The sequence below is a fragment of the Bradyrhizobium guangdongense genome (assembly GCF_004114975.1).
In the GTDB taxonomy this organism is placed as follows: Bacteria; Pseudomonadota; Alphaproteobacteria; order Rhizobiales; family Xanthobacteraceae; genus Bradyrhizobium; species Bradyrhizobium guangdongense.
The window spans coordinates 747,077-862,419 of sequence record NZ_CP030052.1; the positions used below are offsets into that span (position 1 = coordinate 747,077).

At 58.0% G+C, this 115,343-nt stretch carries 104 protein-coding genes and 12 pseudogenes (2 of these 116 running past the window's edge); 26 read left to right on the top strand and 90 right to left on the bottom strand.

What is annotated here, in order from left to right; genetic code table 11:
* Positions 1 to 331 (bottom strand): annotated as a pseudogene (locus tag X265_RS39160) (CBASS oligonucleotide cyclase) (it extends 609 nt beyond the left edge of the window).
* A 212-nt stretch (positions 332 to 543) separates the two neighbouring features.
* Between X265_RS39160 and X265_RS39165 the strand changes: the two are divergent.
* Positions 544 to 1,608 carry an XRE family transcriptional regulator gene (locus tag X265_RS39165; RefSeq protein ID WP_128929591.1) on the top strand — a complete coding sequence of 355 codons (1,065 nt, stop codon included), beginning with the start codon at positions 544 to 546 and terminating at the stop codon, positions 1,606 to 1,608.
* Positions 1,609 to 1,870: 262 nt separating this feature from the next.
* Positions 1,871 to 2,104 (top strand): hypothetical protein, encoded by a 234-nt coding sequence (locus X265_RS42545; protein ID WP_476727269.1) that lies wholly within the window; start codon positions 1,871 to 1,873, stop codon positions 2,102 to 2,104.
* Between the two features lie 1,300 nt (positions 2,105 to 3,404).
* Here X265_RS42545 and X265_RS39180 read toward each other — a convergent pair.
* Positions 3,405 to 4,325, bottom strand: coding sequence for a nucleotidyl transferase AbiEii/AbiGii toxin family protein (locus tag X265_RS39180; RefSeq protein ID WP_128929592.1), 921 nt, complete (start codon positions 4,323 to 4,325; stop codon positions 3,405 to 3,407).
* Positions 4,312 to 5,109 (bottom strand): type IV toxin-antitoxin system AbiEi family antitoxin, encoded by a 798-nt coding sequence (locus tag X265_RS39185; protein ID WP_128929593.1) that lies wholly within the window; start codon positions 5,107 to 5,109, stop codon positions 4,312 to 4,314. The genes X265_RS39180 and X265_RS39185 overlap by 14 nt, the downstream gene beginning before the upstream one ends.
* A gap of 315 nt (positions 5,110 to 5,424) precedes the next feature.
* Between X265_RS39185 and X265_RS39190 the strand changes: the two are divergent.
* Positions 5,425 to 6,700: pseudogene (locus X265_RS39190) on the top strand (DUF2130 domain-containing protein).
* Between the two features lie 416 nt (positions 6,701 to 7,116).
* Here X265_RS39190 and X265_RS41840 read toward each other — a convergent pair.
* Positions 7,117 to 8,442, bottom strand: a pseudogene (locus X265_RS41840) (AAA family ATPase).
* Between the two features lie 11 nt (positions 8,443 to 8,453).
* Here X265_RS41840 and X265_RS39205 point away from each other — a divergent pair.
* A pseudogene (locus X265_RS39205) lies at positions 8,454 to 8,796 on the top strand (transposase); the annotation flags it as partial.
* On the opposite strand, the gene X265_RS39210 reads toward X265_RS39205, so the two are convergent.
* The 7 genes and pseudogenes from X265_RS39210 to X265_RS39240 form a co-directional block, all read right to left on the bottom strand.
* Positions 8,706 to 9,101, bottom strand: coding sequence for an AAA family ATPase (locus X265_RS39210; protein WP_164935606.1), 396 nt, complete (start codon positions 9,099 to 9,101; stop codon positions 8,706 to 8,708). The pseudogene X265_RS39205 and the gene X265_RS39210 overlap by 91 nt on opposite strands.
* Before the next feature lie 129 nt (positions 9,102 to 9,230).
* A complete protein-coding gene (locus X265_RS39215; RefSeq protein ID WP_128929596.1) occupies positions 9,231 to 9,977 on the bottom strand; it encodes a restriction endonuclease in 747 nt (248 codons plus the stop codon).
* Between the two features lie 51 nt (positions 9,978 to 10,028).
* Positions 10,029 to 11,035: pseudogene (locus X265_RS39220) on the bottom strand (nucleotidyl transferase AbiEii/AbiGii toxin family protein).
* The gene (locus X265_RS39225; RefSeq protein ID WP_128955174.1) at positions 11,028 to 11,627 is read right to left on the bottom strand and encodes a DUF6088 family protein; all 600 of its coding nucleotides are present in this window, start codon (positions 11,625 to 11,627) and stop codon (positions 11,028 to 11,030) included. Before X265_RS39225 ends, X265_RS39220 begins: the two are co-directional and overlap by 8 nt.
* Before the next feature lie 179 nt (positions 11,628 to 11,806).
* Entirely contained in the window at positions 11,807 to 12,223 is a 417-nt protein-coding gene (locus X265_RS39230) for a hypothetical protein (protein ID WP_128929598.1), read from the bottom strand.
* Between the two features lie 58 nt (positions 12,224 to 12,281).
* The gene (locus X265_RS39235) at positions 12,282 to 13,475 is read right to left on the bottom strand and encodes a Fic family protein (RefSeq protein ID WP_128929599.1); all 1,194 of its coding nucleotides are present in this window, start codon (positions 13,473 to 13,475) and stop codon (positions 12,282 to 12,284) included.
* A 405-nt stretch (positions 13,476 to 13,880) separates the two neighbouring features.
* On the bottom strand, positions 13,881 to 14,705 hold the full coding sequence (locus X265_RS39240; protein WP_128929600.1) for a hypothetical protein: 825 nt from the start codon (positions 14,703 to 14,705) through the stop codon (positions 13,881 to 13,883).
* Positions 14,706 to 14,761: 56 nt separating this feature from the next.
* On the opposite strand from X265_RS39240, the gene X265_RS39245 reads away from it, so the two are divergent.
* On the top strand, positions 14,762 to 15,181 hold the full coding sequence (locus X265_RS39245; protein ID WP_128929601.1) for a GFA family protein: 420 nt from the start codon (positions 14,762 to 14,764) through the stop codon (positions 15,179 to 15,181).
* A 52-nt stretch (positions 15,182 to 15,233) separates the two neighbouring features.
* Here the strand turns inward: X265_RS39245 and X265_RS42030 are convergent.
* A pseudogene (locus X265_RS42030) lies at positions 15,234 to 15,956 on the bottom strand (CBASS cGAMP synthase); the annotation flags it as partial.
* Positions 15,957 to 16,269: 313 nt separating this feature from the next.
* On the opposite strand from X265_RS42030, the gene X265_RS39255 reads away from it, so the two are divergent.
* The 5 genes from X265_RS39255 to X265_RS39275 all read left to right on the top strand — a co-directional run bounded on the left by X265_RS39255 (position 16,270) and on the right by X265_RS39275 (position 19,766).
* On the top strand, positions 16,270 to 16,461 hold the full coding sequence (locus X265_RS39255) for a hypothetical protein (protein ID WP_128929603.1): 192 nt from the start codon (positions 16,270 to 16,272) through the stop codon (positions 16,459 to 16,461).
* 240 nt (positions 16,462 to 16,701) lie between these two features.
* The gene (locus tag X265_RS39260; RefSeq protein WP_128929604.1) at positions 16,702 to 16,959 is read left to right on the top strand and encodes a hypothetical protein; all 258 of its coding nucleotides are present in this window, start codon (positions 16,702 to 16,704) and stop codon (positions 16,957 to 16,959) included.
* 111 nt (positions 16,960 to 17,070) lie between these two features.
* Positions 17,071 to 17,871 (top strand): SAM-dependent methyltransferase, encoded by an 801-nt coding sequence (locus X265_RS39265; protein WP_194408521.1) that lies wholly within the window; start codon positions 17,071 to 17,073, stop codon positions 17,869 to 17,871.
* 15 nt (positions 17,872 to 17,886) lie between these two features.
* Positions 17,887 to 18,108, top strand: coding sequence for a hypothetical protein (locus X265_RS39270; RefSeq protein ID WP_128929606.1), 222 nt, complete (start codon positions 17,887 to 17,889; stop codon positions 18,106 to 18,108).
* The gene (locus X265_RS39275) at positions 18,105 to 19,766 is read left to right on the top strand and encodes a hypothetical protein (RefSeq protein WP_128929607.1); all 1,662 of its coding nucleotides are present in this window, start codon (positions 18,105 to 18,107) and stop codon (positions 19,764 to 19,766) included. Before X265_RS39270 ends, X265_RS39275 begins: the two co-directional genes overlap by 4 nt.
* 280 nt (positions 19,767 to 20,046) lie before the next feature.
* Here the strand turns inward: X265_RS39275 and X265_RS41845 are convergent.
* The 3 pseudogenes from X265_RS41845 to istA all read right to left on the bottom strand — a co-directional run.
* A pseudogene (locus X265_RS41845) lies at positions 20,047 to 20,446 on the bottom strand (3'-5' exonuclease); the annotation flags it as partial.
* A gap of 211 nt (positions 20,447 to 20,657) precedes the next feature.
* Positions 20,658 to 21,380: pseudogene (gene istB / locus X265_RS39285) on the bottom strand (IS21-like element helper ATPase IstB); the annotation flags it as partial.
* Positions 21,381 to 21,388: 8 nt separating this feature from the next.
* Positions 21,389 to 22,879: pseudogene (gene istA / locus X265_RS39290) on the bottom strand (IS21 family transposase); the annotation flags it as partial.
* Between the two features lie 115 nt (positions 22,880 to 22,994).
* Between istA and X265_RS39295 the strand changes: the two are divergent.
* From X265_RS39295 to X265_RS39305, 3 genes and pseudogenes are all read left to right on the top strand, one after another.
* Positions 22,995 to 23,381, top strand: a pseudogene (locus tag X265_RS39295) (IS66 family transposase); the annotation flags it as partial.
* Entirely contained in the window at positions 23,378 to 23,980 is a 603-nt protein-coding gene (locus tag X265_RS39300; RefSeq protein ID WP_128929609.1) for a plasmid pRiA4b ORF-3 family protein, read from the top strand. The pseudogene X265_RS39295 and the gene X265_RS39300, both read left to right, overlap by 4 nt.
* Positions 23,944 to 24,291 carry an ATP-binding cassette domain-containing protein gene (locus X265_RS39305; protein ID WP_371746379.1) on the top strand — a complete coding sequence of 116 codons (348 nt, stop codon included), beginning with the start codon at positions 23,944 to 23,946 and terminating at the stop codon, positions 24,289 to 24,291. The genes X265_RS39300 and X265_RS39305 overlap by 37 nt, the downstream gene beginning before the upstream one ends.
* An 81-nt stretch (positions 24,292 to 24,372) precedes the next feature.
* Here the strand turns inward: X265_RS39305 and X265_RS39310 are convergent, their stop codons facing one another.
* From X265_RS39310 to X265_RS39440, 27 genes and pseudogenes are all read right to left on the bottom strand, one after another.
* Positions 24,373 to 25,029, bottom strand: a complete 657-nt coding sequence (locus X265_RS39310) for a GntR family transcriptional regulator (protein ID WP_128929610.1) — start codon at positions 25,027 to 25,029, stop codon at positions 24,373 to 24,375.
* Between the two features lie 162 nt (positions 25,030 to 25,191).
* Positions 25,192 to 26,598, bottom strand: a complete 1,407-nt coding sequence (locus X265_RS39315; RefSeq protein WP_128929611.1) for an MmgE/PrpD family protein — start codon at positions 26,596 to 26,598, stop codon at positions 25,192 to 25,194.
* Between the two features lie 204 nt (positions 26,599 to 26,802).
* The gene (locus X265_RS39320; protein WP_164933845.1) at positions 26,803 to 27,624 is read right to left on the bottom strand and encodes a pyrroline-5-carboxylate reductase family protein; all 822 of its coding nucleotides are present in this window, start codon (positions 27,622 to 27,624) and stop codon (positions 26,803 to 26,805) included.
* Between the two features lie 29 nt (positions 27,625 to 27,653).
* Positions 27,654 to 28,970, bottom strand: coding sequence for an NAD(P)/FAD-dependent oxidoreductase (locus X265_RS39325; RefSeq protein ID WP_128929613.1), 1,317 nt, complete (start codon positions 28,968 to 28,970; stop codon positions 27,654 to 27,656).
* Positions 28,971 to 28,977: 7 nt separating this feature from the next.
* Complete coding sequence (locus X265_RS39330; protein WP_128929614.1) at positions 28,978 to 30,273, bottom strand: NAD(P)/FAD-dependent oxidoreductase; 1,296 nt, start codon at positions 30,271 to 30,273, stop codon at positions 28,978 to 28,980.
* A gap of 116 nt (positions 30,274 to 30,389) precedes the next feature.
* Positions 30,390 to 32,136, bottom strand: a pseudogene (locus X265_RS39335) (MFS transporter).
* A complete protein-coding gene (locus X265_RS39340) occupies positions 32,069 to 33,094 on the bottom strand; it encodes an Ldh family oxidoreductase (protein ID WP_164933844.1) in 1,026 nt (341 codons plus the stop codon). Before X265_RS39340 ends, X265_RS39335 begins: the two are co-directional and overlap by 68 nt.
* Positions 33,095 to 33,119: 25 nt before the next feature.
* Positions 33,120 to 33,887, bottom strand: coding sequence for a LamB/YcsF family protein (locus tag X265_RS39345; RefSeq protein ID WP_128929616.1), 768 nt, complete (start codon positions 33,885 to 33,887; stop codon positions 33,120 to 33,122).
* Positions 33,865 to 34,911: a 5-oxoprolinase subunit C family protein gene (locus X265_RS39350; RefSeq protein ID WP_128929617.1), complete on the bottom strand. Its 1,047-nt coding sequence runs from the start codon at positions 34,909 to 34,911 to the stop codon at positions 33,865 to 33,867. Before X265_RS39350 ends, X265_RS39345 begins: the two co-directional genes overlap by 23 nt.
* On the bottom strand, positions 34,908 to 35,612 hold the full coding sequence (locus X265_RS42500) for a carboxyltransferase domain-containing protein (protein ID WP_128929618.1): 705 nt from the start codon (positions 35,610 to 35,612) through the stop codon (positions 34,908 to 34,910). Before X265_RS42500 ends, X265_RS39350 begins: the two co-directional genes overlap by 4 nt.
* Before the next feature lie 16 nt (positions 35,613 to 35,628).
* The gene (locus X265_RS39360) at positions 35,629 to 37,053 is read right to left on the bottom strand and encodes an MmgE/PrpD family protein (protein ID WP_128929619.1); all 1,425 of its coding nucleotides are present in this window, start codon (positions 37,051 to 37,053) and stop codon (positions 35,629 to 35,631) included.
* Between the two features lie 22 nt (positions 37,054 to 37,075).
* Positions 37,076 to 38,293: a pyridoxal phosphate-dependent aminotransferase gene (locus X265_RS39365; protein ID WP_128929620.1), complete on the bottom strand. Its 1,218-nt coding sequence runs from the start codon at positions 38,291 to 38,293 to the stop codon at positions 37,076 to 37,078.
* Positions 38,294 to 38,364: 71 nt separating this feature from the next.
* Positions 38,365 to 39,432 carry an extracellular solute-binding protein gene (locus tag X265_RS39370; RefSeq protein WP_128929621.1) on the bottom strand — a complete coding sequence of 356 codons (1,068 nt, stop codon included), beginning with the start codon at positions 39,430 to 39,432 and terminating at the stop codon, positions 38,365 to 38,367.
* Between the two features lie 117 nt (positions 39,433 to 39,549).
* Positions 39,550 to 40,617 (bottom strand): extracellular solute-binding protein, encoded by a 1,068-nt coding sequence (locus tag X265_RS39375; protein WP_128929622.1) that lies wholly within the window; start codon positions 40,615 to 40,617, stop codon positions 39,550 to 39,552.
* A 71-nt stretch (positions 40,618 to 40,688) separates the two neighbouring features.
* Entirely contained in the window at positions 40,689 to 42,503 is a 1,815-nt protein-coding gene (locus tag X265_RS39380; protein ID WP_164933842.1) for an ABC transporter permease subunit, read from the bottom strand.
* On the bottom strand, positions 42,500 to 43,528 hold the full coding sequence (locus X265_RS39385; protein WP_128955179.1) for an ABC transporter ATP-binding protein: 1,029 nt from the start codon (positions 43,526 to 43,528) through the stop codon (positions 42,500 to 42,502). Before X265_RS39385 ends, X265_RS39380 begins: the two co-directional genes overlap by 4 nt.
* Before the next feature lie 13 nt (positions 43,529 to 43,541).
* On the bottom strand, positions 43,542 to 44,999 hold the full coding sequence (locus tag X265_RS39390; RefSeq protein ID WP_128955180.1) for an NAD-dependent succinate-semialdehyde dehydrogenase: 1,458 nt from the start codon (positions 44,997 to 44,999) through the stop codon (positions 43,542 to 43,544).
* The gene (locus X265_RS39395; RefSeq protein ID WP_128929626.1) at positions 44,996 to 45,580 is read right to left on the bottom strand and encodes a thiamine pyrophosphate-dependent enzyme; all 585 of its coding nucleotides are present in this window, start codon (positions 45,578 to 45,580) and stop codon (positions 44,996 to 44,998) included. Before X265_RS39395 ends, X265_RS39390 begins: the two co-directional genes overlap by 4 nt.
* Positions 45,581 to 45,591: 11 nt before the next feature.
* Positions 45,592 to 46,134, bottom strand: coding sequence for a thiamine pyrophosphate-binding protein (locus tag X265_RS39400; RefSeq protein WP_128929627.1), 543 nt, complete (start codon positions 46,132 to 46,134; stop codon positions 45,592 to 45,594).
* Between the two features lie 216 nt (positions 46,135 to 46,350).
* Complete coding sequence (locus tag X265_RS39405; protein ID WP_128929628.1) at positions 46,351 to 47,769, bottom strand: amidase; 1,419 nt, start codon at positions 47,767 to 47,769, stop codon at positions 46,351 to 46,353.
* 71 nt (positions 47,770 to 47,840) lie between these two features.
* Positions 47,841 to 49,217 (bottom strand): NAD(P)/FAD-dependent oxidoreductase, encoded by a 1,377-nt coding sequence (locus tag X265_RS39410; RefSeq protein WP_128955181.1) that lies wholly within the window; start codon positions 49,215 to 49,217, stop codon positions 47,841 to 47,843.
* Positions 49,218 to 49,437: 220 nt separating this feature from the next.
* Positions 49,438 to 50,601, bottom strand: a complete 1,164-nt coding sequence (locus X265_RS39415) for an NAD(P)/FAD-dependent oxidoreductase (RefSeq protein WP_128955182.1) — start codon at positions 50,599 to 50,601, stop codon at positions 49,438 to 49,440.
* 77 nt (positions 50,602 to 50,678) lie between these two features.
* On the bottom strand, positions 50,679 to 51,083 hold the full coding sequence (locus tag X265_RS39420) for an acetyl-CoA carboxylase biotin carboxyl carrier protein (protein WP_128929630.1): 405 nt from the start codon (positions 51,081 to 51,083) through the stop codon (positions 50,679 to 50,681).
* Positions 51,080 to 51,250 carry a biotin carboxylase N-terminal domain-containing protein gene (locus tag X265_RS39425; RefSeq protein WP_164933826.1) on the bottom strand — a complete coding sequence of 57 codons (171 nt, stop codon included), beginning with the start codon at positions 51,248 to 51,250 and terminating at the stop codon, positions 51,080 to 51,082. The genes X265_RS39420 and X265_RS39425 overlap by 4 nt, the downstream gene beginning before the upstream one ends.
* 4 nt (positions 51,251 to 51,254) lie before the next feature.
* Positions 51,255 to 51,668, bottom strand: coding sequence for an acetyl-CoA carboxylase biotin carboxyl carrier protein (locus X265_RS39430; protein ID WP_128929632.1), 414 nt, complete (start codon positions 51,666 to 51,668; stop codon positions 51,255 to 51,257).
* A 205-nt stretch (positions 51,669 to 51,873) separates the two neighbouring features.
* Positions 51,874 to 53,379 carry an argininosuccinate lyase gene (locus X265_RS39435; RefSeq protein ID WP_128929633.1) on the bottom strand — a complete coding sequence of 502 codons (1,506 nt, stop codon included), beginning with the start codon at positions 53,377 to 53,379 and terminating at the stop codon, positions 51,874 to 51,876.
* A gap of 242 nt (positions 53,380 to 53,621) precedes the next feature.
* On the bottom strand, positions 53,622 to 54,914 hold the full coding sequence (locus X265_RS39440; RefSeq protein ID WP_128969539.1) for an aspartate aminotransferase type Ic: 1,293 nt from the start codon (positions 54,912 to 54,914) through the stop codon (positions 53,622 to 53,624).
* An 848-nt stretch (positions 54,915 to 55,762) separates the two neighbouring features.
* Between X265_RS39440 and X265_RS39445 the strand changes: the two genes are divergently transcribed.
* The 4 genes from X265_RS39445 to X265_RS42505 all read left to right on the top strand — a co-directional run bounded on the left by X265_RS39445 (position 55,763) and on the right by X265_RS42505 (position 57,863).
* Positions 55,763 to 56,089, top strand: a complete 327-nt coding sequence (locus X265_RS39445) for a type 2 periplasmic-binding domain-containing protein (protein WP_128929635.1) — start codon at positions 55,763 to 55,765, stop codon at positions 56,087 to 56,089.
* Between the two features lie 184 nt (positions 56,090 to 56,273).
* A complete protein-coding gene (locus X265_RS39450) occupies positions 56,274 to 56,591 on the top strand; it encodes an extracellular solute-binding protein (RefSeq protein WP_488230406.1) in 318 nt (105 codons plus the stop codon).
* Between the two features lie 272 nt (positions 56,592 to 56,863).
* Positions 56,864 to 57,727 carry an asparaginase gene (locus X265_RS39455; protein WP_128929637.1) on the top strand — a complete coding sequence of 288 codons (864 nt, stop codon included), beginning with the start codon at positions 56,864 to 56,866 and terminating at the stop codon, positions 57,725 to 57,727.
* Positions 57,639 to 57,863, top strand: a complete 225-nt coding sequence (locus X265_RS42505; RefSeq protein WP_371746378.1) for a hypothetical protein — start codon at positions 57,639 to 57,641, stop codon at positions 57,861 to 57,863. Before X265_RS39455 ends, X265_RS42505 begins: the two co-directional genes overlap by 89 nt.
* Before the next feature lie 521 nt (positions 57,864 to 58,384).
* Here the strand turns inward: X265_RS42505 and X265_RS39460 are convergent.
* From X265_RS39460 to X265_RS39480, 5 genes are all read right to left on the bottom strand, one after another.
* Positions 58,385 to 59,113: a class I SAM-dependent methyltransferase gene (locus tag X265_RS39460; RefSeq protein ID WP_128929638.1), complete on the bottom strand. Its 729-nt coding sequence runs from the start codon at positions 59,111 to 59,113 to the stop codon at positions 58,385 to 58,387.
* A 797-nt stretch (positions 59,114 to 59,910) separates the two neighbouring features.
* Positions 59,911 to 60,840 carry an alpha/beta hydrolase gene (locus X265_RS39465; RefSeq protein ID WP_206733167.1) on the bottom strand — a complete coding sequence of 310 codons (930 nt, stop codon included), beginning with the start codon at positions 60,838 to 60,840 and terminating at the stop codon, positions 59,911 to 59,913.
* Positions 60,837 to 62,177, bottom strand: coding sequence for an MFS transporter (locus X265_RS39470; RefSeq protein ID WP_164933839.1), 1,341 nt, complete (start codon positions 62,175 to 62,177; stop codon positions 60,837 to 60,839). The genes X265_RS39465 and X265_RS39470 overlap by 4 nt, the downstream gene beginning before the upstream one ends.
* A gap of 114 nt (positions 62,178 to 62,291) precedes the next feature.
* Positions 62,292 to 63,914, bottom strand: coding sequence for an FAD-dependent monooxygenase (locus tag X265_RS39475; protein WP_128929640.1), 1,623 nt, complete (start codon positions 63,912 to 63,914; stop codon positions 62,292 to 62,294).
* 42 nt (positions 63,915 to 63,956) lie between these two features.
* Positions 63,957 to 64,649: a GntR family transcriptional regulator gene (locus X265_RS39480; RefSeq protein WP_128929641.1), complete on the bottom strand. Its 693-nt coding sequence runs from the start codon at positions 64,647 to 64,649 to the stop codon at positions 63,957 to 63,959.
* 93 nt (positions 64,650 to 64,742) lie between these two features.
* Between X265_RS39480 and X265_RS39485 the strand changes: the two genes are divergently transcribed.
* From X265_RS39485 to X265_RS39500, 4 genes and pseudogenes are all read left to right on the top strand, one after another.
* A complete protein-coding gene (locus X265_RS39485) occupies positions 64,743 to 65,522 on the top strand; it encodes an SDR family oxidoreductase (protein ID WP_128929642.1) in 780 nt (259 codons plus the stop codon).
* A gap of 27 nt (positions 65,523 to 65,549) precedes the next feature.
* Entirely contained in the window at positions 65,550 to 66,494 is a 945-nt protein-coding gene (locus X265_RS39490) for a VOC family protein (RefSeq protein ID WP_128955087.1), read from the top strand.
* Positions 66,495 to 66,723: 229 nt separating this feature from the next.
* Entirely contained in the window at positions 66,724 to 66,969 is a 246-nt protein-coding gene (locus tag X265_RS39495; RefSeq protein WP_128929644.1) for a type II toxin-antitoxin system VapB family antitoxin, read from the top strand.
* Positions 66,969 to 67,363: pseudogene (locus tag X265_RS39500) on the top strand (type II toxin-antitoxin system VapC family toxin). Before X265_RS39495 ends, X265_RS39500 begins: the two are co-directional and overlap by 1 nt.
* A gap of 423 nt (positions 67,364 to 67,786) precedes the next feature.
* On the opposite strand, the gene X265_RS40935 reads toward X265_RS39500, so the two are convergent.
* The 7 genes from X265_RS40935 to X265_RS39535 all read right to left on the bottom strand — a co-directional run bounded on the left by X265_RS40935 (position 67,787) and on the right by X265_RS39535 (position 75,005).
* Positions 67,787 to 68,092 (bottom strand): hypothetical protein, encoded by a 306-nt coding sequence (locus X265_RS40935; protein ID WP_164933838.1) that lies wholly within the window; start codon positions 68,090 to 68,092, stop codon positions 67,787 to 67,789.
* A gap of 818 nt (positions 68,093 to 68,910) precedes the next feature.
* Positions 68,911 to 69,849, bottom strand: coding sequence for an ABC transporter substrate-binding protein (locus X265_RS39510; RefSeq protein ID WP_128929645.1), 939 nt, complete (start codon positions 69,847 to 69,849; stop codon positions 68,911 to 68,913).
* The gene (locus tag X265_RS39515) at positions 69,846 to 70,940 is read right to left on the bottom strand and encodes an LLM class flavin-dependent oxidoreductase (protein ID WP_128929646.1); all 1,095 of its coding nucleotides are present in this window, start codon (positions 70,938 to 70,940) and stop codon (positions 69,846 to 69,848) included. Before X265_RS39515 ends, X265_RS39510 begins: the two co-directional genes overlap by 4 nt.
* A 28-nt stretch (positions 70,941 to 70,968) precedes the next feature.
* Complete coding sequence (locus X265_RS39520) at positions 70,969 to 72,141, bottom strand: acyl-CoA dehydrogenase family protein (protein WP_128929647.1); 1,173 nt, start codon at positions 72,139 to 72,141, stop codon at positions 70,969 to 70,971.
* A complete protein-coding gene (locus tag X265_RS39525; RefSeq protein WP_128929648.1) occupies positions 72,135 to 72,917 on the bottom strand; it encodes an ABC transporter ATP-binding protein in 783 nt (260 codons plus the stop codon). Before X265_RS39525 ends, X265_RS39520 begins: the two co-directional genes overlap by 7 nt.
* Positions 72,911 to 73,927: an ABC transporter permease gene (locus X265_RS39530; RefSeq protein WP_128929649.1), complete on the bottom strand. Its 1,017-nt coding sequence runs from the start codon at positions 73,925 to 73,927 to the stop codon at positions 72,911 to 72,913. The genes X265_RS39525 and X265_RS39530 overlap by 7 nt, the downstream gene beginning before the upstream one ends.
* On the bottom strand, positions 73,905 to 75,005 hold the full coding sequence (locus tag X265_RS39535; RefSeq protein WP_128929650.1) for an ABC transporter substrate-binding protein: 1,101 nt from the start codon (positions 75,003 to 75,005) through the stop codon (positions 73,905 to 73,907). The genes X265_RS39530 and X265_RS39535 overlap by 23 nt, the downstream gene beginning before the upstream one ends.
* Before the next feature lie 477 nt (positions 75,006 to 75,482).
* On the opposite strand from X265_RS39535, the gene X265_RS39540 reads away from it, so the two are divergent.
* Positions 75,483 to 76,463 (top strand): ABC transporter substrate-binding protein, encoded by a 981-nt coding sequence (locus X265_RS39540; protein WP_128929651.1) that lies wholly within the window; start codon positions 75,483 to 75,485, stop codon positions 76,461 to 76,463.
* A 213-nt stretch (positions 76,464 to 76,676) separates the two neighbouring features.
* On the opposite strand, the gene X265_RS42510 is transcribed toward X265_RS39540, so the two are convergent.
* From X265_RS42510 to X265_RS39610, 14 genes are all read right to left on the bottom strand, one after another.
* On the bottom strand, positions 76,677 to 76,967 hold the full coding sequence (locus tag X265_RS42510; protein WP_232995584.1) for a WGR domain-containing protein: 291 nt from the start codon (positions 76,965 to 76,967) through the stop codon (positions 76,677 to 76,679).
* 332 nt (positions 76,968 to 77,299) lie between these two features.
* Positions 77,300 to 77,617 carry a hypothetical protein gene (locus tag X265_RS39550; RefSeq protein ID WP_128929652.1) on the bottom strand — a complete coding sequence of 106 codons (318 nt, stop codon included), beginning with the start codon at positions 77,615 to 77,617 and terminating at the stop codon, positions 77,300 to 77,302.
* Between the two features lie 1,306 nt (positions 77,618 to 78,923).
* Positions 78,924 to 80,156 carry a type II toxin-antitoxin system HipA family toxin gene (locus tag X265_RS39555; RefSeq protein WP_128929653.1) on the bottom strand — a complete coding sequence of 411 codons (1,233 nt, stop codon included), beginning with the start codon at positions 80,154 to 80,156 and terminating at the stop codon, positions 78,924 to 78,926.
* The gene (locus tag X265_RS39560) at positions 80,156 to 80,536 is read right to left on the bottom strand and encodes a helix-turn-helix domain-containing protein (RefSeq protein ID WP_128929654.1); all 381 of its coding nucleotides are present in this window, start codon (positions 80,534 to 80,536) and stop codon (positions 80,156 to 80,158) included. Before X265_RS39560 ends, X265_RS39555 begins: the two co-directional genes overlap by 1 nt.
* 202 nt (positions 80,537 to 80,738) lie before the next feature.
* Positions 80,739 to 80,915, bottom strand: a complete 177-nt coding sequence (locus X265_RS41850) for a hypothetical protein (RefSeq protein WP_232995585.1) — start codon at positions 80,913 to 80,915, stop codon at positions 80,739 to 80,741.
* Positions 80,916 to 81,225: 310 nt separating this feature from the next.
* Positions 81,226 to 82,002, bottom strand: a complete 777-nt coding sequence (locus tag X265_RS39570) for an enoyl-CoA hydratase/isomerase family protein (protein WP_128929655.1) — start codon at positions 82,000 to 82,002, stop codon at positions 81,226 to 81,228.
* Positions 81,999 to 82,574 carry a cysteine dioxygenase family protein gene (locus X265_RS39575; RefSeq protein ID WP_164933837.1) on the bottom strand — a complete coding sequence of 192 codons (576 nt, stop codon included), beginning with the start codon at positions 82,572 to 82,574 and terminating at the stop codon, positions 81,999 to 82,001. The genes X265_RS39570 and X265_RS39575 overlap by 4 nt, the downstream gene beginning before the upstream one ends.
* A 1-nt stretch (position 82,575) precedes the next feature.
* Entirely contained in the window at positions 82,576 to 83,766 is a 1,191-nt protein-coding gene (locus X265_RS39580) for a CaiB/BaiF CoA transferase family protein (RefSeq protein ID WP_128929657.1), read from the bottom strand.
* A 73-nt stretch (positions 83,767 to 83,839) separates the two neighbouring features.
* Positions 83,840 to 85,246, bottom strand: a complete 1,407-nt coding sequence (locus X265_RS39585; RefSeq protein WP_128929658.1) for an MmgE/PrpD family protein — start codon at positions 85,244 to 85,246, stop codon at positions 83,840 to 83,842.
* Between the two features lie 40 nt (positions 85,247 to 85,286).
* Positions 85,287 to 86,393: an ABC transporter substrate-binding protein gene (locus X265_RS39590; RefSeq protein WP_128929659.1), complete on the bottom strand. Its 1,107-nt coding sequence runs from the start codon at positions 86,391 to 86,393 to the stop codon at positions 85,287 to 85,289.
* Positions 86,394 to 86,412: 19 nt separating this feature from the next.
* A complete protein-coding gene (locus tag X265_RS39595; protein ID WP_164933836.1) occupies positions 86,413 to 87,231 on the bottom strand; it encodes an ABC transporter permease in 819 nt (272 codons plus the stop codon).
* A gap of 40 nt (positions 87,232 to 87,271) precedes the next feature.
* Positions 87,272 to 88,078, bottom strand: a complete 807-nt coding sequence (locus tag X265_RS39600; RefSeq protein WP_164933835.1) for an ABC transporter ATP-binding protein — start codon at positions 88,076 to 88,078, stop codon at positions 87,272 to 87,274.
* A gap of 16 nt (positions 88,079 to 88,094) precedes the next feature.
* The gene (locus tag X265_RS39605; RefSeq protein WP_206733166.1) at positions 88,095 to 88,727 is read right to left on the bottom strand and encodes a thiamine pyrophosphate-dependent enzyme; all 633 of its coding nucleotides are present in this window, start codon (positions 88,725 to 88,727) and stop codon (positions 88,095 to 88,097) included.
* Between the two features lie 5 nt (positions 88,728 to 88,732).
* Positions 88,733 to 89,290 (bottom strand): phosphonopyruvate decarboxylase, encoded by a 558-nt coding sequence (locus X265_RS39610; protein WP_232995587.1) that lies wholly within the window; start codon positions 89,288 to 89,290, stop codon positions 88,733 to 88,735.
* Between the two features lie 292 nt (positions 89,291 to 89,582).
* Here X265_RS39610 and X265_RS39615 point away from each other — a divergent pair, with 292 nt between their 5' ends.
* Positions 89,583 to 91,031 carry an aldehyde dehydrogenase gene (locus X265_RS39615; RefSeq protein WP_128929662.1) on the top strand — a complete coding sequence of 483 codons (1,449 nt, stop codon included), beginning with the start codon at positions 89,583 to 89,585 and terminating at the stop codon, positions 91,029 to 91,031.
* A gap of 153 nt (positions 91,032 to 91,184) precedes the next feature.
* On the top strand, positions 91,185 to 92,444 hold the full coding sequence (locus X265_RS39620; protein ID WP_128929663.1) for a Glu/Leu/Phe/Val family dehydrogenase: 1,260 nt from the start codon (positions 91,185 to 91,187) through the stop codon (positions 92,442 to 92,444).
* Positions 92,445 to 92,642: 198 nt separating this feature from the next.
* Here X265_RS39620 and X265_RS39625 read toward each other — a convergent pair whose 3' ends face one another.
* The gene (locus tag X265_RS39625; protein WP_128929664.1) at positions 92,643 to 93,578 is read right to left on the bottom strand and encodes a LysR substrate-binding domain-containing protein; all 936 of its coding nucleotides are present in this window, start codon (positions 93,576 to 93,578) and stop codon (positions 92,643 to 92,645) included.
* 92 nt (positions 93,579 to 93,670) lie between these two features.
* Here X265_RS39625 and X265_RS39630 point away from each other — a divergent pair, with 92 nt between their 5' ends.
* Together X265_RS39630 and X265_RS39635 are read left to right on the top strand one after the other, a co-directional pair.
* The gene (locus X265_RS39630; RefSeq protein ID WP_128929665.1) at positions 93,671 to 94,519 is read left to right on the top strand and encodes an HTD2 family dehydratase; all 849 of its coding nucleotides are present in this window, start codon (positions 93,671 to 93,673) and stop codon (positions 94,517 to 94,519) included.
* A gap of 13 nt (positions 94,520 to 94,532) precedes the next feature.
* Complete coding sequence (locus tag X265_RS39635; RefSeq protein ID WP_128929666.1) at positions 94,533 to 95,684, top strand: CaiB/BaiF CoA transferase family protein; 1,152 nt, start codon at positions 94,533 to 94,535, stop codon at positions 95,682 to 95,684.
* A 137-nt stretch (positions 95,685 to 95,821) separates the two neighbouring features.
* Here the strand turns inward: X265_RS39635 and X265_RS39640 are convergent, their stop codons facing one another.
* The 21 genes from X265_RS39640 to X265_RS39740 all read right to left on the bottom strand — a co-directional run.
* A complete protein-coding gene (locus tag X265_RS39640; RefSeq protein WP_128929667.1) occupies positions 95,822 to 97,186 on the bottom strand; it encodes an acetyl-CoA carboxylase biotin carboxylase subunit in 1,365 nt (454 codons plus the stop codon).
* Positions 97,186 to 97,953, bottom strand: coding sequence for a LamB/YcsF family protein (locus X265_RS39645; protein ID WP_128929668.1), 768 nt, complete (start codon positions 97,951 to 97,953; stop codon positions 97,186 to 97,188). The genes X265_RS39640 and X265_RS39645 overlap by 1 nt, the downstream gene beginning before the upstream one ends.
* Positions 97,954 to 97,981: 28 nt before the next feature.
* On the bottom strand, positions 97,982 to 98,395 hold the full coding sequence (locus tag X265_RS39650) for an acetyl-CoA carboxylase biotin carboxyl carrier protein (RefSeq protein ID WP_128929669.1): 414 nt from the start codon (positions 98,393 to 98,395) through the stop codon (positions 97,982 to 97,984).
* The gene (locus tag X265_RS39655; protein WP_128929670.1) at positions 98,392 to 99,396 is read right to left on the bottom strand and encodes a 5-oxoprolinase subunit C family protein; all 1,005 of its coding nucleotides are present in this window, start codon (positions 99,394 to 99,396) and stop codon (positions 98,392 to 98,394) included. The genes X265_RS39650 and X265_RS39655 overlap by 4 nt, the downstream gene beginning before the upstream one ends.
* Positions 99,393 to 100,097, bottom strand: coding sequence for a 5-oxoprolinase subunit B family protein (locus X265_RS39660; RefSeq protein WP_128929671.1), 705 nt, complete (start codon positions 100,095 to 100,097; stop codon positions 99,393 to 99,395). Before X265_RS39660 ends, X265_RS39655 begins: the two co-directional genes overlap by 4 nt.
* Positions 100,094 to 100,570 (bottom strand): acetyl-CoA carboxylase biotin carboxyl carrier protein, encoded by a 477-nt coding sequence (locus X265_RS39665; protein ID WP_164933834.1) that lies wholly within the window; start codon positions 100,568 to 100,570, stop codon positions 100,094 to 100,096. The genes X265_RS39660 and X265_RS39665 overlap by 4 nt, the downstream gene beginning before the upstream one ends.
* Before the next feature lie 257 nt (positions 100,571 to 100,827).
* Positions 100,828 to 101,628, bottom strand: coding sequence for an ABC transporter permease (locus X265_RS39670; protein ID WP_128929673.1), 801 nt, complete (start codon positions 101,626 to 101,628; stop codon positions 100,828 to 100,830).
* A 9-nt stretch (positions 101,629 to 101,637) separates the two neighbouring features.
* The gene (locus tag X265_RS39675) at positions 101,638 to 102,534 is read right to left on the bottom strand and encodes an ABC transporter permease (RefSeq protein WP_206733165.1); all 897 of its coding nucleotides are present in this window, start codon (positions 102,532 to 102,534) and stop codon (positions 101,638 to 101,640) included.
* A 26-nt stretch (positions 102,535 to 102,560) separates the two neighbouring features.
* Positions 102,561 to 103,607, bottom strand: a complete 1,047-nt coding sequence (locus X265_RS39680) for an extracellular solute-binding protein (RefSeq protein ID WP_164933833.1) — start codon at positions 103,605 to 103,607, stop codon at positions 102,561 to 102,563.
* Complete coding sequence (locus X265_RS39685) at positions 103,604 to 104,761, bottom strand: ABC transporter ATP-binding protein (protein ID WP_128929675.1); 1,158 nt, start codon at positions 104,759 to 104,761, stop codon at positions 103,604 to 103,606. Before X265_RS39685 ends, X265_RS39680 begins: the two co-directional genes overlap by 4 nt.
* Entirely contained in the window at positions 104,754 to 105,515 is a 762-nt protein-coding gene (locus X265_RS39690; protein WP_128929676.1) for a maleate cis-trans isomerase family protein, read from the bottom strand. The genes X265_RS39685 and X265_RS39690 overlap by 8 nt, the downstream gene beginning before the upstream one ends.
* Before the next feature lie 317 nt (positions 105,516 to 105,832).
* Positions 105,833 to 107,068, bottom strand: a complete 1,236-nt coding sequence (locus X265_RS39695; protein ID WP_128929677.1) for a pyridoxal phosphate-dependent aminotransferase — start codon at positions 107,066 to 107,068, stop codon at positions 105,833 to 105,835.
* A gap of 245 nt (positions 107,069 to 107,313) precedes the next feature.
* Positions 107,314 to 107,817, bottom strand: a complete 504-nt coding sequence (locus X265_RS39700; protein WP_283814997.1) for a hypothetical protein — start codon at positions 107,815 to 107,817, stop codon at positions 107,314 to 107,316.
* Positions 107,818 to 108,109: 292 nt separating this feature from the next.
* Complete coding sequence (locus X265_RS39705) at positions 108,110 to 108,976, bottom strand: urea carboxylase-associated family protein (RefSeq protein WP_128929678.1); 867 nt, start codon at positions 108,974 to 108,976, stop codon at positions 108,110 to 108,112.
* Positions 108,977 to 109,020: 44 nt separating this feature from the next.
* The gene (ehuA, locus tag X265_RS39710; RefSeq protein WP_128929679.1) at positions 109,021 to 109,809 is read right to left on the bottom strand and encodes an ectoine/hydroxyectoine ABC transporter ATP-binding protein EhuA; all 789 of its coding nucleotides are present in this window, start codon (positions 109,807 to 109,809) and stop codon (positions 109,021 to 109,023) included.
* Entirely contained in the window at positions 109,800 to 110,459 is a 660-nt protein-coding gene (gene ehuD / locus X265_RS39715) for an ectoine/hydroxyectoine ABC transporter permease subunit EhuD (RefSeq protein WP_128955088.1), read from the bottom strand. Before ehuD ends, ehuA begins: the two co-directional genes overlap by 10 nt.
* Positions 110,456 to 111,139, bottom strand: a complete 684-nt coding sequence (locus X265_RS39720; RefSeq protein WP_128929681.1) for an amino acid ABC transporter permease — start codon at positions 111,137 to 111,139, stop codon at positions 110,456 to 110,458. The genes ehuD and X265_RS39720 overlap by 4 nt, the downstream gene beginning before the upstream one ends.
* Positions 111,140 to 111,167: 28 nt before the next feature.
* Positions 111,168 to 112,013 (bottom strand): ectoine/hydroxyectoine ABC transporter substrate-binding protein EhuB, encoded by an 846-nt coding sequence (ehuB, locus tag X265_RS39725; RefSeq protein WP_164933832.1) that lies wholly within the window; start codon positions 112,011 to 112,013, stop codon positions 111,168 to 111,170.
* A 277-nt stretch (positions 112,014 to 112,290) separates the two neighbouring features.
* Positions 112,291 to 113,214 (bottom strand): LysR family transcriptional regulator, encoded by a 924-nt coding sequence (locus X265_RS39730; RefSeq protein WP_128929683.1) that lies wholly within the window; start codon positions 113,212 to 113,214, stop codon positions 112,291 to 112,293.
* A gap of 83 nt (positions 113,215 to 113,297) precedes the next feature.
* A complete protein-coding gene (locus tag X265_RS39735; RefSeq protein WP_206733164.1) occupies positions 113,298 to 114,203 on the bottom strand; it encodes a TrmB family transcriptional regulator in 906 nt (301 codons plus the stop codon).
* A 782-nt stretch (positions 114,204 to 114,985) separates the two neighbouring features.
* Positions 114,986 to 115,343: the 3' portion of a LysR family transcriptional regulator gene (locus tag X265_RS39740; protein ID WP_232995588.1), read on the bottom strand. Its footprint extends 527 nt past the window's final position; the window shows 358 of its 885 coding nt (coding positions 528-885); the start codon falls outside the window, past its right edge; its stop codon occupies positions 114,986 to 114,988.

Sequence of the window (115,343 nt, forward strand, 5' to 3'; positions counted from 1 at the left end):
ATCCTCGACCGACTTGTTCGGATACTGCTTGATCAGCAGCGCGTAGATCGTGTCGTTCAGGCTATCCAGCGTCTCCTTGCTGACGTCTCGGCCAGAAATGTAAAAAACGACATCGACATCGACCGGATCGACAGCGGTCTTCCGCAGAATCGTGTATTTGGCGAAGGCCGGCCTTCACGACCTTAGTGATCTTGATCTCGGTCTTGTCGCGAACGGTCTTGCGGAGTTCATCGATCAAGCGATCGACCTGCTCGTGGTATTCCTTGCGCTTGTCGGCAGGCAGGCGCAGCACGTTGCTGTCGTAGTACCGCAGTTGAGTATTGTTCAACATCGCTGCTCGATTCCTGCTGGTCGGTTTCGCCGGCGGCTGGCGCAAAAGTACGCCACAGTGGAACTTGTCCGACCCAGACCGGTTTACAAATCCGGGACAATGGAGCGGTATGCGGGCCATATAGGCTCAATTTTCCGCGCATCAAGGGTTTTTGGTTTACAAATTTGTGCCCATATCGTACTTCTGTAAACTGAGACGCAAAGGAGGCCCAGATGATCGGACACAAGCTTAAGGTCGCACGGTCGGCCTCGGGCCTGTCGTTGCGTGGCCTCGCTGACGCCATGGATGGCATCGTATCGGCCCAAGCCATTGGCAAATATGAGAGAAACGAGGATATGCCGAGCTCGCGGGTGCTGATCGCCTTGGCGGCGACGCTCCACGTGACGGAGGATTACCTGCTCAGCGAGGACGAACTTGCCCTTGAGGGCGTCGAGTTCCGCAAGAAGGCGGGCACGTCGTTCCGGGAAGAAGCCGCCCTCGAAGCCCGCGCGATTCACATGCTGGAGCGCTATCTCGCGATCGAGGACCTGCTCCAGATGCGCAGCATCGATTGGGAGCAGCCACGCAGCGCACCACATCCGGTGGCCGATGTCCGGGACGCCGAAGATGCGGCTCGCTCTGTCCGCGAAGACTGGGGTTTGGGAAACGATCCCATCCCGCAGCTCGCCGAGCTTCTGGAGGAGCGCGGGATCAAGATCCTGTCGCTCGATCTCGACGATATCGACGGGCTTGCCGCCAAGGTGCGACGCAAGGACCGCAACGCTGCGCGAGTAATCGTCATCAAGCAAAGCACGTGGTCGGAGCGGAAGCGCTTCAATCTCGCCCATGAGCTCGGTCATATGGTGCTGGCCCCATCCCCCGGCGTCGATGAGGAAAAGGCGGCGCATCGGTTTGCCGGCGCCTTCCTGATGCCGGCCGACGTCCTTCGGGCCGAAGTTGGGGTCAGCCGATCGTCGATCAGTCTTGGCGAGCTGGTCGCGCTCAAGAAGCGTTTTGGCGTCAGCATCCAGGCCATCGCCTATCGCTGCAAGGATCTCGGCATCATCAGCCAGTCCGCTTTTGGCCGGCTGTTCAAGATCTTCGCGGAACGGGGATGGCGGACGGCGCCCTATGAAGAGCCAGGCCGGATGAAGCCTGAACTCGAGGAGCCGAAGCGCTTCGAGAGGCTTTGCTATCGTGCGCTGGCCGAACGAGTCATCGGCGAAGCCCGGGCCGCTGAACTGCTGGGAATAACGGTTCGCGAACTGGACGCTCGTCTGGATCAAGTTGCGGCGTAAGCACCTTGGCGGTCCTCGTTTCCGATACCTCGGTTTTGATCGATCTGGAGCGAGGCGCCTTGCTCGAGGACCTGTTTCGTCTCCCTTTTGAGTTTGCGGTCCCCGACCTGCTCTTTGTTCGAGAGCTGGCCGGGGACCTGGGCGATCGCCTTACTGCGCTCGGCCTACGGGTCGAAGAGCTGTCCCCGGCAGAATTGACCCGCGCGACGACAGTCCGCGGCAACGCGCTCATCTCTCCACGCCGGACACGTTCGCGTTTGCCATCGCGGAGGCCCGCCAATGGACGCTTCTGACCGGCGACGGAGGGCTGCGCGAGTTGGCGACCTCGGTCGGGCTGCAAATGCACGGCGTGCTATGGATTTTCGACCAGCTCGCCGACGGCAACCACTGCGAACTGAGCCGACTGCACGCGGGTTTAACTGCCATTTCCAGGCATCCTCGCTGCCGGCTTCCAACGACGGAAGTTCGGCGACGACTGACCCGGTTCGGCGCGTGAACGATCCACCACGCCCCCCCCCCGAAGACGACCGCGAAAGCGCCGAGCTCACGCCAGAGGTCGTATCCATACCCCCTGCCCGCCGGGACGGTCTCTGGACCATCGAAACCGGCGGCGCAAAGTCAATAGGCGCAAAATCCCTCGACGCTCGGCCTAGGTCCCGAGGAGGTTGGACCATTCTCCTTCATCAAGAGGAAGAAGTTTCATTTTGCCATCAAGCCCGACATGCAACTCAGACCAAGGGCTGCTGTCGCCCTGGCGCGCCAGCTGTCGACGAGGGAGTTTTAGGTCGATGGCGCGATAGACTCTCGCACTTCAATGCTAACGAAGGGCAACATCGTTCCTGGCGAACGCGAACCTCATAGGCGGCTCGCCGCTTTCTATCGGTCGTAGTGTTTGCCGCCGGTGCTGATTTGATAAAGGGTCGCCGAATAAGGAAGACGCAGGAGAATGGGACCTTCCTTCGTGACCTTGCCGAGGACGGCAGCCTGGCACAGGAGGCTGACACCACCCATTGTTCGGTCGCAAAAGGCGTCCGCGCTGTCGATAAAGTTCAGCTTTGTAAGGCGAGCTATGACGACGGTCCGCCCCTCGGGTAACGCGCCAATAGGCTGGACAACAAAGATGGTGATGAACTGCGCGCCAATGATGAGCGCTAGAAGGAGCGCACCAATACCGAGTCAGGCTTTCACCCTCCCCTCCGTCTACCTTGAATAATCTATTTCGGCATACTCGGCGCCGACCCGGGTCGCCATGATCAGGCTTCTCACCCGAGGTGGCGAATCCGGCTTGCAACATCGACGCGCGTTCAGCGGATAGGCGCATCGCGCGCCTTTTCTCGAGCAAGCTACGATCGGCAAAGACGATGTGGGCAAATCTCGCCAAGCCTGCCTCGCGCATCTTCTTGCCGCCAGAGGCGGTGATAAAGACGAGAACGATATTGCGGTTCATGCCCTCAATGCGCAAATCCGACAAACACAACAGCGAGCATTTCTGAGCGTCTGCTGTTGGAATAGGTGGTAGCCATTTTGGCGGCCGCGTGTCGTATGGTGGAGACCATCATACCTCTAGCCACGGCGGGACTTACATCGGCGGCTCGGGCTCTTCTCATAAAGGCGGCTCCTACCGAAATCCAAGCACCGGAAACGTGTACGGCACGCATAGGTAGGCGCGTCCACTGTTCGATAGGCGGCTGAGCTGAAGCCCGCAAGCTCTGGGCTCGCTGGGTGGCGGGCGTACCCCAAAAATTCTCTCAACAAGTTGCTACGAGCGTGCTCGACTGAGATCCCCTCCTCCGACCTCAGGCATTGCGCAAGACCTTCTCGAGCTGCGCGACGAGCGTCGCCCTGTGCTCGGCAGGAAGCTTGTCCAGATTGATCTGCTTCCAGCGCACCGCCGGCAGGTCCGCTGCGTCAGGGACGCCTAGCAGGTTCCAATCCGGCTCGCCGCGCTTGAATCCCATGAGGAAGTCCTTGCGAGCTTGCCGCATTTTTCCCGCGATTTCGGCGATCAGCGTTTCCCGGGTTTTGAGCAACTCGTCCAGGGTCACTTCATCGGCGGTCATGCCCTCAAAGCCGTGCGTGAATTCGTGCTGGATGTCCTTGCGACGAGGAACCACGACCTCGGAGATCGGCCGGTCATGGCTGATGAGGTAGACAATGAACGCTTTGCGGAGATCGTCCGTGATGCCTTCGTTGGCGAGCAGATCGCGGACATCGAAGAGGTCGCGCGGATGCTGCCGGTCGAGCGCCGCGACAAGCTTGCCGGCGTATAGATCGGCGAACGAAACGACTTTCATCTGCGCGAAGCCGAACGTCTCTTCGACGCTCGGCGACACGTCGCGCAGCTCCGGCTCGAAGACGCAGCCCCTGATCACCGGCGTGATCTCGATCTTGATCTGCGCGTCGCCTTTCTGGACGGTCAGCTTGGTGACGATCTTTTCACGGGGATTGACGACTTCCGTCAGCCGCGCGCCCGGCAATCCTTTCCTTATGGCCTCTGTCATGCGCTTCATCGCCGCATCTATCGCCGCAAGAGATTCGGGACGCGGAGCCACCGGCAGATATGTCAGGTCGATATCGACCGATAGGCGCGGCATATCTCGGTGGAAGAGATTGATGGCGGTGCCACCCTTGAGCGCAAAATCGGGCTCCGCCGCGACGAACGGGATCGTCTCGATCAACAAGGCCACTTGATGCCGATATTTTTCAGACAGGGGCATTGAGGTCGTCTGGGATGGTTATGAGGTATTTGGTGTCGAGTTTGCCGCCCTTGACGAGCATGCGCTTTCCCGTGCCGAGATTGACTTTCGACTTGTCGATCTGTTTGAGCCAAGCGTGCTGATGTCGCTCCGCGAACCAGAAAAACAATCGTTTGACCTTGACGCTTTTGCAGTCGTTCAGAAGCATTTGCAGCCGCCGGGGGCTCAGGCTCCTCAAGCCTTCCGCCAGTGCATCGACGTGATGGAAGCTTTCGTGGCGGGGCAATTCGTCGAGCAGTTCGAGAAACGCGCGTTCGGGCGTCGATACCGTGAGAGGCCAGTCGAATGGTCCCGGTATTTCCCGCGTTGTCCCCGACTCTGATGTGGGCAGGCTCCCGTGCGTTTTGAACAGGCTTTGCGTGCGGTGAACGCGGAATTTCTGTTTGAGCGGAAGTTTGCCGAGCCAGCCGGGAGCAGACCGCGTTCCGTATAGATGTATGGTCGAAGGACCCGTCTGGCTCAGGTAGTGGCCGAAGCCTTGCACTTCGATGGCGGTGCGTCCGCCAACGACGAAGTCGGAGCCGAGCAATCGCTGGAGTGACACGACGGCGCCCTGCCAGGAGAGTTCACCGAGCGGGCGCTTGAAGGTTCCCCGCGCCGGCTGAACGAGCCAGCCGGCCGATACGTATTGGCTGCGCAAGCTGGTGGAATATCCATGTCGTTCCATCCAGGCGGCATCGACCAGAAGTCCCTGCGGAAGGGTCCTTTCGAGCCTGTTTAGCTTTCTGTCCTTTTGCTCAGCCATACTAAGTAAACTAGCGCATATTCAAACTATATCCAAGGTTTAAGTTCTATCCATTTCCCATGGCCAGACTAAGTAAAATCGTCGTCATACAAACTCACCTCGGGATCCAAAGTTGACGCGCGTTCCTATTTTGTTCTATTCTGGACTACATTCGTGCGAGGCTGCTCGTGCACGCGTTCGGGTAGATCGACGTGTCGGTGGAAAACCCGCCGGCCAAGGTCGAAATCGACGACGCGTATGTGGACATGAAGTCGAGCGACATCGCAATCACGCACAGATCATGTTGAATCCGGTTGCAACGATGATGGGGAATTCATGAGTTTCAAAGCAACCGGCGCTTCGCACGAGGCGACCCTACATTGCCCCAACTGCAATCACGAGATCCGTCTGACGGAGTCATTGGCCGCTCCCCTCCTCGCTGAAACCCGTCAGCGCTTTCAACAGCAGCTGGCCAGCAAAGATGCAGAGATGGAGCGTAAGACAGAGGCACTGCGGCTGGAACGCGAGCAGGTCGCTAAGGACCGCGAGCAAATCGAGGATCACGTTGCGAAGCGATTGACCGCCGAACGTGCCCAGTTGGTCGCGGCCGAAAGCAAGAAGGCGCGAGAGGCGGCCGCCGCCGAGCTGCAGGCGAAGGAAGCGGAAGCTGCGGAGCTGCGAGCCAACCTGCTTACCAACAACGCAAAGCTTGCCGAGGCCCAAAAACAGCAAGCCGAACTGATGCGACAGCAGCGCGCACTCGAAGAGGAAAAGCGCGAACTCGACCTGACAATAGAGAAGCGCGTGCAGGCCTCAATCAGCGAAATCCAGATCAAGGCCAGGCACGAAGCCGACGAGGCTGCGCGCTTGCGCGTTGCCGAGAAAGACCAGACCATCGAGTCGATGACGCGCACGATCGAGGAACTTAAGCGAAAGGCCGAGCAGGGATCACAGCAATCCCAAGGGGAAGTGCTCGAACTCGAGCTCGAAGATCTTCTGCGCGGACGCTTTCCGACAGATTCGATTGAGCCGGTGGGAAAAGGTGAGCTCGGGGCGGACGTAATTCAGCAAGTAAATGGTGCTATCGGCCAATCTGCCGGCATCATCCTTTGGGAAACTAAACGCACCAAGGCATGGAGTGACGTGTGGCTCGCCAAATTACGTGACGACCAGCGCCGTTCCGGCGCCGACGTCGCTCTGATCATCTCCCACGCGCTGCCGAAACAAATCGAGCAATTTGACCTCGTCGACGGCGTATGGGTGGCTCATCCGCGTTGCGCATTGCCGGTCGCCGTGGCGCTCCGCCAGGGTCTGATCGACGTGAGCAGCTCACGCCTCGTTCAGCAGGGCCAGCAGACCAAGATGGAGCAGGTCTATCACTACCTGACAGGCACGAAGTTTCGACAGCGGGTCGAAGCTGTCGTTGAGAAATTCAACGATATGCGCGAGGATCTCGACAAGGAGCGCAAGTTTATGGGCCGGCCAATGGGCCAAGCGGGAAACCCAAATCCTGGCCGTCATCGATTCGACCGTGGGCATGGTCGGCGACCTGCAGGCAATTGCCGGCAAGGCCATGCCGGAGATTCCCAGCCTAGATGCTCCGCTGTTGTAGAACGCTGTCGAGGCCGAACGGAAAACTGGGTGATCCGTCCCCTACCCTCTTTGCGCTGCATCCAGCGATTGGGCTCGATCGCCATTGATGGCGAATACTAAAGCGGAAAACGATCAGCTGTTGCGACGATAGATAAAGGTGACCGGCTTCAAACGGTCGTTCTCTGGCTTCCACGGACGCTGCAAGTCGATCTTTCCCCCTGATTTCTTGCGTCGGCCCAAGGTGATACCGTGAAGGACAAACAGCACGCAGTCGTGCAGTGGATTCTGCGCGTGCCCTTACTTCGTTCGCCGTCAGCACGATCTGCTCACCAGCCGTCGTGGTCTAGTCGGCCAGGCAACAAGGTCCTTGCCTCCGAACTGGACCACTTTAGCATAGCTGTGTTCTTTGCGCCGGGTTGGAACTGCGACAAGGGTTCATCGGCATAGTCGTTGCAGCCCAGCCAGATGGGTAGGGTCTACGGCCTCCATCATCGCGATCAAGGCCGCCGTGGCAGCCTTACTCTCCTCCAGCGTCATAGAGGAAAACCCGATTAGGTCATCGATGTTATCGGAGTGCGATTCCAGTTGCACGAGACGTTCCAGCGCGGCCAGGCGCTCGCCGTCGAGCGTAGCATGATCTTTTCGCAACTGGCCCATCTTCGAAGCGAAACCTGCACTTCCCGGGCACCGGAACGCTAAGAAAACGTCGAGCACTCGCCGAAGTACATTCGGCATCATGTAGGCGTATTCGTAGTCTGGATCTGCGCTGGCGTTGAACTTCAGGACGTGATCCACCAAGTAGTGGTATTCAGACTCATCCTCACGGAGCAGCTTTGACATCTCAACAATAGCTGTTGAGCGTCCGTCCAGCCCTTTTGGAATTTTGACATCTAAAAACAGGAGGCTTGCCGTAGGCGGGGTCGCTTCGTTGCGAGGTTTGTGGAAACCCTTCCAGGCTTTCTTGAACTCGTTCATGCAGTTTTGGTTGTGTGTCAAAACGAACACCTGAGCTGCATTCCCAAGCCGACTTAAAAGAAGGGAACACGCTTAGTTCAACGCTCTGCTGTCCAGGCTAGAAATCGGATCATCCACGACGAGGATACGGTCCTTGATCGAACGCCCTTCAGCCTCAAGCCTTGAAAGGAAATAGCAGAGTGCGATCGCCGTCTTCTCCCCTTCGCTAGGACTGCTGTCTATCGGCCTACCGCGACGGTGGATTTCATAGCCTTTTTCTACGCTTGCAATAGAAAGTTCCTTGTGGCCAAGGTAGGCCTCGATCAAGCGATTGATTTTCTCCGCAGCCTGACCGTGCTCTTTGATCCGAGATCGCAAGTCCGTGGCTTGCTCTTGAAGTTGATTGTAACTGAGCGTCCTAGCATCAACGTCCGTTTTGGCTTCGCTCACCGCGTCGCACGCGTTCTGAAACTCCTGGGATTTGTCAGCCAAATGGTGGCGCCTCAGAGCAAGACGGGCTTCATCCTGCCGTTGGGTGAATTGCGCGAAGGTCTCGTTGTGCTGCTTGATGGCAGCGTTGAGCGTGCCCACCCAGGCGTTTACCAAGCCCAACGTCACGGCGATCGTCTCGTCGTCGTTCCACGCCAGTTCCTCCCGTAGCGCAATTGTCGGTCGGGCTAACTTTGCGTCGATGGCGGCAACCGCCGGACTGAGAACTGTCTCGACCGCTTCTAGCAGGCTGCTGAAAAAGTCGTTTCGTGAGGCGGCTGGAGTGTGATTCTGTGCATGCGGTTGATTCCTTTCGATTGAGGAACGGGATGCGCGGCGAAGATGAGCATGCGGAACGCCTTTTTAGCTACGTGCGGCTGGAGACCCGGATCCCGGCGGACCATCCGCTGCGAGCGATCCGGGAACTCGTTGATGCGGCGCTGAAGGATTTGTCGCGGTCGTTTGATCGGCTGTATGCCCGCGAAGGACGGCCATCGATCCCTCCGGAGCGGCTGTTGCGAGCGCTGTTGCTGCAGGCGTTCTACACGGTGCGGTCGGAACGGCATGATGGAGCAGCTTGACTACAACCTGCTGTTTCGCTGGTTCGTCGGCTTGTCTGCGGACGATTCGGTGTGGGACGCGACCGTGTTCTGCAAGAACCGCGATCGGCTTCCCTGCCGCAGCTCTGTTGAGACTGTACGAGCATGCGCACGCTTGAAGTTTGCTAGCTGTTGCTCCTTTGCGCGAAAGAGCGCTTCTGCCGCGATCTTGCGTTCGTTGGCAACCGGTAGCGCTGCCTCCTTCTTTGCAAGCTCGGCGGCTAACTCGGCCTGTTCTCGGCCGATGTAGAAGACGGGTTTGGCCCGACCAGCCGACCATTGCAGATTCAGGTCGATGAAATCTTCATTGAAGACTGCAAGGCGATTGCTCAAGCTATTGCCCGCACCCGCCTTTACCGTCGTTCCTTCGCTTGTCACAAACTCGAACTCGCAACCAGCGGGTACCCGCAGCTATACCCGCTACATGCGTGTCGCTAAGCTGAAGTCGGTCTGATCAGTCGGAGACCGACACTGCTTCAACTGTTCGACAGATGGTTCAATGCTGGCTTACTTGTTGCGATCTCTGACCGCGCGGAATTTCGCAATCGCCGCTTCTCCATGGTGAAGTGTGGCGTCGAGAAGATCGCGATAACCCACGGCGCTCATGATATCCGTGGGAAGCCCCTTATACTTCTCGGTGGGATCGGGAATATTCTTGAGCGGCAGCGGTGGATAACTGCTATGGCGGAGAATCCTCGAATAAGTAGCCATCGACATCGCGAACCAGCCGAGGGGATCGAGCTCATCCTTCAATTGAAGATATTCGTTTTGATCGGCCTCAGGCCAATGGGGAAACGAGGGCGGCAGGAACGGCTCGGAAAAGCCCATCAGCGGATCGAGCTTCGCTGTGATCACCGGAGTGAAACAATTTTCGAGCCAACTCGGCTCGAACGCGTTCTGAAACTGATCCCAGGTGACCAACTCGACATTTGTCATCTGCGCGGCATCGCGGGCTCCCGACTGAAAGCCCGAACTCGAGATGATGTAGCCCTTGTGGGCGCCGACATCCGTCATCACGCTGCGAAAGGAATGAACCACGGTTTGGGGAACGGCGGCCCTCCAATGCTTGCACCCACAAAGGATGATGTATTTTCGTCCTTTCAGAGTTTCCTCGGCATAGACGTCGATTTCCGCTTGGCCACGAACAAGCTTCACCTTTTTTTCGATTTCGACGGCAAACCCGCATTCCGCCAAGATGCGTGCGGACTGTTCCTGAAGATCTTGCCAGCTTGAGGGGGTTCTCGATGTGATCATGCGAAAGGCGATTGAATGAACATAGCCGACGATGGACAGGGCGGCGGCGCATCAATGTCGCTCGTTGGCACGCTTCTGCAAATCTGCGCAGCGCATCATCAGACCGGCAAAAGGCATGGCGTCGCCGAGAAGCAAACCGGCATCGACCATCTTCTGATAGTCGGCCTCAAGTTCTTTGCGCATTTCACCGTCAGGGACGAGCTGGAGTTTGCCGGAAACGGCGGCATGATAGTCAATCACGTTGCCGTCCCGATCTTTTGTGCGAAAGAATTTGCTTTTCCAGTCGGCGACTTCGTTTGCGAGATCCTGATCGTCGAATGCAGCCTTGGCATAGCCAGCATCATCAAGCTTCACAAGGTCATGCCAATGGCGGGAGATGCGATCGCCTTTGATGCCTTGGGCGCAAAGGACGTGGACGGCGGTGGCTTTCTCCCAGAAGGTGCGCTGAGGCAGCATGATCTTGGGCGCCGCTGCCGAAAACGATAATTCCGGCAGATAAGATGCTGCGTCGCATGTGACCTGGCGTATCTCGGCCGGCTCGCCGGTTGATCGAGCACCGAATTCGAGTTTGACGGACGGCGCTACATATTCGGAACCTTCGGAGACTTGGTGATAGTCGATATAGATCACATCCGCATCGACGCGGAATTTTACATTCACACCCGTCGCCGCGGCATGTTGCTGTAGAACCGGCAGGGCTTCATCTTTGACCCACACGACTAACTTTTCGCGCGCAGCCTTCGTCCATTTGTCGGCTTGGGCGCGTGTCTCGGGTATCGGGTGATCGCCTTTGGCGAGTTCGGGAATGATCTGACGAACGTCGTAGGTGAGATCGATATCTTCGGAGAAGCGCTGGATGATGCCATAACCTTTTGAGAGCGAGGTGCCGCCCTTGAAAACGAGATGTTCGCCGAGCTTCGTTTCAAACAGGCCCTGCAAGGCCCATACGACCCAACTATCTTTTTCAAGCAAATGAATGGGTCGGCTGAGGCGGTGGCAGCAACGCCAAGTGCCTCAAGCCGATCTTCGGCAGAAAACGTCAGAAAGGATTCAGCCATAGCTTAGCAGCGATTGGCTGATCGATTTTGACATCCACGCAGGCAGAGCGGGGCGCACGGCGATGAGGTCTTGCAACGTTTCCGCCGACAATTTCTGCTTAAGGACCCGCAGCGCATCGTTCGCTTGCCGTTTGCCGAGCCATTCCAAGGCGCGAATGGCTTGCCCGGCAGCCGGCTTTGCCGGAAACAGCATCCATTCTGGCGCATGCTTCACCTCAACGGTTTGTGCGCCGAGCTTAAGCTCCCGGTCAGGACCAGACGTCAGATAGACGAGTTTCGTTGGCACCTGGGTCGTAAGACCAAGTGCGTTTGCAGCTGCTGCCCCGTGCGGGACGATTGTTTCGGCACGCGTGGCAGCGAGCGCTTGGACGACTTTCTCCGCTTGCGGTGCGCGTACACCGAACCGGGTTTTGACCGGCAGGACGTAGAACCCATGAGCAAGGCGCATCAGCTCGTTGCGCTCAGAAAGCCTTTTCAGAGCTTGATCGACCGCTGCACGGCTCCCCAAATGCAAAGCATCCTTAGCACCAATCAAGGCGCCTTCGGGCAATGTTCGGGCATATTCCAGAATGCGCTCAGCTACGGTCTGCATGCCCCTCCTCCTATCTGTCAGAAATAGATAGTGATTTCTGACAGCCTGCAATACTTAGCATGCTTGCCAAGCAAAATCAGCAGGTTAGCTGCTAAATTCATCAAGCAGGTAGGTCGAAACACGCTGGATTTTGTTCCCGAGCGGGCTGATGGATCGCACGCCCGCACCCTAAGATAGTGTCATGAGGAATCCGTCACGCAAGCTAATTCACCGAGGTTCCGATGACCCGAATTGATCGTTACTCGCTGGCTGTCGTGCCGCTCGAACAGCTCTTCAATGAAGAGAGCCTGGACATTGCCATGGGTTTTATTTGGAGCCGAAACGGACGTTTCTATTTGGTCACGAATTGGCACGTCATCACATGCCGGCGATTTCCGACTGGCGAAAACTTGCATAGCCAAGGCGCGCGGCCGAACAGGTTGCGCGTCTTGTTCAATCTGGGATTTCAGCAATTTGGAAAGCAGGAGCACCTGATAACGATACGTGACGACGACTCTCGCCCTTGCTGGCTGATCCACCCGAACCGGAATGTCGATGTCGCTGTGAGGGGGCAGTTTTCCATGGCGCGCGACATGTTTCCTGCGCTCCCGCGGCATTACGGGTGTCTGGGCGCGCTCAGGGGCGTAACGAGTCTCCTACCACTCACTCCCGCAATCACGTTTCCGGGAACAATCGCGGAAACAGCACATCCAAGGCCTCAACCGGAAAGCGGAGCGATACCGCGCCCTTGGGCGTGTCTGATCCGAGCACGCCGTCGGCAAGCACGTCAGCAAGCACGCGACGCGCGGTGCGCTCAGGCAAACCCGTTATCCGGGCGACGTCACCACGCTCGAACTGCCCGCGAACCAGCGCCTCTTCGAGGAGGCGCTTTGCTTCTGGCTTGAGCGTGTCGCTGCGTTCGACATAGGTGTTTAAGCGCGAGCCTAGGTTATCAAGCTCAAACAGCCCGTCCATGAACTTCACCTGATCAAGACAGACCTGGAGAAACCATAGAACAAACTCGTTGAGCGCCTTCAGCGAAAGATTGCCCCGTCCGTCGAGGTCTCCCTGTCGTGACGAGTCCGCCATATCCATCATGCGCTTGTACTCGCTCGGCGATTTGAGGCCTCGGGCGAGGCCGCGCGAAATCGACCATAACCCGTGTGAACCGATGCCGGCCAGCTGGGCCATAGCGTGGCTCATCAAGCGGCTAACGCGGCCGTTTCCGTCAGGAAACGGATGGATGTAGTTGAAGCGGTGATGCGCCGCAGGGATCGCCATGATTCGGCCGGCTGTTTTCAGCGGCCTGAAGGCGTAGCGTTGCTCGAAATAGCGCATAAAGTCGTCAACACGCTCGCTAGATGGCGGAACGTGACGGCCTATCGCAACATCATGCTCAGGCTTCGACCGCCATTCGCCGGGCACCATCATAAAGGTCGTGTCGTTGCCGCGGATTTGGAGCATATCGCCCGGCGCCCCTCGATAGAATTCACGATGCAACCACTTGATAAACTCCACTGAGGCCGGCTCACCGAGCTCGCTGTCGGCGGTAAGGCGATCGATCTCCGTCTGCACGCGTACATGTGCCGCGGCCTCCAGCTGAAGGTTGCGACGGCCCTCGTCTTGGTCAAGCTCCCCCTCGAGCGCGCGAGCAATGTCCTTTGGCCGCGTGTTATGGCCCTCGATGAGGTTGCTGTAGTAGGTGTTCATCAGCCGCACCAAGTTGGCAAGGTTCGCAGCTGTGCGCTGATGAAGCCCGACACCGAGCCTGGCCGAGGCTGCCGACAGGTCGGCAACCACATCCGCGATGGCCTCGGACGTTTCCTCAAGCCGCGCCGGCTCAATGCGCTGGGGTGTTTCTATCGCCATTGGCCGATCTTATCGCAAATTAACTAGCTGATTTTACGCATGAATTTCCAAATTACAACCGAATTTGGCCCATTTATTGGCCGATCTCCGATTGCGCTTTCGTGACCGCTGGAACTTTCATTCAAGGCATTGACTTTAAAGCATATTTTAGACCTTTAACGTTTCGATTGGCCGGTATTTTGGCCGGTCCTGCGATCTCTACATGAAAGGTTCTTCATAGGCAGTCCTCTCACCCAACGGCCCTCCTCGCTGGCCGGTACATACATATGCCTCGCCGCCCACTACGAAAAATACCAGTCCCGACGTACTGGGATGTTTATAATCTTCGCGCGACATATTCGGCAAACTCGCGCGCCGTGACGTGCGGATAGCGGCCATGACGGCGAGTGCTGCGCTGCGGCGTTCCTACCCGAGTTCGTGCATCGGCCACGGTCTTGGGCAAACGCCTGCGTGGCGCTGACCGATGACGGTAAGGAGGCCAAGTAAAGCGCTGCCGCAGACATCACGTTCGCCGATTTGAAGCGAGCCGGCGTCCGCTGGGGCCGCACTTGGGTCGATGCCCGCGTTACTGTCGTTCGAACCACTGTTGCTCCCCCGAGCGGTTACTCGCGCCCAGAAGAACACGTCGTCGAGGTAGTTCAACGGCAATATCTCGGAGAGTGTCACCCGGTCTCCGGGCTTCAATTGGACGCGCGCGGGCGAGTAGTAGGCGGATCCAGACTCGACGACCGGACAATCGGATCGGAGGTTGACTGCGATATCCGGGGAAAGCCTCGTGCCCATCAAGAATCCACGCTTATCTGCGTCGAGGAGTATCTGCAGAGTACTCAATCCGAAAGGCATGTCGGGCGTATTTTTGGCGAGCCGAGCCGAACGTTTTCCGAGAAAGACGCACCCTGAAACCGCGATTTCGATAGCATCTACGGCCGTGCTCGTCGGCCTGGTTCCGCCGAGCTCGGCCATGCTCGGAATGGCTTTTCGCGCGATCGGTGACGCGGTCGGACCGCTGAGGATCGATGCGAAGCGCGTCACCGGAATTGCGATGCCTTGCGTCGCGCTGCCCGGCTGGTTGGTCGCTTCGATCATAAGTCCGATCACCCGGCCATCCGAATCCAGCACCGGCGAACCGCTGTCCGATCGGACGTAGTCGCCGGACAAAGTTATCTTGTCGGCGGTCTCATCGAGAACGCGCGCGGCCTGGGCCGTCGCTTTCGCACTCTCCTCGCGCAACTAATCTGCTAGCCTAGTGCTTTGCAGTGAGTCTCGGACGACGATGGGGAATTACTATGGTCTACGCAAGGTGCAACTGTGGTGCAGTCATGCTCTCGCTCCCGGAAGAACCGTCCAAGATAGTCGTTGCTTGTCACTGCATCGACTGTCAACGTCGAACAGGTGCGCCGTTCGGCGTGGGAGCATATTACCCCGCGGAGGTTGTTACCGTCTCAGGAACTTCAAAAGAGTTCGCACATGCCGCTGCAAGCGGCGGGGAAATGCATAACTATTTTTGTCCGCAGTGCGGATCAACGGTCTATTGGAAAGTCACCAGCTTGCCTTCGATGATCGGTGTTGCAGTCGGCGCGATGGCAAATCCAAAGTACCCAGCTCCCGGCATATCGGTTTTTGAGAAATCGAAACACGACTGGGTTCAAATTGAGGGTGCCGTAAAGCACTTTCGGGAAAACTACCACCCGGAAAATTCAGGCTGAAATCTCGCCCCGCGCCGACGAGGTGATTGACGCGTCGAACTTGCGGTCCGAGGTCGGCCACCGCCTGCTTAAACCAATCTTCGAGCAGACGAGGGTCGGATTCGATCCACTTGCCTTCCCGAAGAGCGAGCCGGAGTTCGTCCTGATTGAGGCGCTCGTATATCTCGTCATCGAGCGTCTCTGCATCAAGAAACAGCGCGCTGTCAGCCCGCTTGGTCAATGCGGCGTCCTCGGCCAGCCGAACGAACTCCTGATCCGGGATCGCGTACAGCGGAAGGTCGATGTAAGCTTTGCTGTCGAGGACGACGCGGACGCATTTTTTGGCTCGTCTATCCAACGTCCATTTTCGTTTTTCGCAGAGCGGCGCAAGGACCGTCTCGACCAACCGGTAGTAACCTGCGGCCGCGATCACGGGGTTTCCCGTCTTGGCGAGAAACGAGACCGGAAGGTAAACGCCATCGTCGTAATCAATCTGCTGCGGCGGATGTGCCGGATCATTGAGCGTGCGATACGCGGGCGAGGCACTACCCTGCATACGGAACTTCAGACGCAATCGAGGTTCGGTCGCGCCCTTCCGAACGGCAGTCGTTTCCATAACCAAACTACGATCCGCGAAGCGTTGCCAATCCGAAAATCCAGCCTTAAGCGTCTCTCGGATCTCGTCACGTGCCTTGCGGAGCTTTCCCTCGCGCGGCTCCGGTACCGTGAGCCGGGCGAGATAGTCGTTCTCGGTCGCCGCGTCAGTGAATGCGCGATGCAAGTTGAGTAGAGCCATTATCACCCCCAAATCGAGCGGAATATCAACAAAATGTGGTGGGCTGCTGCCCAGACACGAGAGGTGACGTGAACAAATAGGGTCCCGCCGGAACGCGCCTTCTTTCCCAGTTAAAAATGCGAGAGGATTCGGTCTTCCGGTGGGCAAGCCGTGGTTTGTAACAAAACTTCAAAAAAATATAAGTGATTTCAATACGATCTGGCAGAGAGAGTGGGACTCACCCCCTTTCGGGGTCGCGGACCCCTTGTTTACAAGCCTAACCTTCATTTTCAGGGGTTCTTGTACGGCCGGTCCCACACCGAGGTGCTCCACCATGTCGAATTTCAAGATGCCCAAGCCGATCAAGCGACCGACCTCCGAGAACTACTGGATCCGCAAGAAGGTGCCCCTGGTCGGCAAGACCGAGCTCTGGGCCACTCTGGGGACCAAGGACGAACGCCAGGGCCAACATCAAGATCGGCGCCGTCAACGTGGCCATCGAGGCTCAATGGGCCCGCCTGCGTGACGGGGCTGCCCGGGCGGCGAACTCGACCGAGGTAAGTGGCGACCCGCGCCAAGCTCAAGAAGCCTCTGTTCTACGATCCGGAACGTCGTCGCGGCGGAACGGTCAGGGCATCCTCAATTCCACAAGCTCGCGGAGCGGATCGGCGAATGGGTTCACGGTCCCGGAATCAACATACCCTACGACGTGAAGCCCAACCACGGCTGGCGCCATCTGTTCAAGAGCGTGGCGAGGCACGTCAAGATGGACCGCGAGGTCGAAGGCTTCATCACCGGCCACCGTCCCAAGGACTCGAACGCGGGCAACGACTACGGAGACTGCTGGATCGAGACGATAGCGGCCGAGATCGAGAAGTACCCGCGCTACGACATCGCCGCTCTTGATCATCCCCCGGTGCCGCACAAGCGCCGCGGGCGGACCAACTTCGACGTCGCGATCGCGAAGGTGGCGAAGGAAGGGCGCAAGGCAGCACGCGCGAGCCGGAACTCTGGTGCTGGCTAGGCGACAGAGGAGAGCGGGTGGATGGGGCAAGCGGAATTCGCTTCCCAATTTCCGGATTTCTCCGGGCAGGAGTAGCGGATAGTGAAGGAACTGGGGTAAAAACGACCTGTGATGTCGCAAAGCTGTCCACCTTCGCCGGAGTACCCGCCGATCAAGACCGCCGATCTCTACCTCATCGGATGCGGAATCCTGCCTGCGCGAGACGTCACTTTGGAAGCGCTCTCGATCCTGCGTCAGGTGGTCTCATATACGACGCTGCCAAGCCCCAATCTCCGGTCGTTTCTCGAAAGCAACGGGCTTGATTTCGTCAACATCGAGCACCTCTACGAAAAAGGGAAAGAGCGAGCGAAGATTTACGCAGATGTCGCCGCCCATATTTTCGAAAAGGCGACCAGGGAGCGTCCGGTCGCGTATTTGACCTACGGGCATCCGATGTATCTCGACGAGCCCGTTCGTTTGATGATAGCCGGCGCACCGGCAAGAGGTCTGCGGACGCACGTCGTACCAGGTGTCTCATTCGTCGATTCCATCATCGCACGATTGCCGCTTGTGGTCGGCCCGGCCGGCTTCCAGGTCATCTCGGCCGATCCCTTGGTCGAAGGCACAGCCTCGATCAATCCGTGGCGATCGACCCTCGTCGCGCAAATCGGCAGCTTTCGGATCCCCACCGCAGACGGCGAGCAGGCATTGGCTCCCGCATTGCTGGCACCATTGATGGAGCGGCTGCTCGAGCAGTATCCCGCCGACCACCGCATAACTTTTTGCGACCTCGATGAGAGCGGCGCGGAGCCGCTGTTTCTGACCGTTCCGCTTTGCGCTTGGAGCCTGGCGGCGGATGGGGTAAATTACGCGACGACAATCTACATTCCGCCGATCGACCCCGCCAATGGCGGTCGCGAGAACGGCTTTTGAAACGGGACGTTTGCCATGACTACCGGCCCACTTGAGCGCGTGCTCGCCAGAGCGAAGGAGTTGCTGCTGACGGCGCCCGACGATTGCGCCCGTGAAATCAGAGCAATGCCGGAATTCACACAGCTGTCATCAGCCGAGCGGTCGGCTGTCGCGCAGTTGCCCGTGCGCGAGATCGCCGGTTTCCTGGCGACCGCCGATATCAGGCGTGTGGCGTCACGGAAGGCTGCGCAGGCTTGACGCAGACAGGTGAGCCCGAACAGGACTCACCCCCGCCGTACCGCGAAGTCTACGCGGCGGCGATTATGCCGTTCTTGTACCAACCCAATATTCATGAGTTTGGGGGATGCGGGAGCACGAAGCACTTCACGCGAGTAAAGTCTGAAAAAAAGACGGCCAAGGCAGCGACGTCCCCCCAGCAGACGCCCGAAGCGGCGACACCAAGCTGGGTCAAGGCATTCGGCAAAGCTAGAGACAACATCTACAAGGCGCAACCGGCTTGGCGCGAGGTCACTCAGTTCAGCATCGAGGTGCCGATCGAAAAATTCGACCTCTATAAACAAGAGCTTGAAGAGAAGCCTGATAGAGAGGAGGCTAAAAAGCCGCGGAAATTTCCGATTGAGAATCCTCGCTTCAGGGCGATCGTTTCACTCTTCCCTGGGACGGGCGTCGGCACGATCGCCTTCTGGCTGAAAATCGGGTCAATCCATGCGTGCGATGCTTTGCAAGCGGTTGACCTCTTCAAGCTGACCGACCCCGCTGCGGCTTTCGGCTGTCTGAAGGTGGCTCACAGGTCGACCCCCTTTGAGCAGGTCTCGGACCTTGCAAAATTTTACCTGCAGATGTTCCGGGAAGAATCTCCGGCCTTATTCACCGAGCCCCCCGAGCGTCCTGCGGTTCATCCCGAGCTGCGACGATGGAACGAGACCTATAGGCAAGTCTTGGAACGTGCCCGAGCCTACTGGGCCAGATTTCAAGAGAAGTATCCGGATCTTTCGCGCGACTTCAAGGAACCAAGTCAAGAGGGTGATGAACAAGACCCGTCTTTCTCCTATCCTTTCTTGTACGTTTCCTCCGTCGCGGACACGAGAAATGCGGCCGACCTCAAAGAGGGGAAAACAGGGCAGGAGATCGTTTCGATCAACAACCGCTACCGCCTCTTGGACCAAACCATTGCGGCCTCCGAGGTCGAACAGGCGTTCGAGGCCAATCTACTACAATACGACTATGGGGTGATCCTGGTCTCGCGTGCGAGCACGGTCGAAATCCATGCGGAGATGCCGTTCTCAAGGCCGAAGGCCGGGCAGACGGTGCAAGACTCGATTCTCGACGACCTCTTCCAGTTGATGCTCCTCGCCGAGGTCCCGGTCATGCAGTTGTTTTCGCTGCAGCACGTGAATTTACGACTAGGGAGCGATCTCGAGAACGTTCGGACCGAGTTGCATCCTAGGACTTGGCGTAACCCGCTCGCTGTAGCCTTAATTTCGCTGGTGGCTCTCTTTGTTGCAGTAGTCATCATTTACGCATCTGTGCGGGCATCGTGGCCGCTAACACTTTTGAGATGGCCAGCGAGGCTTTTGGAAGTTTGCGCTTCCATCCTCTTCTGGCTGTCGATCTCGGTGGTCGCTTTCAGCTTAGCAGAACCGCTTTGGCAGAATTTGCTGCAAAAGCGGAAGTTCATGAACTTGATCAGCCGCTTCGGCACTGTGTGGGTAGCCGGTGAAGTGATCTACGGTCGATTCAACGATGCCTACCAAAGCGCGTTTCCGATCGCCCAACTGACGAAGAGTTACGAACAGAAGCAGGCGACACTCGATTCGCTGCTTGAGTCCGGGTTCCGTCTATTCGTTACGGTCGTAGGCCTGCTGGTCGGGCTGTTCACTGCGCTTGTTCGATGAGCACAAAGGCGCCGGTCTCGTCTCAGCGAATCCTCCTCGCCGACGATGGCACAGAAAGCATCTTCTCGGCGCCGGAACGACCAAGCTCGCTTACAAAGCCGCACGCCTGATCGCCTGGGCAGACGACACTGGAGGCTCTTGCGGAGCAAGGGGTCGACCGCGCGCTCGACCTCGGTCCGGGACACGCGCTGGCCCAGATGATGCAGAGCACATTCCCCTCGATCCGATGTTATGCTTCCGACGGATTCCACAGCATCAATGGTCTGCGCGACTGGATCGCCTTCAGGAAAGCGATCTCGTCCTCGGACGCTGTCTCGCAGACGTCGATGTACCCAGGATTTGGACCGACCGTCGCTGCCGTCGCTCCCGCGATAGCCGCGCCTCTTGAGTAAATCCTTGAGATCGAACGGGGATTGCTCCGCCCACACCCGCAGCGTCGGCTTGCGGGCGGTCCCGAGCAGGAGCGCGAGAGCAGGCTCTCCTGTTGTCGGCAGGTCGATCGAGAGGATTTCCAATAAAGCGTGGCAATCGTCGACCGCGCGATGCGCATGGTGGAAGAGGCCGGCACCGTTCAACAGGTAGCCGAGACGCGACCCCTCGAAGCCATGCTTCCGCCAGTCGACCTCGGTAGCCGAGCATCCCCAAGCCTTCGTCTCGAAGACCGGCCAACAGCGCGCCGCCATCTCTGCTGCGAATTGCGCCAGCCACGGCAGATCATACCGCGGTTTCATGAAGAGCGGCGATTTGCCTGTCAATCGGCCTGCAAATTTGACCCCTCATCGGCGTCCAATTTTGACCCCTTCGTGCGGCGGGCTTTGCTGGTAGCGCTCGTCTCGTCGGAGCTGGCCGGGATAGCGGAGGCGAGACGAGCGCGGTGGCGTGATCGTCGTCTCGGCTCTTGAACCGCCAGCTATCGTTGCCGGTTTCGACAATGTCGCAGTGATGGGTCAATCGGTCGAGCAGCGCGGTGGTCATTTTGGCGTCGCCGAACACGCTCGGCCATTCGCCGAAGGCGAGATTGGTGGTCACGATGACGGAGGCGCGCTCATGGAGCCGGCTGACGAGGTGGAAGAGAAGCTGGCCACCGGACTGGGCGAAGGGCAAATAGCCGAGTTCATCCAGCACGATGAAGTCCATCCGGGTCAGATGCTCGGCGAGCCGTCCTTGCCGTCCGTTGCGGGTCTCGGTCTCGAGGCGATTGACGAGGTCGACGACGTTGAAGAAGCGGCCACGGGCACCGGATCGGATGCAGCTTCTGGCGATGGCAATGGCCAGGTGGGTCTTGCCTGTGCCGGTGCCGCCAACCAGCAAGACGTTGCGTTGTTGGGCGATGAAGCCGCCGCCAGCGAGATCATTGACGAGAGTCTGATTGATCGGCGTGCCGTCGAACTGGAAGTCGGCGATGTCCTTGGCCAACGGCAGCTTGGCAATGGTGAGCTGGTATTTGATCGACCTGGCTTGCTTCTCGTTGATCTCGGCGTTGAGCAGGTCGCCGACAATGCGCTGAGGTTCGTGCTGGCGCTTGACGGCAGTTGCCATGATCTCGTCGAAGGCAGCCTTCATGCCGTAGAGCTTGAGTTCGCCCATGAGGTCGAAGATTTGGGTTCGTTCCATCAGATGGTCCTCCGGAGGTTGTCGTAGCGGGCACAATCGGCGATCGGCGCATGACGGAGCGTCAGTGCGGCCGGCGTCATGATGTTGGCCGGTGGGGCGGGTTCACGTTGACGGGCCAAGATATTGAGCACGACATCGGCGGAATGGACGCTGTGACTGAGCGCTTCGGCACAGGCCGCTTCCACCGCGGGCAGACCGTCAGTCAGCACCGCGTTGAGGATGTCGATCATTTGCCGATTGCCATCGTCCGTGCTGGCAAGTTTGCGCCGGATCCGCTCGATCGCGGCCGGCAGCACCCAGTCTTTGAAGGGAGCACCGTTGCGCAAGGCGCCGGGTTTGCGGGCGAGCACCGGCACGTAATGCCAGGGGTCGTAGACGGTATCGCCGCGGCCAAAGGATCGCGGGTGCTCGGCAACGATGCGTCCATCCTGACGGATCACGATGCGATCGGCATAGGCTTGAACCTCGACCGGCCGTCCGACTGCGCTGGCTGCGACCGAGTACTTGTTGTTGTCGAAGCGCACCAGGCAGGTCTTCGAGACCGATGCCGTCACCGCATGGAAGCCGTCGAAGCGGCCAGCATAGGGAACGAGTTTGGGGCGTTCGGCTTCGAACACTTCCCAGATCGTCTGATCGACCAGCTCCGGATGGCGATGAGCCTTGGCGTAGGCGATGCATTTGTCGAGCAGCCAGGCGTTTAACTCGTCGAGGTTTTTGAACCGCAGCCGCGGCGTGAAGAAGCGTTCCCTGACCAGCCCGACCTGGTTCTCGACCTGCCCCTTCTCCCAGCCCGACGCTGGCGTGCAGGCGACCGGATCGACCAGATAGTGGCTGCACATCTGCAGGAAGCGGCGATTATAGAGACGCCCTTTACCGACGAAGATCGTCTCTACGGCGGTCTTCATGTTGTCATAGATGCCGCGGGTGCAGGTGCCTTTGAACAGCGCGAACGAACGGTCGTGGGCGTCGAACACCATCTCCTGCGTCTCCCGCGGATAGGCCCGCACGAACAGCATGCGGCTGTGACAGAGCCGAACATGGGCGGCCTTCACCATCACCGTGGTGCCGCTCAGCAAGACCACCTCGTGGCTCCAGTCGAACTGGTAAGCTTCGCCTGGGGCAAAACTCAGCGGGACATAAGCGGCTGCGGTCGATTGCCCGCGTTCCTTGCTCCAGCGCCTGGCGTAACGCCGCACCGCATCGTAACCGCCGTCGTAGCCGCGGCGGCGCAGCTCTTCGAAGATCCGGATCAACGTCAGCTGTTCACGAGCCGGTTTGGCCGCGTTCGCCGCCAGCAATCCGTCAAGCTCTACTGCCCATCGGCCCAGCTTTGGCCGCGGCTGCACCTGCCGCTCGTACTCGAAGGAGGTCTCTCCCGACCTCAGCACCTTCCGGACCGTGTTCCGCGACACCTTCAGGTCACGGGCGATCTCCTTGATCGTCTTGCCCTTGATGAAGTGCTCGCGCCGGATCCGGGCAATCGTCTCCACGATCAGCATCCCCCACCACCTGCTTCGTTCCAAAGCAGGCAGCGCAACAGACCAATCTGTAGGGGGTCAATTTTGGACGCCGATCCCCCGGCTTAGGGGGTCAATATTGCAGGCCGAATGACAGTTTGAGGCCAAGCTTGATCACCTTGCACCGAAGAGCGACACGGCGAAGGCTTTGCGTTACGCGCTGCGTCATTGGAACGGCCTGGCGCTCTACCTTGATGACGGGCGCATCGAATTGGACACGAATGCTGTCGAGCGTGCGATGCGGCCGATCAAGCTCAACGCCAAGAACTCCCTTTTTGCCGGTTGCGACGAAGGTGCCGAGAATTGGGCATTGCTGGCTTCGCTCATTGAGACCTGTAAGCTCAATGGCGTCAGTGCCGAGCACTGGCTCGCTGACGTTCTCGCCAAGCTCGTCAATGGTTGGCCTGCGGCGCGGTTGGACGAACTGCTTCCCTGGGCGTCGACCTATACGATGCATACACTTGATCCGAGGCTGGCGGCATGAACCTGAACACGACCGCGGTCCGGATCAAGGTGACCCTCAAGGATGTGAAGCCGGCGGTGATGCGTCGCCTCGTCGTACCCGTCACCTTGCGCCTTGATCGGTTGCATCTGACGCTTCAGGAGGCATTCGGCTGGACGAACGGTCACCTCTTCGAGTTCTTCGCTGGCGATGTTCATTGGGGAATTCCTGATCCCCACAACGATTACGGCCACCAGCCCATGGATGCGAGCAAAGCGCGCCTCTGCGACATCGTTCGCGAGACCGGCGCCAAGACGATCCACTATCTCTATGACTTCGGCGACAGCTGGGACCATGTGATCAAGCTCGAAAAATGGTTCGAGAACACCACGACGGAGGGACTTCCCTTCTTGCTCGAGGCCGCCGGTCGTTGTCCTCCGGAAGACGTAGGCGGTGCGCCGGGTTATGCCGAATACCTCGAAGCCATCAGAGACCCCGCCCATCCGGACCACGAACATATGCGCCTCTGGGGCCCGGGGCGGTTCGATCCCAACGTCGTCGACCGGAAGGCGCTCGAAGCCGCCGTCAACGCGTTGTCCGACATATGGAAACCGCGGCGGCGCGCTACGCGAACAAAATAGGCGTCAAGCGCCATTCAAAAGGGCCGCAGAGCTACACTTACCATGAATCCGAAGGTAATGCTGTTCGACGAGGTCCTGCCGCGCTCGATCCGGAAACAAAGAAGGAGGATCTGGTCACCATTCGCGATCTCGCCGCAGAAGGCATGACCTGCATTCTCGACACCTACGAGATGGGCTTCGCTCGCGAAGTGGCGGATCATGGCTACTGCACCGATGGCGGCGTCATCGTCAAGCACGGTGCACCAAGTTCGATCTTGGGTACGCCACGCGAAGAACGGACCCGGGTATTTCTCGATAAAGTACTGGGTTGATCTAACCGCCGCAGTATGAAGATTCAGGAAACGCCGGTGGCGTGAAGGAAAGTACGCTTTCCGCGCCAGCAATAGGAGCGCTCACCGACTCCTACGGCGCTGCACCATGAGCGCCTTCTTGGTGTTAGAGATATGTGCTTCGAGAAGATCGACGGCCTTTTCAACGTTCCCGGCGCGGCAAGCTTTTAAGATATCCACATGCTCTTCTTGCGGCGTTTTCTTGCCTGACGCCATAGAGACTTGTGCCCGGACGAACAAGCTCACCTGCCCGTAGTTGCCTTCGATAAGAGACAGCAATCTAGGTAGATTACAGGGGATATAGAGGGTTTCGTGAAACTTCCAGTTCATCTCCGCCCATTGAGCGGGGTCGCTTTTCTTGTCGTATTCCACGAGAATACGTTTGGCCTCATCAAAATCACTCTGAATCATATTAGGAATGGCTAGACGCAACGCGCGGCACTCCAGCGCAATGCGAATTTCCATCAATTCGATCACCTCGGCCGAAGTGAATGAGACTACCTTGGCGCCCCGATTGTTTAGGAGCGTGACCAGACCCTCCGCCTCGAGGTGTCGCAAGGCCTCCCTTACCGGAATGCGGCTCGTTCCGAATTTGTCCGCCAATTCCTCTTGGCGAAGCTGCTCGCCGGGGGCGAATGTCCCAGCAAGAATGTCAGCCCGGAGAAGCTTTCTCACCGTCTCAGTCGCCGAAGGCCTTTGTTGATTGTCCAGTTCTGTCACAAACTTCGCCTCAAATGTATCCTCTTTGCCGAAATTATATACAAAAGGAGGACGAAAGCAATTCGCTCACCCGAACATCAAGCGTTTCTGGGCCTTCCGACCTCCGTTGTTCTCCCTAAATACCCACCACCAGCAGATGTTGATTCTGACAGATTGTATTGACTACTCATCCAGAAGGCTATCGACTTCCGACCACTGCACAGTTTCGAGTTTCATCAGCATATTCCAAAGATCCCTGGCTTTCGGCTTTCCAACAGAAAGCGCTGCACACGTTTCGAATTTTCGTCGGAGCCTTTCAGGCGGAGCCGGATATTGATGGTTGCCGACCGCCACGCTTTGCCGCTTGAGATGGATCTTCCCCGACTTGTGAACCGCTTCGATTTCGGTAAAGGCGGCTCCTTTGGTATAGACCTTTTCGAACTGCTCCTTGGTTGACAGGTCGGGATGAACATAGGCATTGACTTTGCCCATGCGGCCGCGGATCTCATTTCCGGCAACGGACTGGTCGGAAAAACTCCCAAGCGTTACGTCGCCATGCGCCAATGCCGCCGCTATGCAATACGGGATGCTGAACCTCGCCTGCAGTGCATCTTTCGGATCGTTGTATCGCATTAAATTCAAAGCATGGTAGCTGACGCCCACATTGATGACCTCGAGGTCGTCCGCCACGATTTCGCCACTCGCAATACCCTCCGTTACAAGATCCAGGGCCGGATGTACAAGCGAGCATGTCGGATAAAGCTTGGGGTTATTGCGGATGAGTTCGAGGGATAGGCCAAGATCGCGGATTGCTTCGTCCGCGTTCAGCTTTTCTGGATCTGTAAAGAGATCGAAAAACCCCTCGTGCCCCTCGATCGCATTAGGGCTTGATCGCATTCCGGCCTTAGCAAGTTTGGCGGCAAGGACGCCGTTCTGCGCTGCGAATCCTGCATGTAGCGGTTTGGTCATGTATCCGAAGTTTTGACGTAATCCAGATGCAAGCGAGGCTGCAATTCCGAAGGCTTCTAGCATGAGCTTGCCATCAAGCCCCAACAGGTTTCCGGCGGCAGCGGCAGCTCCGAATGTCCCGAGCGAGGAAGTTGTGTGCCAGCCACGACCATTGTGTTCATAGGTTACGGCGATGCCGAGACGGCCTTCCATCTCGACACCGGCCGCATAGGCCGCAATGATATCTGCACCCGAAGCTGCCAGTTCGTCTGCGAGCGCAAGGATAGCGGGCAATACTGGGGCGGATGGATGCCCCACCATCGCATAATTACCGTCGTCGAAGTCATGCGCATGAGCCATAGCGCCATTGGCCAGAGCAGCATTTCGAGCTGTCGTTCGCAGCGCAGTATTCCAGACACGTGCCTTTCCTGGTTCTTCGGCGAAGAACCCGCCCATGACTCCCGCAACTTCCTCAGCTTTCGCCGCTAGGGCAACAGACAACGTGTCGGCAATGCCCCTCTTTGCGGCCTCGACGGCGGCAGCGGACATTGATTCGAACTTCAGCTCCGCGCAGAAGTCAGCAAGGATGCGGCCGACTTCCGGTCGCTGCTTTTGAGAGTCTGACGCTCTTTTCGCGTTCATTTTGCTTCCTTTTGCTTATCTATCGATTATGCCGACCAGACGTTTTTGTCCGGCCAATTCGGTTCGAGCTCGATTGGCATAGGTCCGCCATTTTTCAAATCGCGCCTTCGGTGCGCGGCAGCGCGATCCGGCCGCTTACGCATCCAGTTCGGCGAGAATTCGCCGTACACTTTCGAACCTCCCAATCGTCTTGCGATCCCAAATCTAACTTTTTCTTAGTTCGACACTCCGTCGATACGCAGCGCTGGTTGCAGCGCGTACTATCTTGGGAAGGGCCCCCTCACGCTCCATTTCGATCACGCCAGCCTCAGTGGTCCCTCCCGGACTTATGACGGCTCGCTTGAGCTCGGAAGGCGAGCGCGGATCAGCTGCTAACATCGCCGCCGAACCCAACATCGTCTGCGCAACGAGCAACTGAGCGAATTCTGTATCAAAATCCAGCCTCGCCAGCCGCTTGCGCCGCTGCTCAGCAAAAGCGAAAATATAGCGAGGCGCGCAGGCGTAGAACGGCATAGCCTTGTCAATCAATGCCGCGTCCACCACCCATTCAAATTTGCCGACTGGCGCGAAGACTTGCTCTACGGCCGTTTTTGCCGAGATTGGAAACGTCTGCCCGGTTACGCCGAGGCTCGTCCCTTGACCAACAAACGCAGGAAGGTTGGGCATAACGCGCGCCACTCTCGCACTGCCGCATACCTCCATTAATCGCCCAAGCGGCATGCCGGCCATAACCGAAAGAACCGGACTCTCGGCCAGCAAGCGTCGATGTCCATCAGAGAAAGTTGCAACATTCTGCGGCTTCACCGCCAATACGAGCAGATCGTAGCCTGATGATGAACTCGGAGCGTCCGGCAAGATTGATACGCCTTGAAGACCACGCACAGCGTCTTCCACTCGGCCGACATCCGGATCAACCAAGATCAATTTTAAATTAGGTAGTGCTTGGCGTACTCCTCGGATAAGAGCCGAACCCATATTTCCCCCGCCGAAGAACAGCAGTCGAGTGGACTCCTTCATCACCACCATTTCCCTATCCTGCTGGTCCAACTTTGAGATCAGGTTGCATCTGCACCGGCACGGAATTCCTCGTACATTGCCGTGCCACGCACGCCGACGAATCTGAATGGCTCGGGCGGCAGCCATCCGGGACGGCCGAGCGGTCCAGTCACCGTTTCTTGTGCGACTTTGCCGGCGACTAGTTCGGCAAGACGGCGCCCCAATGCGGTACCTTTCGCGACACCAGAGCCGTTATAGCCGGCACTTATAAAAAGCCCCTGCTCCAGCTCTCCCCAAAATGGAGCGCCTCCACGCGTGACGTCGGTAACTCCGCCCCATACGTATTCGAAGTCGATATCCGCAAGATGCGGATAACGACGGCGAAACCGATCGAGCAATCTTCGTCGGATTACGCTCTCCTTGAGCTCGGCCTCATAGGAATAGAGGCTGCGGATCATACAGCGTCCGTCGGAAAGTCTACGAAGGGTGCTACCACCGGCCCGTTGGGCCGACGTCATGCCCCATTCCGGAAGACTACCGAGCAGACGTGCCCTGTTGCCCAGCCTTTCCGTCACGCCCACATAAGTAAATAAGGAAACCAACCGATCTTTGCCGTATCCCAGCAGCTTAACAAAGGCATTGTTGGCCAGGATGACGTTCCGCGCGGATATCCGCGCCTGCGGACAAGTCAAGTGCCAACGCTCACCTACTTTTTCGATGTTGCTGACAGTGGTTCCTTCATGAAAGACAATGTCAGAAGGTAGATGATCTGCCAGACCGCGCACGAGCGCAGCCGGCTGAAATAGATGTGTAGACTCGGATCGAATGGCCAACCGATAAAAGCATGTGCCGGTTAGCTCTTCCAAAGCATCTTGTTTGTAAACCGGAAGCGTGCGGCCCTGTGTCGATGCGCTCTCGCTCATTCTCAACAGAGCCGCAGCGGCTCGCTCGCTTACAGCGGCCTTGAACGAACCGACCTGTCGAAGCCCGCAATCGATCCCGTACCGGGCCACGAGGTCTTTCAGCCAAGCCAAACCCTCGGCATCAAATACGGCTATGACGTTCTGTTTGCTTAGAGCATCGGCTGAGGCGTCAGCTCTGCTGGCCGATGCCATACTCACCGTTGGCAGATCGCTGCCAGAAAAGCCGGAATTCCGACCTGAAGCATTCTCGCCAACTGTTCCGCCGTCAATGATGAGAATATCAGTTTCGGGTTCCAGCTCTTTGAGCCTTCTTGCAACAGCGAGCCCAGTGAAACCTGCGCCTACAACGGCATGATCGACGCTCAGCTTTCCGTTGAGGGCGGGCCGGCAAATGCGAGGCGGTAGCATCGCGTTCCAACCGCTTCGCATCTGATACGTGCTTGCGCGATACATATCCGTTCTACTGTGCGAAAGCCGGCTGGCGTTTGACGCTCGACAGCCGGTTGAAAGTAAAAGGAGAAGGATCGACGATAGGTTTTTCGGAAGTAACCAGATCAGCCGTCAGATGCCCGGCCGCAGGACCAATCCCAAAGCCGTGACCGGAGTACCCGCTACTGATAAAAAATCCCGGAATGGTGTCCACTGCCCCAATGACCGGCTTTGTATCGGGCATGACATCGATCAGGCCGGCCCAGGTTGCGGCAACTCTCATATTGGCGAATACGGGAAACTCGCGACTGATATTACGCTGCGCCTGACGAAGATCGTATAGTGATGGCACGGGATCCAGGACACGTGTCTGTTCAAAAGGCGTTTGTTCATCCATGCGCCAGCGCGATTTCTGAAACAGCTCCGCAAGCGTGCGCCGCCCCAGACGCAGCCGTACATTGTTTCCACCAGTCAAAATCATCGGCAAATAGTCGACGAGATAGCGGAAACTGTCGGGCACGATTTCCGTTCGATTCCACGCGCCGTAACCTATGGTGAACCCTCCATCGTGCCGAGTGCGGATCGAAAAATCGGGGCCCTTGATCGACGTTTTTGGAGCCCCTTCCAACGGGTACGCTCGGACAAGGCTCGACATTGTCTTGAGTTGCGGCAACCGCAAACCCATATTGTTACAAAAGAGCGAAGACCAAACTCCGCCCGCCAAAACAACTGCTTCGCAAGATACTGGCCCGAGCTCCGTCACAACGCCACAAATGCGTCCCGCCCGGGTTTCAATTCCTCTCACAGCGCATGACACGACAATCTGCGCGCCGAGCGCCCTCGCCGCGCTTGCGTACGCAGCAGCTGCCAATGATGGCTCCGCCCTGCCGTCATTGGGAGAATACAGGCCGCAAGCCCACGGTCTTGACGCGCCAGGCAGCAAGGCTCGCAATTCAGCCCCTGAAACGATGCGAGCAACGATATCGTCGGGACAGGTGTTGGCGAGCCAGCTTTCACAAGCTTCTGCTTCCTCGTCGCGCTTGAATACCGTCAAAATACCCGTCTGTTTAAAGCCGACACTTTGGCCTAGCTGCCGCTCCAGATCGTTCCAGATTCGCAAACTTTCCCGGATCAACGGCATTTCTTGAGCGTCGCGCTTTTGAGCGCGAACCCAACCCTGGTTGCGTCCGGATTGCTCTGCTCCGATAAGTCCCTTCTCGCAAAGCAAGGTTGGAACCCCTCGCTTGGCCAGGTAGTAAGCAGTTGAACTGCCGATAATTCCGCCCCCTATCACGATCACTTTGGTTGAAGCGGGCAGTTGGGACATGACGAACCAGCAAAAAGTCAGGGCGAGAGACTTGGTGCATACTTAACTTAGCTATTGGATACAATCAACCAACTTCTGCGTCGAAAGGTGAGAGGGCGCTTGGATCGTACTCAAGATCAAAGCATTGCTTCGGGTTTTGGCGGAAAATCGCTTCGCGTGGGAACAATCCGGCTATCAATCAGGCGATGCACACGACGCAGATCCTTAGGCCCCCGATGTAGACTGCGAAGCGACGCCAAGTTGTCAGCGTCTGCCCGTACACGGCGGCCATGATGACGCAGATATTCGATCCACGTTGGCGAGTAGTAGCTTTCAACCCAGACGAGTGGCCGTTCAATGTCTCGTAACAAGGCCCAACGACGGGCCCAGTCACGCAAACGGATACGACGCCGTTCTCGCATCAGCTCAAGAAAGCGAAGAGTATCCTCGTGGGCAATTTCATACTCTATTAAGACCAAGACCGGCCCCGAATCCGGCTTGATCTCGACCATAGGCTCGGGCGCTTGGAATGGTCCGATGGGATCGAGATCATCGCCGGACAACGCGTGAAGCGGATATTGAAAGCCCAAGACCGCTCCGATCATCATTACGGTCCCTGCCGCCACGAAGGCGATCGAAAGACCGTGTGAACCTGCAACTTCGCCCCAAAGCCAGGATACAAGGGCCATCCCGCCGAAAGTCGCGGTCTGATAGAAGGAGAGCGCTCTTCCAACCACCCACCGTGGCGTGACAGTTGCACGGTGACGTTGAATAAGGACAATGAAATGACCCAACAGGCACCGGCGACAAGTAGTGCGATGCAGCTAAGGGGCATCGAAGTTGAAGCGCCCAACAAGATGAGCGCGAGCGCAAAATTCGCGAAAGTTGCGCGAATGACAACCTCGTTATTGAACTTGCGGACAATGGCAGCGTTTGCCAAGCCGCCGCCGATCGCACCGAAGCCAAAAGTGCCCAACATCATGCCGTAGGTTAGTGCCGTTCCCTTCAACGTGTCTCGTGCAACCAACGGAAGCAGAGCCAAAACGACGACACCGGCCAAGTTGAAGATCGCCGTTCGTAGGAGAACTCTCAAAAGATGGGGAGACACCCTGATGTAACGAAGGCCGGCACCAATCGCTGCTCCCACATGCTCGGGGGGAGCTCCGGCTTTGGATAGTGCGGCTTCCAATGCAAGAGCGCGCCTATCAGCGGCAGTGTGAGAAGAACATTCGCAGCGAACGCCGCGGCGGACCCTGCCACTACGACGACCAATCCGCCCGAGGCAGGGCCAACGCTGCGCATCATGTTGAAGCTGAGCCCATTCAAACCGACCGCGCCGGCAACATCTTCCTTTGAGATGACATCGCCTATCGAGGCTTGCCACGCGGGATTGTACAGCGCGTTGCCACAACCGATTAGAAATGTAAGGGCGAGAAGAAGCCAAGGATCCAGAACATTGAAGCAGATAGAAGTCGCGAGAACCGCGGATACTAACACCATGCCACCTTGTGCCATGATCAATATGCGACGACGACTATAATTATCCGCCAGCGCACCCGCTATCATCGAGAAGATCATCACGGGAAGGGAATTCATTGTCTGAACCAGCGCCACCATGGCCTGCGAACCCATCATAGTGGCCATGACCCAGCTGGCGCCCACCGACTGCACAAGCGTCCCGAGATTCGACATCATCGTCGCGATCCAGAGCGATCGAAACGCCTTTTGCTTTAATGGAGACAGAAACAGGGGAACCGGCACAATTGTCTCGGTGATGCTTTTGGCAACACTTGTCGCCTTCGCGATATCAAGATCGCTAGTCCTCCGCCAAACTGAGAACGCGCGCCCAATTGCGCGCATCGACCGACAGCATTCCGCTTTCATGCACCGCTTGGCGACGCCGATAGCGGTTATCGGCCGGCATGCGAGTTGATCCTGCGTGTTTCAATTCCGCTATTAGCCTCTCCAACTGTCCCTGGAACGAAGCATTCCCGCCAGCACCGGGATCAAGGGCCAAAATGAATTGCCCGGCATTCGAGGTCTTCGCCCCAGGAAAGTTGGAAGAACAATCTTCAAATCCGAAGGTGCCGCCGGAGAGTGCCGCCACCAGAACCTCGGCCATAAAGGCAAGCGACGCTCCTTTTGCTCCGCCGAACGGCAGGAGCGCCCCCCCGTCCAGTATCGCCGCCGGATCAGTAGTTACGTCTCCGTCCCTGTTAATTCCGACCCCTGAAGGAACGGGTCTACCAGCGGCAGCGTGCAGCAGGATGTCGCCGTGCGACATGATGCTCGAAGCTTGGTCCCACACCAAAGGCGGCGCGTTTGTCCTTGGACAGGCAAATGCGATCGGATTGGTGCCGAGCGTCTTTCGCTTACCCTGCCAAACAGCCATATGGCTGCGACTGTTCACCATCGCAATTGAGATCAGACCGGCGCGCGCCAGGGGTTCCACGTCCTGCCACAAAGCACCAAAATGATGCGAATTGCGGACAAACATCGTCGCGACACCTTGGCTCCGAGCCATACCAGCAAGACGGTTCGAGAAGGCGCGCGTTGCTTGTTGAGCAAACCCGTTGTCAGCCTCAACCGCCAAACAGCCGGGCCGCGTCTGCTCGCAAGCCGGTTTAGCTGCAGTATTAATCCAGCCGCTGGATATGCTTGAGACATAGCCGGGCAAGCGATGGATCCCGTGGCTTCTACTGCCGTCGATTTCGGCGCCGGCAACCGTTTCGGCAATGATTCGTGCGATGGGTTCCGACAGTCCCGCTCTGCGCAAGGCCGAAGCTAATTTGGGTTCGAGGATCTCTAGCGGGATCTGAATTTCGTCGTCCGCTACGGTCAAGTGACGCTCCGCGATGAACGCTGTTCTATTCGACAAGCTCTGTCAGTGGCGTCACTTGTCCACCGCCTCTCTCAATCGTGTCGCGCAAAGTCTTGGCAATCTCGACCGAGCCAGGCGTATCTGAATGAACCAGAATGCTTTTCGCATCCAACTTGATTCGTTTTCCCGTGATAGCTGTCACCGTGCCGTCATTCAAGAACTGGCTTGCTCTCGCGGCGATTTGATCGAGATCGTTGATGACTGCTCCCTGCTTCTTTCGCGAAACGAGCGAGCCGTCTTCCTCGTAGGCCCGGTCGGCATAAATTCGTCCAACAGTCCGCAACCCGATCTTCCGCGCGTAAGCTTGCCAAGGGCTGCCGGGTTCTCCCGGCACGATGATGTCGGGATCATAGGCTTTGAAAGCATCGAAGATGAGCTGAAGATATTCCGGTGTTTCGCGCGACATCATGCCAAAGACGCCATGCGTACCGGCATGTGTCACCTTATAACCTTCAGCCTTGGCGATCGCCGAGAGAGCGCCCAACTGGTAAAGTGCGTGTTTCCGCATATCGTGGGGATCAATCTTCATCGGAACACGACCGAAGCCTAGTAGATCGGGCAGGCCGACATGCGCTCCTAGCGCCACTCCCCGCGCTCTCGCCTGCGCCGCCATGTCGGTCATGATGACCGCATCACCCGCGTGAAAACCGCAGGCCACATTCGCGGACGAAATCAGCGCCATCAGAGCGGCGTCATCGCAAAGCCGCCAACGCCCGAACCCTTCTCCGATGTCAGAATTGATATCGATTTTCATCGTTCGCCATCCCTGCCTCGGTTTCTCGCGAAATGCGCGCTGGTACGCCGCCGTTGTCGGCCGTCGCTATCAGGCAACCCAGCCTGTCCAAATATTTCACGATCTCAGATAGAGCCTTACGCGCTTCGGTTACCGAACATTCCACGAAACGGAACACGCTGCCTGGCCGCGCTTGGGCGACGCGCCAGAGATCGGCTTCTATGACGTAACCAATTTTCGGATAGCCACCCGCAGAGTTGCCGTCGACCAATTGCACGATAGGGCGCCCGCCTGGGGGCACCTGGATCACCCCGGGCGTGATCGGACATGATCGCATTTCTCCGGGGTCGGTACGCATCAGTTCGGCGCCATCCAATCGATAGCCCATTCTATTGCTCTGAGCGGAGACCCTCCAGGGATCACGCCAGAACGTTTGCTGCGACCTAGATGTGAAATCATCATATTCTCCGGCACGAACGACGCGGAGAACAATATCGTCCTGCTCCGCTAATGCGTGAAGTCCGCGTTCGAGAACGTTGTCGGGCGGCAAGACGGAGAGTTCGGGTTGCGGCTGCGCACTCTTTTTCAGAGCGCCTAGCTTGTCGCCTACGCGAAGCATGCGCCCTTCCAGGCCACCAACGCGTTGCCTGAAATAGGTGCTGCGGGATCCCAGCACCTCGGGAACGTCGATGCCTCCGGGCACACAAAGATAGGCTCTAAGCCCCATACGTGCCGGTCCAATCGCCAGCTCGTCGCCCGGCGCAACCGCGAAACGCGACCATGGTGCGACTTGACGTTGGTTGAGAACGGCCTGACAATCGGCCCCACACAGTGCAACCATGATTTGCTGATTGAACAGCAACCGCATGGGACCCATCTGGACCTCAATTCCGGCGGCCTCAGTGGAATTTCCAAGCAAGATGTTGCCCACCGATAGAGCGACCCGGTCGGCCGCTCCCGTTCGGGCAATTCCATGGTGACGTTGCCCTATCCGCCCCAAATCCTGCACAGAATTCAAGGGAAGCGTTTGAAGCACTTCGATCATGTCTCAACCCGTTCGATTCGGAAACGAATGCAGTCTCCCAGGTCAAGAACGTTGGGCGGCGTTTTGCTGAAGTCGAACGGTATGGGCGATGCCGGTGCATGTCCGAGTGCGTACCAGCCGCTTGGAACGAGCGAAGGCTCCTCCCCCGGCTTCAACGGCGGTCCAAGAGACGTCTGCGCTCCCGCCATGCTCAAATTTGGACCATTGGGTACCATTTGAGGTTCAGGCCGGCGTGGCAGGTGCAGCCGTCTATCCAGTCCGAAGAGAAAGCCGAAGCCTGGACCCGTTCCAGGCGCAAAGACAGTGTAATTGCCTGCCGAATGCAATTCAGCCACCCTGCTCGGCGATACTCCGAGACGATCGGCAACTTCGCGCAGGTGCCGACCTGCAGCTCCCCCGTAAACGATCCCGATTTCGAGTGTGCGGCCATTACCGGACCAAGCGGTCGTTCCATTCCATTCCGCCAAAAATCTCATCGCCAAAGGCTCGGTGTCCGTTGTCAAAGGGTCGACAACGATTAAGAGGCTGTTCAATCCCACCTGCGCGTCAGTCACCTCTTGCCAATTCCGGACCGTTCTATCCAACGCCCAAATGCGTTGCTGCGTTTGCAACGAAAGTGGCCCTTCGGCATCGAGCAGCAGAGCCGAAGCACCGCAGTGACTGACCCTCGGTGCATCAAGAACCACTAGCTTTGCGCACATGCCCGTACTTTGTCCGTCACTGCAGCTCTTCAAGGCCCAATAGAATTGGTGTACCGACCCGGTTCAGCCTGTCCAAATGTTGGAAACGTGTCAAAATAAGATCCGACCTGGCGGAATCGAACATTCCATCAGTACACGCCCGATATTTCCGCTCCAGATGTTCCCAACTGACGGGGTCGCTGCTCGAGCCGATATAATTGGATTTGCGCCGTTTAAAGAGACTCCCGTCTCGCCGCATGACATCAACTTCGGTAAAGGCTTTTCCGGCTCTGTAGAGCGGCTCGAAAAGCTCTGGCGTGCTCTGGTCTGGATGAACATAAGGTTCAACCGACTCCATTATCTTGCGCGTCGCGGGATCCTTGAGCGCATCGGGAGTGAAATCGGCTAGCGTGACGTCGCCTTTTCGCAGTGCCACAGCCACGCAATAGCTGTAGCTAAATTTTGCCTGTAAGTGACTTTCAGGCCGATCATAACGCATGATGTTAAGCGTTTGATAGCTGGTGCCGCAACGCACCGAGGTTATATCTGCCAGATCAAGCTCTTTATTTCGGAGGCCTTCGACAAGCACGTCGAGAGCCGGGAGCACCATCGCGCAAACCGGATATAGCTTGACGTTGATGCGCATCACTTCAAAGGGGGCTCCCATGTCGCGCATTGCGTCTTCAAAACAGATCACACTCAAGTCACCGAATAGGTGCATGAAACCTTCATGACCCTCGATGGCAGTCGGGCTTGCGTCGATGCCAGCCAGAGCCAGCTTTGCGGCCATTACGCCGTTCTCGGCAGCACGGCCGGCGTGGACGGGCTTGGTCGACGTTCCAAAGTTCTGACGGATGCCACAAGCCATCGAGGCGGCGATCCCCAACGCATCTCTGGTCTGCTGCGCGTCCAAACCCAACAGCTTTGCCGATGCAGCCGTCGCTGCGAAGGTTCCGAAAGTCGACGTCGTATGCCAACCGTTGGCATTATGTTGGTAGGTCATCGCCCGCGCAATCTTGGCGCCGACTTCCATCCCAGCCACATACGCGGTGATCAGTTGTTCGCCCGAAACGTTGCGCTCGTCGGCCAGCGCAAGAAGCGCCGGAACCATGCCAGTGGATGGATGGCCAAGCATAGTCGCGTTGCCGTCATCGAAATCGTGCACATGAGCTGCCACACCATTGAGAAAAGCCGCCGTTCTCGCCGTCGTGCGCAAGGAAGTGCCGATAACCAGCGATTTGCCGGGTTCATCGACCAAAGCTTGACGCGCCCTGCTTGCGGCCGCCTCGCCTGCGCCCGCAAGCGTCACAGACAACGTGTCTGCGAAAGCGCGCTTGGTCGTCTCCACCGCCTCTGTCGGGATGTCGGAAAAGCGCAGTTTCGTAACCCAATCAGCAAGGAAGGCGGTCACGGGTGGACGTGATCGCGTCGCCTCGGCGGCACTGGAAGTGATCTCGTTCATATTATGATACTTCGAATTTGGTTCAGCGTAAGGCTAGAACCGCGGAGCGGATCGCTGCCACGGCGGTACGCAAGTCGTCGTCCGACGACGCGATGGAGATACGGAAGTAAGGAGAAAGGCCATAGGCCGCGCCTTGTACAACTGCGATGTCGGCCTCGGCCAGTAAGTAATCGCACAGAACGCTATCAGACGAGATTCGGCCGCCTGCCGGCGTCGTTTTCCCAATCAGATCGGTACAGCTCACAAAGATATAGAACCCTCCCTCAGGGCGCTCGGCGGAAAGACCTGGAATTGCCTTGATGATCGGTAAGACAAAATCTCGCCGCCGGTGGAACACAGCTACGCGCTGGGCTAAGAAATCTTGTGGCCCTTCGAGTGCGGCCAGAGCAGCAGCCTGCGCGATTGAACATGCGCCACCCGTCGCTTGCGACAAGACTCGAGTAATGTCCCTGATCAGCCAATCCGGCCCGGCGCAATAGCCGATACGCCAACCCGTCATGGCGTATGCTTTGGAAACGCCGTTGACCGTCAGGATGCGCTCCCGCAAATCGGGCGCAATCTGCGCCAAGGTGTAAAACGGCCGCCCATCAAACCGAATGTGCTCATAGATGTCATCTGACAAAGCAAGGACGTTAGGATGGCGACGCAATATTTCGGCGAAGGAAAGCAATTCCGCCTTTGAGTAAATTGATCCCGACGGATTGTTTGGCGAATTCAAAAGAAGCCAACGCGTCCGAGGTGTGATGGCCGCCTGTAGTTGTCCAGGCTGCATCTTGAAGTCACTTTCGACGCCGCACGCGACTATCACCGGCTGTCCGCCGGCGAGCCGCACCATGTCTGGCATCGGCACCCAATAGGGTGCAGGTATAATGACCTCGTCGCCGTCGTTTAAGGTTGCGGCGAAGGCATTATATATACTTGGTTTCGCGCCCGGAGCGACCACGATCTGATTGACTCCGTATTCCAAGTCGTTGTCGCGTCTCAGCTTGCGCGAGATGGCCTCGCGCAGCTGAATGGTACCCGTATTGATGGTATAGCGGGTTTCTCCAGCTCGGATCGCCGCAATTGCCGCTTCCTGAACGTGCTCTGGCGTATCGAAGTCAGGTTCGCCCTGTGCAAGGCTGATAACGCGCTTGCCTGAGGCCACTCTCAACTTTGCTTTTTGAGCCATGCTCTCGGAGACATCGACCTGAATCTTGCCAACCCGCTTCGATCTGCTTCGTGTATTCAAATTAGTCACCGCTTCCTAGTCCGTGAGAACGACGCCAGGCTTTCGACCCGTCTGCGCGCGGGCTCGGCTGTCGCAGCCTCTTATTTGATGAGCCAAGCGTTGAACATTTCATTCGACTTGGACAAGTTTTCACCCCAGAAGCTGACATCGAGGGGCACGAGCTGCTTAAAGTTGTCAGGCTGCGTCGGGATCAAATACAAGATCTTGGGGTCGATATATTGGTAGGCGCTGATCGAAGCCGTTCCGTTCAGGACGCGCGCTGCACGCGCGGCTTGTCGCTTCGGATCAAGAGTGAATTCGATGAGCTTCTGAACCATCGCCACCTTCGGATTCCCTTTCGGAATCGACCAGCCATATGCGGTGTAATAGCCTTGATTCCATAGGATCTTAAGATCCTCTCCTTGCACGATAAGCTCCGCTGCCCGGTTGACATAGGTCGCGGTAATGTCGATTTCGCCGCTGTGTAACAGCTGCGCGCTCTGCGGCGCCGTCGTCCACCACATAGCGATCCGCGGTTTGATTTGATCGAGCTTCTTGAATGCCCGAATCCAACCGGCATCTGTTTTCAGTTCGTTTATGATGGCCTGGCCGGGCTTGACGCCGTCGGCGCGCAATGCCCACTCGATGTTGTCCCGGCCGCTGTTGCGGAGGGACCGCACGCCAGGGATCGCTTTGTCCCACATGTCCGCAACGCAAGTCAGATCTTTCCCGGTCGCGGAGGTCCGATAAACCGTTGAATAGGCTGATATCGAGTCGGGCACAAAACCGGCGAGGTTCCTCAGCTCCACCGGAAGGTCGTCATACAGGTGTTTTGGAAGGGTGATCTTTTCAACCAAATCCAAAGCCAAATATCGAACTGCTTCGTCCATGCCTGCGCCAATGCAAGCATCGAAGATATAATTCTTCGTGTCGACCATCGACTGCATCTGGGGCAGCGGCTGCGCGGCTCGCACCACGGGAACGACCGTGATGCCGGTAGCCTCCGTGAAAGGAGTGTAAAAGAGCTCCTTATAAATCTGAGATACGGAGCCACCAGCATCTGCAATGTAGAGAGTTTCGCCCGCTGCCGAAGCGCGACCCATGATCGCGGGTGCTGCTAACGTTGCGCCCGCCAGCATTGTGGTCTTAGTAAACTTTCTTCTGTTCATTTCTGGCCTTCCGTTAGCGACTTACGCCGACCGCGGATTTCATCGAATGTCGTCGGAGGCAATCATCCCGGGGCGTTCAAAGGGATGGTCGTTGCCGATAGTGCCGATCATCATTCGTCATTTCACAAGCCACTGATTGAACAGCTCATTCGATTTCGTGAGATTCTCTCCCCAAAAAGCCACGTCCAACGGGACCATCTGCTTGAAATTATCTGGTTGCGTCGGGACGTACTCGAGCACCTTCTTGTCGATAAATTCGAAGGCACTTTTCGAGGCGCTTCCTTGCATCAACTCGGAAGCAAGCGCGGCTTGACGCTTCGGATCCAATGAGAACTCGATGAGCTTCTGCACCAAATGGACCTTTGGATTGCCTTTTGGGATGACGTACCCATAGGCAGTGTAATAACCTTCGTTCCAAAGCACTTTGAGGTTCTCACCTTGCCGGATCAGCGTTGCAGCCCGGTTCGCATACGTCGCTGTAATATCGATCTCCTGAGCTTGCAGAAGCTGAGCGCTTTGTGGGGCCGTACTCCACCAAGTCAGGATTTTCGGTTTGATCTCATCCAATTTTCGAAATGCGCGCTCCCACCCGGCTTTTGTTTTCAGCTCATTGATAATGGCCGGTCCCGCGGGAACGCCATCCGCTCGAAGCGCCCATTCTATGTTGTCGCGACCGCCAGTACGCAGCGAGCGAACTCCCGGAATGGACATGTCCCAAATATCGGCAACTCGTTTCAGATCCCGTTTTGTCGCTAACGGCCGATATACCGTCGCAAACGCTGCAACGGAGTCCGGATAGAAGCCCGGAACATTTCTGATGGAGTCAGGAAGGTCGTCATATATTGACCTCGGCAACTCAATTCGTTCGCTGAGCCCCTCAGCATCGTAGCGGACACCTTCATCGAGACCGGCGGCCCCATGCACATCGAACGTATAGTTCTGCGTTTCCACCATGGTCTTCATCTGAGCCAGCGCTTGGGCTGGCCGAACGACCGGAACGACATCAATTCCCGTGCTTGCAGTAAAGGGCGTATAGATAACCTTCTTGTAGGACTCGGTGTACGCACCGCCCGCATCCGCAACATAGAGGGTCTCACCGGCCGCCGATGCGCGTCCGACGATGGCGGGTAGTGGGAAAGTCGCGCCGGATAGCGCAGCTATCTTGACGAATTGCCTTCTATTCATTGTTGGCCTCCTCACTAACCATTGCCTCGAACTGACGGCTCTAATGTCGGCCCATCCAACCGATGCAAGCGCTACACGCGTCTGGACGTCCCGCCAACGGAATTGGCTATGAGCATAAATCCGAGAATTAACGCCAGGAGTAGCGTCGACACTGCTGCCAACTCCGGTGACGCCCCGTACACTGCCTGTTGGTATAGCTGCTTCGGAAGCGTGGTGAAGCTGCCTCCCGTGACAAACAGAGAAATCGTCACTTCGTCAAACGACTGGATGAATGCGAAAAGAAACGCGCCATAAACTCCAGGCTTGATGATCGGCAGCATGATATATCGGAAGGTCTTGAATTTTGACGCGCCCATCGTCCATGCGGCATAGTCCAACGAACGATTGTAATTTTTGAGCACGGCCATCAGTGACATCGTGGCATAGGGCAGCGCAAACACCATATGCCCCATGATCAATCCGACCCATGTGCCAATCAGCCCGAAGCGGGCATAAGCGTAGAACAGCGCGACCGCCGTGATGATATGAGGCAGAAAAATCGGAATGGTCAGCAGCAGAATTATCAGGAACTTTGCCCTCGTCTTTTGACGAACGAGAAATAGTGCCGCCGGAATAGCGATGGCAATGGCCATCAAGCTGGTGATGGCGGCGATGCCAACCGATCGCCAGAAAGCCAATACCCAGATTGGTGAGCTAAGGACCGACGTGTACCATCGGAGTGAGAAACCCTGGGGCGGCCAGCCGAACAGAAGGCTGTTAGAGAATGAAATCGGAACGATACAGAAGATCGGAAGTATCAAGAACAACGCAATTGCCAGCGAAACCATCGACAGAATGGGTCTACTCACCCTTTGCCTGAGCTTCACCGTCCGTCCCGTCAGTTTTTCGGCGACCAATCCGAAGCTGGCGGTAATCCATGAAATTCCGTTGATTAGTTTCATTCCGCCACGGCGGAGCATTCGGTTCAGTCTCGACGGATGCTGGTCGCCCTCTTCTCCGGTCAGAATGTGCATTCCAACCACCCGATCAAACAGAAAGAAGGAAATAAGTGTTGCCAGCAACAGCATGGCGGATATCGCCGCAGCGAAGTTCCAGTGCAACACCTCGGTAACTTGTTCGATGATCAATTGAGCGATCATCGTTTCCCGAGGACTCCCGAGCAGCTGCGGCGTGATGAAAAACCCAAGAGCACTCACAAAGATCAAGATACCGCCGGCCGCCACTCCCGGTAACGACAGAGGAAAATAGACCCGCCAAAAACCATGGGAGGGGCGGGCACCCAGCGTGCTCGCCGCTTTTTCCAAGTTCGGCTCGATGCCCTCCATTACGGAGTACATCGTAATAATCGCCAAAGGCAAAAGCGAGCTGCTCAGGCCGATCATCACGCCGTTCCAGTTGTAGAGGAAGGCGATCGAATGATCGAGCCAGCTCAACTTCAAGCCGGTTACGTTGATCAAACCGCGGCGACCGAAGATAATAATCAGTGACAGATTGCGGATCAGAAAGCTAGTCCAAAGCGGCACCAGAACGGACGTCAGGATTGCTGCTCGAACCCCTGCATTTGCTTTGGAGAGTGCATATGCAACGGGGTAACCGAGCGTCAGGCAGATCCCGGTGGCCCAAGCAGCGGTTTGAATCGTTCGCACGAGCACGCTAACGTATAGATTGGTCTTAAATACTCGCGAAAAATTCTCTAGCGTCAGCGCACCGTGAGCGTCAAAGAGGCTGAGAACAAGAATTCCGCCGACAGGCAGTACAAATACGACGGATAGAAACGTCAGCAGCGGTGCTATCTGAAGAAACGGCCAGCGCGCTAGCAATTCGCTCAGAGGTAGGCGCCGATCTGATCGCGGCCATGATCCCGGGATGGTCGTCCGATCTGTCACGTTCCTACATCCTTTATTTCTACCGACCGGGAGGCGGCCCAGCTCAAGATGCAACGTTGACCGTTCTCGATATCGTGAGGAGCCTGTGCATTCAGAACAAGGGCTGAAAGGACGCGATCGGACGCCGACTTGAAGAAGTACCGGGTTGTCGGCCCAATATTGATGCGCTCAATAAACGTCGCTTCGGTCCGGTGGTGCGCGGGAACGACGTCGGCGTTGACGCGAACGTATTCAGGTCGAACCATCAGTCGCGTTCCCGCCTGCATGGGCGTCACGTTGCCGCTTGCATCGCTCACTTCGCCAGCCGCCATGATATTGGACTGTCCGATGAAGTTAGCGGCGAAGACCGTCGAGGGGCGATCGTAAATTTCGTTCGGTGGTGCCAGTTGCTCGATCTCGCCACCGTTCATCAGACAGATCCGATCTGACATGGCCAACGCTTCTTCTTGGTCGTGGGTCACGTAGATGATGGTCGTCTTTAATCGCTTATGCAGATGCTTGATTTCGATCTGCATCTGCTCGCGCAAGTTCTTATCCAGCGCGCCCAAAGGTTCGTCCATCAGTACGATCGACGGCCGGTAGACCATTGCGCGTGCGAGAGCCACGCGTTGTTGCTGACCACCCGATAGCTCCTTGGGCACACGCTCGGCAACGTGAGGTAAGCTGATGATCTCCAACATCGACTTTACCCGGTCGCGTATATCAGCCTCCGGCATCTTCCGCATGCGCAGCGGAAATGCGAGGTTTTCCGCGATACTCAAATGAGGAAACAAGGCATAGTTCTGAAAGACCATGCCAATATCCCGATAAAACGCGGGCTCGTTGGTAGCTCGACGACCGTTGATGTAGATCTCGCCGGAGTTTGGAGGGGTTAGTCCGGCGATCATGGTTAGGAGCGTCGTCTTTCCGGAGCCAGAAGGGCCCAATAGAGTCAGAAATTCTCCTTCGGCCACATCGAGAGACGTCGGCTTCAAAGCGTCGAACGCACCGTACCGTTTCGAGAGGTTTTCGATCTTGAGCTTCATTCGTATGCCCGCTCTAACGATGCGCAGGAACTGAGTTGCGGGGCGGTCCCGCCAGGAATGAAATGCTGCGTACAATCGTGTAGTTCAACAACCCCTCAGCCCCACCCTCACGCGCATACCCCGAGTCCTTTGTTCCCCCAAAAGGCGTCTCCGGCAGCGATGACGTGAAGTGATTGATCGCAAGGTTTCCGACCTGCATGTGGTCGGCGATGTAGCCGGCGTAGTCAGCCGAATGAGTCATCGCGTAACCCGCAAGCCCATAGGGCAGTTCGTTGGCGCGCTTGATCGCGTCTGGCAGCGAAGTAACCGAATTTACGAGTGCGACTGGGCCAAACGGTTCTTCCTTCATAATACGCGCATCCGCGGGCACGTCGGCCAATACCGTAAGAGGCCAATAGTAGCCGTTATTCTTGATGCGCTCCCCACCGGCAACAAGCCTGGCACCTTTCGCGATCGCCTCGCTGACGAGTTCCTGTATCGCAGCAAGGCGCCGTGAATTGGCTACGGGCCCCATCTGCGTGGCCGGATCGAGGCCATTGCCGACCTCAATTTTTCGAGCCGCCTCGCCCATGTTGTTGACAAACTCTCCATAAATGGAGTCGTGGACGAACCAGCGTGTCGGTGATGTACAGATTTGGCCCGAGTTGCTGGCTTTAGCGGCAACCGACCTGCTCGCTGAATCGAGCGGATCGACATCGTCACAAATTATGACCGGCGCATGCCCGCCCAATTCCATAATGCAGGGCTTCATATGCATTCCGGCTTGCGCGGCAAGTCCCTTGCCAACTGGAACGGAGCCAGTAAACGCAACCAGTCTGATTGACGGGTGTCCTATCAAATAGCGCGAGATATCTGCGGGAATGCCGAATACCAAATTCAACACGCCATCTGGCAGTCCGGCTTTCACAAAGGCTTCCGCCAGATGCACGGCAGCCGCCGGTGTTTCCTCAGAAGCTTTCAGGACGAGACTGCAGCCTGCCGATAGCGCACCGCCAACCTTCCGGGCGACTGAACTTAAGGGATAGTTCCAAGGACTAAAGGCCGCTACAGGGCCAATCGGATAGAGTTGCACGGTGTTTCGATACCCGGGCTCGGACGGAATGGTCCTGCCGTAAAGTCGGCGTCCTTCTTCCGCATCCCATTCCAACACCTGACATGCCCGCCGAACTTCGGTCTGCGCGTCGCGTAGCGGCTTGCCTTGCTCCAGAGTGATATCGCGGGCCACCACATCGGCATTCGCACGCAGGTTCGCCGCGGCTTGACGAATTATCTCGGATCGCCGGGCCGCTGAGGTCAGTGACCAAACGTTGAAGCCGTTCGTTGCAGCATCGACGGCAGCGGCAAGATCGGCCTCCCTTGCCATAGGAACGATCCCCAGCACGGCTTCGTTTGCGGGGTTCAATATCGGAGCGCCGTTACGTTCGATCCATTTTCCACCGATAAACAGCCTTATTGGGGTGTGCCCAGTCATCGGGTCACTCCGAGGAATTTTCGTGTGTCGGCCACCACTTTTGCCGGACTACGCTTACGCCACGGCGCGCGCTGACCTGGCGGACGGTTTTCGATTTCTGGGTGGATCTTATTCCAGACGAAGACGGGCCCGTCCTTCGCCAGGATTTCTGGCAGGGCGGCAGTATATGTGGCTAGATCATCGAAAAAATAAGTGCGATTGATGCCACATCCGCGAGCCACAAGGTCATAAGCAACGTTCTTCGCGTTCGGTACGGGCTGTCCACCAGTTGTGGCATAGCATTCGTTGTCCATCAAGAAGTAGTAGTAGTTTCGAGGCGCCTTTTCGGCGATCGTTGTCAAGATGCTGAGGTTCATTAGTAGATCGCCCTCAGAATCGAAAACGACTACCGGCTTCTCAGGTTGGGCCAATGCGAGCCCAAAACTAAAGCCGGCATGACCGCCCATGGAAGGATCACCGACTGGAAGGTCCGCACCTCCTTCGCTGATGTCCAACCAATATTGACCCGAGCGACCCGAGACGACGAGCGCATTCCTGCGATGAGGTGCGAAAGCGTGGACAAGATCTTTTGTGTAAATCATCGACCCGCGCCTCAATTAAAACCGTGAAATTCGTCGGCGATCAGTACGACGACTGGGCGCTGAGTTAGTTCAGACTCGGTGAAAGCGAGCGAGATGCGATCGGCGTCCGCATTACTTTCCACCATGTAGAACTTGATTCCGAAAGCGAGCAGGAAGCGTTCTGTATATTCGGCCGCGCTATCGTGATTGACGCCGTGCCGCGTGTAACCGCGGTAACCAACCAAGAAGACGACCGGAACGTTCAGATTGAGCAGCCAGCCGCGCATGGAATCTCCCGATTCCATCATGCCGGTATTCTGCACCAACACGATCGGCTTTGCTCCTCCTGCGAAAAGTCCGGCCGCTATTGAGCAGGCATGCCCTTCGCGGGCGACGCCGACCAAGCTCAGCGATTGCTCCTCCTGCATTTTCAAGAACAGCCAGTTCGTCTCGCTATCTGGCAGCCAAACAACATGCGACACGCCGTTTTGCTTCATTTGCGCAACGACCGATTCGGGACTCAGTGCCGCGGCTTGCTCGTCACTCATCATCGTCCTCTTTTCGCCGGCCGCCATGGGAGCGAGGGCCCGCGGCCCAATTTGTATCCGAGACGTTAATTTAGGATACGATTAAAGGGCCTCCGGCACATTCGTGTCAACCTGAATGTGACGAAATCGTAATTTCCGAATGGAATCCTCATTTTCAGAAAGCCACGAACAATGCCCGAAACTCGGCAAGCCCCCCAAAAGGGCTCGGTCTGCGACAAGTCATTGGGGGGATCGCGAACGGTTTCATATGTATCCGGGAGGGATTGCTACGGCGCCCCCTCGTTCGCGGTCAAACGCTTGCGCAATCCGGAAGGCCGTTGCATCACCAAAACGGCGGACGGTAATTTGCAGACCTACCGGCATAAGGGCTGCGAGCCCCATGGGTATCGATATAGCGGCCAAGTCCATTAGATTGGCTATACGGGCGAGGAGACCAAAAGGTGCGGTTTGCTCGTGCGCCCCCTCGATCTCTGGAGTCACGATCGGAGCCGAGGGCAAGAGAAACGCTGCTGCGCCTTCCAGATAACGATCGAATTCCACCTGCATTTCGCGGCGGGTTGTAAGCAGGCCGAAATAGTCCCTCGCGCTGATGCCACTGCTTTTGCGCATTCGCTGCGCTATCAAACGATCAACTCGACTGTCGAGCCCCTCGATGTATTGCGATAGCCCATTCCAGCCTTCGGTCCCCGTGATACCGGATGCGTGAGCCGCATATTCTTCGTGACTCCGAGGCATGGGACGCACATCTATGTGAGCGCCTAGTCTCTTGAGGTCGCCCAGTGCCTTATGGAAAAGGTCCATAATTCGGGGGTCGACGAATTTGAGCTGAGAGTCAGTTGGCGCTCGCAAGATCAAGCCCTCGACGCCAGCCGTTAACTCGCCAAGAGGATTTATGCGCCCAATTCCGTAGGTCGAGGGATCCTGGGGATCCCGCCCTTGCAAGGCATCGAGTACCAACGCGGCATCCCGGATGCTGCGGGCCAACGGACCCACAGTGTCAAATGTCGGCGCCAATGGAAAGACGCCGCCCCGGCCGACCAAGCCGAGCGTACTCTTGTGGCCAACAATTCCACAAAGCGATGCGGGGGTACGAATTGAGCCGCCGGTATCGGTCCCGAGCGCAACCGGCACGAGCCCCGCCGCGACCGCGACTCCCGATCCGCTGGATGATCCGCCGGGTACTCTCGCAACCGAGGTATCCCAGGGATTCACCGGCGTACCGCAGACGGGATTGCACCCCCAACCACCAAAAGCGAATTCAACGGTGTGCGTTTTCCCGATGAGAACCATTCCTCGATCGAGGAGGCGCTGAACAGCGTGGGCTGTGTTCTCCGCAGGGGTCGATGCGGTCGCAAGCGATCCGGCCCGGGTCGGTCTCCCCTTGACATCAAATAGATCTTTGACCGCGAAAGGTATCCCGTCCAGCATATGCAAAGCGTTGCCGCCCGCACGCCGTGCATCGGCGGTCTTGGCAGCTACGCGAGCCGAATCCGCGTAGATTGCGACGAAGGCATGGAGCTGCGGGTCGAACTTCGCAATCCGCGCCAGAAAACGCTCCGTGATCTCGAGCGACGTGACCTGCTTGGTGGCCAATGCGCGCGAAAGCTCCCCGATCGTAGCGAACGCGACGTCACCAAGGGGCAATGTATGGCTGTCACTCATCGGAGTTCCCAACTAGTCCAACGCTAGGCGCGTATCTCTCAAGCAATGCATCAATCGGTCGGGCGCAGACATCAAAGCAGCCCCGCGCCCACCGAGCCCAGATCAGGGATCAACGAAGGATCCGTGAACCTGTCCATTGTGAAGACAGCCGATCCGGGCAACGGCTTATCCGCAACCCATGCGGCCGTTTGCTCTCCGACAGCGCAAGCCATCATCGTGCCAAAGCCGGAAAGACCGACGCACATATAGGAGCCTTCCGGTCCCATGGGCCCGACCAGCGGCCAATTGTCGTGGGTCCGCGTATACCAGCCGCTATAATGATGCAGACCGCGCGTCAGCCGTCCGATATAGGTCCTGAGTCCGGGGTTGAGCCTCGAAGCCCCTCGAAGCACAATTTCGGGAAAGCGGTCGTCCAGCGGAACGTCCCAGGTCGCGTTTACCTGCGCCCTCTCGTTGTAGGCCCATCCGAGCCGTAGCCAGCTGCCGCCGTCTCCTCCGTCGGGACGGCAATGAATTGCGCCGGTCATTGGTTGTGTGAGCCAGGCAGTGTCTGCACTGGCCCGAAGCAGGCTAGCTTCTTCTTCCGTCCAATTGATCATTTGATCATCGAGGTCGATCGAAAACGGCATGTCCCGAGGAATGACCTTGTGAACATCCTCGAAGGCGATTTTCTGCTGCATCACATTGAATAGGGGCAACTCGACGTCGAGCATGGCGGCAATGTCGTTCGCAAAGGGACCCGCACAGTTAATTAGCTTGACCGCTCGGAGAGTCTTAGAGGTCCCCTCGTCCTTAAAAGCGATAGTAAACCCGCCTTCTCGCTCCGCCTTAATGCCGTCGACCATGCCCTGCATGCGGTGCGCGCCGACGCTGCCCGTGTATTCCAGCATGAAGGCTCCCATCTGCTGCCCCGAAATGTCGCCGGCTTGGCGTACATGCAGGATTGTTCGCAGGTCGCGATCATAATTGGGAAACAGCGATTGGATCAGCTCGGGATTGCGAAGCAGATCGAAGCCTCGTGGCGCCAGCGTCCAGTCAGCGTCTGCGGGTCGTTGATAACTGCGGCTCGTGGTACCCTCATGGATCCGTACCTGCTCATCGAATTCCGCACCCAAGCTGAAGCGCAATCCCTCGATCAGCTCGGAGGCATCTGTCTTTCGCGACGCCAAGACATATCCGCGTCGAGTCATGTTCAGCCGATTGCCCGACTCTCGCGCGATGTCTTCCATGAGCTGGATGGAACGATCAGAGAGACGAACCATCAGTGGATGGGTCCACCAATTTCGATAATTCTCGCCAGACTGAGCGGACGTGAAGGCCATCGGAGGGCCTTGGTCGATGAGCGCGATATCAGTGATGCCGTGGTGTTTGGCCAGATAGTAGGCGACCGCGATACCAATCGTACCGGACCCGATGATAGCGACCTCGGCGCTTTTCACGCTCGCCATATTTTGCATCCCTTCTATTGTTTTTGGATACATTTTATATTGCCACACCGCAACTGATTTCGCATCGCCGATCGCGTTTTACGGAAGGGTTCCAAAGCGCCGTTTCGAGGTCACACGGTCCGTGGCGCGTGGCGCCTCAAGGAGAACGGCCTCGCGGTCACATCGGAAGGTCTTGGAAGGCAAAGCTCCCAAATCCCACAGGCAGGGGAAAGCGTTGAAACTATATGATGCCGCGCTCGGGCAGAGGGGCGTCGTCGATCAGTCGCTGCCAACCGAAACGAGTTAAATCCAGCGTTTCGTATCGTCCCTTCAGGATAAGTTCGGAAATCGCCAGACCACAGCCGGGCGCATGCATCAGGCCGTGACCTGAGAAGCCCGCCAGCATGTGGAAATTGCCCAGACCATCGGCCCCCGGCCCGATGATGACATTGCCGTCGAAGTCGTTCTGATCATAGAGACCCGGCAAAGTTGAACGGCATTTCGTCCGTTCGAACTGCGGGAAACGGTGCGCCAATGCTGGCCACACAACTGATTCGAAATAGTCGTAGTCGACCTCGAAATTATAGCCCCGCGGTTCCGCGAGCGTCGGAACACCGCCTGAATAGCCGGCGCCTTCGGGACGGAAAGCTAATCTTTCGGGGTCTTTGAGGTAAGGCAGCGGCTCGATGGGTTCTTGCGTTTCGAAGTAATGTTCGAAACGCCGCAGCGGGGTGATTGGAACATCGAACCCCAGTTGCTTGCAGATTTCCTTTGCCCACGCTCCTGCGCAATTGATGAATTGATCCGCTTCAATCTGAGCGCCGGATGCCACTCGGGCATGCGTTACAGCATGAGCGGCGCGGTCCATCCCCACCACATCGTCGGCAAGATATTTGACGCCGAGAGATTGCGATTTCTTACGAAAACCCATCAGCACACTATGCGGATCCAGCCAGCCGTCATCGGGAGAATGGACGCCGGCGCCAAGGTCCGAAACGTTCATCGAAGGGAATTTCTCTTTCAGACCGTCCGGCGTCAGCCATACGACATTGCAACCTTGATCTCGTTGAGCGTCGTAATTTTGACGCAACATCCCCGTCGCACTAAGGGGCACGATGAAGAGGTAGCCATTTTTCTTAAAGCCGATCTCGGCATCCACGCCTTCGATCGCCATCGTCTTCGGAAATGACTCAAAGAAGGGGATTGAGAAATTTGAAAGCTGGATATTCTCGGAAAGCGCGAAAAGACGTCGGACGCCACCAGACGCCCGTGGCGTCGAGGCTATCGCATAGGTCGGATCGCGCTCTATCACTATGACATCTGAAGCCGGCGCCATGAGCTTGAGAAAATAGGCAGCCGCGGAACCGATGGCTCCGCCCCCAATAATTGCGACATCATATTTCATTTTCCTACCTGCCCGAGTAGAGTAGATGGTGTGATACTATGCCAACGCCGTGCGCCGATGCCGTTCGTAGATGCCGCCTACTCCACGTCTACCGGAAGGATCTCGAACAAGGGCGCGCCGTAACTAACCGCGGCGCCTTCTTCGATAAGAATTGTGACCAACCGCCCCCGCTGCGGCGTTCTGATCGGGATTAGAATCAAATCATCCTGTAGGTAGCCGAGGATATCATCCGAGTTTAAAGACGAGCCCATCGGCACCGCCGCTGAAGCCGCCGCGGGATGCCTTGGTAAGAATCTTCCCGGCCCAACCGCGCGAACAACAATATTTGCCGTAGCCGGCGGCGCCGCTCGCACCTTCTCGTCGGTCGTCGCCGCAAGCTCAATGTTTATAAACTCGCCGCCTTCCTCATATTCCAGCCGGATCAAGCCATGGCGCCTCATGATGGCAGTCAATTGCGGAATGTAATCGCAAAGACCCGTCATGATGCCACCGCAGAAGTGGCTCTCTTCAGCCTCAGCCCAGCGGCCAACCAATTCTTCAGAAACCGGATGTCCGCGCTGCCGGCTTTGAACGCTTCAATGGCACCGCAGGCGCGCTCCATTCTAACGGCTATTTCCCCACGGTTGGCGATCAGCACCTTGTCAAACATTTGCTCACTCGAGAACGAGAAGAGTGTCACCCGCGCAAACCACCTGGCCGTCGTCGGGTAGGATTGCTCGCACCGTCCCCGCTCTGTCAGCTTCGACACGGAACAGTGTTTTCATGGACTCTACGACAGCAACGATCTGCCCCTTGGTGATTGTCTGCCCTACTTCAACCGCAGGAGAACCACCCTGGACATCCGAGCGATAAAACACTCCGTCGGTCAAAGCTCGTATCTTATGACCTTCTTGATTCGAACCGAGACTGTCAGCTTTTTGCAGTGACAGCGGCGCGCTGGTGAAAGCGGATGTCACTTCAGCGGCGGCGATCAGCAGCAGCCGAATGTCCCCTCTTTTCAGCTCAATCTTCTGCAAATTGAGCTCAGCCGCCTTCCGGCAAAAAACTTCGATCTGCTTCAGGTCCATGAAGGCCGCGGTCTCCCGAAGAACGAACTAATCGGCAACCGAAGACGGGGCTGACAGCATCAAACTGCGCCGGGCCGTTTGCGCCGATCGCGAGACAATGAGCACGACGCCCATAACAGTCAAGCACAATGTATTCTATTGCGGCCCTTTTGGATACATCATCATGTTGCGATAGATGCTGGCCGGACATATCGACCACCCAATGTTACTCAAGGATGGCATTCACGGCTTCATCAAGAGCTTTAGCGGCGCGTTCGCGAACACAACGCAGCTTTTCCTGCTGCTCCGCATCTCTGGTCTGGCTCTCGCGAGCGAGCTTTATCTGCGCGCACACATTGGCGGGCGCCGGGCTGCCGTAAGTCGAACGTCGGCCAACGAAAGCGAGTGGACTAAGGCTTTCCCGAAACAGTTGGGGGTCAAGGCTTGGTGCAGGAAAACCGAGCTGATTTGCTGCTGCATCCAAGTCGGCACTTGTCACCGTGTTTGGCATCATTCCGCAATTGAAACAGTGCGCCACGAATCCGGCGACCAATTCATGCGCTTTACGCCACCCCAACGCAGTCTCGCGCGCTATGGCCGCAGCAAGGTCCGTTGCGGTGCACCAGTTGGCACCCGCCAAATAGCTCATTCTCGCGACATCAAAGCGCACATCGCCCACAAGGCGCGACAGAGTATCCAGTCGTGCGGGAATCATTTCACCAATGGCCTTGAGCTGACTGTCCGTATTGACCCGCTCCATGGTGGTAAAACCAGTAGGTCCGCGTTCGGACATGCTTACAGCCAGGAAGGCCGATGATGCTTGCGTCGCCAAACTCTTGATGTCCTCCAGCCCATCAGGATTTTTCTTCTGCGGCATGATCGAGCTAGTACCACACAGATAATCCGGCAATTCGACATAGCCATATTCAAATGTCGACCATAACTGCAGATCATCGGCCAAGCGAGCGAGCGAATGCGTTAAACCTGCCATGAGACCGGCATATTCGATCTCCATGTCGTGGCTGATGATCGCATCGAAAGTGTTGGGCAAGGGCCCATCGAAGCCGAGGAGCTCTGACGAGCGCCGACGATCGATCGGAAAATCGCTCCCAGTCATGATGGCAGCGCCAGCAGGCGACTGATTGATGCGAGCATGAGCTTCTTGATATCGCTGCTGATGCCGGGCTGCGACCAGTTCAAACATCAGAGCCCAATGCGCCAGTGTTGTTGGCTGGGCGTGCTGGCCATGCGTGTTGCCCGCCATGACGGTCTCGATGTGTTTCGACGCCAATTCTATGAGAGAATGGCGCAGCTTCATCATGCCATCCAAGGCTGAACAGATCTGAGCCGCAAACGCCCTCCTTCGAGAAACGGCATTCAGATCTCCCGAACTGCGCCCGGTGGCGATCTGCCCACCAATTTCACTGCCATAAAGCTTTGTTAGATATCGTTCGCCCGCGTGCAGGCCCGAGTTCATCTTAGAATGAACATTTAGAACACCTTCTGCCTCCATCTGTCGCAGGCCGGCTAGAAGTTGCTGTCCGATTTTACGCTTAATTGCGCCCCCTTCGGTTAGCGCAACTAGATGGGCCTTGTCGAACGCATGAATATGCGGAGCCGTTATCGCATCGAACCGAGACTTGTAGTTGTCAAGATAATCTAGAGGAACTTGCTTCAAACGCGCTCCGGGGTTGGCGGCGCTGCGATAAGTTTGCGGAGCGTGGGTTTCCATTTAAGGATCTGCCTTAGCTTCGGGCCCGAACGAGCCGGTTTGCCGGCCACCGACACAACCAAGCAAGCCTGATGTATGCATATTAATTATACTGTATCCAGTCGCGCTGCCTGTCAATAACATGACACTGGGCGTGGCCGATAGCCTCCGGCGAAGCGGACGAAAAATCGATGGCGAGGTGGCCGCTGAGGTGACGGGTCAGAAGACAAATGGCTTGAGACGAGTTGTGCTGCGTGTTCACTTCAGTCATTGTCATTGATGCCAAGCTGCTTCTCGACTGCCGCCAGCAGAATTGAGATTGCAATTGCCTCAGCTGCAATCCGCACGTCTTCCAACGATGCAAAACTTGGCGCAATGCGGATATTGCTGTCCTTGGGATCATGCCCGTTTGGAAAAGTCGATCCTGCTGCAGTGAGAGAGATTCCCGCGTCGCCCGCCAGCCTGACAGCTCGTTGCGCTGCGCCTGCAATAGTATCGACGCTGATGAAATAACCGCCCTCAGGCCGAGTCCAGACGGCAGCACCTTTGCCTGCGAGACGTCTTTCGAACGCTTGGAGCACTGCGGAAAACTTGGGAGCAAGAATAGCGCGGTGTCTTTTCATGTGTCGTGTCACGCCCCCTGCGTCCTTGAGGAAACGCGCGTGACGAAGTTGATTAAGCTTGTCTTGACCAGCTCCACGCCGCTTGGCGCAGTCAAGAAACCAACGAACGTTCGCGGGAGAAGCTGCGAAGAAGCCGATACCGGCTGTGGCGAAGGTAATCTTTGAGGTAGACCAGAACATAAGCGGTCGATCCGCATTCCCGGCGGCCGCGCAAGCAGGCAAGATCCGTTTAGCTGGCTTGCTGTTATCGGCTAAGTGATGGACGACATACGCATCGTCCCAGAAGAGCCGAAAATCTGTGGCCGCAGCCTCCATCGCAGCCAGTCGATCAATTGCTTCATCGGACCATATTTCGCCCGTCGGATTGGCATAAGTCGGCACGCACCACATGCCCTTCACACGTGGATCCCGCACATGATGCTCCACCACCTTCATGTCTGGCCCCTTGGGCGTGACAGGGACCGGAATCAGATCGATGCCATACTCGATGCACATGTTATGATGCAGTTCATAACCAGGCACGGGGCTAAGGAACGCGATTCTTCCCTGTTTCATCCAAGGGGTCGCAATTGCTGTCACACCCTTTAGAAGAGCCCACACAATTACATCATGCATGATCGCAAGGCTGGAGTTACCTCCTACCACGACTTGCTCCACTGGAACGTCTAGGATGGGAGCGAATATGCGGCGGAGTTCGACAAGTCCCTTCGGATCGCCCCCGTAATTTCGTGCATCGTCCCCAGCTTCCGTGATCCAATCATCGGGTTTCGGTAGCGAAAGCAGTTCGTTCGACAGATCGAGCTGCTCTTCTCCCGGGCGCCCGCGCGCGATGTTCAGCTTCAATTTGCGCGCGCGAATAGCATCGTATTCCGCCCTCACGTGGCGGAGCATCTGCTGAAGTTCGTCGGCGCTCATCTCGGCAAGCCGCATCATGATCCTCTCTCGCACCTGGCGAAGATGAGGCCTGTGGGACGATCCGATCCCGAGGTCTTGCATCATCGCACGTACGGCTTAGCTCTTCGCACTAATGCCATTTCGACGCCTGAGCCGATCTACTGCTCGCCTCTTGGCCATCATCGCGTGGTCTCATCCAGTTGCAGGCGAAACCCAGATCGCGCGTCACCACCAACATGGTCACGCGCTTGTTCCTCCGCATGGTCCATCCGTCGCCTCAGGCCAAAACGCAGCACTTCTGGTCGTGGCGGAGACACGGAGTTTCGGGAAGCACCCAGTTGCTCCAGCCGGCCCACAGCCGCCGCATCTTGCCGGAATTCCACCTGGAGGATTCGATCTCAGAAGCTCGGCAAAGCTGTTGATTATACACTTGACGGTGTTTGGATACGAAAATAGCGTCTGGTAGTCAAGCAGCGCTGGCGACCGCGAAGCGGAATGCCAGACTTGCGCGCCAACAGCAAGAAACCCGGAGAAGGTTGGCGATGGCAGCTCCCGTAACACGGCAACTCACAAAAATCTGCGCCTCACGGCGGCACCTTCGTCGCACTGCCCAAGCAGCTTTGGGAAGAAGCGATTTACCGCGCGACCCCTTCTCTTGCCGCGGTCTCCGCTTGGCTTCTGCTGGTCGTGCGCTCTGTGATGCTTATCGCTCACGTGACCGCAACGAGAGCCAACGCGACAGTGGTAAGGGCAATCAGGAATTCTAGGAACGCCATGAACAGAAGGACGTTTTTAAAATGGACGGCGCGCGCAACTGCCTCGTTGGCCGCGCCCACAGTCTGGAGTCCGGCGCACAGACATTATACGTTGCGGATACCGGAGGAGCGATGACTGAAGTCAATCGTGAGCTTCTCTATGGGCCATTTGAGAAAGCCACAGGAATCCAGGTCGTCCCCGTAATCCGTAGCGCTAGTCCGACCACCCAGATCAAATCGATGGTAGAGACCAAGAACTACATGTGGGACTGTGTTTTCGGGGCCGGCGCCGATGAGTCGCTGCAGTGGCAGCAGGCGGATTTGCTAGAACCGCTCAACGTGAGTGGCGAATTCGTCGATCAGATTCCCGAGGAGATGCGGCACAATCCAAGCTTTATGCCAGATATATCTCTGCCATTGCTCTGGTATGCCTTCCCTCTGCCACCAAGAAGGAGCTGACGTCTTTCGCCGACATGTGGGACTTTTCGATCCCAGGAGCTCGTTCACTTCGCAATGGCGGCCGCGACGACAGCGAAGTTGCCTTGCGGGCTGACGGGGTGCCCGGAGGCGAGGAGATCTACAAGGTTCTTGAGACTGACGACGGCTGGAAGCGCGCCTTCAACAAACTCGACAAGATCAGAAGATAGTGACTTGGTGGACGACTCCGCCACAAGGCGCTCAGCTGTTCCACAGTGGCGAGATCGATATTATGCCAACTTTTTCGAACCGGGCCTATCAATTGATCGCGCAAGGGGATGGGCTGGCGATTTGCTGGAATCAGGCATTTTACAACTCTTATGGCTGGGTCATCCCGAAAGGTAATCCCAAAGCCGAGCTGACTCGACGTCTCATCGTTTTCTCGCTGGAACCAGAGAGTCAGGCAGCTCGTTGCGCCAAGATCGGTGCCGGACCGTCTAATGTGAACGCATATCAGTTTATGAGCAAAGACGTCAGTCGATAATGTCCACCTATCCTGACAATCTGAAGCAAATGGTGCCGGTCGACAACGAATCTTGGAGCAAGAACCTTGCCGAAGGCGAGGAACGATTCAGGCAGTGGATACTCCAGTGAGCTGGCGTAACTTCGGAGCAGGCTCTTACAGGCCGGCAGTGCCGAAGGGCGTCAGAAGAGTGACCATGGTTCAGAAGGCATGGACGCAGCTACCCTGGCTTGGACCCTCCACAATCATCGGAGAAAAAGCATCCCTTTCCCCCGCAAACAGCTGAGGCGAGCATGTCACTACCATTAGTATATGTATTGACGACTGGCGGCACGATCGCGGGCAAGGGCGACTCGTCGGTTCGCCCTGCCGACTACGAGGTCGGTCTTCTTACCGGCAATGACCTCGTTCAGGCCATCCCCGAACTCGCTCAGTTAGCGGACACACGGGTCATCGAGATTGCGAACATTGGCAGTCAAGACATTTCGTTCGGTCATTGGAAAAAGTTAGCTGAGACTGCAAACGGTCTTCTCAGTTCTAAAGAAGAGAACATTGCGGGCATTGTGGTTACCCACGGAACCGATACCCTGGAGGAGACAGCCTACTTTCTGAATTTAACGATGAAATCGGACAAGCCGGTGGTCCTGGTCGGATCGCAGCGTCCCCCAACTGCAATGAGTACGGATGGACCCTACAATCTCTACAGTGCAGTTCGCGTTGCCATTCAGCCAGAGGCGGCAGGCAAGGGAACTCTGGTGGTCATGAACGAGCAGATCAACGCTGCTCGCGAGGTTGTCAAGACCAGCACCTTCCGGCTAGAGGCCTTTAAGTCGGGAGACTTTGGCCTTCTAGGCTATGTCGATACGGATAGGATTGTTTTCTATCGGGCACCTGTCCGTCGTCATGGCAACAACTCTGAATTTGATATCAAGAACATCAACGAGTTGCCGACGGTGCATATTGTTTACTCCTACGCCGATGCACCGGGAACACCGATCCGGGATGCTCTCGCTTCGGGCGCGAAAGGAGTTGTCATTGCCGGCGCGGGTGCCGGGACCCTATCCCAAAATGAGAAGGCGGCCGTCGCGGCTTATCGTAAGACAGGTGGTGAAGCCATCATCATGCGTTCCAGCCGCACTGAACGGGCGCGTCATTGAACGCGACCACTACCTAGAGCTTGGCGTCCTCAACGCAGACAATTTAAGTCCGCAAAAGGCTCGCATCCTCCTTGCGTTGGCCCTAACCAGGACCAACAAGCCGCATGAGATAAAGCGAATCTTCTCCGAGTATTGACCGACATGGACGAGTGCGCATGTCCTAGATGGCTACCTTGTCCCTCTGCGACGCGCCAGTGCGCTCATCGGATGAAGGGGACGGGTGGTGCATCATTCATGAGGGTGCTGAGACGTTCCTTGAAGCAGGCAACGTCGCACGGCACTTCTGGCGGTCATCTCAACGACCAGCATTCCCGACCACCCGCTTCATTCCAAGCCGACGGCGCAACAGCCCAATATTAGGAGGCATCCGCGCATGCTTCGCATCCCAAACGGCTTTCTCGCCATCCCAAATCCTGGGCGAGAGGCATCCCCGGCGACGGGGGTCTTTCTGTTGTGGCTTCGCGAGGTCCTGGCCGAGAGTTCTTTGGCCGCAGTCGAAAATCGCTGAAAGACCCGACCCGCCGGCTGGTCCGCCTGGTCAATATGGCGATATCTGCATAATGCGCATGGCCAAGGGCTTTGAGAAGATTACTGATTGACTCGATGCAGTCATTGACAACAAGCGCGCCGAACGACCCGAACAATTGACTTTGGGTGCTACCGTTGCGCGGAAACCAGAAGCATCATCGGTCGCTCCAACTCTTCTTCCAGCTCTGGCGTTTGTGTGATCTGCTCGGGGGACGGGGCAAACTCTTCGACGGCTAAGATCCGGAAGCCAGCACGGATCAAGGTGTTAAGCGTCGTGCCGATGGTCCGGTGATATTTGATTACGCCTTTCGCAAACCAGTCAGTCTGGCGCTCACCCTCGATCGAATAGCAATTGACTGGCCAAGTCTTGCGCCCGTCCTCGTCGGCGATCCAATGCGGATGGACCGCTGCCATAAAGATCGGATGCTCGATGGTGAATACGATATGCCCGCCGGGCGTGAGCGCTTGGTGGACCATGCGCGCGAGACGGCTGAAGTCCCTGATATAGTGAAAGGTGAGTGCACTATAAGCGAGATCGAAGGCTGCCGGCGGCAACTCCACTGTCTCCAGGTCTGCAATCCGGTATTTAATTTCTGGATCGTTGGTATCCGCCTTTGCCCGGCTGATCATGTTTTCGGAGAGGTCCAGGCCGAGCACCGAGTTTGCGCCTTGCTTGCGCATCCAGCGCGACGTCCAACCAAGGCCGCACCCCAAATCGAGGACGCGCTTGCCGAAAATCGCTGGCAAAATCGCGCGTATGGAGGGCCATTCAGGCGCACCGTCCAGACCGCGAATTTGTCTCGGAAGCTGGCTGTAACCGGCGAAGAAATCGGGATTGTCGTAGATATTCTGTGCCATGGTGTTCTCTTGTCCGGCGTAATGGGATTCGGATCATACGACAGACCGAGATTCCTTTTGTTCCCCTTTCGTCGCGTTTACGGCGCGAATTGGTTTCAACCAATTCTCACTATTTGGGGCAGTGGCGGCGGCGAGCTTCCCCTTGAACCCAGCGATGCGGGGCTCAATCTAGACCTAGGGGATGCAGCCGACACTCTGCACGCCCAAAGCGGCTGGAAGAAACGTCGGATGATGCCGGGATTATTGGGCGTCAAAAAGAACAGAGCGACTTGGAGACTCTAGACCCCATCCCGGACGCTCTATTGCCCGTCGCCAATGAGGTTTGGCAAAAGCAAAATCTGTCTCGCCTTCTCATTGCTGACTTTGTCGCCCCGGAAACGGGAGAGGTCTGCCTTACGTAAATGACGCGGTTCAAACGCTTCCAACCATTCTGCCGCCTGACATCACTCCGGAGTATTACCGTCGTCTCCAAGGGCCGCTCAACAGGAACTATCAGGACAACCGAGGCACGGCTCGTATTACTCTTCATAGCGCAAGTGTTACTCAGTAAGGCTCTAGGTAAGCCGCTTGGAAAGAGAGCTCTGGTGGGCATCACCAAAGGACCGGGTATCTCAACAGAGCGCCGTCAATTCAGATGAAGCTTGCTTTGGACTACGTGGTCATAGAGCGCTTTCGTGGAGCGGCCTGGAAGTCGCCGCCCCGTTCGCTTTCGGCTTCGCAATTCAGCGATGGCCCCCCTGACATCGCAATGCGGGACTGAGGCCGGCGTTCGGATCCGAATTGCAGTTCTCCATGGATCATTGGACTCTCGGCAGAGACTTCGCGAAATCGAGCACCCGTCCGCTTACGCTGGTATCCACCGTATTGTACGAGCTGAATTGAGAGATATGCCCATGGCCCAACAACCGGAGTAGCAGGGGGCAATGGGACGCCCGCAGCGCCAAGGTGGCGAATAGTTCTCCGGCTTGCACCTGCATCGGAACCGGATCGTATTCCGCGTAGGTGATCAAGGTCGGCACGTCCGGGGCATCTATCAGACGGGTCGTCGACATCTCCAAATATCGGGCAGTCTCCTCGCCGAAATAGGCCTGATTGCGCAGGTCGGGAGAAGGTATACCGAAAGCCGCAGCCGCGACGCGTTCGAGAGCGACGTTGTAAGACCCGGACTGCAGAACCACGCCGGCCGCTCGGAGAGGTCGCCCCTTGTGGAAGGTGGAGACGAAGGAAGCGAGAGCGACGTGCGCGGCTCCCGCCGATTCTCCGAGCAGACATATTCGTCTCGGATCTCCTCCATGATCTTGCGCATTCTCCTGGGCCCACCTCAAGGCAGCAATCACGTCGCGTGCCCCAGACGGCCACTTGCATTCCGGGGCAAGGCCATAGTTCGCGATGAAGGCCGTGACCCCGTTGCGGGCAAAGAAGTAACCCACATTGCTCCTATCGGACTTGTCGCCGCGACTGTAGCCGCCACCGTGGAAGAACAGCACCACAGGCACCGAACCCGATGTCGCAACCGGCCGATAGACGTCCAACGACTGCCTGGTCCCGTTTCCGTAGCGGATGTTGGGAATGACGTCGACTCCGTCGGTCGGCTGGTGAGCCAGGATGTCTGCGTAGATCCGCGCGGTTCCGGGCGGATCTATCACCGGCCCCAAGGCTCTTATTCTTTCTGCTATCTCGTTCGGCGGCGAAGACATCCAGCGATTGTTTTCGAATGGAGCGGTCATGCCTCCCCCTTTGCCCTTTCATCCAAAGTCCAGCCTCCGAACCTCTGCCGGCAGGCGTACGTCAGCACGCCAGCTATCAGGACGCCGAATACGAGAGGCAACGCGGCGGTTTCGAAGAAAGCGGTACCGGAGAGTTGCTTGGACATCAGGAAGCCTCCGAACAGAGGGCCTCCGATCGCTCCGAGGCGGCCGATCGCCATTCCCCACCCGACGCAGTTCGACCGGATGGTGGTTGGATATAACATTCCGAAAGCCGAGTTGATCGCGGATTGGGTACCGGCAACGCATATGCCGGTCACAAGAACCAACCACGGCAGGACTCCGCGATCGACGAACGGCTGGCCGATGAGCGCCATCGAGGGGATCGCGACGATGTAGAAAGCGACGATGACGAGAAAACCATAGCGATTGAACCCCACCGTAAGCATGAAGCTTCCGATCAATCCTCCGAGACCGAACAGGGTCGCCGTGAGCGCGGCGGCTTCGGGTGAAAGTCCGATGTCACGCAAGACCGTCGGAGCCCAGCTCGCCATCAGAAGGGTCGTGAACAAATTGACCACCGCGAGTAGCCAGAGGAGCGGTGTGATGATGTGCATGCCGTTTCGAAGCGGCACGAGCGGGGACAAGGCTCCCCTCGAGCCCGTGGACTTCAAGGCGAAAACCGCGTCGTCCGGAAGGTGGCCCCTCGGGTCGAGAGCCCTGGCGATCCTGAGAAGCTCCGCTCGCTTCGATGGAACGAGCGACAGGTACTTGATGGACTCGGGCAGTACGAAAACGAGCACCGTCGCCAGCACCACCGGAGCGGCGCCTCCTATATGGAAAAGTACTTCCCAGCCGTAGCGGGAGACCAGATACGCGGCGACGAGGCCGGGTACTATGCCTCCGATCTGCACGCCGAGCTGTACGACTATGAGGAAGGCACCGCGGACGCGGCGTGGAATGAACTCCGATACGAGCGCGGTCGCGTTAGGGATGATCCCGGCAAGGCCGACTCCCGCGACGAAACGAAGAGCGCAGAACTGCGCGACGGAAGCGGCCAGCACGGTCGAGCACGTGGCTAGGCCGAAAAGCAATGTCGACAGAACGATCAGAGGCTTCCTGCCAAAACGGTCGCCGAGATAGCCGGCTATCGGAGTGCCGATCAGCATTCCGACCAGGCTGGAGCTCAGGATGACGCCCATCGCGCTCCGATCGAAGTTCAATATCTTGATGATCTCGGGGGCGGCATAGCCCATTACGACAAGATCGAAACCATCTGCGATCGTGACCAGCAGTGGCCAAAGCACGACATTGAGGTGGAAGGCGCCGATCGATCGGCCTTCCACGAATTCGTCCAAGTCGATCCTGCGGCCGTCCGGTCGGCTATCGACCGGAGCGGACCCATCGAACGGAACGACGACTTGTCCTCCGATTCCCATATTCCCTCCCGCTTTTTCGTTCGTTTTGGTTCGTCAAGCTCCGCGCACCCGGTCGATCACAGCCGTCGGATCCTCCGGTGGAGCGTTTCCGTGCCATGCGATGTGCTGGTCGGGCCTGACCAGAACGAGTTTGGATTGGTAGGGCTGGCCAGGAGCGGGACAACGGACCACCGACAGCGGGAGCCTCCGCAGCTTCGCGGCCTCGAGCAACGCCTCGAGAGGTTCTCCGCTTTCGAAATCGACAAGGGTGTAGTCTCGACCCAACAGATCGTAGAAGCCGCGTCCGGGCGACGGCCAGAAGTGGGGCGAACGCGCTCCCGGAAAGTCGGCGGGCTTGTAGTTGCTCCATGTGTCCGGAGGCGCGGCAGTGCCATTGGCACAAACGATGGGGGAGGATTCGTACCGCTCGCCCAACTGCAGTCCGGACGTGTCGTATTCGTCGAGATCGTCTACGACCACGAAATCCCCGAACGTCTTCCGGGCACGCGCACCGGCCTCGCCTTCATCCTCGATGGTCGGCGGGATCAGCCACTTGCCTTTCCGTTTCGAGCAGTGGATGCCGATCTTCGAGTTCCTCAAACCGATGGATCTCCGCTCGGCCTCGTACGAATCCAGGAGGTTGGGACCGGCCCACCCCGAGTATGCTGCCGCAAGCTTCCAAGTCAGGTTCAGGACATCTCCGATGCCCGTGTTCATGCCGAAGCCACCTAGAGGTGTGTAGAGGTGCGCCGCGTCGCCAACGAGGAAAGCGGGACCTGCCCGGTATGCCGCGGCAACCAAAGACAAACCGCCGGTCCACGGCCCCTCCGCGAGGATTTCGTACGGAAGGTCTTTGCCGAATATCGACCGCATCACCTCGTCGCTGCGGACCTGCTCCCAGCCGAGGCCTTCCGGAACCTGATAATGAATGATCCAGCGCTCGCGGCCGTCCTGGGCAAAAACGAACGCGCGGAGGTCGTGATTTATGATCCAGGTGATGGTCGCCGGCGCACGCCTGCTCTCCTCCAGCAGAGTCGGGGCCCGAACGAAATACGTGATCATGGTGCCGGAGACGAACGCATTGTCGATGCGCCCGTCGTCGCCCGCCATGGAAATGTTGAAGTGACGACGAACCGGACTCCGAGCCCCATCGGCACCGATGACGTACCGAGACCGGATTCGTTTGCGCACTCCCGTGCGCACGTCTTCGACCGTTGCGATCGGAGCGCCGTCCTCCCCACCGAGCGCGACCAGGCGTGTACCGAAGCGCACGTCGACCGACTCCGAGGCCTCGGCATGTCGGCGCAGCAGCGGCTCCAGAAAGAGCTGGGAGATGGACAGGCCGGACTCCGGTCCGAGCTGCCCTTCACTAAGGCGCGTCTTCAGCAGATCGATGTTACCGAATTCGTGGCCGCAGAAGCGCGTGACGAAGGCTACGCGCGGATGCATTTTGGCAAGCGGCGCCGCCGCGCGAACTTCCTCCGCCAGTCCGAGACGACGGAAATGCTCCATAGTGCGTGCATTCACGAAATTGCAGCGGGGCTGGGTCGCCGTCTCGAGGTTTTCCGTAATCAGAATGCAAGGTACCCCCCTCTGCGCGAGATCGATCGCGGATGTCAGCCCGACGGGTCCTCCGCCTACGATAAGAACGAACGTTTCCTCGAAATCGCCTGTCATTTCCTCTCTCTTCGGCTTCTTGTTTGTTTTTAGGAACGCTGCCTAGCAAGGCGTTCGCGTCACGACACCGGGCTGGGCTTTTCCCTGCAACAGCAGTTGCTGCCGGCAGAGTTCGGCGGTCTCGCTGAAGTGTCGTGTCAGCAGGACGACCGCCTCGTCCGGACGGTGCGCGAGCACCGCGTCGGCGATCATCTTGTGGTCGGCGGTGCGGGCTCCGCCGACGTGTGCGGCGCGAGACATGAACCGATACCTGTCGGCGCTGTCGAACAACTGATCGCAATACGCCAGAATGCGCGGCGCGCGGCACGCGGAGAGAAGCGTGGCGTGGAAGACACGATGCGCGCGCTCCCATTCCGGGTCAACGGAAGCCGGCGTAAACGGAATGCGGGACAGCCGGTGCCATGAGAGCAGGACCTGCTCCTCCCACTCGGCCCCACCGTACTCGAACGATTTTCTGAGAGCGAACTCGTTGAGCACGATCCTGGTCTGCAAGAGGTCGTCCAAATCCTCGATGCTCAACGGCGCGACGGAAAAGCCGCGCTGGTCGGAATGCATGATGAGGCCGTCTTTGGCCGCCCGGGTCAGAGCCTCGCGCATCGGAGCTGCGCTGACCCCATAACGTTCGCACAGCGAGCGGATCTTCAGCTTTTGGCCGAAGGAAAACATCCCTCCGATCACGTCCATACGGAGCTTCTGGTAGGCGGCCGTTGCGAGCGTCTCTGATGCGTCCGACAAACTACCCCTCCTGAAATAGAAATTTCTTGCCTTGACGTATGATAATCTTTATTTAAGTCGGGCAAGTCAAATAATATATTGTTTGGAGCCGAAATGGACCTCGGTTTGGCGGCTAAACGGGCCCTCGTATGCGCGTCCTCTAAGGGGTTGGGTTTTGCATGCGCGACTTCGCTCGCCCGCGAGGGCTGCGAAATCACACTGAACGGCCGGGATGAGGAGCGCCTTCGCCTGGCCGCAAAGTCCATCGAGGCCCTCGCGGGTAAGCCAGTGGCGTTCGTCCAGGCGGACATCGCGGAAGAATCGGGTCGCCAAACGGTTATCGAGGCCTGTCCCGAACCCGACATCCTCATCAACAACAATCACGGGCCGGCGCCCGGAAATTTCCTCGAGTTCGGCCGCACGGAGTGGTTGGAGGCGATCGAGCAGAACATGCTCGCGCCCCTTCACTTCGTAAAAACCTTTCTTCCTGGAATGCGGGACCGGAAGTTCGGGCGGATCATCAATATCACGTCTGCCATGGTGAAGGCGCCGCATCCCAAGATGGAACTCTCGTCAGGCGCGCGCGCCGGGCTCACGGCGGCCTGCAAGTCGCTTGCCCGGCAATACGCCGCCTACAACGTCACCATCAACAACATGCTGCCCGAGCGCATCGATACCGATCGTCAGCGCTTCATGGCGGAAAGGATGATGTCGGAGCTGGGAATATCGCTTGAAGAGGCACGCACCAGGATCGCCGACTCGCTTCCGGCGAAGCGATTCGGAAAGCCAGAAGAATTCGGGGATGCCTGTGCCTACCTCTGCAGCGTACAGGCGGGCTTCATCACCGGCCAGAATCTTCAACTGGACGGCGGCTCCTACCCCGGCCTGATTTGAACGAAAACCAATACAAGGGAGGACTTGATGGCGATACCGCGACCCGTATTTCGTCCACCGTTCAACATGACCCGAGCAAGCCATGTCGTGCTCGCGGTGAAAGACCTGAAAGAGAGCAAGCGCTTCTACGTCGACGCGCTCGGATTCGTAGTCAGCAGCGAAGACGAAAACCGCCTCTACCTCCGAGGACTCGAAGAAGGTTGCCATCATTCCCTCGTTCTGGAACAGGGCGGCAAGCCGAGCGCGCAACACATTGGCTTTCGCGTTCTGACCGAAGAGGATTTGGATGCTGCAGAAGCTTTCTTCCGGGATCTAGGTCATCGTCCGACCTGGGTCGAGGTACCTCATCAGGCTCGTACGCTGCGTGTTTCCGACGCCGCGGGTGTTCCTCTCGATATTTGCGCCTCCATGGAAACGAGGCCTCGTCTGATCTTGCAATCCAGCCGTTTTAGCGGCGCCTGTCCGCAGCGGCTCGACCATTTTCAGATTTTGACACCACACGTGGACCGGGCGCTCGAATTCTACACTCGTCTCGGATTCAGACTGTCGGAGTACATTACGCAGGACGGATCGGAAGAACCGAGCTTCGTTTTCCTGCAGAGAAAGGGCAATCCGCACGACATAGTGTTCGCCCCAGGTCCGGGCCCAGGACCTCTCCTTCATCACGCCGCCTTCACCATCCCGGAGACCTACCATCTCATGTTCATCTGCGATCTGCTCGCCGAGATGGGCTTCGGTAGGTCGGTGGAGTACGGCCCGGCGCGCCATTTCGCTCCCGGATATGCCCGCTTCGTTTATCTCCGCGACCCGGACGGACACCGCATCGAACTGTTCAACACTCACTACCAGACGATCGACATCGAGGACGAACCGCTCAAATGGGAGATGGCGAAGGTATTGGCCGGTGGATGGGGCCCCCCTCCTCCCCAATCGTGGATGACCGAGGCAGCTCCGTTCGGCGCGGCAGAATAGTCCGGCCAAACTGGCTGCGGCAGAGGGCCACCGGCTATTCCGAATAGTACCTCTAGAAGAGGCGCACCCGGGTGGAATTCAGGACTGAAAAGCTAGAGCGACGCGAGGTTAACCATCAGCGCGCCGACTGCCTGCGTCGGGAGCTCGGTGATCAACTTGGAGCCCTAGCCTTCAAAGGGTGTATCCGACGTGCTATATAATGATACACGGCAACGGCTAGAGGATCCGGATGGCTTTCCATATTAAGAATCCTGATACTGACGCGCTGGCCCGCAGGATCGCGGCGCTCAAGAAGATCGGCCTCACCGAGGCCGTGCATACGGCGCTCACCCATGAGCTGGAGCGTGAGCAGGGTAAGCCTACCTTGGTCGACTTGGGCGTACAGTTCTGTCGCGATCTCCGGGCCAGGGGCAATCCGCAAAAAAGTAGGCCGGCAGACAAGGTGTTTCGCGACGGCCTTTACGAAGTTGACTGATGTTTATCGATGCCTCGGCGTTGACCGCGATGTCGATCGATGAAGACGAAGCGCGGGAGCTGTTGACGCGCCTTCAACAAGCGGCCGCGCGTTGACACTCGCCGCTGGCAGTGTGGGAGGCGGTGATCGCCGTAGCCCGAATACTTGGTCTTCCAATCTCGGACGCTAGCGAAGCAGTCGAGAGCTATCTGGCGCTAATGGAAATCAAGATGGTGCAAGTGCCGCCCGAAACGGCCCGGATCGCGCTCGACGCCTTTGACCGTTAAGGCAAGGGCCGACACCCAGCACGGCTGAATTTCGGGACTGTTTTGCTTATGCATGCGCCTGCCATTTAGGAGAGCCTTTGATGTTCAAAGGCACCGATTTTCCGCAGACTAATATTGAAGCTGCATGATGCCGTCCGCGCAGGAGTGCTCACGGCAAGTGTAGGCCAGGACGAGAGCTACAAATCCCGGTCAACGACCGGCCAGTGACTGGAAAGGGCAGGTGGCTTTCCGAAGAACGCGGGCAGTCTCATCTTCTTCCCGAAGAGTGGTGCATTGACTTCCAGAGCGGACGCGCCACCCTAGACTCCGTCGAGACAGAACTGTTGCAGCTCTCCCGAGTTTCCAACTCGTTCACCTCCGCGGTGGCTCATAAATATGCGCAAAACGCCTGTCGGAATACACATTCGACGCAACCATGGATGCCATCATGGAGCTCGACATGCTCACGACGGCGTTTGTCGTAGCCTATGTGCGTCTGCATCAGGGCGGAAACGGCAGCGGATTCGATCGCCATAACCTTCCTTAAACGTTTCACAAAGTTCATGATGAAATCATCGAGATGCGCAACAAGATTCGCGCATAAAGACAGCCACCTTCACGAACTCATGGGGCTCGATTTTTATGGCGAACGCTTCTTTCTTAAATGCGGCGGAGAGGATGAAGGAGGCTGCATCCGACAAGTCCGCATTGCACGATGACGTCGACCGAGGAGAGCAAAGTGAGGAATTCAAGCGCATCACCGGCGCAGCTAGTGAACGATCGGAACGACCATGCTCGGCGCTGCCGCCGAGCATCTGAGGACCGAGGTCAAATTGACCGGCATTTAGGGCAACCGGGTGCAACGCTGCCATGTCCAAGCGGCACGCCGCCTATTCGCTGGATAGTTTCGATTGTCGCACGGTCGAACGACGCCTCCTATGTCGCGACGCCGGCGGTTGTAACCGCGACACGGATTTATCACGGTAAGCGCCTTGAAGGATCAGCTCGGTTTCCCGCGGGCACCCGTGTTGGAGCGCCGATGGCGTGGCGGCCTTCCCCGATCCCGTGTTCCTGCCGACTCCGCGCTCATTTGCGGAGCACACCTACCGACATGCCAACAGGCGGCCATTTCGCAGCGATGGGAGAGCCAAAGCTGATGCTGGCCGACTTGCGAGCTATCAACGGCAGAGTCTTGGGAGAGCGCTGCTAAAGTCGGAACTCTCGCTTTCCGAAGCGCGGCGCATCACGCTTGCGGCCCAGGGCTTCAATATCCCTCGTCGCGGCGGAGCCACCAGAGCGGCGCGGCTACAACGAGCGATCAAGCGGCTCTGCCTGCTTCAAGGGGCCCATTGGTTCAGCGTTGTTTGCTCGTCCACCTGCGGCAGAGACATCGTCGATGTCCTATCTCTTGCGACGCCGCCTTCGACAATTCGCGGACAGCTATAAGCATGACCTCACTGGAAGCCCACCGAAGGCATGCCATTCACCACCAGAGGGCCAACATCGACCTTGGTTGACATGAGAACGATCTCGGCAACTGGGATCTTTCCGTCACCGATGTCGCACAGCGCCAGCGTGCGAGCCACATTTCCGAGACAAATTGCTTGACCTAATGCGCGAGCGCGCTATCCGCGATAGTTGCTTCGTGTCGGCGGCGGCTGCTACGGAGCACCACGCATATTCTCGCAAAGAAGCATCAGAACCCCGCCTTTCCGATCGCATCAGCAAACGAACGATCGACGATCTCCGCCGCAACCAGCTTCTGCTTGATGAGGCCCCAGCGGAAATACAGATCAATCGTGCCCTGCTCGTCCGCAACCACGCCGTCGTCGATCGGCGCGATCCGGATTTTTGCGCGCGAGAGCCAGTTCTGCGGTACTGATGTCGGGATGTTCATCCACTTGCCCCAGGTCGCGGCATAGCTGTCGATATTGTTCAGCGACCACGCGCGCGCCGCGGTGAGGCGACGGATGAAGTCGTTGAGCTCGGTGCGCTTGTCCCTGATGGCATCGGATCGCGCCACCTGGAAGCTGAGGCCCGGCGTCAGGCCTTCCGAGGTGATGATGCGGCGCGATTTGAACAGCACCTCTTCCTGGCTGACGTACGGCTCCCAGGTCGACCAAGCATCGACCGAACCTTGCGTGTAGGCGATTTTGGCATCGGACGGCGCCAGGAATGCGATCTGCACGTCACCGGCACTCCAGCCGTTCTTTTCGAGCGCGGCCAGGATCAGCTGATGCCCGATCGAGCCACGGCCGGTCGCGATCTTTTTACCGCGCAGGTCGGCGAAGGTCTTGATCGCCGAGCTCTCGGGCACGAGGATCGCGAGCCCCTCGCGCGTCTGCCGGATCGCGGCGATCGCCTTGACGGGCGCGCCGGAGGCGGCGGCGAAAGTGAAGGGCGCGTCTCCGACCAGCCCGGTCTCGATCGCGCCGGCGCTGAGCGCTTCCAGCAGCGGCGCCGCGGCCGGAAACTCCTTCCATTCGATCTTGTAGGGAACGTCGTTGAGCAGGCCCGCGGCTTCCATCACCGCCCGCGCATTGCCCTTCTGGTCACCGACGCGCAGCGTCGTCTGCGCGCTGGCGAGACCGGCGCCCGCAAGGGCGAGCGCCAAAGCAGCGATGAGCCGGATCATTCCGCCGCGATGCCCCGTTGCTGGTCGCGTGTCGCGATCAGCTTGCGCGTCAGCGGGATCAGCTCGCGGCCGTAGTCGATGGCATCGGGCAGCGGATCGAAGCCGCGGATCAGGAAATGGCTGACGCCAAGATCATAATAATCGGCGAAGACCTCGGCGACCTGCTCGGGCGTGCCGACCAGCGCGGTGGTGTTGCTGTTGGCGCCGGTGAGCTTTGCGATCTCGGTCCACAGCCGCTTGTCAATGCGCGCGCCCTGGTCAGCCAGCGCCAGGAGCCGCTTGGCGCCGTCGGTGGCGTGGTTTGGCCGGCGATAGCCGGTCTGGTCCTGGAGCGCAGTTGCGCGTTCGAGGATGTGCTCCGCCTTCTGCCAGGCCTTCTCCTCGGTCTCAGCGAGGATCGGCCGCACCGACAGGCTGAAGCGCGGACTCGGCCGCCCGTGTTTCGCAGCCGCTGCGCGCACCCGCGCCGTGACGTCGCGCACCTGCGCATAGGACTCGCCCCAGAGCGCAAACGTGTCGGCATACTTGCCCGAGACCTCGATCGCGGCATCCGAGCCGCCGCCGACGAAGGTGTAGATGCCGCCCTTCTGCAGCGGCTTCACCTGGGAGAAACCGTTCTCGACGGTGTAATATTTGCCGCTGTAGTTGAACGGCTTTTCGCTGGTCCATTCCAGCCTGACCACGTCGAGGAATTCGCTGGTGCGGGCGTAGCGTTCGTCCTTGTCGTCGAAGGTGTTGCCGTCCTGACGCAGCTCGGCGGCATTGCCGCCGGTGATGACGTGCAGCGAGACGCGGCCGCCATAGAGCTGGTCGAGCGTGGCGAGCTGGCGCGCCAGCAACGTCGGCGCGGTGAAGCCCGGCCGCTGCGCAATCATCACCTTGAGCTGTTTGGTGATGGTCAGCACATGCTGGGCAACTTGCAGCGCATCCGGCGTGGTGGAATGAAACGCGAGCAGCGCGCGGTCGAAACCGGCAAGCTCATGTGCTTTTGCCACCGTCTCGATATAAGCGGGATCGAGGATCGGTCCCTGGCGCACGATGGTCTCGGAAGCATTGCTGTTGGCGATAAAGCCGATGAACTCGACCGACATGATAATCTCCCTGTTGTTTTCGGAAAGGCTAGAGGCCCAATGCGGCGCGGCCGAGGCCGGTGCGCGTGGCATCGTCCTGCGGCGTGTGCACGCGCCCGCACAGGACATCGCGATAATGCCGCTCCAGCGGATTGCTGCGGGATAGGCCGTGATTGCCGGTCAGCGACAGCGCGTCCTCGACCGCGGCGACCGCATTGTTGGTGACCGTCAGCTTGATGACGTTGGATTCGCCGTTGGAGAGATCGACGCCGTCGTCGAAGTCGCGGGCGAAGGTGTCGAGCAGCCGAGCATTAACCGCGAGCCTGGCCTCGATCGCACCGAGGATTTCCTGCGCGCGCGGCAGCGTGGCAAGCGGCGCGCCGAGGCTGGCGGGCACGCGCTGCTTCAGGAACTGGACGAACCAGTCGCGCGCCGCACGGGCAATACCATCATAGATCGCGGCGACGAAGACGGTGTGGACGGTCGCCTGCGCGACGTCGGGGGCGCGCCAGTCGGCGGGCTTGCGGACATCGACCTCGGCGTCGAGCGGGATCACGACGTCGTCGAAAATGACGTCATGGCTGCCGCTGGCGCGCAGGCCGTGATGGTCCCAGGTCTCGACGATCCGCGTTCCCGGCAGGCCTGCCGGCACCAGGAACTGGCCCACCCGCGGCTCGGCTTCGTCGGTCCGCGCCCATACCAGATACCATTTCAGGATCGGCGCGCCGGTCGAGTAGATCTTGTGGCCAGAGAGCCGCCAGCCGGTCTCGGTGCGGCGGGCCACTGTCGCCGGCAGGCCGCCCCGCGCGGGCGAGCCGAGTTCGGGCTCGACCCGGAGCGCATTGATGAGCGCGAGGCCCTCGACGCTTTCGCGCGCAAGCTTGCGCGACAGCCGCGCCGGCCAGGTCGGGCTGCGCGCCATCACCAAATGATTGATGTAGTGCATCGACAGCACCAGCGCGGTCGACGGATCGGCCTTGCCGATGATGCCGAGCACACGCGCGGCATATCGTGCGCCCGCGCCGGCCCCGCCGAGAGCCGCCGACACCGTCAGTGACAGCAGGCCGGCTTCGGAGAGCTCGCGAAAGTTCTGGAAGGGAAAGCTGGCGGCGCGGTCGTGCTCGGCTGCGCGCACGGCAAAGCCCGGCGCAAGCGCCTCGGCGCGCGCGATATAGTCGGGTTCGCCATGCGCCACCCGTCCCTGAGCGATAGAAGTCACCATGTTGCATCCAATCCCAGCAGGCCAAGAATCTGGCGGCGCAGGTCCGCAAGATATGGATCGCCGCGATGGCGCGGATAGGGACGGTCGACGCGGATGTCGGCCTTCACGCGCGCCGGACGCTCGCTGAAGACGATGACGCGGTTGGCGAGCACCAGCGCCTCCTCGGCATCATGCGTGACGAGGAGCGTGGTAAAGCCCTTGCGCTGCCACAACGAGACCAGCTCGGCCTGCATGGTGATGCGGGTCAGCGAGTCGAGCTTGCCGAGCGGCTCATCCAAAATCAGGATCTTGGGATCGTTCACCAGCGCCCGCGCCAGCGCCACGCGCTGCGCCATGCCGCCGGAGAGCTGGTGCGGATAGGCATTGCGGAACGACGACAGTCCGACGAGATCGAGCGCATCATCGACACGCTGCCGCTGGCTCTTCAGAATGCCCTGGGCTTCGAGGCCCAGGGCGACGTTGTCCCAGACCGACCGCCAGGGAAACAGGGTCGGATCCTGGAACACGACGACGCGTGACGGATGCGGCCTGACGATGCGGACTTCGTCCTCGCGCAGACTTCCCGCCTTGGGCTTGTCGAGCCCTGCCACCAGCCGCAGCAAGGTCGACTTGCCGCAGCCGGAAGGCCCCAGCAGCGCGACGAACTCGCCGGGCTCGACGGCGATGCTGACATCGCTCAGCACCGGCAGCGCGGCGCCGTCGATGTCGAAGGCATGGCCGACCTGCTCGATGTCGAGCGCGGCACCGGCGGCCGGATGCACGATTGCCTCTACCATTTCACGGTCCCCTTCTGCCAGACCAGCAGACGGTCGCGGATCGCAAACAGCAGCGTGATCGCGCCGGAGCAGAGCAGCGACATCACGATCAGCGCCGCATACATGTTGGCATAGGCAGCCCAGCCCTGCGCCCATTGCAGGTACCAGCCGAGACCGGCCTTTACGCCGATCATCTCGGCGACGACGAGCACGGCAAAGGAGGCGCCGAGCCCCATGAACAGCCCAACGAAGACGTGCGGCAGCGCGGCAGGGATCGCGACCTTCAGCACCAGGAAGGACGGTTTTTCCCCGAGCGTCCGCGCGACATCGTAATAAGCACTGCTGACACTCGCGACGCCCGACCATGTCAGCACCGTGACGGGAAAACCGGTCGCGAGCGCGATCAGAAAGGTCGACGCGCTCCAGCTCGAGGGGAAGGTGAAGAACGCGATCGGCAGCCAGGCGGTTGCCGGCAGCGGCCCGATGAAGCGCAGCACCGGGTGCACCCAATAGCCGACCGCGCGCGACCAGCCGATCGACACCCCCGTCAGGAAGCCGACCGCAGCGCCAATGATGTAGCCGCCGAGCTGCAGCTTGACCGAGGCGAACAGGCTGTCGAGCAGCTTCGGCAGATCGTCGGTATAGACCTCGATGATCGCCTGCGGCGGCGGGAAGAACGGCAGCGGCAGCCAGGCAAACTTGGCGGTCGCGACCTCCCACAGCGTCAGGAACGCGCCGAGCGCGATGAGCCAGGGCGCGCGCTGGCGCAGCGCCCTGCCCGCCGTGCCCAGATAGTCGGCGCCGACGGTCCCGAACAACACGACCGCGGCAATGACGAGCGCCGCGATGCCGAGCGAATGGGTGCGCGACCAGTCGCCGACATCCTCCCACCACAGGCAGGAGAGGCCGAAGGCAATCCACGCGATGCTGGCGAAAACCCCGGCGCCGGACTCGCGCACCCAGCTGGCAAACGCCGTCGTGGTCCGCGGCGCGCCGGAGGCGAGCCCGTCAGACAGAGAATACGTCGACATAGATGCGCTCCGCGAATTTGGTCGTATCGGTGCTCTGCTTGAAGACCTGCACGCTCTTGAGATCGTCGGCGTAAGCCTTCAGTTCGCGCTTGAGCACCTCACCGGTCGGATGATGATGGTGGGTGTGGTAGCGCACCATGCCCTCGATATCGGCGAGCGTTGCGGCCTTCGGTGCGTAGGGCTGGAATGACTTTGCCGCGACGGCCGGATTCTGCGAGGTGAACATGGCGGCGTCGAGCAGCGCCTGAGTGATCGCACGCGCGACCTGGGGTTCTTCGCGAACCAGCGAGCCGCGCAGGCCGACGATGCAGCAGCTCTTGTCGCGATAGTCGCCATCGAGGTTGGAGGCGACCTCCCTGTACTGGGTGTCCTTGAGCCAGAGATAGGCAAGCGGGTCGGACGACAGGAAAGCCTGCACCTCGCCCTTCTGGACCGCAACATCGAGCAGATTGCCGGGATAGGCGCGCCAGTCGACGTCCTTGTTAGGATCAATGCCGAGTTTTGCCAACTGGATCGAGAAGAAGTTCTTGTCGGGACCAGCGAGATCGCCGACCGCACCGATCTTGCCCTTGAGATCGGCAAGCTTGTTCACGCCGGAATCGGCGCGGCTCAGCACGCGCATGCAGCCGCCATGGGTGCCGGCGGCGATCTTGACGTCAAAGCCCTGCTCGAGCGGTTTCAGCCAGCGCAGCGCCATGCCGAGACCGGCATCGCTCTTTCCGGTCGCGATGGCCTCGAGCAACTGGTCGGTCGAACCGGAATAGTTGACGAGCTCGACATCGAGATTCTGCTTCTGGAAGAAGCCGTGCTCGATCGCAACAGGCAGCGGCGCAAGGCACACCGCGCCGGCATTCCACGAGAGCTTTAGCTTGCGCGGGGCTCCCGTGAGCACAGGACCGTCCGCGGCCGTGCGGCATAGCGGGAATTCCGAGAAGTCTATGCCAGGCGCGGGCGCCTGCGGCACAAACGCCTGTGCGCCCAGGGCGCCGAACGGGGCCGCAAAGGCCGCCGCCAGTCCCGCCTGAAGCAAATGACGCCGGTCGAGGCTCGATCCGTTGCGCTTAATGTCGTTTCCCATCAGCCCCACTCCTGAGTTGGCACGCTCCGCCATCGGCACAACTGTTCGCGTTGCGGATGTTCCTGAGGGAGCTGCGTAGAGAGAATATTTTTCGCGGGTCGCTTCCTGCGTCCACGTTGATGCGATGTGCAAATCATGCGGCGCGGGTACCGCATCGTCAATGAAATGGAATTTCGAATCTGGCGCGATGCGAAGTCATTCTCTCCATCGGCACACGCAACAACGATGAAACGATTTTCGCTGACGCATCGGCTCCCAGGCAGCTTCACGACTCTGCGAGAGGATCACTGTCACCCAGTCTGAGGCATGCGCACGCCGCTTTTCTGAAAAGCACACATTCATTGAAATGTCCTTGCTCATCGCGCGCGCAATACGGTTGGCCATTTCATTGACTGCGTATCACGCGGTCATAGACTTGATCGTCTCGCCGCATCACGCGCCCACGTGTCGTAACAGGCAAGCAACAAGACAGATCACATGAGCATCAACTCTTCGGACCATTCGATCACGCACCGCCTGGCGGCCTCTCTGTTCGCCGCGGTCGTCACCTTGTCGACGGCAGCCGCGTCGTTCGCGGCCGATACAGTCGTGCTGCGCGTCGGCGACCAGAAAGGCGGTAAACGCTCGCTACTCGAGATCTCGGGTTATGCGAAGGACCTGCCTTACAAGATCGAATGGTCGGAATTCCCGGCGGCAGCTCCCATTCTGGAAGCGCTCAACGCCGGCGCGCTCGACGTCGGCTACACGGGCGATCTGTCTTTCCTCTCCGTCTATGCAGCGGGCGCGCCGATCAAGGCGATCGGCGGCACGCGGTCGGATGCCAAGACGCAGGCGATCCTGGTTCGTCAGGATTCACCGATCAAGTCGGCCGCCGACCTCAAGGGCAAGCGCCTCGCTGGTACGCGCGGCGGCTGGGGCCAGTTCCTGATCGATGCAACCCTGGAGAAGGCGCAGATCAAGCTGGACGAGGCGACCTTCGCGCCTCTCGGCCCTGTCGATGCCAAGGTGGCACTGGTGGCGGGGTCAGTCGACGCCTGGGCGGTGTGGGAGCCCTATGTCTCATTCGCGACGTTGAAGGACAAGGCGCGCGTCATCGCCGACGGCGACGGCCTGACGCCGACCATCACCTTCATCGTCGCCTCCGACAATGCCATCGCCACCAAGCGCGCCGCGGTTCAGGACCTCGTGCAACGGCTGAACAAGGCACGGCTGTGGTCGCTGGACCATATTGCGGAATACGCCAGGAGCACGGCCGAGCTGACCAAGCTGCCGGAGGACGTGCTGATCTCGGCCTACACCGCGCAGCGCACCAGCCCGATTGTGATCGACGAGGGCGTGGTGAAAGAGGTGCAGGAAGCCTCCGACCGCTCGACCCGCTACGGCATCCTGCCGAAGACGCTCGACGTCAGCAAAGCCGTCGACCGCAGCTTCACGGCTGCTGCGGCGGGATCGAATTAGGTTGGCTCAGGTGGCGGCCGTCCGGACGAACATCACCACCGATTCGCTTGAACGCGGGCGCAAAGACGCAGTGTTCGAGCTATCGGGACCTTGAGAAGGGCTCCAACTTCATCTCGATGTTCCGACTTCAAACCAGGATAAGGTAGCTTGACGTAGAGAGCGGAAAGCCTTCCTGATGAGCCTCGATCACGGCGAAGGTACGCTATTGTTGTACTATGGAATACTGCAATTCTCGGAATAGATTCGAAATACCTTCGGATTACTTTGACATACTTTAATTGGAGATTTTCTCCAGATCAGACCGCTTGCCGCACGTCGCAGCCGGCTCCAAGCGAAAGTGCCGCTGTACGTAACCACGACGGGTCTTGCGCTTGAACCAGGACTCAAGCGCCTCTGCACGTGCCCATCGAACAGATCGAGCCGCCGTTGGCCGTGCCCACCGAGGCGGCCCCATTCGCGCACCAATGCTGTATCGCCAAACAGCGTCGGCTCGATCGTCAGCACGTAGAACTTTGCGGGCTTATTGCACGGTGAGTTCGGACATGCGCCAGAATCGCAATTCCCGAATCAACCGTCCAATTAAATAAGTGAATCGACCAGGGCCGACGATTCAGAAATTTCATAACGGCATTTGTGGCAATCGCTGCTGAGCTCGCGATAGGTGACCGAGGCGAAGCCCGCAAGCTCCGGGCCTGTCGGACTTCAACGAAAACGGCGAACGCACCGCGAAACAGCGCCGCGGGTACGACAGGCACGATTTTCTGAACTGCCCCGGGCAAGCGCTGGATCAAGATCATGGCGCCCCTACTCTTCATCTACATCACTGAATATCTCGATCAACGCTCCGGAGATCTTCGGCGAAGATTTGAAAGTTTCGCTTCGCCGCGGGGAGGCCGCTGGTCCTCATCCTCGTAGATCATCTCGTCCATCCGGCGCAAAGCCGTTGACAACGCCGCTTGCAACGCGTCATCGTCCCAAAAATACTTTGCGGCGGCCTCGAGAGAATCGCGAAAGTCACGATACATTCCTGCCTGATCGCTCGAGCTGTAACTTCTTCGCGTGCGACCGACCGACGCACCAAGGTCGGCAAGCCATTCCCATTTCACGTCGGCGCAGAGCCGTTCGAATTCGTCAGAAGGCAACAGTGATCGCACACGTCCATCCTGGAAAATCGACTCGTCGAAGCATTCCAGCGTATTCCCGTATCTCCCTCATCAGGTTTCAATGTCCTCTTCGGACAAAGGACGATTTGTTTGAATCGGGCAAGCAAGCGGATGTTATTGCCGTCAGCCATCGGAATATGCAGGGGAACTACCAAATCTCTGGGCGCGCCTCGACGAAAGTGCGCAGAAATCTTCATCACAGCGCTCGGCTAGGAAGTAATGAAGGACGCTATTGATCGGCACGTCCAATAGTACCTTCTGCGCTCTATGGCGTTCTGACGCATCGACATCGCTGCGACGTCCGCAAAACACGTACGCCAGCAGTCGCTCGGATTTGGCTCCGGGCAGGTATATCTCGACGAGGTCGGGGCCTCCCGCGACGAATAGGCATCCGCGATCGTCGGATGACGAAAGGTCCACCTGTCGCCTTCCTCGTGCTCGGCTATAGCAAGGTCATCCAGCGCGCCAAGAGACGATATCGCCGCGATCATCGATTTGCCGGAAGCCGGATCCCGCGAAGCAAGACGAACCGGTGATCCAGCAGCGCTTCCACGCTCCGTCTATGCGCGTCCGTGGTCGCGAAGCAGCGCAGATTTGTCGCCCATCGCGCCGAGTAGATGTCATGCCTGAAGATAGGCTCCGCCGTCGATGAATTGTCGGAGATGCGTGAGGTTGTAGATTCGCGGAATTAGCATCCTCGGGGACGGGCGGCTCCGAAGCTGGGCCGCGACCCAGTCGCCTCCAAACACGCGACAACGCTGCACACCGGCCTTTTCGAAAGCCTGCAGATGCTTGCCTCGGCAGCTCCCGAAACCCCGGCGTTCGTAATGAAGATGTAATCGCCTGCGCGCCCCCTGGGCAGCGAGCTCCTTGGCATTGCCCGGCTGTCGCGCGCCATGGAAAACTGCCCCCTCAGTTCCGGATGGCGTTTGACACCCGGCTTCTTGGTGAGGTGCGACAGAGATAGACGGGCGGCGGCATTTCCGAAATGCTTGATCTGGATCGTGCACTTTCCGGCGCGGGGCGGCCTCGCCTCCTTCCCAAGCGCCGGGAAATGCTCGTCCGACCGCCATCGTGGGAGGCCAAAAAGTTCTGTATCGGGGACTTCAAATCTTCCGCCACGATGGCGAGGCACAAATCTTGGAATGCCTCCCGTCCGATACGAGGCAAATCGTCGATCGTACCTAAGTGGATAGGGCAGAGGGAACCCGGCCGCGCCTTCGCAAGTCTCTGGCGCATCACTACGTAGTAGTCAAATATGATATATTGAAGCAGATAACATTTCATATATGATGAATTATAGACCAAGCGCTGTGTCGCTCTGATCATGGACGAAGGCGGCTTCGTAGTCGCGCGATTGGGCACGGCCGACCCCTGCCCGTCGGAAAGTTTCCCGCCATCCATCGGACACGCGTTGAGCTGTATCTCGGATGATCTTTCGCGCGTTGGCGTCGGTGATTTCGAAAAACTCGCAGGCCTCGAGGGCGAGCTTGATTGATCGGTCGTGCGTGCCACCTTCCATGATCGCCGTCTCGAGATGCGGGTTGCGATCGGGCGCCGGGTTCACATCGAACATCGGCGACAGACGCCACCGTCCCGAACCGACGTACAGGAAGCCATGGTTCTTCAGATGATCATCCTTGTTCGAAACAAGGATAGTGAAGACCATCCGCCGATAGAGCTCCTCAAAATCGACTTGCGGATCCGGAGCTGACGTCCGCATGAAATCGACAATCTCCGTGTACGAACCGAGCTCTAAGCCTGTCTTCCCGAGCGCCGTTCGGGCGGAGATGTAGGGAATGCGGGCGCGGCCGCGTCGATCGAAACGCTGGACCAGCGCGACCGGAAATTTCGTGTCAGCGAGTTCCAGTCTGACCTCTGGAATGCGGATGCCGCACATCCTGGCAAGGTTCAGCGTCGCGACCTCGACCTGTTCGATCGGGTGCTGATCGTGGACGGAAGTGAACTTGGCAAGCCAGAGAACGTCGCCGTCACGAACGTTGGCTTTGGGCCGAGCCCCGCCCGAGCCGCCGGCTCCGGCAAGAGCTTGCATGTCCGCAGGGGAAATCTCCTTGCCTTGTTCGTAGGCGCGGGCAATCGCCGTGATCGCCTCTAGATCAAGAAGACGCGGTACCGCTTCGTTGGCCTTACCGGTAATGATCTTCCCATGTTCATCGATGAAACGCAGAGCACCTTGCCGGCATGTATCGTCGGACAGTGTGAGATATTCGAATTCAGAGAGGCCATTGCCATAGGCACGTTCAAGCAGTCTGCGCCCCCAGCTGTCGGGCGCAGCATCGGAGAAGACGCCAGCAAGCGCCTCGCGCGAATTGCCAGACTGCGCCGACGCATGAAACGGCCCGCCCTCAAAGGGCATGTTCGGCTGCAATGCGAAAGCACGCGGATCCTTCGCCCAGGCCGGGTCATAGGTGAAGATCGAAAATTGACGAGGCCCGGTCTGCGTGAAGCGTAGTTCACCGACTCGCGTTAAGCCTTCGCCAAGGGCTACTTGGGCGTAGTATTCAGTCATCAGAAGGCCACGCCGTTCGGATCAACATCGTCCGGTTCGTTTTTCCCGTCCTTGTCGCCCTGCCTCTCCTGCTTGCGCAGCCTTGCAGCGTACGATCGACCGCGCTGCGGCAACCGCTCCGACGTCAACGCCAAACCCAGATCGTCTTTCCGTATATCGACGAGATCGGCGAGATTCTCGATAAGCCCGAGAGAGACGAGCACGTCCGCGAGCGTGCCTACGGCGACTCCCGGATCGCCTTTTTCCAGGCGTGCGATGGTGCTAGGCGACGTACCCGCGCGCGCAGCCAAGTCGGCCACAGCCACACGACGGCGCAGGCGAGCCGATCGAAGGTCGTGACCAAGACGTTCAAGCGCGGCATTGGATTTGGGCGAACTCATAATATCACCATATGTGGCGACTAACACTTGTTTATATGCCATATATGACGAATTGGTTTACTTGACAACAGCCTGAGCAGCTCCATTTGGGTCCGGAAGCCGGACATTTCTTCGACGCTCGACGAGACATCGCGCAGCTCTAGCTCGGCCCTGATCACCGGCGTGACCTCGATCCTGACCTGCGCGGCGCCTCTCTGGACGGTCAGCTTGATGACAATCTTTCACCGGCGCTGACGACTTCCGTCACCCGTGCTGCCGGCAATCCTTTCCTGATGGCCGCCGCCATGCGCTCCATCGCCGCATCGATCGGGGCCAGAGATTTGGGGCGCGGAACCACCGGCAGATAGGTGTGGTCGATATCCACCGACAGGCGCGGCATGTCGCGGTGGAAAGGATTGATGGCGGCGCCGTCCTCGAGCGCAAAAGTAGGCTCCGCCGCGACGAATATTTGCTAAATGTAAGCTACTCAAAGACGCCTGGGTCCGTCGACGATCTTGTGTGTGATGAGACCAAACAAGCGGAGTAGGCCGGCAAGCAATATCTCGTCAGATTGTCAGACGTCGCAGCTACCATCTCAAAAGAAGCGATGGTGACCGACCGGACGAAACGTTTCGAAGGTCAAATTGTGGCCGGCCCGAGGTAACATCGTTCACGCTGATTGTTCGGCGAGGTTAGATCACGATCCTATATCAAGGTGACGTGACGGGCCAGATCGATTGGCTTGCCGTTCGGTATGATGCTATTCTTTCCTTTAGGCCGACCTGCGAAGCGGACGCGATGAGCCTCAGCATGTCGAAGCCGTCACCCGTTTCTCCGCGAACGCTGCGAGCACTCGCTGCAGCCATCCAAATCGATTGATGCGTCGAACTATCTAGCCGACAGGCGCGAGCGGTCTCGCTAGACACTGCCCTTTCGATGTCTTCGTAGCCAATTTGTTTCATAGCCAAGCCGGATTCCAGCGCGGATTGCGCATCGACCGTCGCCCCTCCCATGATCCATTCCGCGGCCGTCGCGGCGCCGACGATCTCGGCGAGCCTTGAGGTACCCAAGACAAGGCCGAAATTCGCTCCCGGAAAGACGAACGACGACCCCGGTAGGATCCAACGGATGGCACAGGCGCAGAACAGGTCGGCCCCGGCTCCGATCGCTCGCCCTCGGGCTATTGCCAACGTCGGGAAAGGTGCATTCTTGATCGCCTGGAGACAATATTCGATACGGACGAATCTTGCCAATAGCGTATCGTCTGTTTCCTCCTGGAGTCGCGACAGATCAAAGCCAGTGCAGAAGTTGCGCCCACTCGACTCGACGATCATAAGCCTGGCGCACGATCTTCGTGCCTCCTCTACCTCGCGCGTGAGGGCCGCGATCAAACCTGGGTTCAAGGCGTTGCCTACTTCCGGTCGGTTCAGGCGCAATCGCACGACACCGTCGGCGCGACCGACGAAAAGGTCTTCCGTCCCACTCACTGCGCTGGCGCCCAGAGGTTGGGAGTGAGAGCATTGGAATAACCCGAGACAAACTCTTGGGTCTCACCGAGATCTTTGAAGACATGACGTCGGATTCTCCCGATATTCCCACCGTAGCAGTGGATACTAATGGACACGCGGTCATCGAACGCATTTCGCACTTGATGAATGTCGCCAACCGCTTCCGACACGATTTCCACGTCGCCTGGCTCCAGTCGCTCGGAACCACCGATCGGGTCCATCCCATAGGCCGTCCGGCCGTACCTCTGGTTGATCTCGGATCCTCGCAACATGCCGATGACACCCCACACGGAATGGTCATGGACCGGCGTCTGCTGGCCCGGTCCCCAAACGAAGCTCACGACCGAAAAGCGATCAAGAGGGTCTCCATATAGCAGATGTTGCTGATAGAATTTGGGATCGGACAGCGCCATCGTCTCAGGCAACCAGTCATCCGTTGACACAAGCTCGCTCATCGCCTTCCTGACGCGCGAAACGACTATGACTTCGTCCTGAACGTTTTCGACACAGCGTGTCACCTCGGCCACAAATGCAAGCAGCTTTTGGCTCACCTCAGTCCTCCGACCTTGTTGAAACTCGGTTGAGGTCCGGCTGCCTGCGGCTGTAGGCGTCACGGAACTCCTTTGTATGTTCACCCAGCAGGGGCGGTCGGCTCCGGATTTCAAAGCTTTCGCCGCCGAACTTCAGGGGCGATGCGAAAGTCTGCGTCGTTCGTCCACCCGGCAACTGGAGTTCTTTGATCCATCCCATGTGGCGCGTCTGAGGATCTCCAAGGGCCGCGTCGTAGCTATTAATCCTTGCATGAGGCACACGAGCCTTCGCGAAGGCTCCGATCCAGTAATCGACCGGCTGGGTTTCGAATACGGCCTCCAGCAGCTCCTTGAGGGAGTGCTGGTTCGAAGCCCTGTCAGCGGTGGTAAGGAAACGCCCATCGGTGACGAGATAGTCGCGTCCGACGACACGACAGACCTCGCGCCACAGTCCGTCGTTGCCAGCCGCAATCGCGAAGAAGCCGTCCGCCGCTCGATAAGCCTGGTAGGGCGCATTACGCGGGTGGGCGGATCCCAATCTGCGGGGGAGCAGACCAGTCCCGAAAAATTCACTTGTCTGTAACGCGGCTATACCCAACGTGCAGCCAAACATCGGAACGTCTATGTGAGCGCCGTTGCCCCCCGCCCGAACCCGCACCAGAGCGGAGGTCACGGCAAAAGCGGCGTATAGACCCGACGCAAAATCCGAGATCGGAACTCCGCATTTGACCGGCGCTCCATCGCTTTCGCCCGTTACGCTCATCACGCCAGCAGCGGCCTGAATGGTGAGATCAAACCCACCTTCGTCGGCTCGAGGTCCGGTTTGACCATATGCGGATATCGAGCAGTAGATAAGATCCGGCCTCTCCGCGGCGAATTGCGGATAACCGAGCCCCAAGCGCTCCATCACGCCGGGACGATTGTTCTCGATCAGCACGTCGGCATCGAGCACAAGCCGCCGCGCAATGTCATTGTCCTCATCATTCTTGAGATCCAGGACGATCGATTTCTTGTTGCGATTGAGTGAGGCAAAGTTCTCGCTAAATCCTTCTGTCAACGGCGGCCATTGGCGTAAGCCATCTCCATTTGGCGGTTCGACCTTGATGACGCTCGCTCCCATATCCGAGAGCAGCATGGACGCGAAAGGCCCCGCTGCCGTCGAGCAGAATTCGACTACGCTAACCTGATCCAGGGGAAGTGGCTTCGACGACATATTTTTTTCCGGTCGCAGTCGTTCTGCGCTGAATGGATCACGTGAGGCCGGATGCGTGGTCTTCCGGCCGCACTCACGCGAAGCTCGAAGTGCGGAAAGCGTGGTTTGCCTTTGCTCCGAATCGCAGCAAACCGGTGAACCGGGACAGATGCCCTTCGCTCTCGATATTGTTGATGGCCTCGAAGAGCCTATCGGAGGATACCTTGTCCAATCTAGATTTGCAGCAATCGTCGAATTTTGCTTTGCGGTCGTCGAGGCTAAACGGGTATTTGAGGGTACCGACCGGAAGATCCCGCGACCGTTCCAGCGACCGGCCATTCTTCAACTTGACGGTAATGACATGAGGACGCATTAGGTCGACGTTCTTCTGCTCCTCCGCAGGATCGTAGCAACTGACGGTTGTCAGTCCGAAAAGTCGACGGTATTTTTCCTGCTTGACGGATTGCGGCGTGAAGTGACTGAGCTTCGGAGCACCGTCGACAAGAGCCACGGCCATGCAATATTGCATAGAGAATCTAGCCTCCATTTCGGAGACTGGATTTGTGTACATCAGATTTCGCGAGTTACCGTATCCAATTAGCGTGTTGATGCTTTCGACCTCGTCGGCCTCGAACTTCTCTTGCGCCCTTAGCTCGAAGAACGCGTCTAGAACCCGGTGCGTCGAGGCGCAACACGGATAGCGTTTGAACATGAGACCGCGAGACTCCGCCGTCATCGGCGCGCCCAGTTTCTCGATGTTTTTTCCCCAGCCAGCCGGTCCTTTGCCGCCGAACAATTCGAGAAAGCCCATCCCTCCTTCAAGCGCATTCAGCCGTCCCTCGACGCCGGCCGCGGCCAATTGGGCCGCCTCGATGGCGTGCTGAGCGGCAAGCCCGGCGTGCAGAGGCTTTGCCATGCTGCCAAACTGGACCTTGCACCCAGACGCCATACTCGTCCCGAGGCTGAGCGCATGCGCGAAGCGCCTGGCATCCAGCTTGAGAAGCCGCGCGCAGGCGCCGGCGGCTCCGATGCACCCGATCGTCGAAGTGGAGTGCCAACCAAAATCGTAGTGGCTACGCATCACACCGCTGCCGACCGCGAATTGGAGCTCTAGACCGACCAAATAGGCATCGATTAATTCGGCGCCCGAGGATCCCGCTTGCTCGCCAAGCGCCATGAGGGCCGAGACGAGAACCGAACTGGCGTGATTGACGCCCGGAAGGAACGTATCGTCATAGTCCAATGCATGGCCGGCCGTTCCATTTGCGAGCGCCGCCAGCTGCGGCAACACGGCCTTCTCCTCTCCGACGACCGTGCCAGGACCGGCACTATCGGAGGCGTACACCATCTTGCGGACGTTAGAGGCGCCGAGATCGTTGGATCCCGCTATGATGCAGGCAATTACGTCTTCAACAGCGTGCCGAGCGACGTCTCGCGCTGCCCTTGAATGTTCGAAGGGCGCTTCGGACCCCCACTTTGCAAGATGCTCGATGACCGTCATTGAATATTCTCCTCTCTCGGTGTCCAGTTGTCGATTTCCTCTATTGCGGTTTCCAAGCGCGGGCCTGCGCCCGGAGCTCAGCGGGATCGAAACCGCCACAATCGTTCTTGAACCGTTGGTCCGCGTACTTTGATATTTCCATCCGCTCCGGAAGGATTCCGTTCTCGTACAGCTTGTCGACGGTGTGCTGAACGGTCGGCAGTTCCTGGTAGCCGATGATGCCACCGGCTCCTCTGTGGTTCACGACGTCGAGCTTGGCTCTCAGGATGACCTCGCCTTCCCGGACCGCTTCATCAAGTGGTTTGTTCGATGGGAGCTGGCCAGGATAGACCTTAAAGTGATTGCGCACGGTCCCTTCGATGTTTCCTTCGGCGAAGAAGAACGATTCGTAGAGCGCACGGCACAGGCCTGCGACCACCTTCGGATGCTTTTCGATTTCACTGCGGGTGACAACCATACCGACCATACCAACGAGATCGTTCAGCGGGGACGGCACGTCTCTCATCTTCACGCCGAGGAGATTTCCGATCACCGCGTTCGGGCTATCGAACCCCGCGAAAGCCTGGATCTTGCCGCTTTTCAAAGCGTCCGCCGCTGGTGCTCCGAGACCGACCGGCAGGAAGGTCACGTCCTTGTCGGGATCGAGGCCGGCTTCCTTGAGGATAGCCTTGCCATACGGATAGGCCGCCGTGCCAAAACTACCGACTCCAATAACTTTACCTTTCAGGTCTAAGGGACCCTTCACCGGACTATCGGGGGGCACAATCACCCGGAGAGAATTGCCGGGGTCGAACGAGACGATAACAAGGTTCGGGTCTTGACGGGCGAGCGGCAAGAAGGACGCTAACGCCACCAAAGTATAGAATGCATTGCCGTTGCTTACGGCCTGCACCGCAGCCGTCGCGCCAGCGGTAGGTTGAAACTTGACCGTCACCCCCGCGTACTTCTCCGGCAACTTCAAGGTGGGCTGGAGCGATGAGTAAGGCGCGGACCCGATGCTCAATGCTGTATCCGAGGATGCGAAGGTCACTTCCTTCAGACTCTCGGCTTGCGTCGCACCACAGACGAAGACGGACAGATTGGCTGCAACCGCCAAACAACCTACTAAACGCAAGGACTTCCTCCATTCAATCGTGCCGAAAGGCATTGCGTGCCCATACCTGCAATCAGCCCCACGCCATTGACTGAAGAGCTCGGGTCACCGTCCTGACGATGCTTCTAAGGCTTATGCCGATTGCGGCCGTGAGAGCGAGGACCGCATAAACGGCCGCTATGTCGCCCGTGAACGACTTTTGTTGAATGACCTGCCCCAGACCTGCGGCTCCGCCGACCAGTTCGGCAGCGATTGCTCCGAGCAAAGCCAGCACGATGGCCACATCGAGAGAAGGCACGATGAAAGCCATCGCGAAGGGCAGCCTCAATTTGCGAAGTTCTTGTAGCCGCGTCGCCTTCATCGATCGCAGCAGATCGATCATGTCCGAGTTCACTTCAGTGAATCCGGCAAGTGTAGCGGTGAATACCGGAAAGAAGGCGAGTAGAGCCGAAATGATGACCTTCGGTCCTATGCCGTATCCGAACCAGGCTATCAGCAAGGGAGCGATAGCGATCTTCGGGAACGTCTGAACAGCAATGACGTAGGGATAGCCGGCACGCCGCAGGAGCCCCGAATATGCGAACGTCGCCCCCAGAGTGATGGCGACGACCGTTCCAAACAGGAAGCCAAGTACGGTTTCGTTGAATGTCACGAGGATGTCGTTCAGGAAGCGTCCGCCGACCACGCCTTCGTAGAGCGCGCCCGCTACCAGAGCTGGGCTCGGGAGGATCAGAGCGGACACAAGTCGATATTGGGACGAGAGTTGCCAGATAGCGAGAAGCAGCAGCGCAATGCCGAGCGCTAGCAGTGCTGCTCCGAATTTTCGGCCCCCCTCTAGGATCGAGGGGACTGAGCCGATCTCGGATTCGCTTCTCACGGCCTGGCTGGACACTTGCATTCTCCGTTTACAACATCGAACGATAGGTCCCGAGTCACAAATGAAGCCTATCGAAGGCATCCCGGGCTCTCGCCACCTCCCGGAAAAATTCTTGCTTCTTCCGGAGTGAGGCGTCCCTCACAGCGGGAAAGCCCTGCGCTTCGATGATGCTGTCTAAGCGCCCGGGTCTTGGGGCCATCACTCCGATGCGATCAGACAGAAAGACCGCTTCGGATATGTTGTGCGTGACGAAGATGATGGTCTTTTGCGCGCTCTTTTGCAGACCCATCAGTTCATCGTTCAGGCGCTCACGCGTGAATTCGTCGAGCGCGCTGAAGGGCTCGTCCATGGCCAGGATTTCGGGATCTGTGATCAACGCCCGAGCTATCGCCGCTCGTTGTTGCATGCCGCCGGATAACTCGTCTGGCGAGCGATTTTTGAAAGCGGCAATTCCCATCATCTCAAGCAGGCGATCGGCCCGCGATCTCGCCTCTTGCATCGAGCATGATTTCGTCACCTCGACGGGAAGGAGAAGATTCTGAAGAACCGTTCGCCAGGGTAGAAGCGTGGACTTCTGGAAGACCATACCGATCCGTGAATCCGGTCCGGTCACTTGCGTGCCATTTATGAAAACGCCACCTGTCGTGGGGGTGGTGAGGCCGGCGATGATGCGGAGCAAGGTTGTCTTGCCGCATCCCGACGGTCCGATGAAGCTGAAGAACTCGCCCTTCCGGATCGTGAGGGAAAGCGGCTTGAGCGCCACGGTCTGTTCCGAAGCGCCGAGCGCGAAGATCTTCGATACATCGCGAACGTCGATGCCGGTAGCCGACGGCGCGGCGTCTTCGCTGCGTGCCGTCGGCACTTCGCGCCTCTTCGACTCAGCCGCCCGCACGAGCTGCATCCGCCAAAGCAGCCTTGAAACGGACGCGGCACACGGCCGGATCCAGAGTTCGCTTAAACTTCGGCGGATCGGTGGGCTTGACCCGCATCAAGATGAAGACGGCATCTTCAGATTCCCGCAGCAACTTGCTGCCTTTCGGTAGCTCGGCTGCTGTACCGATAGTCAGGGTGCGCCTGATGCCGGACCCGACGGCGATCTTCTCAAGGTCTACGCCCAAACTCGTATGGCTGCGCTGGTAGCCGGTTTCGCCGTAGTGACCGTTGTCGACACAAACGATTCTCAAGTTGGGAGGATTGCGGACGCCGATGGTGGCCAGGGACCCGACGTTCATCAGCAACTCTCCGTCACCGCAAAAGGCGATGACGGTACGATCGGGACGAGCGAGAGCGAGACCCAACCCCATCATCGTCGCCGCCCCCATGGCCCCTCCGAGACCATAGGCGGACGGACCATCGTTCACCAGCGAAGTCACATCGCGCGCGGTGCCAGCCAAGCCCGCGATGAACAGGAACTCCTTGTGACCTCCCACTAACGCTGGAACGGCCTCACGTCGATCAAGGACGTAGCGCTCGTCGAACTCCGGATTGCCAACATTTGCTTTCATGATCATGCCCCCTAGAACGCCTTCGCGCCGATGAGTTTTTGAGTGAGGAGGACCGCAACTGCCTCGCCGCCTTGGAAGGCCATCGTGATGGCAGCCGAGACGACAGGCACGACGTCCTCAGGCCGGTCTACACGCAGACATCGAACCGACATCGCTTCCAGGACCGGCTCGACGGCCCTCCCCATCGGCATCTGCCAGGGATTACCCTCGCCGAAATCTCCGCGCATACTCAGGAGCGTCAAGAAAGGGAAGCGTCCGCCCGCTATCAGGGAGAGAAGGTTGACGCAATTACCCGCGCCGCTGCTCTGCATAAGCAGCACGCCACGGGCGCCGCCCAACTCGGCACCCGCCATCATCGCGACACCTTCTTCTTCGGTTGTAAGCGCGATCGACTCGACCTCGGCATCTGCGAGCGACTCGTTGATGAGAACGGTGTGGCCGGCATCCGGGACGTAGGCAAACTGCGTGAAGTTGTTTCGTCGGAGCAGGTCGTACAACTCATATTGCCAGCCCGCCCGGGCGGCTTCCTTCGCCTTAACGCGGCTCTCTGCGTGCACAGCTGCTGACAATGAACGATCCTCCTTGTATCTCCGACCAACCCGGCAACCGGGACGACGTCGTAGTGATTGCTACGATCAGTGAGCCGGAGACGTCAAGGCGAGATCGACAGCCGGTCGCTTCCCGCGCTGCACCAAACCACGGCCGTCGCGACAAATTTACTCGAAGTCCCCGAAGCTTACGCGCAGGACAAGCCTCCTCTTTCATTTTGATCATACTTCCATAACAGCTGCTGTCGTTGCCCATGCTGCTACCTCGATCTATTGAGCTGCTTGTTGCGAACGCTCAAACGGAGGAGATGGAATGCAGCACTTCGAGATGGTGATCGGAGGAAAAAAGCGCGCGTCAAAGAGCCAACGGCGATTGGAAACACAGAACCCTTTTACATCAGAGACCTGGGCGACTGTCCCGCAAGCCGATGCTTCCGACGTGAACGACGCAGTCGACTCCGCACACAGGTCATTCGTCGAAGGACCTTGGCCTCGGCTGACCGGAAAGCAGCGAGGGGTTATTCTTCACCGGGTTGGAGATCTCGTGCTGAAGAACATCGAGAGCCTGGCGCGATGGGAGATCCGCGACAACGGAAAGACTATTTCCGAAATGCGGACCCAAATGCAGACGATGGCGCAGTGGTATCACTACTACGCCGGCCTTGCCGACAAGGTCCACAGCTCCGTTATCCCCGTCGATCCGGAGAATTATTTCAACTACACACGATACGAGCCGATCGGCGTCGTCGCCGCGATCACTCCGTGGAATTCGCCGTTGAGACTTCTTTCCTGGAAGATTGCCCCGGCCCTCGCCGCCGGCAACACGGTGGTCGTCAAGCCATCAGAATTCACATCCACATCGACACTGTTGTTCGTGGATCTGCTCGAAGAGGCTGGAGTGCCGCCCGGCGTCGTGAATGTTCTTACCGGCTACGGCTCCGAGATCGGACCCGCGCTGGTCCAGCACCCACTAGTCGCCAAGATCTCCTTCACTGGTGGTGTCGACGCCGGTCGCAAAGTCTACGAGCTCGCCGCTCGCCACCTCAAACCGGTAGCCCTGGAACTGGGCGGGAAATCGCCTAACATCATTTTCGAGGACGCCGATCTGGATGCTGCGGCAGCCGGTGCCGTCGGAGGTATTTTCTCCTCGACCGGGCAAACATGTGTCGCGGGCTCCCGCCTACTCGTTCAAGAGACGGTGCTTGAACAGATCCTTGAAAAGCTGGTCCGGCGTGGAAGCGGCATGCGGCTGGGCGACCCGTTGGATCCAGCGACCGACATCGGCCCTGTCGCGACGGAACAGCAATTCCGCAAGATACTTTCGATGATTGACACAGCCAGCTCGGAGGGCGCGCGGCTAGTGCTTGGCGGCAAGCGATCCCACGCCCCGGAATGCGGCAAGGGATGGTTCGTCGAACCGACGATCTATGCCGATGTGAAGAACACGATGACGATTTCCCAGCAGGAAGTCTTTGGTCCCGTTCTTTCTGTTATCGCGTTCAAGGATGAAGAGGATGCGATCCGCACGGCTAATGCGACCAACTTCGGCTTAGCCGGGGGATTCTGGACCAAGGACGTAAGTCGCGCTCACCGCGTCGCAGCCCGACTCCAGGCCGGAACGGTCTGGATCAACATGTATCGGAAGACTGATCCTGCCGTTCCCTTTGGTGGTTACAAGACATCCGGCTTGGGGCGTGAAAGTGGGATCGACGCGATGAAGGATTTCCTTCAGACGAAGAGCGTGTGGCTCCGATTGCAGTAGACATCCCGCTGCTATTTCGGGCCTGCGTGCTTGCACGCCCGCAAGTTCTCACGTGATCGCCGGCGCTGCGAGACAGCCGCGCGTCCTCCATCCGCTCGCGGGCGCTTAGTCGATTGCTCCCGGGCCGTCGCTTATTGATAAATCGGAGCCAAAATGAGCATCTATAGTGGGCCCGTCTTCGAGATGGCTTCACGACAGTTCACCGTGATTGCCGATCATCTGGCAATTCCCATCGACGAACGCAGCCGCTTGCTTCTTCCCAAGCGCGCCATCTCGGTTTCTTGCCCCATCCATTGTGATGACGGGTCGATCTCCGTATTCGAGGGCTATCGAGTCCAGCATCACCTTACACTCGGGCCGACCAAGGGAGGAACGCGCTTTGCCGCTAGTGTTGATATCGGCGAAGTCGCCGCCCTCGCGATTTGGATGAGCTGGAAATGCGCACTGGTCGGACTACCCTATGGCGGCGCGAAGGGCGGTATTCGTGTCGATCCAGCGAAGATTTCCCACCGAGAGCTTGAGGCGCTCTCGCGCCGCTATATGCAGGAGATGATTCCGTTCGTGGGTCCGCACGTCGACGTCATGGCTCCCGATATGGGCACCAACGAGCAAGTGATGGCGTGGTTCATGGACACGTATTCCATGTACCAGGGGCGTACCGTAACGGAGATCGTAACCGGCAAGCCTGTTGGCGCGGGAGGCACCTTAGGGCGTCGGGAGGCGACAGGACGCGGCGTCGCCCATCTGGCCAAACGAGTTTTGAAGGATCTGTCGATCGACTGGTCGACGGCGACCGCGGTGGTTCAAGGCTTCGGCAACGTCGGCTCGTACGCGGCACTGGAGTTGAGCAGGAGCGGCGTCAAGATAGTAGGTGTCGGCGACCACACGGGCGCATTTTACGACCGTGCAGGCCTCAACGTCACACAGTTGATCCGTCATGCGGCGAGGCACGGAAGTCTGTCTGATTATCACGAAGCGCCCCGTCTCGATCCAGCCGAGCTCCTGCAGCTTCCTTGCGACGTCCTTGTGCCAGCAGCCATGGAGCGGGTGATCGATGATCGCGTGGCGCGGGATCTGCGATGTCGCGTGCTTGCTGAGGGCGCCAACGGCCCGACCACTCCGGAGGCTGATCTGGTCCTAGAGAGGCGCCGCAACGAGATATTCCTCATACCGGATATTCTCTGTAACTCGGGCGGCGTGATCGTGAGTTATTTCGAGTGGCTTCAAGACCTCCAGCAATTGTTCTGGGAAGAAGAAGAGGTTATGCGGAGGGAATATCAGATCCTCGATCGCGCATTCAACGATATGGTTACCCGCGCCGCTCGTGACAACGTCTCTCATCGAACCGCCGCCATGGCCATAGGTGTCGAACGAGTGCGGGCAGCGAAAACGACCCGAGGGCTTTTCCCATAATAAGCTCACCATTCTTCGCTAACGGCGAGCGGCACTCTGCCCATCCTCATCTCACGAAAATGCCGAGACCTTTGAAGGCCTCGGCGAGTCAGGGAGGAAACGCCTCATGCGAGGCCGAGATCTAAAGCGCACGCGGCGAACTCTTTGTAAACTCGTTTCTGCCGAAAGCCGCCCTCGCGGTGGGCGAACACTGGCTGATTATGTCCGCAGGGGGCCGGCATCTCCGCCGATTTCGGCGAATCGAGACCTAGTAGACCTCGCTATGTCCGCTATTAGTCTCTGCACCAGATCTGATACGGGACGATCGACCGGGAGGCAGACCACAAGATTGCGTTGGGCCCAGTTATCCGACAACTCGACAGCCCGCGCTCCTGCGTCCTTCACCGAAGAAGAGATGACGCTTACTGGGACGACGGCAACGCCGGCGCCCGCAGCCACCATGCGGCAAACACTTTCAAACCCTCGCAAACGTATGCGGATGACCAGCTCTCGACCGAGCCTTCGCGCATGATCGGCGAGATATGTCTGAATGGATGCCTGCTCATCTAGGCCGATGAAGTGCTCGTTCAACACCTCGGCGAACCCTATTGAGGTGTAGTCGGCGAGCCAATGCCCCGGAGGAACCAGTACGACAAGGCGGTCCACTCCGAATGGCTCCGTTCGCAGCCCTTCAAACTGCGCATTCTCGGCGGCAATTCCGAGGTCTGCTTCACCCGCTCTTACCGCCACCGCGATGAGATCCGACGTCTGCTCCTGGAGATCGACCGTCACGTCGGGATGCCGGGCGAGATAGCTCGCCAAGACATCCGGAAGGAAGCTTGCGATGGCATTCGAATTGGCCCGCATCCGTATCAGGCCCCGTTCGCGCTTTCTCCACGATCGGACCGCCCCGCTCAGCCGCTCTGCCTGCATAAGTATGCTGCGGGCGTGCCCGGCGAACTCCAGTCCCGCTGAGGTCGGTCGTGTCCCTTTGACCGTACGCTCGAACAACTGCAGGCCAGCCCGCTCCTCTAGCGATTTCATGCGTTCGGACAGCGCAGAAACAGAGAGGTTGGCATGTCTGGCTGCCGCGGCAAGCCCACCTCTGTCCACGACGAGCACAAGCAGCCGCAGATCCACCAGATCGAAATGCATGCCTTTCTCCAACTCCGAATGCTGTTGCTGGATAATACGACTGTTGGTCCACCAGCGATATCCAATAGGTTCGACCAGAACGAGAGGTCTAGATGGTTGACGGACACGACTACCAGGAATGGATCGGGCGCACAGTAACCCAGGAAGACATGGTGACAGCCAGTCCGATTGAGCGTCTGGATGCGACCCTCGAAACCGACCACCAGCTCTATTCAACGGGGGTTGCGCTGCCTCCGCTGGCCCACTGGTTGTATTTTCTACCTAACGAACGGCAATCGACATTAGGGCCTGACGGGCATCCCAAGCGCGGGGGCTTTCTTCCTCCCATCCATGACCTTCCCCGGCGGATGTGGGCGGGCAGCAGGCTCACCTTTAAGAGCCCGCTGCGCGTGGGCATGCATGTCAAGCGGACATCGACGATCGAAAGCGTGACGTCCAAACAAGGTACGACCGGCCCTCTGGTGTTCGTCACGGTAGGGCACGCCGTCCACGACGAGAACGGCCATCTACTTCTGACGGACCATCACGACATTGTCTATCGAGATGTCACAGCGCCCGCCGACAGAGCGAGATCAACTGCACCGAAAGGACCATGGCATCGCAGCATCGTGCCGGATACCGTCATGCTGTTTCGCTATTCGGCTCTCACGTTCAACGGCCATCGTATTCACTATGACCGAACGTACGTCTTTGCGGTGGAAGGTTATCCAGGCCTGATCGTCCATGGTCCGCTCATTGCTACTCTCCTGATCGATCTCGTTAGGCGCAGTCTCCCTTCCTCAGTGGTGGTGAAGGCATATTCCTTCCGCGCGGTGTCGCCGCTTTTCGACGGCAGCGAACTTCATCTGAATGGCAGTCCGCCGGACGAAACCGGAAAAATCCTGCTGTGGGCCACGAACGATCGGGACGAGCTTATCATGAAGGCGGAAGCTACAATCTAAGGTCGGAGGTGTCGTGACGCGGCCACTGGACGGGGTATTGGTCATCGCAATCGAGCAGGCAATCGCGGCTCCCTATTGCACGCGTCAGCTTGCCGACCTCGGCGCCCGAGTCATAAAGATCGAACGGCCCGATGGTGGCGACTTTGCTCGGGCCTATGATACGCGTGCGCGTGGTCTTGCCAGTCATTTCGTCTGGACCAATCGGTCGAAAGAGAGCGTCACCTTCGACCTGAAACGGCCGGGAGCGTTGGAAGCCGTGCAACGGCTCATCGCGCACGCAGACGTGTTTGTGCAAAATCTTGCTCCAGGGGCAGCTGCCCGCCTAGGGCTCGCCGATGGCGTGCTGCGCTCCACATACAAGCAGCTGATTACTTGCAACATATCTGGATACGGTCCGAATGGGCCGTGGGAGAAGCGCAAAGCATACGATCTACTGATTCAGGCGGAGGCCGGCTTTTTGTCAACGACCGGCACGCCGGACGCCGTTGCAAAGGCCGGCATCTCGATTGCTGACATCGCTGCGGGCACAATGGCTTTTCAGGGCATTTTGGCCTGCTTGCTGCGTCGAGCCAAAAGCGGACAGGGCGATCATGTCGAAGTCTCGATGCTGGAGGCCATGGTGGAATGGATGGGATATCCGCTTTACTATGCGATGGACGGAGCACAACCTCCGGCTCGGGCGGGAGCTGGCCATGCCACGATCTTCCCATATGGGCCCTACGAAACTGCTGATGGCATGGTACTTTTCGGACTTCAAAATGATCGCGAGTGGGCCGCGTTCACGACGATCGTCTTACAACGGCCCGAGTGGGCCAGCGAAGCACGCTTTAAGGGCAATGCGGGCCGGATGAAAGAGCGAGCTGAGATCGATGCCGTCATCTGTGACACGTTCCGCAAGCTGCCGTCGAACGAAGCCATCTCGCGCCTCGAGACCGCCGGGATCGGTACGGCTCGCGTGAATGACATGTCCGCCGTGTGGGATCATCCGCAACTGCGCAGCCGCAAGCGCTGGGCTTATATCGAAACCCCGGCGGGCCCGATGCCATCTTTGCGACCAATTAGCGGTGAGTCCTGGCAGCCGCGTATGGACCCGGTGCCGTCCCTCGGACAACATACCGAGGCCGTCTTGAAGGAATTCGGTCTGACCGAGTTCCGCGAGAGCTGATATCTTCCTGGGACCCGAGCCCGAAGTCATCGACTCGATCGGACGCGATCTCGCACTGCACGAATTCGCCCAAGGCTGCCCGCCTTTGATGCGTGCTCGATTGCACATTAGGTTCGACGGGCCGTCGCCTATCACGCTCACCGTCGATCGGACGAGGCGCGCCGTCGAAGGATGTCTTCCAAGGAGTGGATGCTAAGGCGCGCGTCCCGAAAGGACGCGTCCTTCAATACCACCGAGTGAAGCTCGGTGTTCAACCGGATACCCTCTGCGCGCAGGTCTGCCAAGGCCGAAAGCATGCGCTCGATACACTCCGAACGATCCTCGCCCCTAGCGATCACCTTGGCTATCAAGGAGTCGTAGTGTGAAGGGACTTCCGAACCTGCCACGATATGGGTATCGACCCGAATTCCCGGTCCGCCCGGAGCCAGCCAGCTCTCAACACGACCAGGAGAAGGAATGCCGTCGAAAGGATGTTCCGCATTGATCCGGCACTCAATAGCATGGCCTCTGCAGGTGACCTCGGATTGACGAAGTCCGAGCGGCTCGCCCAATGCCACCCGAATCTGCTCGCGCACGATATCGATGCCGCTGGTTTCCTCGGTTATTGGATGTTCGACCTGTATGCGCGTATTCATCTCGATGAAAGCGAATATCCCGTCCTGGTAGAGAAATTCGAAGGTGCCTACGCCGCGATAGCCGATCGCCCGGCAAGCGGCTACACAGCGCTCCCCAAGTTCGGCGATATTGGCCTCAGGCACGCCTGGCGGCGGCGCCTCTTCAATTAATTTCTGGTGGCGGCGCTGCATCGAGCAGTCGCGGGCGCCGAGCCATACTCCCTCGCCTCCCCCATCGCAGATGACCTGGATCTCGACGTGCCTCGGGTGCTCCAAAAATTTCTCCAGGTAGATCGTCGGATTGGCAAATGCCCGCCTCGCCTCCTCCCGCGTGGCTCCGATCGCTTGGTGGAGACTTGCGCTGTCTCGTACGATCCGCATGCCGCGACCGCCGCCGCCGCCCGCCGCCTTAATGATAAGAGGGTACCCAACCTCGGTCGCACACGCTTGGCAGAGCTGCGGATCATCGGGAAGCGCGCCATGACTTCCCGCAACGCAAGGCACGCCGAGCTCGCGCATTTTCGCCTTCGCGGCGATCTTATCCCCCATTAGCCGGACAACATCGGAGGTCGGACCAATGAAGATGAGCCCAGCGCCTTCGACCGCTTCCGCGAAGTCTCCGTTCTCCGACAAGAACCCGTATCCGGGGTGAATTGCGTCGGCACCAACGGCGGCTGCTGCGAGCATCACCGCCCCAATATCCAGATAGCTCGTATCTGCCGCCGCGCCGCCGATGCAGACCGCTCGATCGGCAAGAGCAAGGTAAGCCGCCCCTCGATCTGCCTCGGAGCAGACAGCGATTGTTCGCAGCCCCAGCGTCCGACACGCGCGAATGATCCGGAGCGCTATCTCGCCTCGATTAGCGATCAATATGGACCGCACCGACATTACGCCGCAAGCTCCGTTAGCGGAACGATACGTCCTCCGCCGTCTTCGACCACCGTCCTTACGGCTCTCGCGATTTCCACAGCGCCCGGAGTATCGCTATGGACCAGGACACATTTTGCGTCGACCTTGATCCGCTTTCCCGACACGGACGTGATAGTCCCGTCATCGAGGAACTGGCTCATTCTCCTCGCAACCTCGGTCAGATCGGTGATAAGTGCGCCCGGATGTCGCCGATTAACCAAGCGAGCCTCGTCGTCGTATGCCCGGTCAGCAAAGATCTTGCCTACCACCCGCAATCCGAGCGACTTCGCGAATGTGCCTGCGTGACTCTTGACCGAAGCCGCGATGATCAGATCCCTGTCGAACGCCGCGAACACTTCGAGAATCTTCTCGATATATTCCTTGTTTTCCTGTGCCATCTGGCCCAGGGCGCCATGGGTCCCCGCGTGGGTAACCTTGTAGCCATTGACCTTCGCGATAGCAGAAAGCGCACCCAGTTGATAAAGCGCATGCTTCTGCATGTCACGCGGATCGATCTTCATCGGGATACGCCCGAAACCGAGTATGTCCGGCAGCCCGACATGTGCGCCGAGAGCTACGCCGTTCTCTTTCGCTGCCTCGACCATGCGCGTCATGATGACCGCATCGCCCGCGTGAAAGCCGCAAGCGACGTTCGCTGATGAGACCAGCTTCATCAGCGCCTCGTCGTCTCCCATCCTCCAACGGCCAAGGCCTTCGCCAAGATCAGAATTGAGATCAATCTCCATGGGTGCTCCTTTCGGCAGGACCTTCGTTTCAGCCCGATGCCATTATGCGGTATAGCGTCGTTCCGTATTCGACGTCGCTCTCACTGCGGCAGACCTGCTCGATCACACGACCGGCGACGGGCGCGATCACCGGCCTGAAGATTGGTCCGATAGCGATCACCCCGAGCAAGTCACCTTCTTGAACGTGATCTCCTACGGTCGTCGCCTCTCCCAACGGGTGTCTATTCGAGAACCTACCCACAGCAGGAGCCCGAACGAACGTGGCTGCGTCGGTCCGCTCGACGCCAGCCAGCTCTAGCGCTCTCGTCCCCACCATTTTGCGGTTGTGCCGGCCCAGAGAGAGGCGGATCGAACTCTCTCCGCGTTGCGCCTCCAACTCTTTCACGCCTGCCCGTTTCATTTGGGCGATCAACTCCGCTAATTCCCAAGACTCGATGCTCATGGGAGCTTCGCTCGCGGGGAACACCTACAAAACTTTGCCAACCGTCGGATCTCCTCGATGTAGCTGCGCGTCACCCTCTCGACATCGCGAGCTTCGGCGAAGCTGCACCGAACGAAGTGAAGACACTGGCCTGGCCTTGCTTGCCCAATCCGCCAAAGATCGGGCTCGATGACGACACCAATCTTCGGGTAACCGCCCGCAGAGTTACCGTCCGCCAGTTGTATCACCGGATCACCGGAAGGCGGCACCTGAATGACGCCAGGTACGATCGGGTGCGACCTCATTTCCACGTCATGCGTCCGGCACAGTGTCGCGCCCGTAAGATGATAGCCCATCCGGCTGCTTTTCGTGGAAATCGTCCAAGGTGTGGTCCAAAAGGCGGTTTTGGAGGATTCGTCGAACAGGTCGTACTCCGATGCCGTAATGACGCGGAGGATGACTCCCCCCGGGCTGCTGCCCGCCCACGTCGCCGACGGCAGCTCAGACAAGGCTGGACTGGCGCCATATCCTCCTAAATCCCGCAGAGTGACCGGAGCGGCGTGCCCTACCTCCAATTGGTCTCCGGCCTTAAGCGAGCGCCCTTCAAAGCCGCCGAAGCCATCGCGCAGCTGCGTACTGCGAGATCCGAGTATTACGGGAACTTCGACGCCACCGGCGATCGCCAAATACGTCCGCAAACCGTCCACCGGCTCGGACACCACAAGCTTTTGGCCGCCGCGAGCCGGCGTCACCCACCAAGGAAGTACCGCCACGCCATCGAGCTTTGCACGAGCTGTCGCGCCTGTAAGCACAAAAAGAGTGTCAGAATGAAACTTCACCGCGAACGGATACAATTGCAGTTCGATGGCGGCCGCGTTCTCCTCGTTTCCCAAAAGCGCATTGGCCGCCGCCAAGGCCACGTGATCCATCGCCCCGGATCGTCCAATCCCAAATCCTCGAAAGCCGACACGGCCGTCATCCTGCACGGAGTTGAGCGGCGGAGTCTGAACAACCTCAATCATCTCTCTATGCGCTCCACGCGGAAGCGAATTCGATCACCGACATCGAGAAGATTTGGCGGATTGCGACTTAGATCAAACGGCACCGGCGCCTCCGGTACGTGCCCGATGACGTACCAGCCGGTCGGAAACGTCGGTGGCCCACCGGCGCCGCGAGGATTTCCAAGATTTGATTGCCCGCCCCCGATCGTCACATTTCCCCCAAACGGACGCACCACGGGCACCTTTCTTCGAGGTGTGAAGAGACGTGGGTCTAAACCGAAGAGATAGCCGAATCCCGGCGTCGTGGAGGGCGCGAACACGACATATTCCGGAGTGGAATGCAGCTTTACGACGGTCTCCGGATCGATACCGTGATGAGCAGCCAGTTCACCAAGGTCCATGCCGCGATCGCCTCCATAAACGACACCAACCTCAAGAAGCTTCCCTTGTGGACCGCCCGGTTCAACTTTCCTCCAGCTCTCCAGAAGTCTCGATGCAAGTGCTTCCGGATCGGCCTTCGAAGAGTCGAACAGGACGAGAAGATTATTCATACCGACTTGAGTATCGACAACCACGTCCCATTGACCGACCTGCTTGCTAAGAGTCCAGATACGCTCCTGTGTGGGTAGACACATCGGCCCCTCCGCATCGAACAAGAGCGCCGCACTTCCGCACAAGCTCACCTGCGGGTTTGCAAACTCTATCGGCCTGGAAGGCTTCATGTCGCTTCGCCATCGCTACTGGTATTGCTATTGCACTTCACCTTGAACAATGGCCGTTCGGCCTGCACTTCCACTCCGTTTTCCACCAATATTTGCTCGATTACACCGGCTGTCGGAGCGAGCAGTGGAGTGAAGAGCTTCATCGCTTCGATGATGCCGACCTGCTGACCTGTGGAGATCCGGCTTCCAACTACTACGAAAGGTTCGGCACCCGGCGCGGGCGCGCGATGGAAAATGCCCTGCATTGAAGCGCAGACGAACGACGTCGTTTCGTCGACGGCTTCGTTCGACACGGTCGCATCAACTGGCGGATCGGAAGGCGCCGCCCCATGCATTTCCTGCCTACCCTGTGCGGCCGCAAACATCGTGATCTTTACGCGCAAGTCTCCGTCGGATGCTTCCAGCTCCTCGACCCCTGATCCATGCATCAAGCCAATGAGCTTTGAGATCATCTTGAAGTCTTCGCTTTTCATGGCTCCTTTTCGTCTCCAAGACTCATCTTCTTGCGTCGCAAACGTCGAAGCCATTCAGCCATCGATCCTCGATGGAGCTGCGTGCCAGCCATATGCTGGGCAACACTAAAAACAGTTCGCCAAAACAACGCCAATAACAAAAGTACCTACTTTCATGCATATGATGCATATAGCCCCGGCTGACGGCAGCTTCTTTTTTCCGCCGTCAAGCACCTCCTGTCGGAAGAGACCGGACGCCTTCTACACAGCAGCCGTTGCTATCGCCGGCCTGGCCCTCCCTCGGCCTCAGCAAACGCCTCCAAGCCAACCAACCTCTGCACAGCGATCAGTACAAAGACGGTTGCTCCGATCAACATCGTCGAAATTGCCGATATAATCGGACTTGCGTCCTCCTGTATCGCGGCAAAAATCTTGACTGGCAGAGTTGTGGCGTCGGGTCCGATTAGGAAGAGCGTCACGGTCGACTCGTCGAACGAAATGATAAAACTGAAGATGAGTGCCGTGACAATGCCCGGCCGCATCAGTGGAAGAATAACCTTGAAGAACATCACGACGGGCGTCGCGCCCAGATTCATCGCCGCCTCCTCGACATCCTTCTCAAGGCTCCGCATGTTGTTCAGGATCGGTCGATAAGCGAAGGGTAACGCTAGGATTGTATGGGCCAGCACAATGCCGCTATACGTTCCATTCCAGCCGAGCGATCCGATCACGGTCAGCATCACGACACCCATTGCGGCGTGCGGCAATACCAGCGGCACCAAAATCATGAACTCGAATGATGCGCGGCCCCAAAAATGGCGGCGCGCGGTCACCAATGCGGTTGTCAGCGCTAGGGCAGTGCTCGCCACCGCGACAACAAAAGCAATGACGACGCTGTCGGCCGCCGTTAAAATCCACTCGTCGCTACTGAAGAATTGACTGTACCACTTCAGTGAAGGCTGGCTGAGCGGAACTTCGATGAATCCCGACTCGAAGAATGAGGACAGCACCACGACCACAATCGGTGCGAGCAAAAAGGCGAGCACTAGGACGGCGACTATGCGGCAAGCGACTTTCATCCTACCTCCCTAAGAGGCCGCACTTTTCTTCGCACGAGCCTCGAGTAGCTGCAGAGGCAGCACGACCGCCAGGGCAGCGACGCAAAGAATCATCGCTAGCGCCGCGGCCTTCGGAAAATTGAAGAGTTGAAAGACATCTTGATAAATTTGCGCACCAAGCATCTTGTCACGCATGCTGCCGAGCAACAGAGGAGTGACCACCGATCCCATTGACATCAGAAACACGATGATGCTGCCCGTCACGATCCCAGGAAAGCTCAACGGCAACAGTACCCTGCGGAACGTTTCAAACGGTCCCGCGCCGAGACTGGCTGCCGCCTCCTCCAGTGATTTGTCCAGCCGGATCAGAACTGTCACTATCGCAAGGATCATGAAGGGTGAGAATACATGAACCAGCCCGATCACGATGGCGGTCGGACTGAACAGGATTTCTAATGGACCCGCGATCAGGCCTGATGACATCAACGCCTGGCTAATGACCCCTTTCTTGCCCAGGATCACTATCCAGCCGTACGTTCGCACGACGACGCTTACCAACCAGGGCATCATCAGAATGATGAGAAAGATGTCGCGCCTTCCCGGATATCGCGCGATCCAGTAGGCAGTGGGATAGCTTATCAGGAGCGAAATCGAGGTCGTGAGACCGGCCAACCAAATCGTTCGATAAAGAGTCTCAATGTAATCTTTACGCGCCAAGACTGCCTGGTATTGCGCGAAGCTCAATTCGTTGTTCGACGTGAACGAGCCGACCACGAGTGAGATGACACCGATCGCCAGAAGCATCAACGGTACGCTAGTTGGAACGAGAAGAAGAAATTGGGAGTCGACTTTTACCGGCCGCGCCTTGAACAACATTCCGCTGCCGCTGTGCCGCCGGGTCGTCCTCTCAGTTCCGACATCCGTCATTGACCCGCCGCTTTCCAATTTATTGCTTACTTGACCTGAGAGTAGATTTGTTCGACCAAATTGACCCGCTTCTCCTGGTTCGCGGCAAGCACCGAACAGTCTGGCTGGTAAAGTTTCGAACGCAACGATTGCGGCGAACCAACCTCCTTGAGCTGTTCCTGGCTAAGCGCGGCAGTTTGATTGAGCGGTAGGAAGCCAGACGCATCAAGCATGGCCAATTCTGGTGCTGGCCTTAAAGCATAGTTTATCCAGGCTTTCACGGCGTCCAGATTCTTCGCGCCTTTCGGCACGATCAAGAAATATGACAGCAGCAATCCTCCTTCGGAGGGTATTGTGATATCGACGTTCTTTACACCGGAAGCCCGCATGGTCCAGACGCGGCTCGAATAGTAGGCTCCCGCCGTGACCTCTCCGCGCGACAGCAGGGCATTCATCTGAGCAGTGGAGTTCGTGACAGTCAGAGCATTACGCGCGATCGACGTAAGCAGAGGAATGCCGGGCTGAATGTTGTTTTCGTCGCCCCCTCCGACTTTCGCAAAGAGAACCAAATCATTGGGAGCAGCATAGATCGGCCGGGCGATAGCGACTTTATCCTTGAATTTCGGGTCGGCCAATGCCCGCCAGGACTCGAAGTCTGACGCTTTTGCCTGATCGCTGTTGAATGCGGCCCCGTAATACTGAAAGTAGATGCCGAAAGCGTAAACTTCGCCGTTCTGGTCTATCAGATAGGACGACTTCTCGAAATTAGCCAGTTCGGGGAAGTCTTCCTTCTTAAAGCTTTCCAGCAATCCATCCTTTTGGAGATTTGCGGCGTTGTAGCAGGTGCCCAGTGCGACGTTGAACTGAGGTTTTCTCGCTTGGGCTCTTAACGTCGGCTCCGGATCCGACCAGTCGCGGATCTTGACCACGATACCGGACGACGCGGAGAACGGCTTGCCGACTTTCTCTCGCCACATCTCGCTGTTGCCTCCTCCCCAGGTGCCCATGACAACTTCTCCGTCGGCGGCGCACGCAACCGTCGTCGAAAGGCTGAACAAGCTCAGGGCCATCAATAGACCGGCAGCGTGCTTCACTTCCGCACCTCCTTGTTCGCGAAAACGATGGCGTCCTCCAAATCCCATGCCAACTTGACCTGAGTTCCCGGAAGCAGGCCTTGCTGCTGCACATGCCGGGCCGTCGTATCCACCACCACGACCTTGTCGTCGACCACAACGCTTTGACGGACGGTCGCGCCCATATAGATGTTCGCCACGATCTGGCCGACCATAAGACAACTGTTACCCCACACTTCGCGTCCCACACGTACGTTCTCGGGACGAATCGATATCGCGACTTCTGCGCCGATTTTCATCTCTGGAGTTGCCACTATCAGAGCGTCGGCCGAGACCTCGCTCAGGTGCAGACTCGCACCGTTTTTCTCGAGAGACTGCACGTGGCCGACGAAGATGTTGATATCCCCGAGGAAGCCTCCGACGAATGCATTCTTCGGGTTCTCGTAGACCTCACGCGCGCTGCCCAATTGTTCGAGCTTTCCATGATTGAAAACGGCTATCCGATCCGACAGGATCATCGCCTCTTCCTGATCATGAGTCACGAATACGAATGTTGTGCCGACTTGGTGCTGGATACGCTTCAATTCGATCTGCATCTGGCGGCGCAGCTTGAAGTCCAGTGCACCGAAGGGCTCATCCAGCAGGAGAACGGACGGGCCAGTGACCAGCGCGCGCGCCAGGGCCACGCGTTGACGTTGACCGCCCGATATCTGTTGTATCCGACGTCGTCCGAGCTCGCTCAGATCCACCAACGCGAGCGCCTCGCGTACTCTTGCTACGATTTCGTCGCGTTTGACCTTTTTCACCGCCAGCCCGAAGGCGATGTTCTCCTCGACAGTAAGGTGCGGAAATAGCGCCAAACCTTGGAAGACCAAGCCGACGGGACGCCGATAAGGCGCAACGCCCGTCATCACATGGCCGCCGATCTTGATTGATCCCGCGTCCGGCTGCTCGAACCCCGCGATCATGCGCAAGGTCGTTGATTTACCGCAGCCTGACGGTCCCAAAAATGTCAAAAATTCGCCCTGCTTGACCGTCAATGACAAGTTGTCGACGATCGAGTTATCTCCAAATCGTTTCGACACTTCGATGATTTCGAGCGCGGCCACTCTATCCGCGTCGGAATCGATCGAGCATGCTGGCGGTTCGACGATCCTGACGGCGCGGTTAGGCATTGCTCAACTCGAATACCGGTGCTTCTTGTGGCCGCCGCTCCTTGAACAGGCGGCCTACCCCCGTTGAGGTGACATCGATCTTCATCCTTCGGAGTGCCGCCCAAAGAGAGGCTTGGTTCGAGGTGACAACCGGCAGGTTCAATTCCCTTTCCAATCGGTCGATTTGATCCATCACCAGCAAATTGGTGCAACTGACAAACACGGCGTCACACCTTGAAATGACCTCACGGCTTGAGAGCACCTTGGAGGCAACGTCCGCCGACGAGATGGTCAGGATCTGTCGTCCATCTGCGCAAAAGAAGGAATCGACGGCCTCCACGCCGAAGCCATAGTGCTGCAGAAAGAGGGCCTCTTCCTTGTTGATTAGATCCGGATAGGGAGTGAGCATGAATACTCTGGTCGCCCGAACGGCCTTCAAGGCTTCGATGACGGCTGTTGAAGTGGTGACAGCGGGAATTCCGGTCAACATCGTGATGCGGTCGGCTAGCTTGGCTTCGTTGCCTAGCCCCTCTAGGAAGCTGGCACTCGTACATCCGTAAACTATCACCTCCGGATTCGCCTGTGCGAGATCCGAGGCCGCTCGATCCAACGAGTTGGCCATAGCGAGCTGCGCTTCCTTCGCTATAGCGGTGCCGGGTTTGGTGAGCCTGTTGTGATTGAGCTTGACATTGGGAGGAACGTAGGACGGTAGCTCGGTTTCCATAGCCACATTTATCGGCGGCGCGAGGATACCTATCCGTCGAATGGCGGCCATTACTTCCTCCCTTGTCGATCGCTTTGAGGCTAGCCATTTGGTAGTATTATTTCAAGCTACCAAATACCTCGACTTTCGTGGAGGCGGTTTTGCAAGACCAGCTCAGCGGCCAGCTCGATGAGTTGATCTTGGCGGTTCGCCCGTTTGGCCGCGATACAGAACGCTGGTTAGAGAGCTCATGCGGCCCTGGAGCAATGATGACATCATGTCGCAGATCTCCATTTCGCATCACGGACCCGATGAACCGCAAAACGATATGAGCTGCTCGAATGTGGTCCGACATCGCTCCACACGTATTGTCAGGGCAGCGAGCTGCATCAACTCAGTCGACTGCATGCCCGGGCTATGCGGACACAGGCCTCCTTTAAGGTTTCGTCCGCAGTAGCATATGAGATTCTGAAGTGGGGCGATAAGCCATAGGCCGCTCCGTGCACCACCGCCACCCCTTCGGCATCGAGGAGATACTTGCAAAAGTCCTTGTCATCGGCAAGGACGGTTCCGTCCGGGGTCCGCTTTCCGATCAGGTCGCGGCAGGAGGGGAAGACGTAAAAGGCGCCGGACGGCTTGTCGCAAGCCAACCCGGGCACGGACGCGAGTCCTTCCAGAACCAGATTGCGCCGTCGTTGATATTTCTCTGCTCGCTCTCGAAGCCCCTCTTGCGGCCCGTTCAAAGCCTCGACGGCCGCAGCTTGGCTGATGGACGATGGATTGGCCGTGGCCTGAGATTGCAATTTCGCCATTTGGGATATCAACTTCGCCGGACCCGCGGCATAACCGATGCGCCAACCCGTCATACAATAGGCCTTCGAGACGCCATTGACGACCAGGGTTCGCTCCGCGACGGACTGATCGATCGCCGCCGGCGTACAATATTCGAGCCCGTCATAGACAAGATGCTCGTATATGTCGTCGCTAAGGAGCCAGACGTGCGGATTTCTTCGCAATACATCGATGATTGGCTCCAGCTCCCTGCGCGTGTATACGGCCCCCGTGGGATTAGAAGGCGAGTTCAAGAGGAGCCACCGAGTCCTCGACGTGATCGCACGTTCCAAATCGATCGGATCGAGCTTGAAGTTCCTCGCCGCCGGGCAAGCGACGATTTTGGGTACCCCACCGAAGAACGACACCATTTCCGGGTACGACACCCAGTACGGAGCCGGGATGATGACCTCGTCTCCGTGATCCAACGTCGCCGCCAACGCATTGAATAAGATTTGTTTGGCGCCGTTGGCGACCGAAATTTGACTGACCTTGTAGGAGAGGCCGTTCTCACGCGCGAATTTCTTCGCAATTGTCTCTTTCAGGACTGCCGTACCATCCGTGTTGGTATACTTCGTCTCGCCCCTCTTCATGGCGGCGAGCGCAGCCTGCACGACATTATCGGGTGTGTCGAAGTCGGGTTCACCCTGGGTCAGATTGAGAATTGTTCGCCCCTGAGCCTGCAATTCCCGCACTCGCTGGGCCGCAGCACCACTCTGCGACGGTTGAATTCGATTCACGCGTGCGGCAAACTCGGAGCGGTTGGACGCAGACGCGGCGTCGAAGACTGTCATTGGTAGTTCCTCTCGTCGTTGTCATCTGCCGGATGTGCAGCAGGCCATTCGCGAGCCGATTTCGATTTCAAACCTATCGGCGCAGGAGCGGCCCCCTCATCGATATCGTCCGGATGCACAGGTAATCGCGTCCGTAAAACGGTCCGCACACGCTGGATCAGATTTGCCGGTCTCTCGATCTCGTATGTGCAGAACACCGTTCGCAATCTCGAAATACGATCCATGCAACGTGAGCTGCTTGCGACCTACGCGATCGCACACCACGGAAAACTCATTAGATTGAGCAAGGACTGATCGATCGCAGCCAGCTCCAAGTCGGTGTGATCGTCGTCCAGGCCGCCGCAACACGGCCAGCTCTGTGCGCCACCGGGACCAGACGTTGCATCCATGGAGTCGTGAAGCTTTCTGGTGAGGCCGATACCTTGCCTTTGGCATAAGCGGGGACGCCCCACACCGGGCGTGACCGAGCACAACCAGAGCAGCCCCGGCGGCGTGGAATTCTCCCTCGACACCGAAGGGCGGTACGCGCTGCAACGTTTCTGATGACGAAGATTTCCTCGGGTCTCGCATTGAATATCAATTCGGGTGAAACGCGGCTGTCGCAACATCCGATCACCAGGGCTTCCGGTGACTGCCCCGCGCGCGGCCAATGAATCGAACCTTTGTCGTTCCTGAGGAAAGCGGTCCAACATGAAAGCGGCGTAGCCCTGCATCAATTGTGCGGGAAAGCTCGACACGTCACTGGACATTCCGGATCCTACCACCGATGAGCAATTGCTGTCGGCCTGGCCACAGCGGACAGGATTGACCGATCGCTTATGGGGCCAAATTATCAATCACGCCTCGCCACGACGCCAATTACTAAAGCGCCTGCAACCATGCATGACGAGAATAATCTCGAAATTCGCTGTCGCGGTTGCACTTCAAACCCAAACGCGGCGTCAACTTGGCACGGCTGACGCCATTCCGGTCGGCGCCTAGCTGCCGACGGTATTTCCGAGCGCCTTGATGTTAATCGGCTCTTACAATGCGCTCCGCAAATCAGCTCATCCCGTGCTTGCCTTTGTAGGGCGAGGGTTCAGGCGACTTCCAACCATTCAGCGCGCCCTTCGCGGGACGAAGGATTTCCACCTTCAGGGGATAGCACTTGGGGGTCTGCCCTGGGACCCGCGGCCCACAGTCGCCGCCGGGACAGGCGGATAGCGCACCAAGGAGATTGATCTCCGCGAAGAATTCGATGAAGTCGCCTGGACGAACCGGGCTTGCCTTTTTGATATACTCGTGACTTTCGACATCGAAGCCTGTGCACATAAAGACGTTCATGACGTCGTGCACGTAGCCCTCGGCTTCCTTCGCCGAAATCTTTCTGAAGGCAGATAGGGCTCGAACGAGATTGGAATGGCAACAGTGATCGTAATCTTCACCGGTTATCATTCTTCTCGTGTAAGGGTCGCAGCGTGTTCCGATCACATCGTGAATTCCACAACCATCGGAATCCCACCCATACCATCCCAGACTGTCGTAAGTGATAGTCGCCATCGGCCTCAGGTATGGCATGCTGCTCCACAGGCGATCACCAGTAGAAATGTGCGTCGCATGAATCGCCCGCGTCTTACCGCTGTAGAAGTGTTCAGAAAGATTGTCGCTATTCCAAAGATTAAAATCACCAACCTGCGATCCCTCCACGCTCACGATCCGAAAGAGGTGCCCGGCAGGCACTTCGAACGCGCCGCCATCCCGAGCAGGGATCGTCAACTCCGACACTTTCTCAGCACCGGACCCAACGTTCTGGTAGAATTCCATATCGAGCGCCGGAATTTGTCCGACGGCGTAGACCGTTTCTTTGCGCGCCGACCGGCGAGTCTGAGCATTCTCCGGCTCGGGCATCGAAATGGATCTGGAAGTCATTTGAGTGTCTCCTAAGAGGAATTCGACTGCTGAGACTAAGATCGTCAGGCGTCCAGGACCGACTTTAGAAACGCCTGGGTTCTCGCGCTTTTCGGTTGAGAAAAGAACTGGTACGGCTCTCCTTCCTCGACAATTCGGCCGTGATCGAAGAAGCAAACCCTGTCGGCGATCTCTCGCGCGAAGGACATCTGATGCGTTACCATGATAACCGTCAGTTCCTTTTGGTGAGTCAGCTCCCGAATGACCGCTAGCACCTCGCCAACGAGTTCAGGATCGAGCGCCGAGGTCACCTCGTCGAATAGGAGTATTTTCGGTCTCATCGCCATTGCTCTCGCGATCGCAACCCTTTGTTGCTGACCGCCTGACATCCTCGCAGGGTAGTAGTCGCACCGATCTTCCAGTCCCACCCTTCGAAGCAGCTCCTTTCCGAGGCTCACGGCTTTCTCCTTCGGCATCTTGAGGACGCGAATCGGTCCCTCGGTCACGTTTTCAAGCGCCGTAAGGTGAGGAAAAAGATTAAAGCTCTGAAAGACCATGCCGACATCGCTCCGAATCGTACGTGTTTGCCGGGCCGATGCTTGGCGTGCTGCGCCGGTCGAATCGCACGACCACAACTCACGGCCGCAGATAGAGACACTGCCTCTGTCGATTCCCTCCAATGTCATGAGAACCCTGAGGAGAGTTGATTTTCCCGATCCACTCGGACCGATGACCACAAGCTTTTCACCCTGTCCGACTTCGAGATTTAGGTCATTTAGGACCGTGGACGCCCCAAAACGTTTTGTAACGTTCCTTAGCTGTACTGAGAACGGTCCGGCCGACATTACCGCCATCCCTTCTGGGACAGTCGCTCGAGCCTGTTGATGAGAAACGCGCCGGCAATGCTGAGGACGAGAAACATTATCCCAACCATCGTTATGGGTTCAAAGTACTGAAACCGCCTGGCTCCTTCCGCCTGAGCAACGGCCATGAGTTCCCAAACGGATATGGATGCGAGCAGCGGCGTGTCCTTCAGCATGTAGACGAAGTAACTTCCGGCATTTGGAATGATGAATGGGATCATCTGTGGAACAATGATCCGCCGATATGTGTCGAACGTTGAGAGATTTATGGATGTTGATGCCTCCCATTGCCCGGCCGGAACACCGATCATTGCGGCACGGTAGACCTCGGCCATATACGCACTGTAGTGCAAGCCGAGAGCAATGACGCCGGTCACCAGCGGGCTGATCACGACGCCTGCCGAAGGCCCCACGAAGTACAGAAAATAGATCAGGACCAGGAGCGGCACCCCTCTTGCGAATTCGACGTAGCCGCGAACTAAGATTTTGGTCAGACGGTGCTTAGCGCTGTACAGCGCAAAGAGAAGGAGGCCGCCAAGCAGGGAGGCGATAAAACCGAGGACGGCGGCGAGCAATGTGGTTTGCGCCGCGACCACGAGTTGCGGAAGCAACTCCCAGGCATATTGGAAATCGACCTTCATGCCGACCAGCCCCTGGTTGCGCCGTGCGTTGGCTTACCCTGCCATAACCCGAGACGTCGCTCTGCGTACGCGATTGCCGCTCCTATCAATTGCGCCGCAGCCACATAGAAGATCATGACAACGAGATAGATCGGCACGGTCTGAAAGGTTCTGATATTGAGAGAGTAGGCTTCAAAAGTCAGTTCCGGAACGGTCGCCAAGGCGGCAACCGAGGTGGCTTTCAATACCAGGATGCTGAGGTTACCGAGAGGTGGTATCATCGACAGCATTGCTTGAGGAAGAATGATCCGGCGCATCATCATTGATGGCACCATATTGATCGCCAAGGCGGCGTCATACTGGCCCCGCGGGATAGCGCCGATCGCCGTCCTGACGACCTCAGCTCCATAAGCCCCGAAGCACATGCCTATGGCGAGTGTGGCCGCCCAAAAGGCGGAAATCGCAACCCCGAAGAACGGCAAAACAAAGTAGAGCCAGAACAGGACGACCACCAGAGATATGCCCCTGAAGATCTCGACATAGAGCAAACTGATGGTTCGGATCCACCAGCTCTTGGATGTCCTGGCGATACCGAAAACGAGCGCGCAAGCGAACATCAATACTGTCGAGAGCGCGTAAAGGGCCATCGTCGTTACCGCACCAGAAAGGAGCAGCCATCTACCCTCGTAGAGCGCCGACATCTGTCACCGTCCGCTTCGGGCACGAGTCCTACTGCTTACAAAGAGTATCGAGCTTGACGTCGGCCGCCGGCACTTCGTTCTGCGTCATGCCGTACTTTTTCAGGATCTCAACATATTCCGAAGAATGCACGATCTTGAGCATCTCGGCATTAAATGCGTCCCGAAGCTCCGAATCCTCCTTACGGAAGGCAAATGCGCCGTAGTCTTGCTTCGGCTTGCCATCTATGAGCAGGCCCGTGTATGGTTCGGCGACTTCCAGGGTCGGATCGTTCTTTGCGTTCCAGCGTGCAGTTACCGATATAAGCAATGCCCCGTCGATCCTGCCCGCTTTCAGGCTCGCGACATTGGAGGGGATGTCCGGAAAACGCGTGATTTGGCTATCCTTCACGCCGGCCTTGACTGCATTCTGTGTCGGCTGGCCACTTATGTTGCCACCAACCTTGATGTCCTCGTGTTTGACGATGTCGTCAAGACTATGGATTTGCTTGGGATTGCCTTTGCGAACGAGAAGACCTTCCTGAACGGTGAAGTTGGGCTCGGTGAAGAGAACCTGAAGGCAGCGCGCGGGAAGGATATAGAGTCCGGTCGCGATAAAATCGAAACGTTTGGCTTGAAGTCCCGGGATGAGCGATCCGAACGCAACCACCGTTCCTTCGATCCGCTCTACTCCAAGGCGGTTGAATGCGAGCTTTGCGAGATCGTAGTCTGACCCGGCCAATGATCCATCGGCCTGCTTGAACGCGAAGGGCGGCTCGTTGCTGAAGCCGAGGGTAAGGCCGCTCTTCTTTGCGTCGTCCAGCCTGGCACCGGCAAAACTCGATGACGAGAAAGTCAGGAAAGCGAGTGCTAGAAAAATATGCAAAGTTCGTAGCATGTGTTTCCTCATCTGTCTCGAATGCGTCGCCATTGACACACCGGCATCTCTTTTGGCTTCTGCTCAGTTTGGATTGAGCCAGACTCGCATCCTACATATCTGAAGGGTTATTCGGAACCGCAGCAATTCAATTAGCGTAATGGATGCATTACTTGCTGTAATATCGAGGACGCGCGACTTGCCGGATCCTCCCGATTCCTCAGGAAAACGTGGTCAAGTTGGCTGTGCGTACCGCCGCGACCCGCGCGTCTACAGCACTGCACGGAAGAAGTGCAATTTATCGAATTGTTTGCCCTTGCACGAATTCGAACCGCCCCATCAAATTCTCCAGAGTGCTCCTCACGATTTCGGAAAACCGGACCGCCTGCGCCGTCTTCTTCGAATGGCGCGGATAGACGAAAGCATAGTTGAGCCTTGCCGACGTCTTGCAAGGGCGAACCACGACATCTCGCTCTGCTAGCAGCGCTGCGCTGAATGGATCCGATATCGACACACCCATTCCGGCTCCCACCATTTGGCACGCGATGAACGCCGACGACACTTCAACCCAAATGTTCGCGGCAAGGCCAGCTTGTACGTACATTCCATCAACGATCTGCCGCAACAACGTCGTCCGGTCCAGCGCAATAAAACGGTCCTCGATCAGATCACTGGGGAGAATCGTCTTATTCGCCGCAAGTGGATGATCGGGATGAAGCACCGCAACGGGAACCAATTCGGCGAAGGAATGCGACGTCAACATTTCAAATTGAGTCGGGAGCATTACTATCCCAACGTCGAACCTAAGTCCCGAAGCCCAACGTTCGACTTCGCGTCTTTCCCTGACTTCCAAAGAAATCGAAACACTCGGAAACTCCTTCGAAAATTGGGCCAGTGCCGGCACGAGTAGACTTCGGGCGAGTTGTGGCATTGCCACGATCCGAAGGCGACCGCCTCGATTGGCGCGGATTTCTTTGCCGATGCGGGTAAGATCGTCGATATCCAGCAGGATACGCTCGCATTCCCGCGAGAAGGCTTCTCCTTGAGGAGTCGGAACCAGGCGCCCACCAAGCCGGTTGAAGAGCTTGAATCCCAGCTCCGCTTCAAGGGCAGACAGCGAACGGCTTACCGCTGGTTGGGTCAAATGAAGTCGAGTTGCGGCCCCGGTGACCGAACCGGTCACGATTACACTATGCAGCGCGCGCAACTTTTGAAGGTTCAAAGCCAACTCCCCCTTAAGATTGCTGCTCCTTGCAGGCGCGCGAAACACGCCGGCGAAGCGTGCCAATCGCCGCGACAGACGCGTTAGATCTTTTCTTCTTTCAGCTTGGATTTTTTCTCAACTCGACTCGCGGTAAGCCCTAGAAGGCTTTCCAGCGCCGCAACTTGCGGTGCGGGAAGATACTTCCTTCGAAGCTCGATAATAGCGGGGCCGAACGTCTTCTGGATCGGTTGCCCGAACATTTCGAATATTTCCGCGAAGTAGATCTCGTGCCGCAATAGGGAGTCAGCAAGATTAACTATCGGCTTATTTCGCGTGTAGGAGCCGCCTTGCGCACGAATCTCCGCCACCAGAGCTTCTTCGAAATCCACTGTAAGGGTTACAAGATGCGGTGCGATTCCCACGGGAATGCCGTTTCCCTCGTGGAGATAAGTTCGCGACTTCGCACCGAATTGAAACTTCTCGACTTGAGTCCCGAAAAGGATGATGAGAATCGCAACCCCGCGGTCTGCAGCACGTCGAAGCGCGTCGCGGTGCGGCAGCAGTATTTTCTCTTCTGTTTTTACCCAAATGTGTGATTTCGCTCCGTCGATCATAGCCTCCATCTTGGCGGCGATCGCGTCCTCGCCGTTAATGGTCCATACGTAGCCACCGTCGTTGGACTGTGAAACAGCCGGAATCGTTCGGATCAACTTTGCGCAGCGCTTGCTCGTCGCTGTCGCAATTCGCTCAAACAGAACCTTGGGCGCTACCGCCACATACCGCAGTGGAGTTTCGGAGATCGGTTGAGCCGCCTCCTTCTTTGCCAGACTCTCGAGGACAGAATATGCGTTCGCCTTGGGTAAGCCTGCAAGTTTGGCTACTTCGTAGGCAGTCGCCTGCGAAAGCTCATAGAGCGCGAGGTAGGCACGCGCTTCGTACTCGCTAAAACCCAGAGCGAGCAAGTCTGGCATCAACTCACTTAGATTAGCTTGCTTATCGCCGCTCACCCGATTTTTCCTGATTTGAGCCAAGCAGCGCCCCCACCCGTCGACAAGAAGTGCTTTGCCTCAGTTGATCAATTCGCCTTCGAAGCTTGATTGTCACGCCCTAGCTGACCATTCCGACGTAGCTCCTTGCCGCTCGACGCCGTCGGCGCTCAATTTTGATAGAAGCGCAAGTCTTTGATATCCAGCGGGCAAAGCGAAACTAACATGGGTAGCAGCCTTTATGACTATGGCTTTCGTGTCAAGTGCATGACTTGATCGCGATGGCGCGTTCGACCAGATCGCGACCAGCCGATCGCAAAGCCAGCCAAAGCGAGCGCTCGAGATGAGATGGCCACAATCATCGACCTAATCAGGCCCACCCGACTCGCCAGATTTTCCGGAGAGCGGACTGGGGGCACAGTCTCAGCCTCCAAGCAACAGAGGACCCTGCCCAAAATATCCTGTCGGGGCGCCCCCTCGGAGAACATATTCCCATTACGGCCGCTCAAAACGAGACCTCGCTACCATTGCATCCAACGGCCAACCACCAATAATTTGCGCGTCGGCACAAGAACCGCGATGGGATGTCCTGACTACGGACCCCTCGGACGTTGATCGGATTGCAGTGCAGCAGACATCTGGCGAACTGTCTCGCTATCTATGGTGGATCGGATAAGTTGCTCTCTGGATGTTGCTGACGCAAACTGGGTTTATCTCGCGCCGCTCGCCTTTTTTGATCCGCCGTCACGTCCAGCAAAGCCTTCCGAATGACGAGACGATCCCGCGACTCCATCATATTGATGTCATGGGGCGACACCTATGATTCGCTCAAAGGCAATCGCGGCAGGAATTTTGGTTCGTCCCCGTACTTCCACGTGCCAAAGCGTGCGCGATATCTGCAGATCCTTCATTTTTATCGCCTTGAGCCGGCCAAGCTTGATCTGATCGCCAATGGTTGATGTTGAGACGATCGAGACACCAAGACCGCATGCGACAACTTGCTTGATCGCTTCCGTGCTGCCGATTTCGAGGGTTTTGCGCGGCCGCACGCCATGGTTCAACAGCGCCTGCGCGACGATCTCCCGTGAGCCGGAGCCTGGTTCCCGAACGATCAGGATTTCATCTTCGAGGGCCGCCGCATACACGTGATTTTCCGATAAT

What these genes read in the sequence shown, in the direction of transcription:
- X265_RS39165 (WP_128929591.1), top strand. Translation starts at nt 544, where the DNA reads ATGATCGGACACAAGCTTAAGGTCGCACGGTCGGCCTCGGGCCTGTCG.
- X265_RS39180 (WP_128929592.1), bottom strand. Translation starts at nt 4,325, where the DNA reads ATGCCCCTGTCTGAAAAATATCGGCATCAAGTGGCCTTGTTGATCGAG.
- X265_RS39185 (WP_128929593.1), bottom strand. Translation starts at nt 5,109, where the DNA reads ATGGCTGAGCAAAAGGACAGAAAGCTAAACAGGCTCGAAAGGACCCTT.
- X265_RS39215 (WP_128929596.1), bottom strand. Translation starts at nt 9,977, where the DNA reads ATGATCACATCGAGAACCCCCTCAAGCTGGCAAGATCTTCAGGAACAG.
- X265_RS39225 (WP_128955174.1), bottom strand. Translation starts at nt 11,627, where the DNA reads ATGCAGACCGTAGCTGAGCGCATTCTGGAATATGCCCGAACATTGCCC.
- X265_RS39230 (WP_128929598.1), bottom strand. Translation starts at nt 12,223, where the DNA reads ATGCCGCGGGAGCGCAGGAAACATGTCGCGCGCCATGGAAAACTGCCC.
- X265_RS39235 (WP_128929599.1), bottom strand. Translation starts at nt 13,475, where the DNA reads ATGGCGATAGAAACACCCCAGCGCATTGAGCCGGCGCGGCTTGAGGAA.
- X265_RS39245 (WP_128929601.1), top strand. Translation starts at nt 14,762, where the DNA reads ATGGTCTACGCAAGGTGCAACTGTGGTGCAGTCATGCTCTCGCTCCCG.
- X265_RS39255 (WP_128929603.1), top strand. Translation starts at nt 16,270, where the DNA reads ATGTCGAATTTCAAGATGCCCAAGCCGATCAAGCGACCGACCTCCGAG.
- X265_RS39260 (WP_128929604.1), top strand. Translation starts at nt 16,702, where the DNA reads ATGGACCGCGAGGTCGAAGGCTTCATCACCGGCCACCGTCCCAAGGAC.
- X265_RS39265 (WP_194408521.1), top strand. Translation starts at nt 17,071, where the DNA reads ATGTCGCAAAGCTGTCCACCTTCGCCGGAGTACCCGCCGATCAAGACC.
- X265_RS39270 (WP_128929606.1), top strand. Translation starts at nt 17,887, where the DNA reads ATGACTACCGGCCCACTTGAGCGCGTGCTCGCCAGAGCGAAGGAGTTG.
- X265_RS39300 (WP_128929609.1), top strand. Translation starts at nt 23,378, where the DNA reads ATGAACCTGAACACGACCGCGGTCCGGATCAAGGTGACCCTCAAGGAT.
- X265_RS39305 (WP_371746379.1), top strand. Translation starts at nt 23,944, where the DNA reads ATGGAAACCGCGGCGGCGCGCTACGCGAACAAAATAGGCGTCAAGCGC.
- X265_RS39315 (WP_128929611.1), bottom strand. Translation starts at nt 26,598, where the DNA reads ATGAACGCGAAAAGAGCGTCAGACTCTCAAAAGCAGCGACCGGAAGTC.
- X265_RS39320 (WP_164933845.1), bottom strand. Translation starts at nt 27,624, where the DNA reads ATGGTGGTGATGAAGGAGTCCACTCGACTGCTGTTCTTCGGCGGGGGA.
- X265_RS39325 (WP_128929613.1), bottom strand. Translation starts at nt 28,970, where the DNA reads ATGTATCGCGCAAGCACGTATCAGATGCGAAGCGGTTGGAACGCGATG.
- X265_RS39330 (WP_128929614.1), bottom strand. Translation starts at nt 30,273, where the DNA reads ATGTCCCAACTGCCCGCTTCAACCAAAGTGATCGTGATAGGGGGCGGA.
- X265_RS39345 (WP_128929616.1), bottom strand. Translation starts at nt 33,887, where the DNA reads ATGAAAATCGATATCAATTCTGACATCGGAGAAGGGTTCGGGCGTTGG.
- X265_RS39350 (WP_128929617.1), bottom strand. Translation starts at nt 34,911, where the DNA reads ATGATCGAAGTGCTTCAAACGCTTCCCTTGAATTCTGTGCAGGATTTG.
- X265_RS42500 (WP_128929618.1), bottom strand. Translation starts at nt 35,612, where the DNA reads ATGTGCGCAAAGCTAGTGGTTCTTGATGCACCGAGGGTCAGTCACTGC.
- X265_RS39360 (WP_128929619.1), bottom strand. Translation starts at nt 37,053, where the DNA reads ATGAACGAGATCACTTCCAGTGCCGCCGAGGCGACGCGATCACGTCCA.
- X265_RS39370 (WP_128929621.1), bottom strand. Translation starts at nt 39,432, where the DNA reads ATGAACAGAAGAAAGTTTACTAAGACCACAATGCTGGCGGGCGCAACG.
- X265_RS39375 (WP_128929622.1), bottom strand. Translation starts at nt 40,617, where the DNA reads ATGAATAGAAGGCAATTCGTCAAGATAGCTGCGCTATCCGGCGCGACT.
- X265_RS39385 (WP_128955179.1), bottom strand. Translation starts at nt 43,528, where the DNA reads ATGAAGCTCAAGATCGAAAACCTCTCGAAACGGTACGGTGCGTTCGAC.
- X265_RS39390 (WP_128955180.1), bottom strand. Translation starts at nt 44,999, where the DNA reads ATGACTGGGCACACCCCAATAAGGCTGTTTATCGGTGGAAAATGGATC.
- X265_RS39395 (WP_128929626.1), bottom strand. Translation starts at nt 45,580, where the DNA reads ATGATTTACACAAAAGATCTTGTCCACGCTTTCGCACCTCATCGCAGG.
- X265_RS39400 (WP_128929627.1), bottom strand. Translation starts at nt 46,134, where the DNA reads ATGGCGGCCGGCGAAAAGAGGACGATGATGAGTGACGAGCAAGCCGCG.
- X265_RS39405 (WP_128929628.1), bottom strand. Translation starts at nt 47,769, where the DNA reads ATGAGTGACAGCCATACATTGCCCCTTGGTGACGTCGCGTTCGCTACG.
- X265_RS39410 (WP_128955181.1), bottom strand. Translation starts at nt 49,217, where the DNA reads ATGGCGAGCGTGAAAAGCGCCGAGGTCGCTATCATCGGGTCCGGTACG.
- X265_RS39415 (WP_128955182.1), bottom strand. Translation starts at nt 50,601, where the DNA reads ATGAAATATGATGTCGCAATTATTGGGGGCGGAGCCATCGGTTCCGCG.
- X265_RS39420 (WP_128929630.1), bottom strand. Translation starts at nt 51,083, where the DNA reads ATGACGGGTCTTTGCGATTACATTCCGCAATTGACTGCCATCATGAGG.
- X265_RS39425 (WP_164933826.1), bottom strand. Translation starts at nt 51,250, where the DNA reads ATGTTTGACAAGGTGCTGATCGCCAACCGTGGGGAAATAGCCGTTAGA.
- X265_RS39430 (WP_128929632.1), bottom strand. Translation starts at nt 51,668, where the DNA reads ATGGACCTGAAGCAGATCGAAGTTTTTTGCCGGAAGGCGGCTGAGCTC.
- X265_RS39435 (WP_128929633.1), bottom strand. Translation starts at nt 53,379, where the DNA reads ATGGAAACCCACGCTCCGCAAACTTATCGCAGCGCCGCCAACCCCGGA.
- X265_RS39440 (WP_128969539.1), bottom strand. Translation starts at nt 54,914, where the DNA reads ATGATGCGGCTTGCCGAGATGAGCGCCGACGAACTTCAGCAGATGCTC.
- X265_RS39445 (WP_128929635.1), top strand. Translation starts at nt 55,763, where the DNA reads ATGACTGAAGTCAATCGTGAGCTTCTCTATGGGCCATTTGAGAAAGCC.
- X265_RS39455 (WP_128929637.1), top strand. Translation starts at nt 56,864, where the DNA reads ATGTCACTACCATTAGTATATGTATTGACGACTGGCGGCACGATCGCG.
- X265_RS42505 (WP_371746378.1), top strand. Translation starts at nt 57,639, where the DNA reads ATGAGAAGGCGGCCGTCGCGGCTTATCGTAAGACAGGTGGTGAAGCCA.
- X265_RS39460 (WP_128929638.1), bottom strand. Translation starts at nt 59,113, where the DNA reads ATGGCACAGAATATCTACGACAATCCCGATTTCTTCGCCGGTTACAGC.
- X265_RS39465 (WP_206733167.1), bottom strand. Translation starts at nt 60,840, where the DNA reads ATGACCGCTCCATTCGAAAACAATCGCTGGATGTCTTCGCCGCCGAAC.
- X265_RS39475 (WP_128929640.1), bottom strand. Translation starts at nt 63,914, where the DNA reads ATGACAGGCGATTTCGAGGAAACGTTCGTTCTTATCGTAGGCGGAGGA.
- X265_RS39485 (WP_128929642.1), top strand. Translation starts at nt 64,743, where the DNA reads ATGGACCTCGGTTTGGCGGCTAAACGGGCCCTCGTATGCGCGTCCTCT.
- X265_RS39490 (WP_128955087.1), top strand. Translation starts at nt 65,550, where the DNA reads ATGGCGATACCGCGACCCGTATTTCGTCCACCGTTCAACATGACCCGA.
- X265_RS39495 (WP_128929644.1), top strand. Translation starts at nt 66,724, where the DNA reads ATGGCTTTCCATATTAAGAATCCTGATACTGACGCGCTGGCCCGCAGG.
- X265_RS39510 (WP_128929645.1), bottom strand. Translation starts at nt 69,849, where the DNA reads ATGATCCGGCTCATCGCTGCTTTGGCGCTCGCCCTTGCGGGCGCCGGT.
- X265_RS39515 (WP_128929646.1), bottom strand. Translation starts at nt 70,940, where the DNA reads ATGTCGGTCGAGTTCATCGGCTTTATCGCCAACAGCAATGCTTCCGAG.
- X265_RS39520 (WP_128929647.1), bottom strand. Translation starts at nt 72,141, where the DNA reads ATGGTGACTTCTATCGCTCAGGGACGGGTGGCGCATGGCGAACCCGAC.
- X265_RS39525 (WP_128929648.1), bottom strand. Translation starts at nt 72,917, where the DNA reads ATGGTAGAGGCAATCGTGCATCCGGCCGCCGGTGCCGCGCTCGACATC.
- X265_RS39530 (WP_128929649.1), bottom strand. Translation starts at nt 73,927, where the DNA reads ATGTCGACGTATTCTCTGTCTGACGGGCTCGCCTCCGGCGCGCCGCGG.
- X265_RS39535 (WP_128929650.1), bottom strand. Translation starts at nt 75,005, where the DNA reads ATGGGAAACGACATTAAGCGCAACGGATCGAGCCTCGACCGGCGTCAT.
- X265_RS39540 (WP_128929651.1), top strand. Translation starts at nt 75,483, where the DNA reads ATGAGCATCAACTCTTCGGACCATTCGATCACGCACCGCCTGGCGGCC.
- X265_RS39555 (WP_128929653.1), bottom strand. Translation starts at nt 80,156, where the DNA reads ATGACTGAATACTACGCCCAAGTAGCCCTTGGCGAAGGCTTAACGCGA.
- X265_RS39560 (WP_128929654.1), bottom strand. Translation starts at nt 80,536, where the DNA reads ATGAGTTCGCCCAAATCCAATGCCGCGCTTGAACGTCTTGGTCACGAC.
- X265_RS41850 (WP_232995585.1), bottom strand. Translation starts at nt 80,915, where the DNA reads ATGCCGCGCCTGTCGGTGGATATCGACCACACCTATCTGCCGGTGGTT.
- X265_RS39580 (WP_128929657.1), bottom strand. Translation starts at nt 83,766, where the DNA reads ATGTCGTCGAAGCCACTTCCCCTGGATCAGGTTAGCGTAGTCGAATTC.
- X265_RS39585 (WP_128929658.1), bottom strand. Translation starts at nt 85,246, where the DNA reads ATGACGGTCATCGAGCATCTTGCAAAGTGGGGGTCCGAAGCGCCCTTC.
- X265_RS39590 (WP_128929659.1), bottom strand. Translation starts at nt 86,393, where the DNA reads ATGCCTTTCGGCACGATTGAATGGAGGAAGTCCTTGCGTTTAGTAGGT.
- X265_RS39605 (WP_206733166.1), bottom strand. Translation starts at nt 88,727, where the DNA reads ATGATCATGAAAGCAAATGTTGGCAATCCGGAGTTCGACGAGCGCTAC.
- X265_RS39615 (WP_128929662.1), top strand. Translation starts at nt 89,583, where the DNA reads ATGCAGCACTTCGAGATGGTGATCGGAGGAAAAAAGCGCGCGTCAAAG.
- X265_RS39620 (WP_128929663.1), top strand. Translation starts at nt 91,185, where the DNA reads ATGAGCATCTATAGTGGGCCCGTCTTCGAGATGGCTTCACGACAGTTC.
- X265_RS39625 (WP_128929664.1), bottom strand. Translation starts at nt 93,578, where the DNA reads ATGCATTTCGATCTGGTGGATCTGCGGCTGCTTGTGCTCGTCGTGGAC.
- X265_RS39630 (WP_128929665.1), top strand. Translation starts at nt 93,671, where the DNA reads ATGGTTGACGGACACGACTACCAGGAATGGATCGGGCGCACAGTAACC.
- X265_RS39640 (WP_128929667.1), bottom strand. Translation starts at nt 97,186, where the DNA reads ATGTCGGTGCGGTCCATATTGATCGCTAATCGAGGCGAGATAGCGCTC.
- X265_RS39645 (WP_128929668.1), bottom strand. Translation starts at nt 97,953, where the DNA reads ATGGAGATTGATCTCAATTCTGATCTTGGCGAAGGCCTTGGCCGTTGG.
- X265_RS39650 (WP_128929669.1), bottom strand. Translation starts at nt 98,395, where the DNA reads ATGAGCATCGAGTCTTGGGAATTAGCGGAGTTGATCGCCCAAATGAAA.
- X265_RS39655 (WP_128929670.1), bottom strand. Translation starts at nt 99,396, where the DNA reads ATGATTGAGGTTGTTCAGACTCCGCCGCTCAACTCCGTGCAGGATGAC.
- X265_RS39660 (WP_128929671.1), bottom strand. Translation starts at nt 100,097, where the DNA reads ATGAAGCCTTCCAGGCCGATAGAGTTTGCAAACCCGCAGGTGAGCTTG.
- X265_RS39665 (WP_164933834.1), bottom strand. Translation starts at nt 100,570, where the DNA reads ATGAAAAGCGAAGACTTCAAGATGATCTCAAAGCTCATTGGCTTGATG.
- X265_RS39670 (WP_128929673.1), bottom strand. Translation starts at nt 101,628, where the DNA reads ATGAAAGTCGCTTGCCGCATAGTCGCCGTCCTAGTGCTCGCCTTTTTG.
- X265_RS39675 (WP_206733165.1), bottom strand. Translation starts at nt 102,534, where the DNA reads ATGACGGATGTCGGAACTGAGAGGACGACCCGGCGGCACAGCGGCAGC.
- X265_RS39685 (WP_128929675.1), bottom strand. Translation starts at nt 104,761, where the DNA reads ATGCCTAACCGCGCCGTCAGGATCGTCGAACCGCCAGCATGCTCGATC.
- X265_RS39690 (WP_128929676.1), bottom strand. Translation starts at nt 105,515, where the DNA reads ATGGCCGCCATTCGACGGATAGGTATCCTCGCGCCGCCGATAAATGTG.
- X265_RS39695 (WP_128929677.1), bottom strand. Translation starts at nt 107,068, where the DNA reads ATGACAGTCTTCGACGCCGCGTCTGCGTCCAACCGCTCCGAGTTTGCC.
- X265_RS39700 (WP_283814997.1), bottom strand. Translation starts at nt 107,817, where the DNA reads ATGTCCAGTGACGTGTCGAGCTTTCCCGCACAATTGATGCAGGGCTAC.
- X265_RS39705 (WP_128929678.1), bottom strand. Translation starts at nt 108,976, where the DNA reads ATGACTTCCAGATCCATTTCGATGCCCGAGCCGGAGAATGCTCAGACT.
- ehuA (WP_128929679.1), bottom strand. Translation starts at nt 109,809, where the DNA reads ATGGCGGTAATGTCGGCCGGACCGTTCTCAGTACAGCTAAGGAACGTT.
- ehuD (WP_128955088.1), bottom strand. Translation starts at nt 110,459, where the DNA reads ATGAAGGTCGATTTCCAATATGCCTGGGAGTTGCTTCCGCAACTCGTG.
- X265_RS39720 (WP_128929681.1), bottom strand. Translation starts at nt 111,139, where the DNA reads ATGTCGGCGCTCTACGAGGGTAGATGGCTGCTCCTTTCTGGTGCGGTA.
- ehuB (WP_164933832.1), bottom strand. Translation starts at nt 112,013, where the DNA reads ATGCTACGAACTTTGCATATTTTTCTAGCACTCGCTTTCCTGACTTTC.